Here is a 115,343-nt window from a genome sequence, read left to right as displayed (position 1 = left end):
AGCAAAGCCGAAAAAATTATTGGTTTAGATATTTCTGCAGGAATGCTGGAAGTTGGAAGAAAAAAAGTAGAAGAAAAAAATCTTTCAAACAGAATTGAATTAGTATTAGGTGATTCTGAAAACATGCCTTTTGAGGACAATTATTTTGACGCTATTACAGTGAGTTTTGGAGTGCGAAACTTTGAGAATTTAGAAAAAGGGTTTGCTGAAATTTTAAGGGTTTTAAAGCCAAATGGTGTATTTGTAATTCTGGAAACTTCAGTTCCTGATAAAACACCTTATAGACAAGGATATCGTTTTTATACTAAAAACATACTTCCAGTTATAGGCAAATTATTTTCTAAAGATAATTCAGCTTATGGTTATTTATCAGAATCTGCTGCTGTTTTTCCTTATGGAGAAGCGCTAAACAATATTTTAAGAAAAATTGGGTTTATAGAAGTTGTGGCAATGCCTCAGACTTTTGGAGTTGCAACGATATATTCTGCTTCAAAAAAATAGTATGAAAAAAACAGTAGTCTTAATTTTATTAGTATTATCAGCACAGGGATATTCACAATTTGCTAAAAGCATGTTTAGCAAAGATCCTATTATTAATCTGGAAAACTGGCAGAAACAACGTTTATACTTTGGTTATTATTTAGGCTTTAACAGCTTTGACTTTAAATTTGATTACAAAGAAGTCACAGAAGATATCCAGGTAAAGAAAACAACAGGATTTAATGTTGGGGTTGTTGCAGATTTAAGACTACAGGAATATGTAAATTTGCGTTTTGAACCGGGTTTATACTACACAAAACGAGATTTGCATTTTTCGGGAGTAGGAAATTCAGAAAGTGATTATTTAAGAGAGGTAAACAGTACTTATATTCATTTTCCGTTACTATTAAAATTTTCGGCATTACGTACAGGAAATATCCGTCCTTATTTAACAGGAGGACTTTCTACCACTCTAAATTTATCCAGTAATTCAAAGTCAAAGGACGACAACTTTGAGGGCACATTTAGGACTAAATCATGGAGTTCTGCTTATGAAATTGGTTTTGGCATCGATATTTTTTCTGAATATTTTATTTTTTCTCCCTCCATCAGAGGCATGTTTGGAATAACAGATGAATTAGTTCGTGATAATCCTGGTCAGCCGAGTCCATGGACAGACAACATCGATTCGATGAAATCAAGGGCAATTTTAATAAATTTTACTTTTCATTAAAACAAAATCCTAACTATTTCGTTTAAACTCACTAAGAACAATAGCAGTAGCGGTGGCTACATTTAAACTTTCGGTTTTTTGTAGTTTACCAAATCTGGGAATTGTGAGTCGGCTTGTTACTGTTTTTTCAATTTCTGCTGAAATACCATTGGCTTCATTACCCATAATAATGATTCCATTTTGAGGCAGTACTGACTGATAAATATTTTCGCCATTCATAAAAGTTCCAAATACAGGCAATTTTGCGTTTGTTATAAAAGATTTCAAATCGACATAATTTACATTTACTCTGGCAATAGATCCCATTGTGGCCTGCACTACCTTTGGGTTGTAGATATCGACAGTTTCTTTTGAGCAAATAATTTGTTGAATTCCAAACCAATCGCAAAGCCTTAAAATGGTTCCTAGATTTCCCGGATCACGAATATCATCTAAAGCTAAAATCAAGCCCGAGTCGATTATTGTATTTTCGGCAGGGATTTTGAATACTGCCAGACATGTATTTGGAGTTGATAAAGCACTTATTTTTTTAAGTTCCTGTTCCGTAACAGGAAAACGTTTTGAAGTCCCAACCGTTTCAAAATCATTTTGTGTTGTGAATAAATACTCTAATTCAAAATTGGACTGTAATAATTCCTGAATTACCTTTATTCCTTCAGCAAAGAATAATTGATTAGCAAAACGTTGCTTTTTTTGATGTAAACCTGTTATAAGTTTTATTTGGTTTTTACTAATCATAAAATATAATGTACTTTTGAATTAAATATTTAAAAACACTTGAAAAAGATTTTTACAAAAATAACAGCATTTATTCTAATAGCAATACTTATTTGTGCTTGTAATGCAGTGAAACGAGTTCCGGACGGAAAAAATTTACTTATAAAAAATGATATTATTGTAAACGGAAAATCTACTAATGATGAAACTGCTTCAGATCAGATGTATCAGAAACCAAACAGTAACTTATTAGGATTTCGTCTGCGTTTAAATTTATATAATCTGGCAAAATTAAATCCTGATTCTAGTTATCAGGCAAAATTTAAAAACAATCCAGGAAAATATGAGCGCCAATCTAAAATATTATCTGCTAAACAAGTAGACCGTCTTGGACAGTCATTTTTATACAAAGGAATTCATGAATTCTTAAAAAGAACCGGTGAGCCTCCTGTTATCATTGATACTTCAAAAACCAAAAAAACATTAGTTCGTTTAAAATCCTATTATTTTAACAATGGCTATTTTAATGTAGCCATGAATTACAACATTGACACGGTAGGCTATAAAAAAGCAAAAATCAACTACAATATTACAACCGGAAATGTTTTTACTTTGGATTCTATTAGACAAAACATAAGCACACCTGCTTTGGATTCATTATATAAAACAAACCCGGAGCCTTCATTTTTAAAATCAGGTAACCAATTCAAAACCAGCGATTTTGAAGAAGAAAAAAATCGTATTACTACCTATTTTAGAAATCACGGAGCCTACTATTTCCAGCCTACATATGTCACCTTTGATGTTGATACCATTGGCAAAAAAAATAAGGCGGACATAAATTTAATCATCAAAGACAACAGTATTCAGGAAAAAGATTCCAGCAGGACAGAACCTTTTAAACTGTATAAAATAAGTGACGTAAATATTTATACTGATTATTCTCCTGCACGGGCAAAAAGCCAAATAAAGGACAGCACCACTTACAACAACTTTAATTTGTATAGTTATGACAAATTAAAATACAAACCCCGCGCTATTACAGATGCTATTTTTATTACAAAGGGAGGAACTTATGCCGATTTTAGGACTACTCTTTCTTCCCGCTACTTAAACAATCTGAAAATTTTCAATTACCCATCAATACAATATGAAGTTGATAAACGAGATTCGACAGCACAATCTCTAATTGCAAAAGTCTATCTGACACCAAGAAAAAAATACAGCTTTGGCGCAAGCTTAGATTTAACACATTCCAATATTCAGGATTTTGGAATTGGAGCCAGTGTTTCAGAAACAATTCGAAATGTATTTAACAGGGCTGAAACCTTAGAAATTTCTGCTCGTGTAAACATAGGGTCATCAAAAGACATGGCAAATCCTAATAATAATTTCTTTAATGTTTCGGAATATGGAGTTGACATGAAACTTAATTTCCCAAGAATCTTAATGCCTTTTGGAACAGAAAAAATTATTCCGAAAAGCATGATCCCGTCCACGTCAATTTCCGCCGGTTTTTCTAAACAAAGAAACATTGGACTAGACAAGGAAAACTTCACAGGCGGCCTGTCTTACCTATGGTCTCCAAAAAGATACAATTCAGCAAAATTAGATTTACTAAACGCACAATATGTCCGTAATCTGAATCCGGATAACTATTTTAAAGTATATACTTCTTCTTATGATGAATTGAATAGTATTGGAAAAGATTACAATATCAATAACAACAACTGGGGAGATACACCAGAAGAACAAGCCAATAAAAACCTGACTATACCTAAAGGAGCCTCAGATTTTACTAATGATGTTATAAATAACAGAACAGCATTGACAGCATCGGATTCAAAATACAAAGACGTTCAGGGTATAGAAGAAAGAAGGGTACGTCTTACTGAAAATGACTTTATTTTGGCCACTAGTTATACATTTACCAAAACAACCAAAAAAGATTTGGCAGATAATACTTTTTATCAGTTTAAAACTAAAATAGAATCAGCAGGAACTCTATTATCTGCCATTTCAGGCGTAGTAAGCCTTCCTAAAAACTCAAGAGGCAATTACGAAATATTTAATCTTGAATATTCAGAATATATTAAAACCGAATTTGATTATATTAAACACTGGGATTTTGGCAAAGAAAAAGTACTGGCTGTCCGAAGCTTTTTTGGTATTGCAATTCCTTTTGGAAACTCAGATTATATTCCTTTTTCACGAAGTTATTATTCCGGAGGATCAAATGACAATCGCGCCTGGCAGCCTTATGCGTTAGGTCCGGGAAGTACAAATGCAGTAAATGACTTTAATGAAGCCAATATGAAGCTCGCCCTAAGTGGGGAATTTCGATTCAAAATCTTCGGAGATGTTAAAGGTGCAATCTTTGCTGACGCCGGAAATATCTGGAATGTACTCGATAATGTAACTGATGAAAAGGCAAAATTCTCTGGCTTAAACGATTTCGAAGAAATTGCTTTAGGAAGCGGATTTGGTTTGCGATATGATTTAAGCTTTTTTGTTATTCGTTTAGATTTAGGCTTTAAGACTTATAATCCGGCGCATGAACCGGGCAAACGTTGGTTCAGAGAATACAATTTTGGGCATTCAGTTTTAAATTTTGGGATAAATTATCCGTTCTAATGCTAATTAATTCTTATTTTTGCAACCTAAAAACCTAAAAACAACTAAAAAAAATTACAATGGCACACAATATTAAACCAGGAGTAGCTACAGGAGATCAGGTTCAGGAAATCTTTAATTATGCAAAAGAAAAAGGATTTGCACTTCCGGCAGTAAACGTAACCGGATCAAGCACAATTAATGGCGTTCTTGAAACTGCAGCAAAACTAAATGCTCCGGTTATCATTCAGTTCTCTAATGGAGGAGCGCAATTCAACGCTGGAAAAGGATTATCGAATGCAGGTGAAAAAGCAGCAATCGCAGGTGGTATTGCAGGAGCAAAACACATTCATACTTTAGCAGAAGCTTACGGTGCAACTGTAATTTTACATACTGACCACTGCGCAAAAAAATTATTGCCTTGGATTGATGGTTTGTTAGATGCATCTGAAAAACATTTTGCAGAAACAGGAAAACCATTATTCAGTTCTCATATGATCGATTTGTCTGAGGAGCCAATCGAAGAAAACATTGAGATCTGTAAAGAATATTTGGCAAGAATGAGCAAAATGGGAATGACATTAGAAATCGAACTTGGTATTACAGGTGGTGAAGAAGATGGCGTTGACAACTCTGACGTTGATAGCTCCAAATTATACACTCAGCCAGAAGAAGTAGCTTATGCTTACGAAGAATTATCTAAAGTAAGTCCTAAATTTACAATTGCTGCTGCTTTTGGAAACGTTCACGGTGTTTACAAACCAGGAAACGTAAAATTGACTCCAAAAATCTTAAAAAATTCTCAGGATTTCGTTCAAAAGAAATTCAATACAGGTCATAACCCTGTAGATTTCGTTTTCCACGGAGGTTCTGGTTCTACACTTGAAGAAATCAGAGAAGGAATCAGCTACGGAGTGATCAAAATGAATATTGATACCGATTTACAATTTGCATATACTGAAGGAATCCGGGATTATATGGTTAAAAACCTTGACTATTTGAAATCTCAAATTGGTAACCCAGAAGGCCCGGATGCTCCAAACAAAAAATATTATGACCCAAGAAGATGGGTTCGTGAAAGCGAAGTAACATTCAACGCAAGATTGGAGCAAGCTTTTGCAGATTTGAATAACGTGAATACACTATAATAAAAAAGTTTCAAGTTTAAAGTTTCAGGCTTCAGGTTTCGCAACTTGAAACCTGAAACCTCAAACAAATAAAACATTCAATATGGCTTGGTTTAAAAGACAGGAAAAAGGGATTACGACTGCGACAGAAGACAAGATGGACGTTCCGAAAGGATTGTGGTACAAATCTCCTACCGGAAAAATTATTGATGCAGACGAATTAGCGAGAAACTTATTCGTAAGCCCTGAAGATGATTTTCACGTTCGAATTGGAAGCGCAACCTATTTTGAAATTTTATTCGACAACAACGAATTTGTTGAGTTAGATAAAAACATGACATCAAAAGATCCTTTGCATTTTGTGGATACAAAAAAATATGCAGAGCGTTTGAAAGATGTAATGGAAAAAACGCACCTTAAAGACGCTGTACGTACCGGAGTAGGAAAATCTAAAGGAAAAGAACTTGTAATCTGCTGTATGGATTTCGCTTTTATTGGTGGATCTATGGGAGCAGTTGTAGGGGAAAAGATCGCAAGAGGTATTGATCACGCAATCAAAAATAAATTACCTTTTGTAATGATTTCCAAGTCTGGTGGAGCTCGTATGATGGAAGCTGCTTATTCTTTAATGCAATTAGCCAAAACTTCTGTAAAACTGGCTCAATTAGCAGAAGCTAAATTACCTTATATCTCTCTTTGTACAGACCCTACAACGGGTGGAACAACTGCATCTTACGCAATGTTAGGAGACATCAACATCTCTGAGCCGGGCGCTTTGATTGGTTTTGCTGGTCCGCGTGTTGTACGTGATACCACAGGAAAAGATTTACCGGAAGGTTTCCAGACTGCTGAGTTTCTTTTAGAGCACGGCTTCCTTGACTTTATCACGCCTAGAAAAGAATTGAAAGATAAGATCAATTTATATATTGATTTGATTCAGAATAATGATATTAGAAAATAAGTTTTATACTTTTCTAAAAACACAAAATCCCGGAAAATTGCTTTCTGGGATTTTTTTATATCTACCAATGTGTCGTTCCTACGGAACTTCTGAATGTGTGATTTCATTTTTTCAACGGAAAATAAATTCCGTTGCTACCGATATTTAATTCCTATGGAATTTATTTCTCTGGGTTAAAATTAAAATTCTGTCAAAAAAACTTTGAACCTTTGTTACTCTGAACCTTTGAACCTCAAAAATCACATTCCCGTCCGAATAGCCTCAACAGGATCTAAATTTGCCGCCGAAATTGCCGGCAGAATTCCCGAAATCAATCCGATAAGTGCGGCTAAACCAGTTCCTAAAAGAATATTCCCCAAACTTAAAACAAAATCAAAATCAAGCACTTTTGTGAGGATTACAGCAATTCCCCAAACCATCAGCAAACCAATAATTCCACCAATTACCGAAAGAATTATAGCTTCAAATAAAAACTGGAACAGAATAAATTTATTCTTCGCTCCCAATGATTTTTGAATTCCGATTAAATTCGTTCTTTCTTTTACCGATACGAACATAATATTAGCGATTCCAAAACCTCCAACTAAAAGAGAAAACCCGCTGATAATCCACCCTACAACATTCATTTGACCGAGAATTCCATCAATAAAATCGGTAAATCCGGAAAGTACATTTATAAAGAAATTATCCATCTCCCCTGCTTTCATTCCGCGAATTGCTCTTAGTTTTTGAGCAACTTCTGCTTTATAAGCATCCATATCTACACCTTTTACCGGTTTTAAAACAATTACTGGTGTCATCGAATCGCTGTCGCCGTACATTCTACGCAGGAAATTAGCCGGGAAATACACAGAAGTATCATTACTGTCTCCGAAAAACCCTGCCCCTTGTTTTGTCATTACTCCGATAACCGTAAAACGCTGTCCGTATAGACGAATATTTTTCCCAATAGGATCGCTTTCTCCAAAAAGTCCATTGGCAATATCATAACCTAAAACAATTACGGGAGTTCCTGAATTCGATTCGGATTCATTATAAAATCTTCCTTTGTCAAAACTCAATCCGTCAATATTAACCATTTCGAAAGAAGAAGGAATCATATTTACATCGGCAACGGTTTTCGAATCATATTTTAAAGTTTCTCTATTTACAAATAGCTGATAACCTACCTGATCTGTATTATTCAGAGAGTTTTTCAGGGCAATATATTCATCATATTTTACATTTGGAAACTGCTCTCTTTTCCATTGTGGAATTTCAGATGGGCCAAAGTTATATTTCATTAAATAAATTGTATTTTTATCTAAACTACTTAAATCTTTTGAAATTTTTCTATCGAGGGAATCAACAGCCGCCAATACAGCAATAATCGAAAAAATACCAATAGTCACACCTAACAGTGATAATAATGTTCGCAATTTATTATTTCGTAAAGCATTAATGGCAAAGCTCAGACTTTCTTTTAATAACCTAAGATAAAGTAGCATATGTTCGTTTTTTCGATAAAGTAAAATTCAATAAATTTAAATCAAAAACCTAATAAAAGGTAACTAACTCATCAGTAGATTTTTTTAATATAATGTTACAAGAATTCCTTTAAATATATAATCAAAAAAAACTACTTTTGCAGTCTGAAAATTATAACTACACAATGAGCACAACTAAAAAAATACAATCAGCATTAATATCTGTTTTTTCGAAAGATGGATTAGAGCCAATCGTTAGAAAATTACATGAGCAAAATGTTACACTTTATTCAACTGGCGGTACTGAAGATTTTATTAAAAACCTTGGTATTCCGGTAGTTCCTGTTGAAGATATAACTTCTTTTCCTGAAATTCTTGGCGGAAGAGTAAAAACTTTGCATCCAAAAATTTTTGGTGGAATCTTGAATCGTCAAGACAATGAAAGTGATGTGCAGCAAATGAAGGAATTTAATATTCCGCAGATTGATTTGGTTATTGTTGATTTATACCCTTTTGAAAAAACAGTTGCTTCTGGCGCAAGCGAACAAGATATTATTGAAAAAATTGACATTGGCGGAATTTCATTAATCCGCGCAGGTGCAAAAAATTTCAAAGACACAGTAATCGTAGCTTCAGTAAACGAATACAGCTTACTTTTAGATTTGATTACAGAGCAAGATGGGGCAACAACTCTAGAAAACAGAAGATTGTTTGCTACAAAGGCTTTCCACGTTTCTTCTCACTATGACGGAGCTATTTTTAATTATTTTAATACCGACGAGACTATTTACAAAGAAAGCATTGCAAACGGTCAGGTTTTAAGATACGGTGAAAACCCTCACCAAAAAGGATTTTTCTTCGGAGATTTTGACGCTATGTTCAAAAAAGTTCACGGAAAAGAATTATCATACAACAATTTATTAGATGTTGATGCTGCAGTAAATTTAATTGCTGAATTTAAAACAGACGGACCAACATTTGCAATTTTAAAACATAATAATGCCTGCGGATTAGCTTCAAGAAAAACAATCAGCGAAGCTTATTTAGCAGCTTTAGCTTGTGATCCTACTTCTGCTTTTGGCGGAGTGTTAATTTCTAACACAAAAATTGATGTTGAAACAGCACAGGAAATCAACAAATTATTCTGCGAAGTTGTTATTGCCCCATCGTACGATGATCAGGCTATCAGTATTTTGCAAGAGAAAAAGAATAGAATTATTTTAATTCAGAATGAAGTTGAATTACCATCCCGCCAAGTAAGAACTTGTCTTAATGGTTTGTTAATTCAGGACAGAAATAATATTACAGATAATAAAGAGCATTTAAAAACCGTTACAATTACAGAACCTACTGCTCAGGAGATCGAAGATTTGATCTTTGCTTCTAAAATCTGCAAGAATACAAAATCGAACACAATTGTATTTGCTAAAAACGGAACATTGATTTCATCTGGTACAGGTCAGACTTCAAGAGTTGACGCTTTGATTCAGGCAGTTGATAAAGCAAAAGCTTTCGGATTTGATTTAAATGGTGCTTCAATGGCAAGTGATGCCTTTTTCCCATTTCCTGACTGTGTAGAATTAGCTAAAAAAGCAGGAATAACTGCTGTAATTCAGCCAGGAGGTTCAATAAAAGACGAATTAAGCATAAATTATTGCAACGAAAATAATCTTGCAATGGTATTTACAGGAACACGTCATTTTAAACATTAATTTGTTTAACTTTGTTCGATAAATTATTTTATAACATTTTAAACCCCTAAAAAACTTATGGGATTTTTTGATTTCATGACCGAGGATATTGCGATAGACCTTGGAACCGCAAACACTTTAATCATTCATAATGATAAAGTTGTTATTGATAGCCCTTCTATCGTAGCACGCGATAGGATTTCTGGCAAAATCATTGCTGTTGGTAAAGAGGCCAACATGATGCAAGGTAAAACACATGAAAACATCAAGACCATAAGGCCTTTGAAGGATGGTGTAATTGCCGATTTTGATGCTTCAGAAAAAATGATCAATATGTTCATTAAAAGCATACCTGCATTAAAGAAGAGAATGTTTACTCCTGCTTTAAGGATGGTAGTTTGTATTCCGTCTGGAATTACAGAGGTTGAGATGCGTGCTGTAAAAGAATCTTGTGAGCGTGTAAACGGAAAAGAAGTTTACTTGATTCACGAACCAATGGCAGCAGCAATCGGTATTGGAATCGACATCATGCAACCAAAAGGAAATATGATTGTTGATATTGGAGGTGGTACAACTGAAATCGCTGTAATCGCCTTAGGTGGAATTGTTTGTGACAAATCTGTAAAAATTGCGGGTGACGTTTTCACAAATGACATCGTTTATTACATGCGTACACAGCACAACCTTTTCGTAGGAGAAAGTACTGCTGAAAAAATTAAAATTCAAATCGGAGCGGCTATCGAAGATCTTGACGGACCGCCAGAAGATATGTCAGTTCAAGGTAGAGATTTGCTTACAGGTAAGCCAAAACAAGTTGATGTTTCTTATCGTGAGATCGCTAAAGCATTAGACAAATCCATTCAGCGTATTGAGGATGCGGTAATGGAAACATTATCTCAAACTCCTCCAGAATTAGCAGCAGATATCTACAACACAGGTATTTATTTAGCTGGTGGAGGATCTATGTTAAGAGGTCTTGACAAGCGTATTTCTCAAAAAACAGATTTACCGGTTTACATTGCCGAAGATCCGTTAAGAGCAGTTGTACGTGGAACGGGAATGGCACTTAAAAACATTGCAAAATTTAAAAGTATCTTAATCAAATAAGACAAGATAAGAATCAATATTTTTTTAGAGTTAAATTATAAATCATTTGGCTCTAAAAAAATTTGAACTCAAAGCATATCCTGAAACAAAATAACCAAACAAGAAATGCAGCAAATTTTTAATTTCATTATAAAAAACAGTAATCGTTTGCTGTTTTTGCTGCTTTTAGGTATTTCGTTGGCACTCACAATCCAATCTCACTCATTTCACAGAAGCAGGACTATCAGCTCTGCTAACTTTATTAGTGGAGGCGTTTATGAAAAAATAAACAGCGTAAATGAGTATTTGAATTTAAGAGCTGAAAATGACGAACTGGTACTTGAAAACGCAAGATTAAAAAGTCTTTTATTCAACATAGAAGACACAACAAAAGCGCCGATGATCGACAGTATTAAAGGTGTTAAGCCAGCTGATATTATTGTCTCAAAAGTAATTCATAACTCGTATAGCACACACGAAAATTATCTTACTTTAAATTCTGGATCAAACGAAGGCGTTAAACAAGATATGGGAGTAATTAATAGTTTAGGAATTATTGGTATTGTAGACAATACATCCCCTAACTATTCTACTGTGATTAGTATATTGAATATGAAATCTCAGATTAATGCAAAATTAAAAAAATCAAATCATTTTGGTTCTTTGACCTGGGACGGAAAAAGTACTGGGACTGTTCAATTAACCGATGTTCCGAGACTGGCTTCTGTTAGAAAAGGAGATACTATTGTTACAGGTGGACAATCTGTAATTTTTCCTGAAAACATTAATATTGGTGTAATTGATAAATATTATATAGACACAAAAACAACATTCTATACCATTGATGTCAAATTATTTAACGACATGACTAATTTAGGACATGTTTATATTATTAAAAGTAAGGGAAGGGAAGAACTTATTAATTTAGAAAATAAAAACAAGGAAAAAGATGAATAGCGCACTGTTAGTCAATATTTTTCGATTTATTATGTTACTTGCAATTCAGATTGTTATTTTTAACAACATGAATTTCTTAGGGTACATAAGTCCTTACCCGTATATTTTATATATTATTTTGTATCCTGTAAACAGCAATCGATCCGGTTTAATAATTTCGAGCTTTTTATTGGGTATTACAATGGATATGTTTTGTAATTCAGGAGGTATTCATGCAGCAGCCTGTGTTATTTTAGCTTATTACAGGCCCTATATTTTTAAATTCTCTTTCGGATTGAGTTATGAATATCAAACTATCAAACTAAACGAGTCCTTAACGCCTGAGCGTTTCTCATTTATTTTAGTTTCTGTTTTCTTACATCATATCGTTTTATTTATCCTGGAAGCTTTTCAATTTAAATTCATTTGGGATATTTTGCTCCGCACTTTATTTAGTTCTATTTTTACAATACTCATTTCTATCATAATCATTTATCTTATTAAGCCAAATAAACGATGAGAAAAGTCCTGCTGCCCACTTTAATTATTATTGCAGCATCTTTGCTAGTGATCAGGATATTTTATTTGCAGGTTATTGATGATTCTTTCAAACTGAAATCAGAAAATAATGCCATCAAAATAAAATATGATTACCCTGAACGCGGGTATATTTATGACAGATACGGAAAACTGCTTGTTGCAAACCAGTCATCTTATGATATCATGGTCATTCCAAGAGAAATTAAAGATAATCTCAATATCGCTGAATTCTGCCAACTATTAAATATTACTAAGGAAGAATACGAGAAAAGAATAGCCAAAGCAAAGGTGTACAGCCCAAGATTACCTTCTGTTTTTTTATCACAGCTTAACAAGACAGAATTTGCAGCTTTTCAGGAGAAAATTAGAAAATATGAAGGTTTCTATTTTCAAAAACGTTCTCTTCGTGACTATGAAGTTGATTGTGGAGCTAATATTTTTGGTTTTATCACACAGGTAACCGAAAAACAGATTGCAAAAAATCCTTATTACAATAGTGGTGATTTAATTGGTAAGCAAGGTGTCGAAGAAAGCTATGAAGAAATCCTGAGAGGTATAAAAGGTGTAAAATATATCCAAAAAGACAAATACAACAGAGAAATTGGTTCTTATAAAAATGGAAAATACGATACTATAGCTGTTCAGGGAGAAGATATTAATTTAACTATTGATGCTGCACTTCAAAAATATGGTGAAGAATTGATGATCAATAAAAGAGGCGGTATCGTTGCTCTTGAGCCTAGCTCGGGTGAAATTTTAGCACTCGTAACCGCTCCGTCATACGATCCGGGAATCTTAGTTGGAAGGCAGCGTTCTAAGAATTACACACTTTTATATCGTGATTCAATAGCTAAACCGCTATATGACAGAGGACTTTTGGCGGAATACCCACCAGGTTCTCCTTTTAAAATATTAACAGGTCTGGTAGCTTTACAAGAAGGTGTAATTGATGAAAATTTTTCTGTTACCTGCCATCATGGTTTCAGTTATGCAAGAGGACGATTTATGAGATGTCACTGCAGTGGAGGCCAATTGCAATTACACAGAGCTATTTACCAATCCTGTAACAGTTATTTCGCAACTTCTTACATGCGAACAATTAATAAATACACAAAACCTGCTGCTGCAGTAGATGTATGGAGCAATCACCTTAAAACTTTTGGGTTAGGTGAATTTATGGGTTACGATTTACCAACTGGTAAGAGAGGAAAAATTCCAACTTCTAAAACTTATAAAAAAATGTATCCTAATGGCGGCTGGAAAAGTACTGCCATTGTTTCAAATGCTATCGGGCAGGGAGAAGTTGTAATGACACCAATTCAGCTGGCAAATATGATGGCTACAATTGCGAATCAGGGCTATTATTACACCCCTCACATCATAAAAAAGATTGAAGGCAAAAGCATCGATTCTAAATTTACAACAAAACACACAACATCTATTGATAAAAAATATTTCCCTCCAATCATAAGCGGCTTATTTGATGTTTATAATATGGGAACAGCAAGCAGATTAAAAGTTGAAGGTATTGACATCTGTGGAAAAACAGGTACGGCTGAAAATTTTGCGAAGATTGACGGTAAAAGAGTTCAGCTTGAAGATCACTCTATATTTGTTGCATTTGCACCAAAAGACAATCCAAAAATTGCGATTGCCATTATGATTGAAAATGGTGGTTTTGGAGCTTCGATTGCCGGACCCATTGCGAGTTTAATGATAGAAAAATATTTAAAAAAGAAAATTTCCAGAACGGATTTAGAAGTCAGGGTTTTAAACAAGAGTCTTCAAAGCGAATATGCAAAATTAGGCGGACTTTCAGAAAGTGTTAAAAAAGAAATACGAATAAAGGATTCTATTGCAAATGTTGCTAAGTTAGAAATTAAACGAAGAGACTCCATTGCAAAAAGCAAAAGAATAATTCCAAAAACCAAAGCTGATTCCATCAAACGAAATTAATAAGGGATTCATTTAAAATGAAAAATCAAAGTGTAAAAAAAAATATTGATTGGATAAGCGTTATCATTTACAGTATTCTGGTGATTCTGGGGTGGTTAAACATATATTCGTCTTCCTTATCTTCTACAGAAGGAACTTATGAAAAGCAGTTAATATTTATTGGATGTACCATTCCTCTAATTTTCGTTGTTTTATTCGTTGATGGTAAATTCTATGAAAAATATGCCAGTATCATCTTTGGAGTTGCATTATTATCATTAGCCGGATTGTTTCTTTTTGGAAAAACAATTGCAGGACAAAGATGCTGGTATGCTATCGGAAGCTTTACACTTCAGCCATCAGAATTTGCAAAAGCGGCTACTTCATTGGCCTTAGCCAAATATCTGAGCGACACACAAATTAATCTTAAGGAAACCAATCGTCAAATTCAGGCACTTGCCATAATATTCCTGCCTGTAATTTTGATCTTGCCGCAACCGGATCCCGGGAGTGCTTTAATTTATAGTATTTTCATTATTGTTTTATATCGGGAAGGACTTCCTGCCTGGTATGTATGGACCGGTTTCATAACCATACTTTTATTTGTACTAACACTCATTTTAGAGCCTTATGTTGTTATTTTAATAGCGTTCGCAGTATTGGCTATTATACATTTTAAAGGAAGAGCTGTTGACCGTAATATTATTTTAAGCAGTATACTCCTGGCCATTATTTCAGCATTTGTTTTTTCAGTTGATTATGTTTTTGATCATGTTTTTAAACAACATCACAGAGACCGTTTCAATATATTACTAGGAAAAACGGTCGATATGAAAGGTATCGGATACAATACTAACCAATCTGAGATTGCTATAGGATCAGGAGGCTGGACAGGAAAAGGTTTTTTAGAGGGGACACAGACAAAAGGTGGTTTTGTACCAGAACAGCACACTGATTACATATTTACAACCGTAGGCGAAGAATGGGGATTTGTTGGTTCCTTTATAGTTATTGCATTATTTGCCGGATTACTTTTAAGAATTATTTATTTAGCTGAAAGACAAAAAACAAAATTTAGCAGAGTATACGGATATTGTGTTGCCGGAATTTTATTCATTCACTTTTTTGTGAACATTGCCATGGTAGTTGGTATTTTCCCAACAATTGGGGTACCTCTGCCTTTCTTTTCATACGGGGGATCTGGTTTATGGGGATTCACCATTTTACTTTTTATATTCTTAAAAATGGATGCTAATAAAGTTAATGAATGGTAGGTAATCTAAAAAAAATTAAATAAAAAAATCCGAAGCTTGAACTTCGGATTTTTTATTACATATAACTTAAAATTTCTTTTTTGTAATTGTCATATTCACCCTGGAGAATTAAGCCATTATCCAGCAGTTTTTTATAATTCTGTAATTTATCAAAAAGCTCTTCTTTAGATAATTCACTTAATTTACGCTCACCTGTTGACTGAGTTTGTTGAATTGGTTCGAAAGTCTCTGTGTAAGACGGAGCTGCCGGTAAAATTTCTGCAAAATTAGTTACTTCTTCTGTTTCAATTTCTTCAACAGTATCCTCTGGCTCTTCTGCCTGAATAGTTTCTGAAACCGGAGCTGATATAGTCACTGGATTTTTAAGTAAATCCAACTGTTCTTTTGCGTATGTATATATTTTTCTGGCCTGGATTTTCGGAATATAATCAATCGAAATCGACAAGTCAGTATTGGTATTAAATGAGAATTCTGAACCCAGAATATTTTCTTTTACAAATGCTCCTGCAACATCATCCCAGGTATAATCTGTAAAATCCATTGAAAGACCCAGATTTTTAGGTTTACAAATAATAATTCTTTTATTCGTTAATACAATACTATCCGGAAAAACAGTAATTGCAGGTTTTTTTTGAACTGCAATATATCCTACTTCTTCTCCTTTCATCAATAAATCATTGAGTTTTGAAGTAATTTTTTCAATCGCTTTAGGATCTTGCTCTTCGTTCAGAAATTTTTTAAATTGTTCTTTCATATTCTATAAACTACTAAGTTGCAAATTAATTGAGTGTTATGTTTTTGACATTCCTTACAAATGTAATGCCTAATTTTCTAATTGCTCCGCCTGTTCGGTAAAAATTTTACCTCGGGTCAATAATTTCATTCTGAATTTTCTTTGTCAAACTTTTGAAAACCAATTCATATGAATGATCTATGAGTTCTTTGACAAAAGCAGCCGGTAAATTTCCGTTTAACGAAACTGTATTCCAATGTACTTTACTCATATGAAATCCCGGTTTTATTTCATCATATTCTACCCTTAATTCCTGAGCACGCTCCGGATCACATTTTAAATTGACTGAAGCTTCATTCTTTTCCCATTGTGATAAAGATGACAAAGCAAACATTTTTCCGCCTACTTTGAATACTAAAGTATCTTCATCAAAAGGAAAATGTTCGCTGACACCTTTTTTCGAAAGGCAATATTCGTAAAATGTTTCTAAATTCATAATTGTTTATTTACCAATTTCACCCAAATGAGTGTATTTAAAACCTTTTTCATATTTAAGGCCATAACCAAAAATACGATCCATTGCAGAATGCGACATCAAAATAACTCCTGCTAATTGCAGAACTTCAATTTTAAAATACGATCCGAAAATATAAAATAAAATAGCAATTCCTTTATGATGAAACACATTATAAAAAAACGCGCCGGTTTTATTTCCAAATAAATATCCCAGCATCGATAAATCGGGGGCTAAAATCAAAACCAAAAACCACCACCATTCAAAACTTAAAAGACTGAATAAATAGATTCCGAAAATAAATAAAGCAGTTTCTTCGAGTTTAACAATTGTATTCATCATAGTATTTTTTCCATCATTTTTTCAGGATGACTCAGTTTAGTAAATCCAAATTTTTCATATAAAAAATGTGCGTCTGTTGTTGCCAGGCGCCAGATTTTAATATCTCTCAGCAATGGTTCATTCATCATATGCTGAATTAAAATGGAAGAGTATCCTTTTCCACGATGTTGTTCCGCAATAAAAACATCCATTACATAGCCAAAAACAACATAATCAGTAATTACTCTTGCAAAACCAACTTGTTTATCATTCAAATAAATTCCAAAACAAACCGACGCATCAATTGTAGTCTGTACTTCTTCAATAGTCCGTCCGGCAGCCCAATAAATGTCCTTCAGGAAATTTTGAATGAACAAAATATCAAGTTTGCTTTTATCAGTAGAAACGGTAATCTGATTCATAAGTTTGGAATATTAAAGCTGTTTCGAATATAACCATTTTCTTTTTTTCTCTCTTTTATTTAACCTAAACAAAGTGATTTACAATTGTAAATTTTCAACAGGATATAAAACAGGTTTACTCGGACTGGCATCGTTTTCAAAAGAAGCAATTTGCAGATTTAGCAGATAATTTCCGTCGTGAATTTCGTTTGGCACAAAAATCATTTCAGTAATTGTCGCTTCAAAACGTGCATCGATGTTTAAATTATGTGTGTCCTTAACATTCCAAAAAGCTTTGTGTGCCAATAATTTGCCTTCATCATGCTCACGATCAACGCTTGGCAAGTCAATTAAAAGATGCTGAATTTCGCTTTCGCGGATAAAAACTGCTGCTTCTTCAGACAAATAGGGTGGATTTGTATTCGAATACTTTCTTGATTTTTTATCTTTTTGATTAGGAAGCGTTCTGATGATTATTGCTTCGGTTTCTGGAAAATCTGAGACATTCAGAGCTTCATAAACCTGCTTTTTTGTAATCACAAAATCTTCCTCCATTTTTTCAGGTTCGATGGTAATCAGTCTGGCAAAAAAGAAAAACTTTTTTAAAGATTGGTTGATACTGTAAAAATCATTTGTAATATGCCCTAAACATTCCGTATGCGTACCATGCCCATGCGGATTGAAGAAAATATTATTGAAATTAGTCGATGATTTTCCTTCCGAAACTTTGCCGATCCAGTCGCCAAAAACTACCGGTTCTATAACTGGCTTTTCGATATACCAGGCAATTGGGTTTTCATCAGTATTGGTTAATGGAATAGAGATATCAATGGGTTTTGAAAGGTTAATTTGATATTTATTTTCAATAATTGCAATCATTTCGGACACGGATTTTACGGATATTCTAACGCGGATTAATACAGATTTATCAGCGTTGCCTGCATCCGTTTTATCAGCGTTCTATTTTTTATTCTTTCAAATTTAGATAAAATAAATCTGAAGCAATTCCATCTGTTAAAAATTTTCCTTTTAGAGTGGGTTTCAGTATGTAATTTTCTATTGAAAGTAAATCATCATCTAAGAACTTTTGAGATTGTTTTTGAAGATAATTTAGATATTCAAATCCAAACTCATTTTCAATTTTTTCCAAAGAAACGCCCCAAATCGTTCGTAATCCTGTCATAATATATTCATTATAACGATCAGATGTAGTCAGAATTTCAGTTTCTATGGGAAGTTTATTTTCCTGAATTGATTTTAGATAAAGTGAATTATTAGCAATATTCCAGCCTCTTTTTTTTCCGTCATAGCTATGTGCTGAAGGTCCGATTCCGATATATTTTTTACCCAACCAGTAAGCTGAATTGTTTTTGGAGAAATAATTTTCTTTTCCAAAATTGGATAATTCGTAATGAATGAAACCGTTGTTTTGAAGCATTTCAACCAAAATATTAAAATGATTGGAAGCAGCTTCATCCTGAAGTTCGGCAATTTTTCCGGTTTGAATTAGCTTGCTCAAAGTTGTTTTTGGCTCAACTGTCAAAGCGTAACTCGAAATATGCGGAATACCAAAATCCAGAGCGGTCTGAATATTTTGTTTCCACATTTCGTCAGTCATTCCCGGAATTCCGTAAATCAAATCAAGCGAAATATTGTCGAAGTACTTAATAGCTTCTTCCAGACATTTTTTGGCTTCCGGCGAATTATGAGCACGGTTCATCATCTTTAAATCATCTTCATAAAATGACTGAATTCCGATGCTGAGACGATTTATCGGACTTTTAGATAATTCTAAAATCCGTTCTAAAGACAAATCATCAGGATTTGCTTCAAGTGTGATTTCAGGATTTTCGACAACTTTATAATTTTTATAAACTTCAGAAATTAAAAAGTTGATTTCGCCATTCGATAAAACCGAAGGTGTTCCTCCGCCAAAATAAATCGTTTCTACTATATCATTTTCAAATTCATTTTTACGCATCATAATTTCTTTTGCCAAAGCCAAAACCATATCTTCCTTCTTCTTCATTGAAGTTGAAAAATGAAAGTCGCAGTAATGACAAGCCTGCTTGCAAAATGGTATGTGAATGTAGATTCCAGACATAATAAAAAAAGAGCAAGTTAAATCTTGCTCTTCAATAATCAATACTTAATTAAGTTTTTTTCACTAAAGCCCTTCTTTAAAAGTACCATTTGAAATTATTATTTTCGCTTTAGTTACCGGATTTGTTGCTGTCAGGCTAAATGTTCCAGCTGCATAAGAATCATTAATAGTGGTAAAGGTTATGGTTCCTGAAACATCATAATCTATAAATTCATGTGTTGATAAATCATACTTTTGAAAAGTAATTCTATTCGCAAAATTATTGTTAGTGAAAGTGAAGGTTCCTGTTTTTGCTCCATACTTAGGAAAAGCGATACCAATTATATACTCCCCGTCATTTTCTGCGTAAAGTATTTTTGTTTCCTGATTTTCAACAGTACTGCTCATCGATAAACCATGCCAGTCTTTTCCATCTATCTTTGCAAAAGTTCCATACCCTTCCAGAGATTCTGAAGGATCATCTTCATACGAAACCTTAAATGATCCCATTACATTAACATAATCTGATTCGTGATCATATGGGTCATCATATACCTTACCAGAAAATTTTACCTGGACTGTTTTGTTTGTAGTATTCAAATTTTCTAAAGTGAATGTAAAAGTATTTGATGTAAAATGTTCTGAAGCTTCCAGAAAAGGGATATTACTTGTAATATCAGTTCCGTAGGTAAAAGCTTCATATAAATTTCCATAAATATTGAATTTAAAATCGATTCCAACTCCTCCATCTGCAGACTGTCCGGTAACTTCTATTAAATCGCCTAGTTTAATGGCTTCCCAGGTTTTTACATTTTGTACCTTACCATCTTAAGTAAATTTAAAATAAGTATCTCCTGATTGGTTATCTCCGCTATCATCAGAAGAGCATGAAGAAATAAGCGCTGCAAATAAAAGAAATGCAATAAATTTAAGTTTTGTCATTAGTTAAAGATTATGTTAATTTCGGCAAATATAACTATTTTCTTATCTTATCCTCATTCTGTTTTACAAAAGCATCCCAGCCAGAATAACTTTTTCCAGCAACCACTTTCCCGGAATTAAAGTGATGACAAACAGCTGCCGCCAAACCATCAGTCGAATCCAAATTTTTGGGTAATTCTTTTAAACCTAAAAGCTGCTGCAACATCTTGGCGACCTGCTCTTTACTGGCGTTTCCGTTTCCGGTAATCGCCATTTTTATTTTTTTAGGTTCGTACTCGGTAATCGGAATATCTCTTGAAAGTCCGGCTGCCATGGCAACGCCTTGTGCACGGCCTAATTTCAGCATCGACTGGACGTTTTTACCAAAAAATGGTGCTTCAATTGCAATTTCATCCGGATGATGTGTTTCGATTAATTCGATCGTTCTTTCAAAGATAATTTTTAATTTTTGGTAATGATTATCGTATTTGGAAAGCTGCAATTCATTCAATTGCAGAAATTCCATTTTTTTATTGGTTACTTTAATCAGTCCAAAACCCATAATTGTGGTTCCAGGGTCAATACCTAATATGATGCGTTCTTTTGTCAAGAGAAGTTTTGTTTCAAGTTTATTTGTTTCAAGTTTCAAGTTACCTGAATCTCGAATAAATCATTTTCTAATTTACTAATTGCCACATTATCTCATTCTCAAATTGACTACTTTTGCGGCATGATTTCAATTCCTCACAAAGCTAAGCAATTCCTTGTTCTTCTGGCCAAACTTTTGATTGTTGGCGGCGCATTTTATTTTATTTACGACCAGCTGGCAAACAATGATAAACTCGACTGGCAGAAATTCATTGTTTTGTTCCGAAAAAATCAGTCGGTTTTAGGAGTTGGATTTATCTTGCTGTTGAGCGTGCTGAATCGCTTTTTTGAAATTTTAAAATGGCAGAATTTAGCCCGAGTCATATATCCCATATCTTTAGGAGAAGCAACAAAACAGGTTTTAGCAGCCTTAACCGCCGGGATTTTCACTCCAAACGGAGTTGGGGAATATGCCGGAAAAGCTTTGTACTATCCGAAAACGGAAGCTAAAAAAGTGGTGTTCCTGAACTTAATCTGTAACGGAATCCAAATGATTCTGACTATTATTTTTGGCATTTTCGGTCTGTTATATTTCAATGCACTGTACGATGTCATTACCACAAAATCCGTATTGATTTTATTTGGCGGATTTGTATTGATTCTGATTCTGTTATTTTCAATAAAAAAGATAAAAGTAAAAGGATATTCAATTGAAAAACTGATTCATAAAATCAATGAAATCCCTAAACCAGTTCATCAGAAAAATATATTTTTAGGCATTTGCCGTTATTTGGTTTTCTCGCACCAATATTACTTTTTGTTTCTCGCTTTTGAAGTTCATTTACCCTATTTAACTTTAATGGCCGCTATTACTTCTGTCTATTTTTTGGCTTCTTCATTACCAACGTTTCAGTTTTTGGATTTTGCGGTAAAAGGCAGTGTTGCGATTTATTTCTTCGGAATTTTAGGCGTAAACGAATGGATTGTGGTTTTCATCAGCACTTTAATGTGGTTTTTAAATGTAGTTCTTCCGGTAGTTTTAGGAAGTTATTATGTTTTGAATTTTAAAACAAAAACTGCTGCATGAGCCTGATATTGTTCGTCATATTAAAAATTTATGTTATAACAATCGGCTTGCTGATTTATGGTTTTTTTAAAGTCAAAAGATATCAAAAATCAGATTTAGAGCCCAAAACAAGTTTTACGATTATAGTTCCGTTTCGCAATGAAGGAGAAAATTTGCCAATACTGCTGGAGAGCTTTTCGAAATTAAATTATCCAACTGATTTATTTGAAGTGATTTTGGTTGATGATAATTCAACAGAGAAATTTCAAGTTTTAAATTCCAAATTCCAAATTTCGGTAATTGACAACATTCGGGTTTCAAATTCTCCTAAAAAAGACGCGATTACCAGTGCAATGCAACATGTAAAAACCGAATGGGTTATTACCACCGATGCCGATTGTATTGTTCCTGAAAACTGGCTTTTATCATTCGACAATTATATTCAGGAAAATAAAATCTCGATGCTCGCAGGAGCAGTTAGGTGTGATTGCAAAAATTCATTTTTAGATCATTTCCAGCAACTGGATTTAACAAGCCTGCAAGGGGCTACCATTGGAAGTTTTGGACTTAACTATGCTTTTATGTGCAATGGAGCCAATTTCGCTTACAAAAAATCATTGTTTGAAAAGTTAAACGGATTTGAGGGAAACAATAAAATAGCCAGCGGAGATGATGTTTTTTTATTGCAGAAAGCGATTGAAAGATTTCCAAAAGAAGTTCATTATTTAAAAGATGAAGAAACTATCGTAACCACCAAACCCACTGAAACCTGGAAAACTTTATTTTATCAAAGAGTGCGCTGGGCGGCAAAAACAAGTTCGTATCAAAGTTCGTTTGGAAAGTTATTGGGATTGATTGTTTTCTTTGGAAATTTGAGTTTCGTTATTGGATTTTTATTTCTCCTTTTCGGAATCTGGTCATATCCGATTTTTGTTTTGTTTGCTTTTCTTAAATTTGTTATAGATTTTGTTTTGCTTTATGTCACCAGTCTTTATTTGACTAAAGGCCGTCTAAAAAGCTGGCTTTTGAGTAGTCTGTTTTATCCTTTTTTTAGTTCGGCTGTAGCCTTATACAGTTTGTTTGGTTCTTATGAATGGAAAAACCGTCGGTTTAAAGTATAATTTTCTTTTGAATCTTACTGCCTAGCCCTGATGGGAGTGACATCCTTTTTATTTTTTCTTTAAAAATAAAAAGATATAACGGACAGCAGGAACAGCTACTTTAAATCCTTATCATTTAGTTTATTTTTCTTTTCCTTAAGAATAACAGGCAAAATAAATTGTGATTTAACGGGAATTCCACGTTTAATGGCTGGATTCACTTTTGGGAAATCTATCAATCGTGCACGTAGAATACTATCGATTTTTATCGTGTCATAAGTCACCGAATCCTTAGGAAACTGTGGCTCAAATTCCAGGGTCGCATTAGGAAAGACAGTCACTTTAACTTCTATGGTATCTAATTCGGGATACAAAATGGAGAGTGTATCTATATCCAGTTTTTCCTGAATAAGCTGCGACATGATTTCGAAAAAACATTGCTGTCGCTGACTTTTATCGTTGATTTTCTCGCAGTCTGGCACAGAGGGATATTCATCAACTACTTTCCAGTTGATTGATTTTAATTCTTTTTGAAGCAATTCTTTTTCAGAAGGGATCTGCTTCTCAAAATATTGACAAGAATTTAAAGATATGAAAACAAAAAAAAGAAAAAAACGTTTCAAGATTTTGATGTTGATTTGACTAATATTGTAAAAATACGATTATTTTTTGGTAAACTTTGTATTGCAAATATTCTTCAAAGAGAAATTATGAACTATTTTTTCATTACTTTATAAATGATGATTCAATAGATGGCATAAATTTACAATTAAAATTTACAACGGTTTTTAGTATGGATTTAGTATTAGTTTTACTTGGTTTTATCTGCATGATTATAGGAATCATGGGAAGTTTTTTGCCCGTTTTACCCGGGCTGTCAAGTTGTTGGGTTGGTTTGTTATTACTGTATTTAACCAAAGCCGTTGAAAATAATTACTGGGTTTTAGGAATTACTTTTATCATCATGATTATTATCACGATTTTAGATTATGTGATTCCAGCTAAGGGAACTAAACGTTTTGGCGGCAGTTCATACGGCATTTGGGGCACTAATATTGGTCTTATAGTTGGCATCCTTGCCCCAATTCCTTTTGGAATAATTATAGGTCCATTTGCAGGGGCATTTATAGGTGAAATGTTATACGATTCTAAAGATCACAGAAGAGCATTTAAGGCTGCAACAGGTTCACTAATTGGTTTTTTAGCCTCCGGTTTTATCAATTTTTTAATTTGCGTTATTTATTTTGGATTATTTCTTACTATAGTTTGGAAAAACAGAGTTTTATTGTTTTAATTACTCAATAAACAGTTAAGTATTTTCTTATTTTTAACATCGTTCAAATAAAAATTATTTTTTTTATTTTAAATAATTGCTACTTAGTATTAATACAAAGTATGATATTCGTTGATAATACCATAATTTGTTAATTAAATTGCAGAAAAGTCAAAATAATATATTTAACTTATTTTTTGGATATGTTAATTTATTTTATATTTTTATCACTATAATCGACAAAATACCACATTTAATCGGTTTATTGACAGCAATTATTAACTAATCCCGTAACAATTATGACCCCAAATCTACAAATTGAACTACGCCGTTTTATCTCGTCTAATGTCATCTCAAAACTAAACAAATTCTATTTCGAAAATGATGCCTTACTAATTAAGGCTATCGATGTTTCGCTGGGAACTGTTTTAATGGGATGCTATAACAATTTTGATGAAAAAGCTTTAGCCGAAATGACTGATCTTGTACCAGACTCAACATTTTACAAAGAAGTTGATTTTACTTCTTCAAGAATTTTGTCTGTGGATGAAAATTATAAATCAGAAGGAAATCGCTTTTTAGAAAAAATTTTCACCAGCAAAAAAGCCAGAATTACTGAAATGATTTCGAATGAAGTCGGCATCAAAAGTGAAACAGCACGTGAAGTTTTAAACTTTTCTACATTGCTTATCCTTTCTTATTTAAAGTATAATGCTGAAGTAGCTTCAAGTTTAAAATTACTTCTGGATGAACAAAAAAGAGACATCTTGAACAGCATACCTCCGGGAATTAAAATTATTTTAGGCTTCTCTTGTTATGAAACTGTCGAAGAAAAAAATAATTCGCGTTTTGCAAGATCAATTTTTAATCTTTTTGGAAACATCTAATTTTAAATAGATTAAAAATTAGATTTTCTCAATTGGTCTTTTCTTTAAAAGTTTCAACAAAACAGGGAATGTAGAGATAACCACAATGATTATAATGATATATTCTATATGATGTTTCAGATCTATTCCTTGTTTTAAAAATACTCCGTATAAGTAATGACCTGCAAAAATCAGAATAAAAGACCATAGAAAAGAGCTCAAAACATTATAGAACATAAATTTCTTTTTATCCATAGAAACTATACCTGCGATAATTGGGGCAAATGTCCTGAAAATTGGTAGAAATCTTGCATAAATAATAGCCTTACCTCCATACTTTTCGAAGAAATCCTTCGATTGTAAGAGGTATTTCTTTTTAAACCAAAAAGTATCTTCTTTTTTGAATAAATAGTATCCGCTTTTAGCACCAAACCAATATCCGGTCATGTTTCCAAAAACCCCCATTATGGCTACCATGAGTGCTAATAAAAAGACGTTTAAAAAATCGTTAGAAATATAAACCATATTCTCTATCAATTCGCGACTGTAGATCCCTGCTAAAAACAACAAGCTGTCTCCTGGTAGAAAAAAGCCTGCAAAAAGTCCTGTTTCAGCAAAAACGATAAATAAAACAATAAATAAACCGATCTGAAAACCTCCAATGCTTAATGTAATGTAAAATTCAGGGTTTATTAATTGAGTCCAGTCGAAATTATTCATATCAGGTTTGGTTACATTTATTAGTTGGTGAAAGTAACAATAATTTAATTTAACCACAATAAAATACGGTATTTTAAAGATAAATTAACTATTAAAAAAGCCCGGGCTTTTTTAACTCCGGGCTTCCTAATTATTCTCTTTCATACTTACAGCAAGAATGCAGATTATCATAATCTGCCTGAGTTGCTTTTACTTCTTTGGTATCATGACCAACCTTTGCAACAGCTTTATTCAAATCAGCTGTTGATGATTTTTCTTCGTTTAAAATTACCGCAAGCTGGTGTGAACTAATGTCCCAATTAGCAGTTTTTACACCCGGAACACTAAAAGCTGCTTTTTCGATGCGCTTTTTACATTGTTCGCAATTGCCATTTACCTCTGTAGTGTATTTTAAATTCTTATTTTTTTTAGTTTGAGCCTGAGCCGAAAATCCTAAAAAAGTTATCAATGCTATTAAAATTATCTTGTTCATCTTTTATTATTTATTGTTATTGAATTTGTTTTTGAAATTGTCATTGCCATTGCTTTTTTGACATTGTTTCCTTATTTTATTTTAAATCGTAATCCTGCATAATACATTTGCCCAAAAATTGGCGCATAGGCTATAGAAGCATCAAAGTTCGAACCAAATGGATCTTCTGCACCTAAAATTGCTTTTTGCTGCTTGTAATTCCCAATATTCTCCCCTCCTGCATATACTTCAAAGACTGGAGAAAAAACCCTGGTAACCTGGACATTCATGACAGCATAAGAAGGTGAAAATTCTGAAAAGCGGTCAGCTTCAGGATTTGATGCCGTATATGGCAATTGTTGTTTTCCAGACCAGTTAAAGGTATAATCAAATTTCCATTGTTTGTCATCATTTAATTGCGTTTCATATTCAAGATTTCCTAAAAAACGATGTTTGGCCTGCAATGGCCTCTGAAAAGTACCTCTCAAATAATCGGTTTGAATATCATAGTATTTGTAGGCTGTTCTTAAATTCAGGTTATGGATTAACTCATAATTGAATTCTACCTGCAAACTGTTTGCGAATGAGTTTCCTCTTAAATTATAAAACAAAACCTCCTGTTGGCTTTGCATCAAATCGACAACGGCCTGATTTTGGAAATCTGTTCTGTAAATATCAAAACCTGCTTCGGCATTTTTATTGAAAAGTTTGAATTTCTGAGAAAAACTCACACCATAATTCCATGCAATTTCAGGATTTAAACCATAAATTTTTCCACTATTATCTAAGATTGAAAAAGTTCTTGAACTTGCAAAAAGCTGTTGATTTTCTGCAAAAATATTGGCAGATCGTTTTCCTCTTCCTGCAGAAAAACGAATTACACCGTCTTTCCATGGATTGTATCGCATATGCAGACGAGGTGTTACGAAAAACCCTAAACGGTTATGATTATCAACCCTTCCGCCCAAAATCAAACTGAAATTATCATTATTATCATAGGTGTATTCAAAAAAAGCACCAACTGAATTATCAATTCTGCTATAATCAGTTGCATTTACAAATTCCTGATATTGATCATAGGCAAAATTCAAACCGGCTGTAAACTTATTCATTGTGTTGCTTATTATGGAATTGAAAATCAAATTCGAATAAAAACTATTCTGTTTAATATCGTATTGATTTAAACCCAAATATGAATCTTGTTTATGACTGTTAAAAGCGTTTTGAAAACCAATGCTCTGATAGGGCATATCTTTAAACACGTAACCAATTTTTGTCGATACATCAAAACGTTCTGTATTGATTTCTGAACCCCAGTGATTCGTTGTTCCACGATCAGTATCTTTATCAAAATCTACTTGACCTGTTTGTTTTTTATCATTCATATACCTGAAATTGATAAAACTCACCAAGCCGCTTTCCGGATTATAATATTGATAACGGTTCAAAATATTGATTTGTTTGCCTAGCGGATTATCTAAAAATCCGTCATCGTTCATGTCGTTTTTTACTACACGTGTATTTCCGTGCAGAAATAAACTTGTTGCCCATTTGTCAGATAATTTTTTATTGAAATGGGTGTTCAATTCAAAACGGGCATCAGTAGAGCCATAAGCATTCAGAAAAAAAGGAATATCGCTTAAAGGTTTTAAAAGTTCTGTATTGATTTGTCCCGAAATACTTTCGTATCCGTTAATTACACTTCCGGCACCTTTCGTAATCTGAACACTTTCAATCCAGGTTCCGGGTGTAAAAGACAATCCATAAGCCTGTGAAGCGCCACGAACTGAAGGGATATTTTCTTCAGTAATCATTAAATACGGGCTCGTTAAACCCAGCATTTTTATTTGTTTGGTTCCCGTTAAGGCATCAGAAAAATTCACATCGATTGATGGGTTCGTTTCAAAACTTTCTGCCAGATTGCAGCAGGCTGCTTTAAGCAATTCCTTGCTCGTAATGACGGTCGTATTAGCAGTAACCGTATAGGATTTTTTAAGTGATTTTTGCTTTTTGGTAACTTTTACTTCCTCTAAATCTTCCTGTGAAAACACAGAAACGGAAAGCAAAATCATCATAAAAAGCATGATATTTTTTTGCATAAAAAAGATTTTAATGTTAATTAGAAACTGTTTTTAATTTCCTGAATAAAGAAGGAAAAAACAAAACAGTGTAGTACAAACCAAATATGGCTTGATTCTAAACATTAAAATCAGGCGTAAAAAATATATTGATGATAGAGTTGATATAAAGGAGGAGCATTCGCATCAGCATAATACGAAATGACTTCTTTACTTTTAAAATTTGGAACTGATAAAAAACCAAGCGTTTTAAACTCCTGAATTACTGCCGGAAAAGCAATCTGAAAAAAGAAAACTTTAAAAGTAGCATCATCTGATTTTTTTTCAAATTTAACCACCTTGTCTTTACAGCAGGAAGATTTTTTTTCTTTGTCCCCACAGCACTTTTTTTCAGGAGAAATTTTACTTAAGGAAACCGAAGCGATTTTTCCTCCGCAATAATGCACATCAAAAGCAAACCCAATGTTGGATACCAACAATAGGAACGCTAAAAATACTCCTGTGCACTTCTTTAAATTCATAGTGCAAAACTATTTAAAAAGTCCGGATAAAAAGCTAAATAAAATGTTATTTTTTAAGATTTTGCTGCTGATAATAAAAAGCAGGAACAAACAACAGTACGAAAATTGGCTGAATGATAAATCTTCTTACATAAAAAAGCAGCCAGTTTGCATTGGGAAAAAATTCGAGAATGATAAAAAAGGCAGTCAAAAGAAGTATTAAAAAAAACACATATAAAAATGCACTAAACTTGAAGATTTCTTTATCCCTGAACAAGGTATAAATAAGCACTAATGACAAAATAGTATTCAAAGCATAACGAAACAAAAGTCCTGCAAAAAGTTTTAAATTGTCAAACTGAGGAAATGGCAATCCTTTAAAATCAGACTCAAAATAAACCAGAAAAGGATCGTAAAACAATTTATTTTCGAAAGCCCTGACAATCCCCAAACACAAAACGACCAGAATAGTAATTATAATCCTGAATTTATTTTCGGAAAGTTTATTTAGCATATTTTGAAAATTTATTTACCCAGAAAACCCATAAAACGAAAACAAATCCATAAATAATTAACGGAAAAAGAACGCCGTGCAAAAGATGTACTTTTTCAGGATAACGAAATAACAAAACAGCTAATAACGCAATTCTGATCACATTTAAAATATAAATAAAAAGAGTTCCTGATAAGATAAACAATACAGTTGTTTTAAGCTTTCCTGAAAAAGCAAGCACAAACGAAACAAATAAAATAATCACACTTACTGCGTTACACCCTTCTACAATTCGAATAACATAATGCTTATTGTACCAAACTTCTAAATAAGCTCCCGATAAACTTTTCTGAATCAATACATCACAATTAAAAGCATCCATTAACCAATATACATTAGAGCCAACAACAGCAGTAATTCCGTCAATATTATTTGACTCAAAACTGTTCAGATAACTTTTATAAATTATGGTAAGTAAAATATAAGCAGCAAAAAAAGTCCCTATGAAAATAAGGAATGGTTTAAATTGTACTAAATATTTTTTCAAAAGATTTTTTTTTCAAATTTATATATTTTTTGAGTTCAGCTTTAAATACTTTTGTATAAAATTTTCACATCATGACATTTCAGGAATTACAACCAAAAATTTCAGCTATTGTGGCTGAGACAAATACAACCAGAGACGAGAAATTACTTGCAGTCTGTCAGTTATTAAATAAAAGTATAGACTATTATAATTGGGTTGGTTTTTATTTTGCCAATCATGATAACAAAACGTTACATTTAGGACCTTATGTAGGTGCCGAAACAGATCATACTGTAATTCCATTCGGAAAAGGTATTTGTGGACAGGTCGCTGAAAGTAATGCCAATTTTGTTGTTCCGGATGTTAAGGCTCAGGATAATTATATCGCCTGCAGTTTCACTGTAAAATCAGAAATTGTTGTACCTATATTTGTAAATGGAGTAAATATTGGACAAATTGACATTGACAGTCACGTAATTGACCCATTTACAGAAGCTGACGAACGATTTTTAGAATTTGTAAATCAGGAAGTTGCCAAATTATTTTAGAAGCCCTATTTTTATTACAAAAAATAGATCTAAATGAAAAAGAGCCTTTTCATATTATTCTTTCTTTTAATTTCAGCTACTCTATCTGCACAAATTAATATAGTCTCGAAAAAAATTTTTCTTGACTCGTTATATCGTGAAACTACACCCGAAAACCATATCTACACACGTGTCATTACAAACTATTCCCAAAAAAGCGTACGCTATGTGGTCACTGATTTCTATAAAAACGGAAGAAAAAAAATGACAGGCGCAACTTTAGACAGAGATGTCCTGAAAAAAGACGGAGAATTTATCTATTATTACAAAAATGGCGCAAAGGAATCTGTTATAAATTATACTGACAATCATAAATCCGGAAAAGAAATCACCTGGTACGAAAATCAAAGCAAAAAGTGCGAGAAGCAGAATTCCTGGGATCCTAAAACAAAAACAGCTCAAACTTTAATCCTTAATTTTTGGAATGTAAATAAAGAACAAACCGTAGCAGATGGAAATGGCGAGTACGAAAATACAGATAATTTTATAACAGAAAAAGGAACTATTAAAAATGGCCTGAAACAGGGAGTTTGGTATGGAACTGATTCTTTACATAAAATAACATTTACTGAAAATTATGATAAAGGAATTTTAATTTCGGGATTAAGTGTAGATGAAAACAATGTCAAACTCTCTTATTCCACTTTGGCTGAAAAGCAATTTGGTAAAAAAACAACTCCACAATCAATCAAATAATTCCCTCAATTATCTATTAAACAAGTTGTTAAATTGTATTAAAAATAATACATTCGCTTTATAAATAACCCAAAATTTATGAAATCGATTTTGTTTTCTTTGTTATTTCTTGTTATTCCAAAAATAGTTTTTTCGCAAGCTTCACAAAACAATGAACTAATCCTTTCTCCCGACGATAGTTTTATTTATTTAGACTCAACCAGCTCAGAAACCAAATCAAAAGATTACATGTATGTCAGAGTCGTGAAAGATGCTAAATTAAAAAAAGAAAATTATATTGTTCAGGAGTATTATCGCTCAGGATCTTTACGAATGCAAGGAATTTCAACAACTTATACCGGAACCCCGAAAGAGGGCGAAGTAACCTATTATTATAAGAATGGCACAAAAAAATCAGTTACAAATTATATTAAAGGGCGAACTAATGGCAGAAGTACTGAATGGTACGAAGATGGAAACAAAAAACTTGAAGGAGAATATATTGAAGATAACAAAAAAAACACAACACATTTTAAAATAAATGAATTTTGGGATAAAAATGGTGTCCAAAAAGTAACAAATGGAAACGGATATTTCGAAGATACAGACGAAAATCAATCTTCAAAAGGATCTGTAAAAAACGGATTTAAAAATGGGAATTGGGAAGGTTCGTCCGCAAGCCCGAGACTTACTTATAAAGAAACATATAATGAAGGAAAATTAATTTCTGGCGAAAGCTGGGACAAATACAATGTGTCGTACAAGTACACCGAAACTGAAATCAGACCGACACCAAAAGGCGGTATGTCAAGTTTTTATCAGTATATTGGAAAAAACTATAAACTACCCAATATGCCTCAGGGGACTAAAGGAAAAATCTATGTTACATTCGTAGTTGACAAAGAGGGAAAAGTAACAGAGCCGAGAATTATTAAAGATATCGGTTATGGCACCGGAGAGGAAGCTTTACGAATTTTAACTAATTATGATGGTTTCAACCCGGGAGAACAAAGAGGACAAAAAATGAAATGCTTATACTCATTGCCCATTACTATTCAATCTGCAAATTAAAATAATTCATAATTTATAATTCATAATTCATAATTATTATTTATTTTTGCACCCGTCTTACAAAAGATGTACGACATACATAAAAATCATTAAATAATATTGGAATGTATTTAACTAAAGAAAAGAAAGAAGAGATTTTCGCACAACATGGTGGTGCAACAAACACTGGAAGCGCTGAAGGTCAGATTGCATTGTTCACTTACAGAATTTCACACTTAACTGAACACTTGAAAAAAAATCGTCACGATTATAACACTGAGCGTTCTCTTGTACTATTAGTAGGTAAAAGAAGAGCTTTGTTGGATTACTTGAAAAAGAAAGATATCAACAGATATCGTGAGATTATCAAAGTATTGAATATCAGAAAATAATCAATATAGAAAAGAGGTGCGAGAGTGCCTCTTTTTGTTTTTACAATACGCAAGTCTGACAGGATTTGTTACAAGAAAAAAAGTTTGGTTTTTCATTGGGTTTTAGATAACAATAACTACACACACAACAACTACAACACAACTAAAACCCATTGTATAATCAAAAGGAAAAAATTTATGATTCCACAATTATTTGTAGAAAAAATCGATTTGGGTGATGGCAGAAGCATCACAATCGAGACAGGACGTTTGGCAAAACAAGCTGACGGTTCTGTAGTAGTAAGAATGGGAGATACGATGATACTTGCAACAGCAGTTTCGGCTCGTACCTCAAACCCAGGCGTTGACTTTTTACCGTTAACGGTAGATTATCGCGAAAAATTTGCGGCAGCTGGTCGTTTCCCAGGAGGTTTCTTTAAGAGAGAAGCTCGTCCAAGCGACAGTGAAGTATTAACAATGAGATTAGTTGACCGTGTATTGCGTCCGCTTTTCCCAGACGATTACCATGCTGAAACTCAGGTTATGATTCAATTAATGTCTCATGACGAAGAAGTTATGCCAGACGCTTTAGCTGGTTTAGCAGCTTCTGCAGCATTAGCAGTTTCAGATATCCCATTTTACAACTTAATTTCAGAAGTACGTGTTGCGCGTATTGATGGAAAATTAGTGATCAACCCAAGCAGAGAAGAATTAGAAAAATCAGACATCGATATGATGATTGGAGCCTCTATGGATTCTGTAGCAATGGTTGAAGGTGAGATGAAAGAAATCTCAGAAGCCGAAATGATCGAAGCAATTAAATTTGCTCACGAAGCTATTAAAGTTCAAATCGAAGCACAATATCGTTTACAAGCTGCTTTTGGTAAAAAAGAAATTCGTACTTACGAAGGTGAGAAAGAAAACGAAGAAATTTACAAAAAAGTAAAAGCTGCAGCATACGACAAAATTTATGCTATTGCAAAAGTTGGATCTGCTAAACACGAAAGAAGTGCTGCATTTGCAGAAGTTAAAGAAGAAGTAAAAGCTTTATTTACCGAAGAGGAATTGGCTGCTGACGGAGATTTAGTTTCTAAATATTTCTACAAAACAAACAAAGAGGCTGTTCGTAACGTAGTTTTAGAATTAGGTGTACGTCTTGACGGTAGAAAAACTACAGACATCAGACCAATCTGGTGTGAAGTTGATTACTTACCAAGAGTTCACGGATCATCTTTATTTACACGTGGAGAAACTCAAGCTTTGGCTACTGTAACTTTAGGAACTTCAAGAGAAGCGAACCAAATCGATTCTCCTTCTGAACAAGGTGAAGAGAAATTCTACTTACACTATAACTTCCCTCCTTTCTCTACTGGTGAAGCAAAACCACTAAGAGGAACTTCAAGAAGAGAAGTGGGTCACGGTAACTTAGCTCAAAGAGCATTAAAAAATATGATTCCTGCAGATTGTCCTTATACAATTCGTGTTGTTTCTGAAGTTTTAGAATCTAATGGTTCTTCTTCTATGGCAACGGTTTGTGCCGGAACAATGGCATTATTGGATGCCGGAGTTCAAATGACAAAACCAGTTTCCGGAATTGCTATGGGATTAATTACTGACGGTGAGAAATTTGCTGTATTGTCTGATATCTTAGGAGACGAAGATCACTTAGGAGATATGGACTTTAAAGTAACCGGAACTGCTGACGGTATTACTGCATGTCAAATGGACATCAAAATTGATGGTTTACGTTATGACATTATGGAACAAGCATTATCTCAGGCACGTGACGGGCGTTTGCATATTTTAGGAAAATTAACTGAAACTATTGCTGCACCAAGAGCTGACGTAAAAGCACACGCACCAAAAATCATTACCAGAACTATCCCTGGAAACTTTATTGGAGCATTGATTGGACCTGGTGGAAAAGTAATTCAGGAATTACAAAAAGCTACTGGAACAACTATCGTTATTAACGAAGTTGACGAGCAAGGTGTTATCGAAATATTGGGTACTGATCCTGCTGGAATTGAAACAGTATTAGCAAAAATTGCTTCTATTACTTTCAAACCACAAATGGGAGAAGCTTACGAAGTTAAAGTAATTAAAATGCTTGATTTTGGAGCTGTTGTAGAATATACTGCTGCCCCAGGAAACGAAGTATTGCTTCACGTATCTGAGTTAGCTTGGGAACGTACAGAAAACGTTGCTGACGTAGTTAAAATGGGAGATGTTTTCCAAGTGAAATACTTAGGAGTTGACCCAAAAACTAAAAAAGAAAAAGTGTCTAAAAAAGCACTTGTTCCAAGACCTCCACGTGAGGAGAAAAAAGAGTAATCAGATCTTAGTTTACTAAAGGTTTATTCATAGAAAACCCCCAATTCATTTATTGAGTCGGGGGTTTTTCGATTAATTCGTTTTATTTTATTTTTTAAACTGCCAGTTAAGAAAAGGAAGTTTCCGTTTTCCATTTGTATTCCAAAGTCCAAATTGCATTCCTCGCAATTCTTTAGAATTATTAAACAATCCAATCTGAAGACCGTTATGTCTCCTTGAAACATTCGAAATTCCAATTTGAATACCATTTCCGAAATCAGATAAATTAGCTAAACCTGAAATACTCAATCCGTTGAAATTTTTAGTATTTAATATTCCTCCAACAGAAAAACCATTCATTTTATTCATCCCTGAAAATATTGAAACATTGATTCCTCTGACTTCTGCACCTCCCATAAAACCACCCGAACTCACATTTAAGCCATTTATCTTTATATACGTTTCTATTTTATCATCAAAAAAAGCTACATTACTGATAACGTTATCGTTGATCCCGACAAACAAAGACTCAAACGGAACATTAATTGAAAAAGATATAAGAGCTAATGATATAGGACTGGCTTCAATATTTAACCCATTAATTACCTGGAGTGTAATATTTTGATTTTCAAAATGACCAGCACCCAGAGCAAAACCGTTTACTTTATTAACTCTTTTAGAAATTGGCGACAAACTGAAAATTTTAATACTGTCATTTCTTAAATTATTATCAGATTTCCATCTAAAATAATTCAGCTTTATTTCTTTTCCATCTAATACTACTGAAGAATCTCCATCACTATTGTTTCCCTGTCTATAATCTGTCACTTTTGAAAAATTATGCTGTCCAAAACTCAATATACTGAACATTATTATAATTAAAGTATATTGACATCTTTTTAGTTTTAAAACTCGTTTTTTATTTAATGTTTTCATGTTTTTTATTTTAATTACACATTAAAACCTTTTTTAATTATAAAATTCAGGCTTACCCATTTTGTGTAAATGCTTAAAATGCGAAAACACCATTTCAAATAAGGTCTTATGATGATAAGGCTGTTTGTATTCTTTTGTCGTTTCTTCGATTATCTTATTTATTTCGCTGTAGTTGGTGTGACAGATATTAGGAAAGAGATGATGTGCCGCATGACAATTCGATCCTCCGCTTAAAAATCTTGCCCAGCCTTTATCTGCATTCCAATCACAACTGGTGTATAATTGATGAACCGCCCACGTATGTTCCAAAAACTCTCCTTCTGGCTGTGGATAATCTGCACCATCAAAAAAATGTGTCCCCACCAGCATTATTATAAATACCATAGACGTAAAAGCACTCGCTGTAAGATACGTCAGGCCAATAAAAGTCCACGAAAAGTCTGCATATAACAATGGTATTACTAATACTAAAGAAAAATAGAACACTTTATATAATAAAAATCTAAAGTATAATTCAGCTTTTGAAACTCCTCTTTTCATCCAGTCATATTCATCTGAAAACAAGTAGACCCAGTCACTCATAAAAACAGAATGCAGTAAAGTAAACATATAAACAAAAGGCGCATAATAAGCCTGATATTTATGCTTTGGTTTCCAGGGATGCGTTGGGCTCAGCCTCAAAAACGGATTTTTATCTATATCAATATCGCTTCCTTCTACATTGGCATACAAATGATGCGATCGAATATGTCGGAGTCCCCATAATAAAGGATCAATTCCGACTGTCAGAAAACTAAAAAAATGTAAAACAGCATTTGCCTTTTTATTTCGGAAAGCAGTGTTATGAGAGGCATCATGTCCAAAACTAAATCCGATTAAAAGTCCCGATAACTGAAAAACAACATATAATAACCAAAAAACATCTTTGCTACTATTTAAAAAAAGCAATGAATAAGACGAATAACAGATTAGAGTCCAGAATAAACCTTTAAACCAAAATCTGGTGTCGCCATATGAAACAGTTTTATGTTGAAGTTTTTTATTGACCCTTTCCTTTAAAGCAGAAAAAAACAGCTTTTCATCAGCCGATTTATTGAAATATTTAGCTTTCATAATTATTCATATTTAAAAATTACATGGCAAACCTATTGCAATTATCGCATCTAAATTTGTGTAAACTAATAATATTATTTTTTATATTTGTGATTATCACAAACTATGAATCATCAGGAATCTTTTTTAAAAACCATTAGAAGCAAAGTTTCTAAGTCTGTGTCACTAATAGACGAAATAGCCGCTATCCTGGAAATCAGTTACGATGCATCACACCGAAGAATCTCTCAAAAGAGTAAATTCTCTATCGACGAAACTATTAAACTGGCTAATCATTATACCATTTCTTTAGACAATTTATTTGCAAAAAAAGAGAAGGTCATTGTTGAGAAGACCATTGAAATTACAACAATGAAAGACATGCTGAAATATTTCAAATCCTCTGCTGAGCGTATAGAAATATTAACTAAAAACCCAGAAACGACTCTCTTTTATTCTGCAAAGGATATTCCTTTATTTTATTTTATGGAGGGAACGATTCTTTCTAAGTTCAAAGCTTTTGTCTGGCTGAATCTTTTAAACACCAATCAGAAGAAAGTTGCTTTTGAGAATTTTGTAGTTGATGAATCTTTTTCGGAATATATGCAAACGCTAAAAAAAACATATGAAAATACAATAGTAAATGAAGTCTGGAACGATACTACAATAAATAGCAGCTTACAACAAATATTGTACTTTTACGAATCCGGTCTGCTTAATCTCAAAAGTGCAAATGCTTTATGCAAAGATTTAAAAAGGATTATAAATTTAATTCAGGAAAAATGTAATGCTTCTAACAGTAATTTTTCCCTTTATTACAATGAACTCATATTGCTGAATAATAATATGCTCATAGAGAATCCTGAAAAACTGACCATGTTTGTACCTTATACTCTATTAGGTTATTTTATTACTGATAATGAGGAAAGCTGCAAGAATGTGCTTCAGTTTTTCAAACAACAAATCATTAATTCGAAACCGTTAGGGCAATCCGGTATTAAAGAGCAAAACTTATTTTTTAACCGGGCAATCCGAAAAATAGATTATTATCTGGAAAGAATAAATTCTCAGGTGGATTTATTATTTTAAAAAATATTTTTATTTATTGTAACTTTTTTGATACTCCTTACGTATAATCATTTGTACACTTTAAAAAATAGGGAGACAACAACATGAGACAACTTAAAATCACCAAGCAGGTAACCAATCGTGAAACTGCATCGTTAGACAAATATCTACAAGAAATTGGAAAAGTTGACCTAATTACCGCTGATGAAGAGGTAGAATTAGCACAAAGAATAAAGGCCGGTGATCAAAGAGCATTAGAAAAACTAACAAAAGCCAATCTACGTTTCGTAGTATCTGTGGCCAAACAATATCAAAATCAAGGATTAACACTTCCTGATTTAATTAATGAAGGAAACTTAGGTCTTATTAAAGCCGCTCAACGTTTTGATGAAACTCGTGGTTTCAAATTTATCTCTTATGCAGTTTGGTGGATTCGTCAATCGATTCTTCAAGCTTTAGCTGAACAATCTCGTATTGTACGTTTGCCATTAAATAAAATTGGTTCTATCAATAAAATCAACAAAATGTATGCGTTATTAGAGCAATCTAACGAGCGTCCGCCTTCTGCTGAAGAAATTGCAAAAGAACTTGATATGACTGTAAACGATGTAAAAGAGTCTATGAAAAACTCTGGACGTCACCTATCAATGGATGCCCCTCTTGTTGAAGGAGAAGATTCTAACCTTTATGACGTATTACGTTCAGGAGAATCTCCAAATCCGGATAGAGAATTAATTCACGAATCTTTACGTACTGAAATCGAGCGTTCCTTAGAAACATTAACTCCAAGAGAAGCTGATGTTGTTCGTTTGTATTTTGGACTTGGTGATCAGCACCCGATGACTTTGGAAGAAATCGGAGAAACTTTTGACTTAACCCGTGAGCGTGTGCGTCAGATTAAAGAGAAAGCAATTCGTAGATTGAAACACACTTCGAGAAGTAAAATCCTTAAAACCTATTTAGGTTAAACAATATTTGTTTCAGGTTTAAAGTTTCAGGTTACTTTTTGTAACTTGACACATGAAATATGAAACCTTTGTAACGCAAACAACAGTTTGATTGACTGTTCGTTTTTTGATTGATGATTGAAACTCCGGCTGATTACCGGAGTTTTTTATTTTTTATAATTACCTTTGCAAAAAATAACGCATCACAACTAACAACAATGAAAAACACTCTTATTGCTCCTTCTGTTCTTGCAGCTGATTTTGCCAATTTACAACGTGATATTGAAATGATTAATAATAGCCAGGCTGACTGGTTCCATATTGATATTATGGATGGAGTTTTTGTTCCTAACATTTCTTTTGGAATGCCTGTTTTAGAAGCAATCTCAAAACACGCTAACAAAACAATCGATGTACATTTAATGATTGTCGATCCTGACCGTTACATTAAAACTTTTGCAGATCTCGGAGCCAATAATTTAACAGTACATTACGAAGCCTGTAACCACCTGCACAGAACTTTACAAGCTATTAAATCCGAAGGAATGAAAGCGGGTGTTGCCATAAATCCCCATACAAATATAGATTTATTAGAAGATGTAATAAATGACATTGACTTAGTTTGTATTATGAGTGTAAACCCTGGATTTGGCGGACAATCGTTCATTGAAAACACTTATAATAAGGTTAAAAAACTCAAAGATTTAATTACACGCAAAAATGCTTCAACACTTATTGAAATTGATGGAGGTGTAACCAACAAAAATGCGAAACAATTAGTAGAAGCGGGTGCAGATGTTTTAGTTGCCGGAAGTTTTGTTTTTAAGGCTGAAAATCCAATAGCAACTATAGCCGACTTAAAAGTCCTTACTGCTTTTTAAATTTTTTAAATTAGGAAAGAAATCAATTCCAGTCATCTTTTCTAAAGTCTCAACAGGAACTACAAACTTGTAAATTCCCTTTTGGCTTTTTTCATTCGGAATCAAAAAAGCAATTACCTTGTGTTCCTTTCCTGATTTAGCCAAAACAATTTTATAAAAATATTTAGGAACAGAAACTTTTTCTGTTCCTATTTTTTTATCAGAGTCCCTTAAAATTCCTCCGGTAACTACATAAATAGCATTATACTTTCCGGCCCAATAACGAACTTTATTTTCTAAACGATTCCAGATTCCGCTATTAAATTCATGGTTCTGAGGTGAAATATTCGAAGTATAAAATGTATCGTTGTATGCTTTTTTATCAAACTCCATATCTCCTGCAGGGCACAAATGCCCTTTGTCATACCCTGATTTTTTATAATTCCTCCAGTCTGCCGATCTGGTGGTCACCTTCGGGTCTTCAATAAAATAAGGTCTTTTAAAATCATTATCTTTCAAATACTCTTTTTTTAATTCATATGCCACCCATTCTGCCTGTTCAAATTTTTCATTGTATGACAAAGTATAATAATCATGCTTTACAATTTGCTTTGTTGTAGAAGTTGGAAGATAATCAACAGTATAACCTGATTGCGAAATATTTTGTTTGTAATCAACCAATATATTTTGAGATATCAATACTTTATTTTCATCTTTTTTACAAGAGATTATACAAAATGTGATTAAAAATAAACCGAGTATTCTTTTCATGTATATAATTAAATATGTTTTCAAAAAAAAGCTCCATAAATCAAGAAATATGGAGCTTTAACTTTTTATGTAAGTATAATTAATATTAAGACTTAACCACTTTGTCTTTTTTTATTTTAGAGGAATTTGTTTGTTTATTAACATTGCCTTTAGGCTGTAGGTCGTCTAATACATTTAACGCCTCCTCAACATATATGTCTTTTGACAAAGCCTTATGCCATGCTTCTCTTTTTTCTTTTAAAGAAGCATCTTTAGCTATTTCAAGATTTTCATAAGGTAATGATTTAAAAACCAGATTGTTCTTATAATCAGCAATTGGTTTGTATTTTTTGCCTTCGCTTTCAACTTGCTCCTGTGTGGCTTTGAAATTTTTAATATTTAAGCTGTATGTGTTTTCTTTGTTTTTAACATCAATCCATTTCGCATTATCCTCTATTAATTTAAACTGAGGATTTTGAGCAATTCTGATTTTACTATTCGATATCGCCTGATTAAAGTTTTCGTTTGAATTCCATACATTATAGTTTGCAGGATCTATTTTATCCCAAGGCATTGCATTATCCATATCGCGCTCCCCCATTTTTAAATAAGCGTAACGATCCGGCATGACAACATCACTTTTTACTCCTTCCAGCTGAGTCGAACCTCCATTGATTCTATAAAACTTTTGAGCAGTTGCTTTCAAGGCTCCAAAATCACCAAAATCACTATTACGAACAAACTGATTCAAATCGATAACAGTCTGAACAGTACCTTTTCCATACGTTTGTTTACTACCAATGATTACACCTCGTTTGTAATCCTGAATTGCTGCAGCCAATATTTCAGATGCTGAGGCAGAAAAACTGTTTACCATTATTACCAATGGACCATCCCACTCAATTTTTTTATCTTTATCGTATAACACCTCTTTCTTTTTACCCGCTGATTTTACCTGAACAATTGGACCTTCTTCGATAAAAAGCCCTGCAATATCAACTACAGTCGAAAGTGATCCACCACCATCATCACGTACATCAAGTACAATTCCGCTAATATTTTCTTTTTTAAGTCTTTCAACTTCCAGTGCAATATCTTTACCAGCATCACGACCGTCTTTGTTTTCAAAATCGATATAAAATTTAGGCAAATAGATTACACCATATTTCAATCCGTTTTTTTCAACAATACTTGACTTAGCGTATGTTTCTTCTATCTCAACTACATCTCTGATAATTGAAATAACTTTAATACTTCCATCTACCTTTTTAACAGTAAGTCTTACTTCTGTTCCTTTATGCCCTTTGATTTTTTTCACAACATCATCAAGACGCATACCTACTACATCTACAGGCTCTTCTTTTCCTTGTCCTACCTTCAGGATCAAATCGCCTGATTCAAGCTCCTTTCCTTTCCAGGCCGGACCACCGGAAATCAATTCATCAATTTGCGTGAAATCGTTTTTCTTAGTCAAACGCGCTCCAATTCCTTCTAATTTTCCACTAATATTTACATCAAAACGATCTTTTTCTTCTGGTGCAAAATAGCTGGTGTGCGGATCAAAACGAGTCATAATTGAGTTTACATAAACAGAAAACCAATCTTGCTTATCCAAATCTTTTATTAAACTAAAATTATCATCCAATGATTTAAGAGAACTTTCACGTGTTTCTTTCTCTAAAGCTTCAAAAGATTTTACTTTATATGACGGGTCTGTTTTCTTTTTATCTTCTTCTAACTTTTGCTTTGTTACCAAAGAAGAAAGAGTTGATAATTTAATCTGCATTCTCCATCTTTCATTGATTTCGGCAGTACTTTTTGCATATGGGATTTTTTCATAATCTGCATTAAAAGTTTCATCAATATTATAATTAAATGGCTGTGCTAAAATCGTTTTATATCTTTTTTTGCTTTCTTCCATACGTTTCATTAATCTGGCATAAGTAAGATTAAAAAACGTCAAATCCTTGTTGATGAACTGATCATCCAGCATTAATTCATACTGTCTGAATTCATCAATATCAGACTGCAGAAAAAATCTTTTTGAGGGATCCAACGCATCAATATAATCTTTGAAAATTCCTTTTGAAAATTCATCGTCAATTGGCGGCGGATTATAATGCCCTTTTTCTATAACAAATGCCAATATTTCTAAAAGCATTTTATCTTTATTAGGATCCGGATCTACTGTTTTATCTGCATTAACCTTGAAAGCAAACAAGGTTACAGACAAGCATAATACGGCTATAAGGATTTTATAATTTCTTTTCATAAATTTAATAATAGCATTCATCAATTTTTTTCTCTAAGTTATAGTAAAAATCAAGCCAATAAAGCCAACCCTTCTATAATTTTTTGTTAAAGATATAAAAATCTTTCAATCACTAAAAACATTGATAATTTAGTTGACAAATTTTAATTTATTTGTTGGTATTCTATCTAAATCTGTACCTACATTTGTGTTAAATCTTTATTTATGAAAACTAAAAAGCCTTTAATATTAGTTACCAACGATGATGGCATTACTGCTCCTGGTATAAGAAGTTTAATAGAAATTATGAAAACTATTGGAGAGGTAATTGTTGTTGCCCCCGATAAACCTCAAAGCGCAACCGGGCACGCTATTACTATAAACAATACTTTATACCTTAACAAAATATCTAAAGAAAATGATCCGATTACAGAATATAGTTGCTCAGGAACTCCTGTAGATTGCGTAAAATTAGCCGTAAATGAAATCTTGAAAATGAAACCTGATTTATGTGTATCCGGAATCAATCACGGTTCAAATTCTTCTATAAACGTCATTTATTCCGGAACCATGAGTGCGGCTGTTGAAGCAGGTATTGAAGGGATCCCGGCTATAGGTTTTTCTTTGTTGGATTATAACTGGGATGCCGATTTTGAACCAATTAAAACATTTGTAAAAAAAATAGTTTTAGAAACACTTGAAAAAAAAACACCTCCTGGTGTTATTTTAAATGTTAATTTCCCAAAGCTGAAAGAAAAAGAAATCAAAGGCATTAAAGTCTGCAGACAGGCAAAAGCAATGTGGGTGGAAAAATTTGATAAGCGACAAACTCCTTTTGGAAAAGACTATTACTGGCTTTCAGGCGAATTTATAAATCAGGATAAAGGAGATGATACAGATGAATGGGCGTTAGAAAATGGCTATGTTTCGGTAGTTCCTGTTCAGTTTGATTTGACTGCACATCATGCGATTCAACAACTAAATACATGGAATTTAAATGAATAAAAAAGACATACTAATTGGCTTCATTGTCGGAATTTTGACTTCTTTAATTGGAACTTGTTTGTTCATTACTTTTTTTACAGAATTTGATATTCTATATGCAATCAAAACTATTAAAGAAAATGGCTATTTAGGAAAAGTAATTACGTTAGGTACCACCTTAGATCTTGCTGTTTTTGCAATTTTGTTAAAAAGGAATAAAGAATCTATGGCAGGAGGCGTCATCTTTGCAGTGATTGTTTTGGCATTCTTAACTTTACTGATTTAAGTTACTATCTTTGTATTCCTTTAAAAAAATACTAAAAGTATGAAATACTACATTATTGCAGGCGAAGCTTCTGGTGATTTACACGGTTCTAATTTAATGAAAGCCTTATATCAAGAGGATCCTGAAGCTGAAATTAGATTTTGGGGAGGGGATTTAATGCAAAAAGCAGGCGGAACTTTAGTAAAACACTATCGCGAACTGGCTTTCATGGGTTTTGTCGAAGTAGTTTTTAATTTAAAAACGATATTAAACAATATTAAATTCTGCAAAAAAGATATTTCAGAATTTCAGCCTGATGTTATCATTTTTATTGATTACCCGGGATTTAATATGCGAATTGCTAAATGGGCAAAAACATTGGATTATAAAACACATTATTACATTTCACCTCAAATTTGGGCCTGGAAAGAAAGCCGGATTACAGCAATAAAAAATGATGTGGATAAAATGTTCGTAATTTTACCTTTCGAGAAAGGCTTTTACGAAGACAAACATGGTTTTCCGGTAGAATTTGTGGGGCATCCTTTAATTGATGCTATTCATAATCAGCCCGCTTTTGATGAAGTGATTTTTAGAAAAGAAAATCAATTGAGTGATAAGCCCATTATTGCTCTTTTACCGGGCAGCCGAAAACAGGAAATTACAAAAATGCTGGGCGTAATGTTAAGCGTTGTTGATGATTTTAAAGATTATCAATTTGTCATTGCCGGTGCTCCCAGTCAGGATTTTGAATTCTACCAGCAATTTATTTCAGATAAAAACATCAAATTCATTTCGAATAAGACGTATGATTTATTACGGTCTTCAACAGCTGCTTTAGTTACTTCAGGAACTGCAACTTTAGAAACCGCACTTTTTAAAGTGCCTGAAGTTGTTTGCTATAAAGGAAGCTGGGCATCTTATCAAATCGCAAAAAGAATTATTACTTTAAAATATATTTCACTGGTTAATTTGATCATGGATGAGGAGGTCGTAACCGAATTAATTCAAAATGAATGTAACACAAAAAGAATCAAAGAAGAATTAAAAAAATTATTAGACCCGGATTATCGCAAGGAAATATTAAAAAAATATGATCTTTTAGAACAAAAGCTTGGAGGAATTGGAGCCAGTAAAAAAACGGCCCGTCTTATTGTCGCTGATTTAAAAAATCAATAAAAAGTTTCATTTTGAAAAAGGCGTTTATACAAATACTGTTCGCTATTTTGTTGGCATCGTGTAAAACAGGTTCAACCTCAAATAAAGAGTCTACAAAAGATACAAAATTTGTAATAAATAAATTAATTGAAACTGCAACTGATAATATTGGAATAGGTTATAAACCTGCTGGTACGACAAAAGCAGGTTTTGATTGCTCAGGTTTAGTCTTTTCCACTTTTAAAACAGAAAATATTGAACTTCCCAGAAGTTCTTACGAACAATCGAAAATTGGAAGAGTGATAAAATTCGATGATGCAAAAAAAGGGGATTTAATTTTCTTTAAAACCAACAAAAGCAAGCAAATTAATCATGTTGGGCTTATAACAGAGGTAAGCCGCGATGAAATAAAATTTGTCCATTCCTCTACTTCCAAAGGAGTAATTATTTCGTCAACAAAAGAAAATTATTACAAAACTTCATTTGTTCAGATCAACAGAATACTTGAATAATTTCAAATAAAAAGGATAATTCTTACATTTTTTAATACTTTTACATTATGAAAGTATTAAATTACCCTTTGAGTAAAATCACCATTTTTTTTATAATTGGCATTTTAGCTGGTTATTATTTAAATCCTGATTTACCTTATATAAGTTTTGCTCTTTTTTCAGCCTTACTATCTCTTATAACTTCTTACTTTTTATCACAAAAGAGAAAGAAACTTGTAACGTTTTTTACCCTGAATACTTATTTGGCAGCATTTTTTATTGGCTGCCTCACCTTGTTATTTCATACGGAGTCTTTACAAAAAACAAATTATACAAATTGTAAAAAGGTTTTTGAAAAGCCACAAGAAATAACATTCTGCCTGCATGAGAAATTAAAAAGCAATGACTATAATGACAGATATATAGCAATCATTAGCCGAATTGAAAATCAAAATTACACAGGAAGAATTATTGTAAATATCCAAAAAGACAGCTTACCTAACCCGCTTATAATTGGGAACACAATTCGCTTAAAAACGACATTACAACAAAATAGCAGTCCCAAAAATCCGAACCAGTTCGACTATGCCCGGTATCTGAAAGACAAACAAATTTATGCGCAGGTTTTCGCGACTAAATCAGAAATAAGAATTAATAAAACAATAAAAAAAGACATTTGGTATTATACGGCAAAATTACACTCTAGGATTGTAAATAACCTTAATAAGCAACATTTTGCTCCTACTGAAATGAATGTTGCATTAGCTCTTATCCTGGGTCAAAGACAAGAAATATCTTCTGACATTATTCAGGATTATCAATTTTCTGGTGCGACACATATCCTTTCGGTTTCAGGGCTGCATGTCGGTTTTATAATGTTACTGATTGGTTTTGTTCTAAAGCCAATTGGAAATACACGAAAAGGCTCTTTTATAAAACTAATTGCCATTCTGATGGCTCTATTTATCTTTGCAATAATCTCAGGTCTATCCCCTTCTGTACTGCGTTCAGTAGTCATGTTTTCATTTCTTGCGATTGGCAATCATCTTCGAAGAAGCGACAACACTTATCATACCTTATTAGTTTCTCTTTTTTTGATATTACTTTTTGAACCCTATTTTTTATTTGATGTGGGTTTCCAACTAAGTTATCTGGCACTATTTTTTATTATTTGGCTCCAGCCAGTATTAAAAAATATGTGGAACCCTAAAAACAAAATTGTAATGAACATCTGGAATGTTTTGACGGTTTCGTTTGCCGCACAAATTGGCACTTTGCCACTCTGCCTATATTATTTTCATCAGTTTCCCGGATTATTTTTTGTGACCAATATTGTTATTATCCCGATTTTATCTGTCGTAATGATTGTTGGTATATTGGTAATGATTTTAGCCGTTTTTAATGCCGCTCCGGAATTTCTGATTCAAATTTTAGAAAAAAGCATTTACCTCTTAAATAAGGTTATTCATATTGTAGCATCATTTGATTCTTTTGTAATAAAGGACATTAGTTTTAACAATTACTATTTATTTTCATTTTACTTGTTTATAACGTTTGCCATTATTTGGATAAAAAAACCAACCTATTTAAAATTATGCGGGACATTGTTAGCTGTAATTATTTTACAAATCTCATTTATAGTGACTAAAAAAGATATCCAGAGCCAACAGGAAATTATTATTTACAACATGAAAAAAGAAACCATTATTTCTGTAAAAAAAGGAGAAAACATTACTTTGTTTGGTAATAATGCCTTTTTAAAGAAAACATCAAAAAACGGTATTCTGAATTCCTATCTGGTTGGCAATTTTAGCTCTTTAAAAAAGAAAACACAAATCAAAAACACACTATATTTTAATAACAATAAGATTTCTATTATTGATAGTACAGGAATTTATCAGGATAAAATACAACCTGACATTTTACTTTTAATTCAGTCACCAAAAATTAATCTGGATCGGATTTTAAAAACATTACATCCTAAGATAATTATTGCTGATGCATCAAATTCATATACTATTCAAAAACATTGGAAAGAGAGTTGTTTAAAACAAAAAATCCCTTTCCATGCAACGAATGAAAAGGGATTCTACAAAATATTTAATTAAAATCTTATTCGCTTGGATGTAAAATTGCATCCGATTCAGAAATCCATGCTTTTGCACCTCCGGGCTTATATCCAATTTTGCCCAGTGCCTGAAATGTTGTCTTACTTTTTCTAATAGAAGCGTTTGCAAAACAAACTTCTGGTAAATCCTGAACACCAAATGCATTTTTAAGTTTTACATTTTGTTCTTTATCAGCATCCGATGCATTGATGTCAGATAAATCTAATTTAACCAAAATTACATTATCTCTTGACCATACTGCAAAGTCAGGAGTTTTAAAAACTTCATTCTGAAGATTCGTTGGTGCACTTGAAGAAGTAAAAAAGATCAACATTGGTTTATTTTCTTCGTTGCTTGCAGTTATTGCAGCTTCCATAGTTGTCTTCCAAACTATATTTTGGGCTTGGAAAGTTAGTGACCCTAAAAACAAAATTAGCAGGAGTATTTTTTTTATCATAGTATAAAGATTTGGTTTGTTAGCAAAACGAAATTAACATTATATTTTAATTCTGCAAGGTTTTTTAGTATTAAAATTATACAATGTGTTTTTTTAAGTATAATATTTTACGAAAATCCGATACAAACTAAAACAAGCAAAAAAAATGAGATAATTTTTCCTACTAAACAAAAAAAATCCTCTCGCTTTATTTATGCGAGAGGATTCATAATATTGTGAGAAATATATTTTTTACATTTTTTGTGATTTAAGTATTCCGTCAGCAACTGCCAGCCAGGCTGTTGGGCCACCAGCAACATAACCTGTATTGCCAAGCCCTTTGAAATTTACTTTTCCATCTTTACTTTCGGCATTTGTGAAATATACGGTTGGAAAACCCTGTATTCCAAAAGCCTGCTGCAATTCGGCATTTTGATTCTTTATCTCAGGAGTCTGGGCTGTTCTTCTAGGATAATCCAACTCTACCAAAATTACATTTTCCTTCGCCCATTTTTGGAATTCAGGTGTTTTCAGTACTTCATTTTGCAAGCGAATACACCACCCACACCAGTCACTTCCCGTAAAAAACATCATTAAAGGTTTTTTTTCTTTATTGCTGATTTCTATTGCTTCCCTAACATCTGTGTGCCAGTTTAAATCCTGAGCTTGTAAAGCAAAAGAAGTTAGTATAAAAAAAGCTAGTATAAATATTTTTCTCATTTGGTTTTATTTTTTTCAAATTTAAACAAAATAGCATTGCTAAATACCTATTTTACTTCCTGCATTAATTTTTTAATGAATGGTGAAATTGCAATTAGAACCACTCCTGCTATCAGCGAATAAATTGCCAGTTGATAATATCCCTCAGTATAAGATTCTAATTTAGAAAGTAATGTATCACCGGTATTTGATTTAGATATTTCAGCCCCCAGTTTACCAGCGAACAACTGTCCAAATGCTGCTGCTAAAAACCATAACCCCATCATCATACCAAATAATCTTTTGGGAGATAATTTGGTGATAATTGACATTCCGATTGGACCTAAACAAAGCTCACCAATAGTGGTTACCAAATAAGCAAAAGTAAATACATTTAAAGAAGCTATTCCATTAGAGTCTGCAAAAAACTTTGTCAGATAAAAAATATAAAATGAAGCAGCTAAAAACAAAAAGCCAATTCCAAATTTAATCAACGTATTGGGTTCAATTTTTCTTTTGCCCATCCAAATCCATAACAAACCAATCAACGGACTTAGTACAACCACAAAAAAGGTGTTGGAGCTATTGTTTACAATATTAGGATCAATTGAAAAAAACAACAATTTATCATTTAGATTATCTTTTGCAAAAAGAGACAATGAACCACCACTTTGCTCATAAATAGCGTTAAATAAAAGATAGAAAAAGACAAATAAAAATGCTGCAAATAGCTTTTTCTGAAGCTTTATATCCCCTAGTTTAATTAATTCATAGGCAAAATACAAAACAGCAACTATTCCAATCGTATACATAAAATAGTCGGTATAATCTGTATTCTTTACCATTATATAAATAAGCGGAATACTTAAAAGTGAAAGCAGATAAACTGAAAATTCACGTATTTTTCTTTTCCCTGTTTCCATTTCAAGTAAAGGAGAATCACCTATAGGCCCCAGATATTTTTTTGTTGCCATAAAGGTAATCAGTCCTAAAAACATTACAATTGCAGCTGATAGAAAACACAACTCCCAGGAATAATATTTCCCTAGATAAACACATAAAGCACCTCCAAAAAGACCACCAACATTTATTCCTGCATAAAACATTCCGTAACCGGCATCTCTTCTTCCATCTTCTTCTTTATATAATTCCCCTACCATCGAAGAGACATTTGGCTTAAAAAATCCTGTTCCTATAATAGAGAAAGCAATTCCGTAATAAAACATATCATGTGGTGCTATGGCAATCAAAAGATTTCCAAGAATCATGACAATTGCCCCAAATAGTAATGATTTTTTAAATCCTAAAATTTTATCGGCAAAAATTCCTCCTATAAAAGTAAACGCATAAACAAAAGCCTGAATAGCACCATATTGCAAATTAGCATGGTCTTCTTTCAAAAAAAGCTGATCCACCATGAAAATAGTCAGAACACCCCGCATTCCGTAGAAGCAGAAACGTTCCCACATTTCAACAAAAAACAAGTACCACAATTGTTTTGGGTACTTGCCTTTAAAATTTTGAATTTCCTCTAAAGTGATTTTACTTTCCATCTTATCTAACCCCATGCATCAATTTTTTCAATAATGGAGTCAGGGCAAATAATAATAGTGCTGCAATACCTGTAAGTACAACAAATACAAGGAAAAACTCATATAAATTATGGATTTCAAATCCGGCAAAAACAGGATTTTGAGCATTAATCTGATGTTTATCTAATAATGCTAATTGTTCCGCTGTTGGGGTTATTGTTCTATCTAAAACTGCCTGAAGATCAATCCCTAATTCTTTTGCCTTTGCAAATTTATCACCTGTAGCAGGCAAAATAGAGCCTAAAGTACCTCCTAAAGCATACCCTGAAGCATTGGACAAGAAAAATACACCATATAATAAGGATGCAAAACGTTTTGGAGAAAGTTTACCAACCAACGACAAACCAATTGGAGACAAACATAACTCTGCGCAAGTATTTAAGAAATACAACAAAATCAACCATTTAACCAATAATAAACCCGAAGTTCCGATATAAGAAACCTGCGTAGCAATCATAAAGAAACTCACAGAAATTACGACTAAGCCAATAGCTAATTTAACCGGAGAAATCGGTTCTTTTCCTTTTGCCCTTAACGTATCCCATAATACACTAAACGGAACTGCTAGTAGTACAACAAATAATCCGTTAAAAATTTGCACCATCGATGCCGGCATATGGTAACCAAAGAAATTCCTATCTGTCTGATTATCTGCAATAAATGTCAATGAAGAACCTGCCTGCTCAAATGCCGCCCAGAAGAAAATGATAAAAAACGAAACTATATAAATTACAATAATTCTGTCTCTTTCTATTTTTGTCAATGAAGAATCAGAAACAATTAATCCCGCCAATGATAAACCACTTGAATAAATCAAAGTATAAATAAGGTTTTGACCTACTACATAATGAAAGAACAAACCTAAAAGGACAAATGCGACTCCGGCAATAGATAAAGCCTTAGAAGAGAAATTAGCTTGTTGAGCTTCACCTTCTTCAAAATCAGAAGCATCATTTTTAGAAGGCAATCCTCCTAAGGGCTTTCCTTCTGGTGAAACTACATATTTGTTTTTTAAGAAGTAGAAAAGTAAAGTACCTAGCAACATCGCAACAGAAGCAGCCAGGAATCCCCATCTGAAAGCATGAATATCCCTAACTCCGCCAGCATCTTTTACATCCCCCAAAATTGGACAAATAGATTGTCCTAAAAAGGCTCCAATATTAATTCCCATATAGAAAATAGTAAAAGCCGTATCCAGTTTTGTTTTTTCCTGTTTTGGATACAAACTTCCAACCATACTGGAAATGTTTGGCTTGAAAAAACCATTACCAAAAACAATTACCCCTAAGGCAGAATACATGATGATTTTTGCTAGTTCTAAATTTGATGCAAAAACACTTCCACTCGTAAATAATAACAATTGTCCGATTGCCATAAGCAATCCTCCTAGTAAAATACAATTCCTGTTTCCTAAATAACGATCTGCAATAAATCCTCCTAACATTGGTGTTAAATAGCAAAGTCCAAGGAAGCCTCCATAAATCAAAGATGCTTCTTCCTCTTTCATTAATAATGAATTCACAAGAAATAAGGTTAATAAAGCCCGCATTCCATAAAAATTGAATCGCTCCCACATCTCTGTTCCAAACAATACCCAAAGTCCTTTTGGATGCGAAGTTTTTACTTGAGTTTCTTTCATATTATTCATTATTATTATTTAGATTGATAAAATTGTATTATAAATTTTCTTTTATGAAATTAGTCATTTTATTGTAAAGCTGAATTCTGGTTTTTCCGCCATAAATACCATGATTTTTGTCCGGATATATCTGAGAATCGAATTGTTTATTTGCCTGAATTAACGCTTCCATCATTTGCATTGAATTTTGTACATGAACGTTATCATCACCAGAACCGTGAATCAAAAGAAATTTTCCTTTTAATTTATTTACGTGGTTGATTGGCGAATTATTGTCATATCCGCTTGCATTTTCCTGGGGTGTCTGCATATATCTTTCGGTATAAACGCTGTCATAAAAACGCCAGTTGGTTACCGGGGCAACCGCAATTGCCATTTTGAAAACATCGGCTCCCTGAAAAATACAGTTTGAAGCCATAAACCCGCCGTAACTCCATCCAAAAATTCCAATTCTCGAAGCATCTACATACGGATAAGCACCTATTACTTTCGCAGCATCGATTTGATCTTCTACTTCAAATTTACCTAACTCTTTTTGCGTTACTTTTTTGAAATCAGCTCCTTTAAAACCTGTTCCTCTTCCGTCAACACAAGCCACTATGTAACCTTGCTGCGTAAGGGAGAGAAACCAGTAATCATCCGTATTGTTCCAGTCATTATTAACCTGCTGAGAACCAGGACCTGAATATTGGTACATAAAAACAGGGTATTTTTTAGAAGGGTCAAAATCTTTTGGCTTTAAAATCCACGCATTTAGTTCATTACCTTTAGCTGTTTTTAAAACAAAGAATTCTTTTTTCGGCAAATTATAAGCCTCTAATTTAGCAGCAAGAGCCTTATTATCTTCGATGACCTGAATTTCCTTTCCGGTTTTTGCTTCATTTAAAGTATATGTTGTAGGCTGAATATTACTGGAGAAAGTAGTAATGAAATATTGGAAATTTGGACTGAAAGTCGCTGCACTTGTCCCTGTTTTAGCAGCAAGAGCAATTTTATTTTTTCCATCTAATGAAATACGGTAAACTGCTCTGTTGATAGAACCATTTTCTGTAGACTGGTAGAAAATTGTTTTTGTTTTTTCATCGAAACCGTAGTATGAAGTTACTTCCCAGTTTCCTTTTGTAACCTGATTTTTAAGTTTTCCGGTTTTATCATATAAATAAATATGATTGAATCCGTCTTTTTCGCTGGTCCAGATAAAACTATTATCTTTTAAGAATGTCAAATTATCTGTAACATCAACATAGGCCTTGTCTTTTTCATTTAGAACGACTTTTGCGGCAGCTGTGTTTCCATCAATAAATAGTAAATCAAGATTATCCTGGTGTCGGTTTAAAACCTGGGCTGATAAAACATTGTTATCATTTGTCCATTGCAGCCTTGCGATGTAAAAATCATTATAGTTTGCTAAGTCAACTTTTTTAGTACTATTTGCTGTAATATCAAAAATATGCAGGGAAACTTCTGAATTTTTTTCTCCCGCTTTAGGATATTTAAACGTTTCGATTGTCGGGTATAAATCTTTATGAAACATAGACATCGAAAATTCCGGAACCTGACTCTCATCAAAACGAATATAAGCTACTTTTTTGCTGTCTTTGCTCCAGTCGAATGCTCTCACAAAAGCAAATTCTTCTTCATAAACCCAATCCGTAATACCATTTATAATTGCATTTTTCTTTCCATCAGTTGTGACTGCGGTCGATTTTTTTGAAGCTACGTCATACACATACAGATTGTTTTCTTTCGCATATGCGATTTTGGTTCCATCAGGCGAAAAAGTAGGTTCCTGAACCTGAAAATCAAAAAGCTTAGTTAAAGATTTTGAAGTAATATCATATAAATAATAATGAGCCGTAAACGAGTGGCGAAAAATCTGATTGGAATTGCAGGCGATTAAAATCTTTTTTTCAGAAGCATCAAAAGTATAGCTGTCGATTCCGTCTGAAAGTTCTGCATGATTTTTTGTATCAATTAAATTGGATATTTTTTTAAGGGTGGCAAAATCATATAAATCAATCTGCATGCTTCTGCTCGCCTGATCAACATTTAAAACCGTATATTGATCTGATTTTTTTAAAGACTGCAATTCGTCCATCCCTTTGGCCCGAAAAGCTCCGCTATAAATATTTTCTATAGTTATTTTTTGTTGTCCATAAACGGCAGCAACTAAAAATAAAAGCATTACAGTAATTTTACCTGAATTCATCTAGTCGTATTTTAATATAAAAAGAGCCCAATTTTAGTAAAAAAATCGAACATAATACACATTTTAATTGTTAAATGTTAAAAAAATAAAGTTTAGAATCATTTTACATTTTAAAAAACATTTCAAACAAAAGTCTTAAAATGGTATCTTTGCTACTAGATACTACTTAATATACTGAGAATGAATAACGCTGTTGCCGGATTTTCTAAATTATCCAAAAAAGAAAAAATTAACTGGATTGCAAAAGAATTTTTTTCAAATCCTAAAGAGGCACAAAATATAATAAGAAATTACTGGAATTCAGATGAAAAGCTGCAACAGCTGCATGATGAATTTATAGAAAATACCATTACTAATTTATACATTCCGCTTGGAGTTGCCCCAAATTTCCTGATTAACGGCAAATACAAAACGATTCCAATGGCAATTGAAGAAAGTTCTGTTGTTGCAGCGGCATCAAAATCTGCAAAATACTGGGCAACACGTGGCGGTTTCAAAGCAACGGTAATCGATACTGAAAAAATCGGACAAGTTCATTTTACTTTCATTGGAGATGCTCAAAAATTAGACGATTTATTCAATCAAATAAAACCAAAATTCTTTTCTGACACCCAAAGCATTACTAAAAATATGCAGCAGCGTGGCGGCGGAATTTTGGATATCCAATTAAAAGACAAGAGAAATTTACTTGAGAATTATTTTCAGCTGCATGCCACTTTTGAAACAAAAGACAGCATGGGAGCGAATTTTATCAACTCTTGTCTGGAACAATTTGCCACAACCCTAAAAGAAGAAACTCAAAATGCAGGTCTGGAAGTTCAGGTTATTATGAGCATTTTGTCTAACTATGTCCCAAACTGTATTGTGAGAGCAGAGGTTTCCTGTCCGGTCGAAGATTTAACAGAAAAACATATTAGCAATCCACGGGATTTTGCCGAACGTTTTGTACAAGCTGTGCAAATCGCCGAAGCAGAACCTTTCAGGGCCGTAACACATAATAAAGGGATTATGAATGGTGTTGATGCTGTAGTCTTGGCAACGGGAAATGATTTCAGGGCAGTTGAAGCTGCTGTTCATGCGTATGCTTCAAAAAATGGACAATATTCAAGTTTATCCCACGCTAAAATAGAAAACGGAATTTTTACTTTCTGGCTCGAAATTCCTTTGGCTCTGGGAACCGTAGGCGGTCTAACTTCATTACATCCATTAGTAAAATTGTGTTTAGAAATTTTGCAGAAGCCCTCTTCCAAAGAATTAATGGAGATTGTAGCCGTAGCAGGTTTAGCACAAAATTTTGCCGCTTTGCGTTCCCTCACTACAACCGGTATTCAGGAAGGCCATATGAAAATGCACCTTAATAATATAATTAACCAATTTGAAGCCACTGAAGAAGAGCGTCATTTAATTAAGGCACATTTTAAAAAAACCGCCATATCTCATAGTGCTGTAGTAGAATTTATTGAAAATTTACGAAAGTAATTAGAAGCTATTCCCGCTATTCGTTTCAATCTTTTGCGCCGAACCCCGGCACAAAAGGATTTACACTACTATCGGGGCTAAAAAACACAGAATGAAAACAACCTTTTACAGCAACGGAAAACTTTTAATTACAGGAGAATATTTAGTTCTTGACGGGGCAAAAGCTTTGGCATTGCCCACAAAATTTGGTCAAAACCTGATTATAGAAAATAGCTCAGACAAGAAAATTCAATGGAAGAGTTACAATGTTGACGGAAAAATCTGGTTTGAAGATATTATTTCGTTCGATGAAATAATTAATAATATAAATGCAGCAACTGAATCTGTAAAAACAACGTTGGTTACTATTTTACACGAAGCCTATCTTTTAAATCCCACATTCATTGATACTGCTCAAGGTTACAAAGTGACTACAGAACTTACATTTCCAAAAAACTGGGGACTTGGTACATCTTCTACCTTATTAAACAATATTGCGCAGTGGACACAAATTGATGCTTTTACTTTGCTTAAAAATAGTTTTGGAGGCAGCGGCTATGATATTGCCTGTGCACAAAATAACATACCTATTGTTTATCATTTGGAAAACAATTTACCTATTGTGGAACCTATAGATTTTTATCCTGATTATACTCAAAACATTTATTTTGTTTATCTAAATAAAAAACAAAGCAGTAAAAGAGCTATTAATGCATACTACAATAATAAAAACAATCATTTAGCTAAAAATATAATCGACAATAACAAGATTACGGATGCTGTAATCAATGCAAAAACGGTAAAAGAATTTGCTCACGCATTAGAAAACCACGAAATCCATTTGAGTGAAATACTGGAACTGCAAACAATTAAAGAAAAAGCATTCCCAGATTTTGATGGAGTAATTAAAAGTCTTGGCGCCTGGGGTGGCGATTTTGTGATGGTCGTTTCTAAAGAAAATCCCAAAGCTTATTTTAACTCTAGAGGTTATGAAACTATCCTTACTTATGACGAAATGATATTGTAATAAACTTTATTAATAATTTACCTTTTTATCATTTTCTTTTGTGATTTTTGTTTTAAGCTGCCGGACTTTTTGACTCTCCAGTTCATTAGATTCAATGAGAGTGTTATGTAAACGTTCTGCCATTTTTTCTATACTGTTGGTAATAGAATCATATACCAGCTCCATTCTGCGGTGTTTTTCTTCCTTTACAGCCCTTAAAACATCTTCTACAAAAACTTTGTCATATTTCTCAGCAACAGAATCCCGGGTATTGGTCAGCCTAATAACATAATCGTTACTTAGAATAGTAACTTTAAAATGTTGTTCTTCATTACTTAAATAGTATTTACCTCCTAATTCGTCAACATTTATGTCAGTACTGCTAACTTTTAAAAGTTCTGTTATGATCCCAAAAATATGATTTTCAATTTTGGAATACACTTTAGCTTTTTTTCTAAAAAACTTAAACATACAACAAACTAAATACCTGATTATTAATGTAATTATCTATCATGCTTCCGTAATTTACTTTTGTTAAAACAAAAATTCTGACAAATTAACTGCAATAATTTGAATATCCCAAATTTTTTAAATCATATTTCTATTACCTCTATGTAACATTAGAAAAAACACTTTTAAATACTACAATAAAATCTTACAAAGTGGTTTTAAAACAAAGAGAAACCCGAAACGTTTTAATACATTTCGGGTTTCTCTTTATATTTATTACTTCTATTAGTAATTAAACTGTAATCTGTTATCTTCGATTTTAGCGTTATTTTTCAAAGCTGGTAAAATTCTGCTTGCATCTGATGCGCTTTGAGCTTTCACCTTAGATACATACTCAGCATGATTTTGCAGTGCTGGTGCTTTAATTGTTTTAATATTTTTCACAACATACACACCTGTATTTCCTTCAATTGGAGCAGATACTTTATTAACAGCTAATGCAAATGCATTACCTACCACTTTAGGCTCCTGACCAACACCTCCAGGCAATACCGGATTATCTAAAGTAACATTTGTTGCTTGTTGCACTTTTACCCCGGCACTCTTAGCGATAGCCTCAATACTTGAACCTGTCATTTTAGCTTTTAAGATTTCTGCTTTTTTCTTGTTTTTAAGGATTGGCTCTACATAAGGTCTTGCCAGTGTAACAGATACTAAACCAGATTTGTTTTCACTTTTGTATTGCGCAATTACGTGACCAATATTTGCTATTTCAAAACGTTTTACATCACCTTCTTTTGTTTCTTTATCAAATGCCCATCTTATAATAGCACGCTGGTTTCCTAATGGGCCAAAAGATTCATCCATAGCTTTAGCCGTTACAGGAGCTTCAACTTTTAATCCTAATTGTTTAGCAGTAGCATTAAAATCTTTATCAGCAGCATCCATTTCAAATTTAGTTGCCAGTGTAAATACTTTATCAGATGTGGCTTCAGAAGGCTGAATTTTTTGAGCAATTGTAGCTAAGCGAATTCCGTCTTGTTTATCTGTAATTTTAATAACGTGAAATCCGAAAGGAGTTTCAACCAAACCAACTTTTCCAATCCCGTTACTGAATACAAAATCATTAAATGGTTTTACCATCTGGTTTGGACCAAAATATCCTAAATCACCACCTTGCTGTGCAGATGAGTCATCAGAGCTTGTAAAAGCAAGCATCATAAAACTATCAGGATTGGCCTGAACTTGTTTTAAAATATCCTCAGCTTTAGCTTTAGCTTCTTCTTTTGTTCTCTTTTCTTTCTGGTTTGGAGTCTGAGATCCTTCATATCCAATTAAGATATGACTTGCTTTTGCGTTAACACCTGCTTTAAATCCTAAAGATTTAGAAATAGCATAGTATTTTCCAAAAACATATGGCCCGTAAATCTGACCTGGAGCTAAACTGAATAATTTATCAGCATCAACTGCAGGTAAAGAATTTTTAGCGATATACGTTGAATCGTAAGGAACGTCTGAATTAGCATTTACAAATTCAGCAATGTTTTTAGCATTTCTAAATCCAGGTAATGTATCATTTTTACCAGTTTTAGCATTGTACTCTACTCTTCCGTTTAATAATGATGTAATTTTAGCTTTAATTTCAGCTTCATCTTCTTTAGAAGGTTTGTCTTCTACTAATACATACTGAATTTCACGAGTAGCATCTGCTTTAAATTTTTTCTCGTTTTTCTTCATGTAATCCACAATCTCTGAGTCAGAAATTTTTACTTCACTATCTTTAATAGAAGAATATAAGGCTGCAGCATATGAAAAATCTACTTTATTAGCTTCCATTTCATATTTCAGTTTTCCTTCGCTTGCTGTAGTATAAAGACCTGATTTTACAAGTGTATTGTAGATTTGGAATTTCGCATTTAAAGTAGCATCTTTTTCTTTTTCAGTAATAAACTGAGCTGCTTCAGGATTTGCTTTAAAGTATTCCTTGAATTTTGCAATATCAAACATACCTGCAGCATTCAGGAACATTGGATTTTTACCAATATTAGGATCCGATTTTAAAACTTCTAAAAGGTGTTTCTCTCCTACTCTCAATCCTAATTTATCAAATTGGGCTGACAATAAAGCGATTGAAACTTCCTGATCCCATACTCTGTTTGCAGCTTCAGTTGAAGTAATCCCTTGTCCACTTTTTTCAACATTACTAACTTTAACTCTAAAGTCTTCAAATGAAATATCCTTTCCATCGATGCTTCCAACATCTTTTGAACTTTGACCAAAAGTACCGCTGTTGAAAAGATCCTGTATTATAAATGCAAATAATGCAAGTGCAATAACTCCTATCAATAATGCGGAACGCTGTCTAATTTTTGCTAAAACTGCCATTTTTATTATCGTTAATTTTATATTCAGTTTGCGAAAATACAATTATCTGGTTAATAACAATACAACTAGTGTTTTATTTTCGACTTTTTTTTAAAATTCTTAAAATAATTATTCTTTTACAGTCATTTTTACTAATTCGATTTTCTTGTTCGAACATTCTTCGATCACAAAGAAATAGTTTCCAATGCTGATTTTTTCACCTTTTTCAGGAATATCCTTCGCAAAATCTACAATAAACCCTCCTAAAGTCCCATAAGAATCACTTTCTGGAATTTCTAATTTGTATGTCTCATTGAGATAAGCCACGTCAAGCCTGGCAGAAAAAAGATATTTTCCTCCCTCTAATTCCTCTTCTATCAATTCTTCATCCAGATCATGTTCATCTTCAATTTCGCCAAAAAGTTCCTCCACAATATCTTCAATGGTAATAATGCCTGAAGTCCCTCCATACTCATCTAAAACAACAGCAACATTTTTTCTTTTTTTGATAAGCAGGCTTAAGGCATCTTTTATCAAAATTGTTTCAGGCACAAACTCAACTGCCATTAAAACTGATTTTATTGATTTTGGCTTCTTAAACAAATCGAAGGAATGCACATAACCTACAATATCATCAAGAGAATTTTGACTGACAATAATCTTAGAATAGCCTGTTTCTATAAATAACGCCTTGAGATCAGACACACTATCGAATAAATCAATGTCCACAATTTCTGTTCTGGGAGTCATTATATCACGCGCTTTTAAACCTGAAAATTCTAATGCGTTTTGGAAAATCTGAATTTCAGAATCTACTTCTTCATTGTCTTCCACAGCATTCATCTGTTCGGTAATATAATTCCCGAGTTCCGTTTTACTGAAATACAGCTGTACATGATCGCCTTCTGTCTTAAAAAATTTTCTTAGAATTAAATCTGAAATCCAGATAAAAAAAGTAGAGACATAATAGAATAACCGATAAAAAATATAAGCAGGAACAGCAAAAATCCGAATTAAGGAATTAGCATAAATCTGAAAAAAGACCTTTGGAAAAAACTCCGCAGTAATTAGAATAATAAACGTAGCTATTAAAGTGAGAAGAAACAAATTTGTGTAATCAGAAAACTGATATCCTAAATTTGTGATGCATTTCAGAATCAAATCTGCGGTAAAAAAACCATAAACAACCAACGCTACATTATTGCCGATAAGCATTGCTGCAATAAACTTAGATGGTTTTTCGGTAAGTTTCGTTAATATTCGGGAAATAAAATTATCCTGTTTTTTTTCTATCTCAAGATAAATCTTATTAGAGGAAACAAAAGCTATTTCCATTCCCGAAAAAAAGGCTGATAGTATTAAACATAGTATTATAATACTAATTTCCATTTTCTACTTTTTTTTATAATGATCATCGAATTTCTTAGAAAATTTTCTCCTGAAAAAAAACATAAACACGCTCACGCCAGCAATTAAGAAACTTAGCCAGTAAGTACCCTCAGGCTCACTAAGCTTAGTAATGCCATCATAAATAAAAGCAACTGCAATTAACAAGTAAACGTATTGTGTATATTTTAAATAATTCATAATCTATATTTTAATCTTCGTCGGCTTCAATTTCCCCGCTTACTCTTTGTGAATTTATCACTTTAAAATCTTTGCTAAAATCTATTCCCTGACCATACGAAACTCCCTTTGCATCTGTCAGTTTAAATTTTCTTTCGGTATAAAACCATTCGTTTTTCTGATCGAAGTACAATTGCTCTGTTTCAAGTACCTGTCCGGCTTCAGAAGTAATTTTTACTTTTCCCTGTAAATCAATTATCCCTGTCTCTTTATATGAAACAGCATAATTAGCTAAAATAAAAGTGCGCTTTTGTTTTTTATCATATAATGTAACATCAATTCCTTTAGGAAATTCTGTAAAAGGAAAATCAACGCTTGCATAATCCAGCATTTTGCGGCTTTTGAGAACGCCGGTGATACGCCCTGAATCTGTATATTTTATATTGATTGTATCAGCATCTGTAGCCGGAAAAAATTCTGAATAATTAATTTTCTGGACTTCTTTAAAATTACTTTCACAGCCAAAAAACAGTGTCACAGTAAAAACTGTGACAACGGTTATAATAGTATATCTTTTTGGTAAATTCATTCGCCAAATGTAGTAAATTGTATTGAGCTTATGAAAACATAAGTTTACACATTAGTTGAATTTATTTTTCACAAACCATTTGTCATTGAAAGAGAAACTAAGGCTGAAATTCACATAATTTTCCTGAACTAAATTTGCAGAAACCGTTCCTTTTTTACCATATTCAATTCCAAAATTGACACTGGAAAAACTTCCTGTAATAGGAAAGCCCGCTCCTACTGAAACACCAACATCTTTTATGGATTCATTATTAACTACAAGACCAATTTTTTCATATTTAAAACCTGCCCTGTACGTTATCCTGCTAAAATAACTGGTGAATGAGGTATAATTTGGAAGATAATACCCTCCGATAGCATATTTAGTATATTTTTCATAACGTACATTGTCAGTAGTATTGTAAGAATTCTTAAAATCTCCAGCACCCTGAAAAGCTAATGAACTCCCTACCAGCCATTTTCTTGCTTCTCCAATACCTGCACCTATAGTTACTTTATTCGACATTTTTAAAACACTATCAGGCGTATCCGTCACTATTGCAGCATCTCCATCTACTTGAATCGTTCTTTCAGTTTCTGAATTCAAATTACCTCCAAATGTATAGGCTAAACTGGTAAACAACTCCGTTTTTTTATAAATCTTAGTCTGATACATCGTACCGATATTGAAATTCGCTCCTGATAATGTTGAAGTATTAATTTCTCTTGTACCACTTTCAACTCCTGTAATAGCTTTAATACCAGTTGTTTCGATTTTTCCAAAATTATATTGCATATCAGCACCTATACTCCAATTTGGCTTTATTTTGTAAGCTAATGCTAAAAAAACTTTGTTCACACCCCCTTTTCCCTCATATTGACTGCTTTTTCCATTGATGTCATCAGACTGATCATTCCTGATTTTATATCCAACTGATGAAACCGGGATCAATCCAAATCCAACGCCAAATTTCCCCATTGGGATCCCTAAAAGCAAATAATCAAAAGTTGATCTTGTAGTACTGGCCTGTGCATTTTCAGATTTTAATTTCGAAGTCCCGTAAGTCCCACCAACAGTAAAAGTTGTTTGTATAAGGCTGGCATAACTTGCTGGGTTTTCAACATTCAGATGTATACTGTCCTGCTCTACTGAAACACCTGCCATCGACCTGTTTTCTAAGGTTCCCTTAAATTTCACATCACCAATTCCGTAAAAAGAATATGGTGAGGCAGTACCTTGCTGAGCGAATGAAACGAACGAGATAAGCAAACAAGCGCTTAGTATAATTTTTTTAATCATTGTTGATTTTATATTGAAATGTTTGGTTCAAACTCTCAAGCAAGAAATTTGAATTGGCAAATATGGTATTTTTTAATCGTTTAGCCAAAAAATCTGTATCGCCTCCCGTTAAAATTATTATAAAATTTGAAAAATTTGTACGATATTCATCGATAAAACCGTCAATCTCATAGACGAAACCATTCACAACACCTGAATGTATCGCCTGTGCAGTAGTATTACCTATATAGGATTCCGGAACTTCTAAAGACAGCAAAGGCAGTCTGGCTGTATAATTATGTAATGCTTCATACCGTAATCGTAATCCGGGCGAAATGGCACCGCCCCAATAATGATCCGATTCGTCGATAAAATCATAGGTAATACAAGTGCCGGCATCAATAACCAATCTGTTTTGTTTTGGGAACTGTAAAGTTGCACCGGCGGCTAAAACCATCCTGTCTATCCCTAAGGTTTTTGGTGTTGCATATTTATTTATGAAAGGAAAGGGATCTTCGTGCGTCAAAAAATGAATGTCAAGCTGTTTTTCGAAAGCCAGAAAAGACTGTTTTTCGATATTTCCGACTGATGCCACCACCAAATCAGAGCAATTTTGAAATTTTTTTAAAATTTTTTTAATTTCTTTTTCAAGCTGGTTTTTCTCAAAAACAAAATTATCAAGAACAGTACTCCCCTCAAAGACAGCAGCTTTAATTCGGGTATTACCAACATCAACTGTTAAAACCATATTTATTTATTTACCACTGCGAAGGTACGAATTGATTTTTTTTAAAAAAATGTTTTGGATAAACGAAAAATGATTCTATATTTGCACCCGCAAACACGTTCACAGAAACAAACGGAAACAGAAACAAAGTGAATTATAAGGAAGGTACCTTAGCTCAGATGGTAGAGCAATGGACTGAAAATCCATGTGTCCCTGGTTCGATCCCTGGAGGTACCACAAAACCCGAATAGCAATATTCGGGTTTTTTGTTTTTATTAATTTTCCTAAACTGAAATTGGATCGGATCAGGATGGATCAATGCTAAAACGCGTGGAGCGTTAAAAAAATAAGCATATAAAATTAGATCAATCCCAAAAAAAGAAACCCGCCAAATATTCTGATTCAGCGGGTTTCTAAAAAAAATGGTCTACAAGTTATTCGTATTTCAGATATTTCAAAACATCTATTTTCGTTACCTGATATGCTTTTGTCAGCACAATCAGTAAGGTAAGTGCCAGTAATGAAATGAATGCGATTGAAAATGGCAAAGCCGAAATGTTTATTCTGAATGCGTAATCTTCAAGCCATTTTTGTAATAAAATATAAGCCGGAATGATTCCAATTCCAAATCCGAGTAAACAGAAAAGGATATATTGTTTTGATAATTCTTTCAACAGGATATCTGTTTCTGCACCCAGCGTTTTTCTAATTGCTATTTCTTTCAGTCTTCTCTCCATCGAAAATGATGCCAAAGCAAACAATCCAAAAACGGCAATTAGTATTACGACCATATTTAGAATGAAAAAGAGATTTTTTTGCTTTATCTGTTCCTCGTAAGTTTTAGCAAATCCTTTGTTAACAAATTCATATTCAAAAGGATAATCCGGATTAACATTTTTCTCCCAATATTTTTTCAAATTTTCTAACGTTTCTGTTAAATTATTTGGAGAAACCTTTACAAACACATTATTAAAGTTATTCCATTTTAAAGTTTTAAGATTAATAAAAATCATTGGTGGCACTTTACTCTGCAAACCAGTAATATTAAAATCTTTTACGACCCCGACAATTTTAAATTTCAGGTTGCCCTTTTCATTTCCCCATCCAGAAGTTACAATCTGGTTTATCGGATTTTTAAGATTTAATTGCTTAATCAAAGTTTCATTCATCAACATATTACTAATAGTATCCGACGAATATTTAGGAGATAAATCACGTCCCTGAACGATTTTAATTTTCATCATATCCAGAAAACCAAAATCCATCTCAACATTTCTTGGCTGCACAAAAATGCCGTTGTGTTTAAAACCGGAACTTGAACTGGTGCTTCCTCCAAAACTTCCTGCAAATGTGGTCACATCTACAACTCCGGGAATTTTTGCTATTTCCTGTTTATCGACCAGATATTTCTCTGTTCTTTTAAATCGATCTGGTTTATTGTACGGAATCGAAATTACCTGATCACCGTTAAATCCAAGATCTTTGTTCATCATATATTCAACCTGCGAGTTGACAATCAAGGCCCCAATAATAAAGAATGCTGCGATTCCGAACTGAAAAATAAGCATAGAATTCCGAATCCAGATACCACTTTTACTTCTTGAAAAATTGCCTTTAAGCACCTTTAAAGTTTCAAAATTGGAAATATAAATAGCAGGGAAAATACCCGCAGCAATAATTACTAATCCAAAAATTACAATGAGCTGGAGGTAAAATTCACCACCATTTATGGTCAGCGTTTTATTTAGAAAGTTATTGTAATACGGTAAAGAAAGCTCTACAATAGCCAAAGCAAATAAAATTGCCAACAATACAATTATTGCAGTTTCAAAAATAAACTGAGTAATAATCTGATTTTTTGAAGCTCCTACAATCTTACGTACACCGACTTCTTTAGCACGTTTTATTGCAGATGCAGTGGCCAGATTAATATAATTTACTAATGACAAAATCAAAATTAGAAGAGATAATCCTGCCATAATATAAAGCAGTTTCAAATTGCCCATTCCTTCCGGGAAAGTAGAACCCGAAGTCTTTGTACCATGTAAACGCGCCATTTTTAACTGATCCATCAATATCGTGATTTCGCCGTTTTCTTTAACATATTGTTCAACAGTCTGCCCGCTTTCTTTAGCATCTTTTACCGTTCTGTTGACAAAATTTACGTGCTGCATTTTCTTTAAAACCAAAGCACGATCGGCATCTTTTTTAATTTTAATAAGAAAACCATAATTAAAGTTTCCCCAGCTATTTAGGTCCGGTTCTCTTTTTACGCCGCTGAAGACATAATTTGGCTCAATAGAAGAAGGTCTGATGATTTTATAAACAGATTTTACAGTATAATTTGCAGCTCCATAAAAGATAGACTTACCAATTGGATTTTCATTTTTGAAGAGTATTTTTGCTTGTTCATCTGAAATTGCAACGCTGTTTTTCTCTTTTAAAATGTTTGTTTTGGCGCCTTTAAGTATTTCAAAAGGAAAAAAATCAAAGAAATTCTCATCGCTTACCATTATTTTTTTAGCCATCAATTTTTGATCCTGATATTTAATGATATCCTGATCATACCAAACGTTAAAAAAACAAATTTTTTCAATTTCTGGAATTGTAGCTTTACAAGTCTCACCAAACGGAATAGAGCTGGTTGCCCAGGTATCCCCATTTCCAATCTTATTAAGAACTAAATAGGCATTTTCTTTTTCGGGATTCCATTGATCGTATGAATGCTCATTATTCCAATACAAAATGGCGAAAATCACACCGGAAATCCCAATGCTTAATCCTAAAACATTTAAAAACGAAAACAGTTTGCTTTGCTTTAAATGATAAATAAATATTTTAAACCAGTTATAAATCATGGTGTGTTTTTTTTATATTATTTCAGTTTTTGACAAACCGATTTTTAGACAATTGCGAATATTTTGCAAACAAACTCAACCAGAATTAGGATTGCGGTTACAATGAATTTTAGCATCTTTTAGTTATTAGCGTTCATAAAAACATCAACATTTCGCTGATTTAGCTTTTCAGAAAATATCACACCGTCTTTCATGTGAATCGTTCTTTGAGAAAAAGAAGCATCATAATCAGAGTGGGTTACCATCAAAATTGTGGAGCCTTTTGCGTGCAGATCTGTCAGAAGTTCCATAACTTCATTACCGTTTTTACTATCCAGATTTCCGGTTGGCTCATCGGCCAGAATGATTTTAGGATCATTTACCAAAGCTCTGGCAACGGCAACTCTTTGCTGCTGACCTCCCGAAAGCTGCTGTGGAAAATGCTTTAGTCGATGTGAAATATTTAGTTTTTCTGCAATAGCCTCAATTTTTTGTTTTCTGTCTGCAGCTTTTATATTATTGTAAAGCAAAGGCAATTCGATATTGTCATAAACAGAAAGTTCGTCGATCAGGTTGAAGTTCTGAAAAATGAACCCGATATTTTCTTTTCGAACCTGAGATCTTCCTTTTTCTTTCAGACCAATCATTTCCTGATCTAATAATTTATAGCTTCCTTCAGTAGCGCTGTCTAATAGCCCGATAATATTTAATAAAGTGGATTTTCCACAACCTGAAGGTCCCATTATAGTTAAAAAATCTCCTTTTTTAATTTCTAAAGAAATACCGCTCAATGCTGCTGTTTCTACTTCTTCTGTTCTAAAAACTTTGGTTAAATTCTGAATTTTTATCATTTTGTAAAGGTGTTAAAATGTGATTGACTGTGTTTTTTGATTGATGATTGATATTTTTATTTTTTGTAAATGATTTGTCTTTTTTTGTCATTTCGACGAAGGAGAAATCACACTCGCTAATCGACAAAGATTGATGATTTACTTTGTAGAGTTTCTTGTGTGATTTCTCCCAAAAGGTCGAAATGACATAGCTTGAACTCATTCTTTACTAATTGAAAGCTCCTCAATGTCCTTATAATCTGAATAAGATGAAGTAATTACTGATTCGCCTTCTTTCAAACCTTCCAAAACTTCATAATACGAAGGATTTTCTCTGCCTAATTTAATATTTCTTCTTTCGGCTTTATTTCCTTTTACCACAAAGATCCATTTTCCTGCTGTTTCCTGATTGAAGCTTCCTTTTGGAACAACCAGTGTTTTGTTTTTTTCAGATAAAATCAGCTTTACACCAAAACTTAATCCGCCCTGTAATGCGATATTTTCTTTAGATGTAAAAGCCAGTTCTACTGTAAAATGACCGTTTTTTACTTCCGGAATTACTTTGGTTACCATTATTTCAAGAACGTTTCCTTTAAACTCTACCTGACCTTTTAATCCTTCCCGAACTTTCTCTAAATAAAATTCATCTACATCGGCTGCCAGTTTGTAGCCTCGTTTTGAATCAATTTTTCCGATACTCTCTCCTGCCTGAAATGTTTTTCCTAAAACGGGTTCAAAAGAAGTCAGTCTTCCGGATTCCGGAGCGGTGATCAAAAAGTTCTTTTTATTGTTTCTCAAAATATCCAGACTTTTTTCCATGGTTTGAATGGAACGGTTAATCTGCGAAATTTGCAACTGATTGGATTGCTTTTCCTTTTGAATACTTTGCTGGATCGTTTTTTTACGTTCTTCCTGAAAACGCAAATTTTCTTTAAATGTATTCCAGTCGTTCTTCGAAATTACATCTTTGGCAAATAATTTCGAGTTCATATCATACAATCTTTTCGCGTCGTTATAATCGTGTTCAATCAAAACCAAGTCTTTAGTTAAGTTTAATTCCTGGTTTCTGATGTTCAGTTTTCCTGTATTCAGATTGTTGATTTGTTCAATGATGGCCGTTTCCTGGGTCAGGTAATTCAATTCGGTGTTCGGATTGTATAATCTTGCCAGTGATTGTCCTTTAGTTACCATAGCACCGTTTTCAACAAAAATCTCTTTTACAGATCCGCCTTCTGTTACATTTACAAGCATTACATTTAGCGGTTCAACTTTGGCCTGAAAAACTACAAAATCTTCAAAAAAAGCTTTTTCTGCTTTTTGAACTGAAATTTCTTCTGCTTTTACATTTAAACTTCTTTTCGTATTGAATGAGAAAAAGATAATCACGGCCAAAGCTAAAAAAACACCAATTGCTACTGTGAAATATCTAAATTTTCTATTTTTACGAGGAATTACCTTGTCCATTTTTTAAATAATTTACTGATTACCAATAGGTAAATACTGTGCCATTAAATTTATTATTTGTAAAGCATTGATTTTAAAAGAGCTTTAAAAACCATTCAAAAAAGGAGTGTCCGATAATGAACAGTTGACCGTTCAAAACCGGACAAAAAAGACAGATGCGAAAAAAACTAGCCCAAATATTAATTGTCGATGATCAGGAAGAAATTCTTTTTTCGGCAAAAATGATTCTCAAAAAACATTTTGAAATCATTTTTACGACAAATAATCCCAAAAAAATCATTTCACTTTTAAGCGAAAACGAAATAAATGTGGTTTTGCTCGATATGAATTACCGAATTGGTTTTGAAGACGGGCGTGAAGGGATTCATTGGCTGAAAGAAATAAAAACACTGTCACCAAATACAATTGTAATTTTAATGACTGCTTTCGGGAAAATTGAAACAGCTGTTGAAGGTATCAAAATTGGTGCTTTTGACTATGTTTTAAAACCCTGGCAGAATGAAAAATTATTGGAAACAATTGATAAGGCTGTCGCCGAAAGCAGAAAAACCAACAAAAAACATGTTATAGAAAATAACGAAAAAAGATATTTTACCGGTATTTCACCAAAAATAAAACAGGCTTACGCTATGGCCGAAAAAGTGGCCAGAACTGATGCGAATGTTTTGATTTTAGGTGAAAACGGAACCGGAAAATATGTTTTTGCTGAGTTTATTCATCAGAATTCAGAACGCAAGAGTTTGCCTTTTATTCATGTTGATTTGGGTTCCCTGAGCGATAGTTTATTCGAAAGTGAACTTTTTGGATATGCAAAAGGCGCTTTTACGGATGCAAAAACCGATACGCCTGGGAGGTTTGAACTGGCGCAAAACGGCACTATTTTTCTGGATGAAATTGGTAATATTCCGCTTCATTTACAGGCAAAATTATTACACGTTTTACAGACCAAAACAGTTACACGTTTAGGTGAAAGCAAGCCCAGGGCTTTGAATGTCCGTATTATTTCTGCAACAAACAGTGATATTAAAACAGAGGTTAAAAATAAAAACTTTCGTGAAGATTTGCTGTACCGCATCAATACGATGGAAATACATTTGCCGTCGTTGCGGGAACGAAAAGAGGATATTGTTCCGATGGCGAATTTCATTCTGGATCAGATTGCTGAAAAGTATAATCAGGAAAATTGGCAGTTTGATGATAATGTAGCACCTTATTTAGAACGTTATCCATGGAAAGGAAACGTGCGTGAAATGGAAAATAAAATCGAACGCGCTTTAATTTTAGCTGATTACAATACAATTTCTCTAACCGATTTAGATATTCTTGATTTTGAAAACATTCAGGAGAATGATGATAATCCATTGTCTGAAATGGAAAAAACGGCTATCCAAAAAGCCCTTTTAAAACACCATGGCAACATTAGTAAAACTGCCGAAGAATTAGGATTGTCCAGAGCTGCTTTATACAGAAGAATTGAGAAATACGATTTAAAAAATAGTTAGATATAGTGTTAATTTTACCGCAAAGCACGCAAAGTATTTTTTCGGTGTGTTTGTAATTGGTTTTATAAGTTCGCAAAGCCATATAGCGACCTTTGCGTAAACCTTTGCGACCTTTGCGGTTAAGTTTTAAGCATAAAAAAAATAAATGAAAAACTGGAAGTTTTATAACGCCTTATTTGTGAGAGTCTTGTTTGTTATGATGCTCTTTTTCTTTTGTGTTTTTCTGTTTTTTAAAACGTTTTATTACAATGCCATTTTGGTTGGATTGTTTGGTGTTGTAATGCTTTTCGAAATGTATTCTTTTGTAAAAAATCAATTATTGTTTTATGACAGGACATTGCTTTCAATACTTCAAAATGATTTTTCGACTAATTTTCCGGATGAACATAAAAAAGACAATTTTAAAAGTTTGTACCTTTTATATGACACACTGAAAATAAGGCAACAGGAGCAAACATCAAAAGAGTTGGTGTACAAATCAATTTTAAATAGTATTGACACCGGCACTTTAATTTTGGAAAAAGAGCACGAAGAATGGCATGTTTTTTTAATGAATGATTGCTTTTCGAATTTATTTAAAGTGCCAAAAGTGAGTCACTGGAAATACCTTAAAAACTATTTGCCTTCTCTTTGCAACGAAATTGAAAAGTCTGATTTTGCCGAATTAAAATCGGTAATTTCTATTAAAATTGAAGAACAGGATTTACAGACTTTCATCCTTCAGACCTCGTTGACTAAAACGTATAACAAGGAATATTTTATCATTTTACTGGACAGTATTCAGCGTGTTATTGAGAAAAAAGAAAAAGAAGCCTGGATCAACCTGATGAAAATTATTTCACATGAATTAATGAACTCCTTAACGCCAATTCGTGCGCTTTCGCAGAATTTACTCCAAATTGTCGATCAGGAAAAACTCGAAGATGATGATTTTGAAGACATCAAAAGCAGTATTTCAACCATTATAAACAGAAGTGACCATTTGCAGGTTTTTGTTGAGAACTACCGAAAACTCGCCATGCTGCCAACGCCAGCCAAAGAAATGACGCCAATCAATCTGCTTTTCGAAGACTGCCTGCGGATTATGAGCCCAATTCTGAAGGCCGAAAACATTGAATTGATAAATGATATCCATAGTTCACGATCTGTCTTAATGGATAAAAACCAAATGGAGCAGGTCATCATTAATTTGATTACCAACAGCATTTACGCCCTAAATGAAAGGACTGAAAAGAGAATTTTTATATCGAGTTTTACCGAAAATAATCGCTTTTTTATTACCATTTCAGACAATGGAAAAGGAATCGACCAGGAAATTCAGGACAAAGTATTTCTTCCATTTTTCACTACCCGAAAAGACGGAGCAGGAATTGGTTTAACACTCTCTAAAAACATTATTGAAGCCCACGGTGGTTACCTGAGTTATCAAACAGAGGAAGACAAAACTACATTTGTAATTTGCCTCATCTAAGATGTAATAAAATTCTGTACTCCCTTAATTTGATGAACTTCAGGCTGTTAATGTGAATTTTAAAAGATACATATTTTATTCTGTAAAATGATTTTTTTTGTATTGGTGTAAATTTGAAGAACCCTAAATCCTGAATTTGCACTATTTTAAAAAGTATGGCGAAGACTCATTTTGAAGGTTGCTGATTATGTTTTTTCGCTGTGCTTTTAAATAAAAGTTTAATAATATTTAAAAAATTACACCATGCGACAATTACATAAATTTCTCCTAATTATAGCTGCAGGTTTTGTATTTGCTTCATTTAGCTTTAAAAAAGATATAAAATCAATTGACAATTTATATCCAAAAGAAAATCCCGGAGTTCAGAATAATTCTGATTCAGCAAGCAGTGCTTCTAAATCCAGAGAAGTGTATCTTTTATCCAGACAGTACGACCGGCTAGAGGGAGCTTTAGAAAAATACCAAAAAATTGACCGAAAAAAACTGTGGAAAAAAATAGATGTTGACAGTGCCACCTATAAAGAATTAAAACCTTTTGATAGTGGTGCCGTAGTAAAACAAATTCGTGAAAGGTTGTTTGTCGAAGGCGATTTAAAAAAGGATTCCAAAAAAGGCCTATACGATGAAGAGCTTATGGCCGGGGTTTTAAATTATAAAAAAAGATACGGTCTGAAATTGAACTACAAATTGTCATTCGAACATATCAAACAAATGAATGAGCCTGTATCAGAAAGAATCAGAGTTATAAAATTAAACATGGACCGTTGCCGCCTGATTCCTGAAAATTTAATAGATGCAAGGGATTATATTATGGTAAATATTCCGGCTTACCGATTATTATACGTAAAAAATGGTGCAAGCGAGTTTACATCTGACGTTTTTGTGGGTGCTAAATGGTCAGAAACCGAAATTTTCAGCAGTGCGATGGATAAAATTGTATTTAGCCCGTATTGGAATGTGCCCCAGAGTATCATCGATAATGAATTAAAACTGAATATGGCTTCCAATAAAAATTATCTGGAAGAACATAACATGGAATGGAACGGAGGAAAGGTAAGACAAAAACCCGGGCCTAAAAACTCTTTGGGATTAGTAAAATTTTTATTTCCAAATCCGTTTGATATCTACATGCACGATACGCCGGCTAAAAGTTTGTTTATGTTTGAGCAGCGCACCTTCAGCCACGGTTGTATTAATATAAAAGAAGCCAAAAAAATGGCGCATGTAATTTTGAAAGACGATCCTGACTGGACGGACGAAATGATTGATAATGCGATGGATGGTGAAAAAGAAACCACATGCATACTGAAAAATAAAATTCCGATATACATCGGCTATTTTACTTCATGGGTAAGTGAAGAAACCGGAGAAATTTATTTTTATCCTGATGTGTATCAAAAAGATAAAGAAACAACAGCTGAAGATCCAAATGGTTTGGTAATGGATTAATTATAATCCGATTTCAGGCTGCCAGAAATGTTTGTCAAAATCAACAATCTGATTATTGACCACTTTAATGCCTTCGTTTTCTAAAAGCTGCTGCATTAAATTGGTTCCGTCAAAATGATGTTTTCCGGTCAAAAGCCCTTTTCGGTTTACGACTCTGTGCGCCGGAATATCATCCATGTTGTGACAGGCATTCATAGCCCAGCCGACCATTCGTGCAGAACGTGCGGTACCTAATGCTTTTGCGATTGCGCCATAAGAAGTTACTTTTCCGTACGGAATCTGTCGGGCTATTGTATATACTTTTTCGAAAAAATTTTCCTCAGCCATAGTTTGGTTGTTTGCCACAGATTAAAGGATAAAATATGGTTTTATTAACGATTGAAACACCTTTTTTGCCCTATTGCCAAAGAAACTGGTTTCATCTTTTAATCTGTGGTTTTATTATTATCCGAAGTAATAATTCAAAATATTAAAAAGCGTTACAAGAGCTACCAAACCTGTAATACATCCAATAATTTTATTCATATTCCGCATCAGGTAATCGGTTTTTTGCTCTATTTTTTCAAAAAAAGCAATATAACAGTATAAAGCAGCAAAAGAACCTAAAACGGATCCCAAAACAAAAATGGAGATGATATTGTTTTCAAAAGCAAAAAGCTGATAAGAAGCTAGTGTCACACTTACAACCACATAATAAGGAATAGGAAAAAAGTTCAGACCAGAAAGCAGCATCCCTAAAAAGAAACGACTTTTTTTACTGCTTTTTTTAATCTTTGATTTTTTCTTCGCTGTTGGTTTTTTGGCAATAAATAAAAAATAAATGGTCAAAATAGAAAAGGCCACAAAGCCAATTTCGCGCAGCAGCGTCACAATATCCGGTCTGTTGTCAATTACACGTGCAAATAAAACCGCTACATAGACCTGAAAAAAAATAACTAAAACAGCACCAACAACAAACCATAAAGCATTCTTTTTTCCTTCTTTCAGATTTATTTTGGCAGCTGTCATGTTCAGTAATCCCGGAGGAATAATTCCGATAACAGCAGCAATAAAACCTGAAACTAAAGGGGTGATTAAGGCCATTCGGTTGTTTGATGGGTTAGAATTTCGTTTTAAAAAATAATTTAATCTTTAATTTTAAAACGAATATACGTAATTGCCTTGTTTATTTCTAAATATTGTTTTTCGTAAAAGGTCTGAATCGAAGTTACTACTTCCGGACTTCCTTCATTTTTATATACATTATGGTTGGCATATAAAACTTCGTGTCCTTCTCCGTGCAGTAATCCTAAGGTATAACCGTGCATGAATTCACTGTCGGTTTTCAGGTTTACTACGCCATCTTTTTTGAGTATTTTTTTATACAATTTCAAAAACTCAGAATTGGTCATTCTGTGTTTGGTTCTTTTGTATTTGATCTGAGGATCCGGAAAAGTGATCCAGATTTCATCAACTTCATTTTCAGCAAAAATATGATCTATTAATTCGATTTGAGTACGCACAAACGCCACATTATGCAGGCCATCTTCCACAGCTGTTTTGGCACCTCTCCAGAAACGGGCACCTTTAATGTCAATTCCGATAAAATTTTTGTCCGGGTATTTTTCTGCCAGTCCAACAGAATATTCTCCTTTTCCACAGCCTAATTCTAAAACTAACGGATTGTCATTTTTAAAGAAATCAGTATTCCATTTTCCTTTCAAAGGCATTAAGTCGCCTACAACTTCTTCTCTGGTTGGCTGAAAAACGTTTTCAAATGTTTCGTTTTCCCTGAATCTTTTTAGTTTATTTTTACTTCCCACTTTTTACAAAAATTTTCCGCAAAATTAAGCAATATAAACGAATGGACGAGGTGGAATTGAAGTTTAAATTTTAGCCGCAGTATTTTCAGGTTTTTAATCTGAGAAAGCTGCGGCTTATTTTTGGTTAGTAATGTGGTTCTGTTATATGTGATGATTTTGGATCCAGCGTTTCATCATGCTGAGACAAATCCAGTCCAATGAGTTCTGACTCTTCTGAAACTCGTAACGGAATAATGAAATTCGTTACTTTGAACAAGAAATAAGCTCCGAAGAATGTGAAAATGGAAACCAGTACTAATGCCATCATGTGATGACCAAAAACGCTCCATCCGCCGTGCAGTAAACTTGCATCTTCGCCATGAGCAAAAATAGCAGTCAGGATCATTCCCATGATTCCGCCTACACCATGACAGGCAAAAACATCCAGTGTGTCGTCAAATCTTTTTGAAAAACTGCAGTTTACCGCTGTGTTTGAAACCAATGCTGTTATGAATCCGAAGAACATACTTTCAGGAACCGATACGAAACCTGCGGCAGGAGTAATGGCTACTAAACCAACAACGGCTCCGATACAGGCTCCGAGTGCTGAAACTTTTCTTCCGTTCATTCGGTCAAAGAAAATCCACGTTAACATGGCTGCAGCCGATGAAGTTGTTGTAGTGGCAAAAGCCATTGCGGCAGTTCCGTTTGCTGCCAGTGCAGAACCGGCGTTGAATCCGAACCATCCAAACCATAACATTCCGGTTCCTAATAATACAAACGGAATATTGGTTGGAATATGCTGACTGTTTTTTCTTTTTCCTAAAACGATAACTCCGGCCAAAGCGGCAAATCCGGAACTCATATGTACTACAGTTCCTCCGGCAAAATCTTTCACGCCAAAATAGCTTCCCAAAATTCCAGTCGGATACCAAACCGCGTGGCATAAAGGAGCATATATAAAAATGGTAAATAAACTGATGAAAATTAAATAAGATATAAAACGAACACGCTCCGCAAAGGATCCTGTAATGATGGCAGGACAGATAATTGCAAATTTCATCTGGAACAAAGCAAACAACATAAACGGAATCGTAGTTGCCAATTGTTTATGAGGCAAAACGCCTACATAGTCCATAAAAGCAAAAGTTGTCGGGTTTCCGAAGAAACTGTAGAAATGATCGCCTGAACCAAAACCTACAGGCTCTCCAAACGCAAGGCTAAAAGCGACTACAGCCCATAAAAGCGTAACCACTCCAAGACAAATAAAACTTTGTAACATGGTTGAAATCACGTTTTTCTTGCCTACCATTCCGCCATAAAAGAAAGATAATCCCGGGGTCATGATCAAAACCAGACAGGAGGATGTCAACATCCACGCAACGTCTGCGGGTACAATGTGATCAATGGTGCCAAATGCAGCTAATACATAATCATTTTCTGTAACAGTAGGCCAAAAAGCACCCGTGATACAAACAATACTTATCATAATAAAGGAAATGATCCAGCGTTTTTCTATTTTCATTTTTCAAATACTTTATTTAACCCTATTTTTTTTGGGGTCAAAGTTAAAAAAAAATAAATATTTTAATTTTAAGGGCTAACAAAATAGAGGCTTGATTTTTATTTTAGTAAATATTATAAAATTCAGCTCGTTTTTTTGAGAGTATCTTATTTTGTGCTTCTAAATTTACGCTATTATTGCTAAATATATTATAATAGAATTGATATTCTGAGTTGTAAAGTGCCGGAAAGCCAATGATTAGAATAAGAATGAAAGATATTGCTTATTTTTTTTGAAGTTTGGCAATCAGAATATCTTCGATTGGCGCTTTAACTTTTACCACTGCATCCACCTCGTCATTTGGAATCGTCATGGATAAAACATAGTGCTGAATCTTCCATTCTTTCCCTACTTTAACCAAAACACCTGAACCGCGGCAAATTTTCATCTGTGTATTCAGCAATTCATCAAACCACGCTATTTTTCCGGATTTGTCAAAAAAGATATGACGTTCCAAAGCGGTAAAATTCCAGGTTGTGCCTTTGTCGAAATACGGTTTAGCCCAGGCTTTAAAATCGGGTTTGATCCAGTTTTCTGTGGCGTCTGTTCCAATGTAAATCGCGTCTTCGGTCATGGCATTAAAATAAGCGTCGAATTTTACATCAGCCGCGGCTTTGTGCCAGGCATCAAGGGTCTGGTTGATTTTGTCTTTTTCGGAATTTTGGGCATTTGCAAAAGAAGTAACTAATAAAAGGAACAGAATTGATTTTTTCATGAGGAATATTATTTGAGTTTAAAGGTATTGTTTTTTACCATATAAGATATAAGTTCATTTTAGTATTGTGTTCTAGTATTGTGAAATTTAGATTTTGCTGCTTGTTATTGAGTTCATAAAAATTTAATTCTAACACGTAGAAAAACATAGTTTTATGTGTAAAAAAAAGTGATCAATAAAAGAAATGCATTTCTCTACACATAGCTATGTGTTTTCGAATAAGTGAAAAGCCTTTTTTCAGCGTTCCGAAACTATATTCTATTTGTTAAATAATTAAACGCAAAGAGCACAAAGACTATTCGCAAGGAACGCGAAGTTTTTACCTGCATGCCTTCATAAAGATTTGGCAGATAAATACACAAAGTAAACTTAAATGAACTGATATATTTAATCCTTGCGTCCTTTGCGTAAAAACCTGGCGAACTTAGCGGTTAAACATAATTCAAAACTTAAATTATCTTAATATCACTTATATGGTGGAAAAAAATTATATTTGGAAGCTTTTTAAACACCTCAATCATGAATTCAAAAATCTACATAAGTTCTATCGTTATTGCCTCCTTAGTTTTTATTTCCTGTAAAAAAGAATTAGAACCTCAGGCGAATACTTCAACATCTGAACTGATCCGGTTAGGACTTGCAAAAGATACTTCTAAACCAGCCGCTCCGGTAGCACAGGCTCCGGCTACAAACCCAAATACGGTTTTAGGAGAAACAAAAGGACTGAATCCTGCTCACGGACAACCGGGACATCGTTGTGATATTGCGGTTGGAGCGCCTTTAAACTCGGCACCAACACAACAAGGGCAGGTTACCGCTCAGGCACCACAAACCGTTCAGGTAAATGCTGGCCAGCCCAATATGGTTACCACAAAAACGGTAACTGCTGCTCCGGTAAAAGTAGGGAAAGGAATGAATCCGTCGCATGGTCAGCCGGGACACCGATGTGACATTCCGGTAGGAGCGCCTTTAAATTCTCCGGTTACAAAACCTGCTACCACAACAGCAGCTGCACAAAGCGGAACAGTCGAAAAATCATTTACAGTAACACCGCCTGCAAACAATACAGTTCCTGCTTTATTAAGCACCGAAAGCGCAAAACCCGTAACCACTGCTGAAGGCACAAACCCAGTACACGGACAGCCGGGTCACCGCTGCGATATCGCCGTGGGAGCACCATTGCCGAAATCTTAGTGGGAGTTAAGTGAAAAGCGTTAAAAGTTATAAGTTAATTCATAAAAAAATTAAACCATATAAGTGATATAAGTTCAGATAAGCATTAAAAGCTTAAACTAAAATGAACTTATATCACTTATATGGTTTAAAAAAATGTGGTAATACTATATTTTTTTTTTAATGTGCTTTCATTTTTTCGAAAGTGGTAGTCAGTGATTTTTTGGCTTTTGCCAGAGCACCGTTAAAAGCTTTTTCCAGTGTATCAGCGTGTTCTGTAACGGTAAGCGGCTGTAAATTGGCGATACGCACTTCAAGAACGCATTTTTTATCGTTTAAGCTGAATTTCTCTCCATTTTCATCTCCAAAATGTACTTCTATACGGGTAATTTTATCTTCAAAACGCGCTAAACCTTTTTCAAGTTCTCCTGAAAAATAATTTTCTAATCTTGCGTGTCCTTCAATGTTTTTGTCGGTATTGATTTGAATTTTCATAACGGTTTGTATTTAATGATTGTTTCTCAAACTTATCTTTTTTTAGATGAAATGGCAAGTGAGTTAAGGAAAGATTATGAAATTTTTTGCTTTGTTTTTTTGATGAAAGTTGCTTGTTTTTTAATAAAATTGAAATTATTGTTATATATCGATTTTTAATTTAAGTTTAAAAAATTATGATTTCCAATAGATTAAAGCCTTATTTTAGCAATCTTAAATTTTGAATAGAGAACATGGAACAAATAACAGAAGAAGAAAAAATTAAGGAAGTTGTAGAGTATTTCAATATATATATCTTTGAAAACCACATAGCTGCTTCAATTAATACACATTCTAAACTTAAAAATTATAATATAAATCCAATCGTTGTTAAGTATTTATCTAAAGTTTTAGAAAATGATTATACTCCACTTGGAGTTGCAAAAGCCTTATATTATCCAAGAGTTTTAGGAACTTCAATAAATACCTCATTTGGAACAAAAATACAAAACATGTTTGTAGACTTAAAAATTGCTGAAGGCTCTTTAATAAAAGGAATGGATATTGAATTTATTGATAAAATTGACAACCGTAAAAAATGGTGTCAGTTAAAATCTGGCCCCAATACTATTAATTCTGAAGATGTAAAACCTTTAATTAATAAATTTACGAATACTATTAATCTTGCTCGTACAAATAAAGCATTTAAAAACATTAATAATACTGATTTTATAGTAGGTGTTCTTTATGGCGAACAATCGGATTTGAGTATGCATTACAAAGTTATTGACAAAACCCATCCCGTAATAATAGGCAAAGAATTTTGGCACAGAGTTACAGGTTTTCCAGATTTCTATGATGGATTAGTAAAAAATCTTCAAGTACTAATAGAGAATATTGATACTCAGGATTTAATAAATAAAGGTGTTGAAGAATTAGCTAAAGAAATAGAAATTTCTCAACTTTTCGAATTTAGAAAATCATAATATTGATTCAAAAACTTAATAATAGAATATCCAACTTCCTTTCCTAAATTAACAGGAACTGCATTTCCAATTTGTTTATATTGTTGAGCGACAGAACCATAAAATTGCCAGTCATCTGGAAAAGTTTGAATCCTGGCATATTCTCGAACTGTAAATGGCCTTGTTTCTTCTGGATGGCATCTTTCTGTTTGTTTTTGCGCAGGGCTGCAAGTCAATGTTAGACATGGCTCATCCCAACCAATTCTTCTTGCAATTCCTGTTTTTCCACCGCCAAGATAAAAGCTTCCCCCCATAAATTCTTTTTGAATTTCAATTGGTAAGTCTCTCCAGTATCCTTTTTGTGGGACTAATTTTAAAACATCAACTTTACTTTTAGGATATTTTGAACCTCCTGAATGTGGAACATCACAATCAAATAAATCACCTTTCTTTAGAGCATCTTTTAAATTATAAATCCTTTTGTAAGGCTTTGGATATTCATATTTTATATCAATATCTTTTCTGATACCAACCAAAATTAACCTTTCTCTTTTTTGAGGAACATTAAAATTAATTGCTTTTAGCACTTGTACAGGAACAACGTTATATCCGATTTCGTCTAAAATTGAAATCATACCTTGCAGGGTTTTACCATTATCATGATTTAATAAGCCTCGAACATTTTCTCCAATACAAATTGGAGGGTTCACTTCTTTTACTGCTCTTGCAAATTCATAAAATAATGTTCCTCTCGCATCCGCTAAGCCAAGTTTTTTTCCAGCATAGCTAAATGCTTGACATGGAAATCCACCAGTAACGACATCTACTTTATTATGATATTCTACAAAATTGAATTGTTTTATGTCTCCTTCAAGAACATTCCAATTTGGTCTATTAGTTCTTAAAGTTTCGCATGCCCATTTATCTATTTCGTTTAAAGCAACACATTTTAATCCAGCTTTTTCCATTCCAATTGCTAATCCACCAGCTCCGGCGAAAAGTTCAAGGACTGTATAATTATTTTCTGGAACTACATGATTGGAAACGATTTCTTGTATATCATTGTCTATAAAACTGGAAAATAAATTATTAATTTCAGATCTTTTGTACATTCTATAATTGCTCATGGGTTCACGTACAGCATTCAATCTTCCTTCATTATCCCAACGTCTTAAAGTTTCTTTGCTCTTTCCTAACAATTCTGATGCTTCAGACAATGAAATATAATCACTCATAACCAAGTTGTTTAACGTTATACAATGGTTACAAAAATAAATCAAAAAATCCCATAATTAAAAGTGTTTTTGTTATAAATCAGAACAAAAAACAATTGTCTTTTTATTCGCCTAAAGATCATTTAGATAAGAAAAAATTAGCTGGATACATTTTTGAGTTTCTTTTTTTACTTCATGTTCCCAAAATCTAAAAACCTTATAACCTAATTTTTGAAGTTTTAGATTAGTTTCATTATCACGTTGTATATTTCGTTCTATTTTAGCAATCCAAAATTCCCTATTAGTTTTAATTTTATTTTTCTTCTCTGACCAATTATAGCCGTGCCAAAACTCGCCATCGATAAATATAACTAACTTGTTTTTTTTATTGACAATATCAGGGTTTCCAGGAAGCTTTTTGTTGTGTTTACGGTATCTGAACCCTGTTTTCCATAATTCTTTTCGAAACAAAATTTCAGGTTTTGTATCTTTTCCTTTAATTTTGGACATAAGTTTACTTCTTTCAGGAGTTGTATAAAATCCATTCGCTTCTTCAAATCTTAAAACCTTTATTTTGTTTTCTGAATATTCCATGTTGTAATTATTTATTATCCTTCTTCCCCCATTTAATTTTCATCTTGCCATCGACATCTACGGCGAGTAAATGCAGTACGATTCCGCGTTGGCGAACGGCGTCGCGTTCGGCTTGGGTGGCGAGTTTGGCATCGTCTTTTGAGTTTCGGAGCGGGACGATCAGGGCGAGATTGGTGCCGCGGCCAAAGGAATAAACGCCCGTGGCATCCATGTTGAGCACGCTGGAACTGATGGTGAGGGTATTGACATCGACCTGTTCGCCACGAAGTTTGAAATTGCCGGATAAATCGCTGAACGTTATGTTCTCGACATCGCGAAACGGAAAAGCAAATTTGCCCACTTTCATAATAGGCTCAAAGTTAAGTAAAGCGCCCTGACTGACACTGAAGGTCAGGTTTCCGTATGCCGAATTCCGGATCAGTTCGCCCTTACTGTTGATCAAACCGGTTACATTGGCGCTGCTGGTGAGTTTTCCGCGCATATTATTGGGAGAAAATGATGTGATGCCGAAGTTGCTGAACGACTTTAAAAAACTAGTAATATCAACCTGACTGACCTGAGCGTTGGAAGCGAAATTGAAGTTTTTGCCTTTTGGAGAAACGGTGGTGCTAAAATTGATGCTTCCGCCACACGTCTGCAGCGAGCCGTTTTTGATGACTAGCCTTGAATCGATCATCTGAATTTGCGCTTTGGTGTTGGTTGCGGTCAGTTTGTTGTAGGTGATTTTATCGGCTCTGATGCTGATGTCAACGATACATTTTTCGATTGCAGTCCGCAACTGATTCGATACAGAAGCTTTTTTGGAGGTTTTCTTTTTTTGTGAAGAGGCCAAAATGCCCAGAAATTGTCTGATGTCAATGCTCGGACAATAAATATTCCAGTTGACGACCATTTTTTCGGGGGCGTTGTAATACAAATTCAGGAAGTTATCGATTCTGCCTTCAATGAAAATTGTGTTTTTTTGGTGTTTGTAAGCGATTTTTTTGATCAGCAGTGCTTCCTGAGTAAATTCGAGCTGAACATTTATTTTTTCGGCCTTGACGTTTTTCGGAATAAAAAGAAAAGAAGCATTCTGAACGTTTACATTGCCAATAAAACGGGGTTTGGTAATGTACAAATCGACAATATCAAACTGAAATTTTAAGTTGGCTGTGGCGTGTCCATCGGTAAAATTAATCCATTTTTCGGTGTTTTCTTCGTTGAGATTTTGGATATCGAAGTCCGAATTTACGATTCCGGTTGCGAGTGGTTTGTCCAGATTGTTAATCGATAATTGCGGAATTTGGAGTGGAACATTTTTGTATTTACCCGAAAAACGTGTCAAAATAATCGCTGAATTGGCATCGGTAAAACCGGCTCCTGGCTTGAAATTATTGGTAAAAATACCTTTGAAATCACAATCAGTAATCAATCCGTCGGGGATGCTGAGTTCGTTATTGTGCACTTCGGCCTGAACGACAATTCGCGGATCGCCTTCGGCATTAAAATCGCCTTTGATGTCGCAGTTCACATCGATTTCCTTTTTTAAATTAAACCGATTGAGCTTAGAACTGATGTTTGCCGAAAGCAAATTAGAGGCATTTTTCCATAAAATAGTCGTGCTTATATTGATGCCGAAAAGCGCATTTCCTTTGGCAAGATTGAAAAAAGCAACAATGTCAAAAGCATCTTTCCCGATTTTTAGATTCTCGGTTTTGACGTCTATTTTATCTTTTTCGCCCCCATACGAAACGGCAAAAGTGCCTTCGAGTATTTTTTCTTTGGCAAAACTTCCGTGAACGGTATTAAAAGCCAGACTTTTGACATTGGTTCTCAGGAATACATTGGTCTGCCAGTTTTCGCCATCATACTTTACTTTCGATTTTAAACTGGCTATATCAAAATCAAATAATTTCTGTCCGATGCGATTGTCAACTGTAAAATGCACTTCATTGAGATCAATCTGATCGACAGTGGTTTCGGTTTCAGATGATGTTTCAGATGATTTTTTCTTTTTGGGTTTAAAAATATTGGCGTTCGAATAACCGTTTTCGGCTTTGTACACATAAATCTGAGCTTCATTGATCAGGATTTTGTGAATGTTGATTTCGCTTTGCAGGAGGCTCCAGATGTTTAAGTGGACTTCTATTTCGTTAGCTTTTAGTAAAGTATGTTTGTGGGTGTCCCACTGATTGTCTTTTAGTTCGACGTTTTTTAGCGCCAGCGTAAAATTCGGGAAACCGGTTAAAAATTTATATTGAAAATCACCAACATGAAATTTTCCGTTGATGTTCTCATTGATTTTTGTGTTGATTTTGGCTATGATTTCAGTTTTGTTCCGGTTGAAATAAAAGGATAAAGCTCCGGAAGCCATTACAATCACTAAAATGCATCCTAAAATTAAAAAACTAAAACGTTTGGCGTATTTTTTAAAACGATTTGATTGCAAAAAATTCTTTATATGGAGTAAAATGGCTGTCATGGAAATGAGTTATACTTATATTAAAGATAAGGTAAAAATCAATGTTTTGTTAATGTTTTGATTTGCAATTTATTAATGTGTATCTTAACAGTAACTTTAGTAATAATATAATTTATGACAATGCATTTATAATCAAAACTAATTTATGAATGGCGTTTGATTGATTTAAAATTTCTAAATTTGTACTGAAGTTTAAAACTTATTAAAAATTGTTTCCCTGAACGTGTTGACGGGATAATCTTAAAATAAATTATTATGGCATTAGCAATCACAGATGCTACTTTTGACGAAGTAGTTTTGAAATCAGATAAACCTGTAATGGTAGATTTTTGGGCAGCATGGTGCGGTCCTTGTAGAATGGTTGGTCCAATCATTGACGAATTGAGCAGCGAATACGAAGGTAAAGTAGTTGTTGGAAAAGTTGATGTTGATGCAAACCAGGAGTTCGCTGCAAAATACGGTGTGCGTAATATTCCAACTGTTTTGGTTTTCCATAAAGGAGAAGTAGTAGGAAAACAAGTAGGAGTTGCTCCGAAACAAACTTACGCCGATAGCTTAGACGCTTTGTTGTAATCGTAAGATTATGATTTATATAAAAAACGCCTGATGAAAGTCAGGCGTTTTTTATTGGTATGAATTAAGGTTGTTGGAAATGGAAATGGATTTTGTTTCACGCAGATTTTAAAAGATTTGACCAGATTATTTGTAACCATTTGGGTGTGATATTAAAAACGTCAGTTCGAGTGTTTTTTGTGGAGAGAAACGAAACGAAAAATGTATCGAGAACCGTTTTTAATGCTAATTTTTCTGTTCTCGATACAATCCCGATGAAAAATCGGAATCACTCGAACTGACGAAAAATGAGCATCAAAAACTATGTGTTAAATAGAATCGTAAAAGTAGTTCCAAATCCCGGTTTTGAGCTGACTTCGATTTTGCAGTTAATCGCTGTTCCCAAATCCCTTATTAAATGAAGTCCTAATCCGGATTTGATTCCGATGACTTCTGAATCGTTGTAAAGTGCTTTAAATTTTTCCAGATTTTCTCCCGGGCCATTATCTGTAATCGAAAGGTACGTTTGATTATCCTCCTTCCAGGCTTTCCAGATTATTTTTCCGTTTTTGGCTTTTTCCAGTACTTTTACAGCATTTCCTGTCAGGTTTCTGATAATGGTTTTCAGGTAATTTTCATCCGTATTTAAAATGATGCTTTCCGGATTTTCAAACGAAATTTCGATGTTTTCGACAGCTGAAAAATGTTTCTTTGTATCTTCGAATATAACTTCTGCCGCAATATTTTTAAAATCAGGTTTAAAATTTTCCATCTGCCCTTTGCTCCAAAGCAAAATATCTTCCATGGAGGATAGTAAATTTTCGGCTCCGGAAATAATTTTGGTCTGCATTCGTAAAGCGGTTTCTTCGTCAATGAGTTCGGGATTTTCTTTTTGAAGGTGTAAAAAGTGAATCAGATTTGAAATCGGGCTTCTTAAATCATGGTTCAGAATTCCGAAAAACCGCGCTTTGATTTTGTTGGCTTCATCGAGTTCCTGATTCAGGAGCTGTAATTTTTTATTGGTTTTTTTACGGTTTTGATTTTGTCTGAATAATAATAACCCGATTATGAAAACTAATATAAGCCCTGAAATCAAATAGAAGCGCTGTTTTCTGGCATCGCTGATCTGAATGTTTTTAATGGTGTTCTCTGCTGAAAGGTTTTTAATTTTCTGCTGTTTGGTTTTATTCTGATATCGTGCCTCGGCATTGGCAATACTTTGTTTAGCCGACTCCTGCATCATCTCATCATTGTATCTGGAGTAGATTTCATTATATTGAAATGCTTCTTTCCATTGTCCTAAAGCAGCATAACTTTGTGATAGATTTTTATTGATATTTACAAAGTTTTCCTTATCATATGTCAAGGCATTGATGGAAGCTTTTTTGAGAATTTCAATGGCATTTTTGTAATCCCTTTTTTCATAAAGTACCCGGCCCATGATAGCATTGGCTTCCATAAGAATTTCTTCATCTGTTGATTTTTGCCCCAAGGAAATTGCCTTTTTAGCATAACCGTAGGCTGTATGTATTTTGCCTATATCAGCATAATATTTTGCCATATTCTGATTGGCAAAACTTAAATTCAGAAATAGGGAATCTTTTACTGTTGGATAAGTATAAATCAAGTTGTAATATTTGTGAATACTGTCTGGTTTTTTTTGTGCTACAAAACATTGCATATAATAATTGCCGGAAAAAGCGCTGATATAGGGAGATGTTTTTATATATGGATTAGCCTCTCTTAAATATTCCAGCGCTTTGTTGAATTGTTTCATTTTTATATAAGAAGTAGCAATCTGAAGGTATGAAACACCAATATTCTCTGTATTTGCTTCACTTTTATCAAGCCGTTTTTTGTAGTTGATGGCTTTTAACTGATATCCAATAAAATTTTCATATTCAGAAGTATTCAGATAATACTCGCCGAGACTCCCATAAAGCACCGCTTGTACATAATTGCTTTTGGTCGTATCAAGTACTTTTTTGATGGTTTCAATCAATTCTTTGCCTTTTTGGGTTTCATTTAGAGAATAATAAATATAGTTGAGCCGCATCAAAGAAGAAGTTTGGTTTTCTACATGACGGACTTTGTGAGCGTATTTCCATGAATTTTCATAGTTAACCAATGCTTTTTTGTATTGATTATTGCTAAATTCATAAGCAATTCCCTGCCGCAGATAAAATGTACTTAAATACTTGTAATGGTTTTTTGAAAGTGCAATCCCTTTTTGTGAAGCGATGATAAGTCTGGAATAGTCTTCTTTGTCTAAAAGTGATTTGGTGTAGGTAAGTAAGGCATTCAGTTTTTGAATGGTTGTTTTATATTTTGTCAAATCCGGTTCCTGTTGACCAAAAACTGAAATAGTAATAAAAAACAAAATCAAAAAACCGGCTTTCTTCATCTAGATCAGGTTTAAGTTGTCTTTGTAGCTTCTGCCAACCGGAATGGAAATGTTATTGTTTAAAATAATTTCGGTCGAATTCATTTTTTGGATAAATTGTTTCTGAACAGCAAAACTTCTGTGAATTCGTATAAAGGACTGAAAGTGACTTTCTTTCAATAGATTTCCGATACTCGAAAGAACGCAATGCCTTCTTCTTTCGGTAACAACCAAGGTATAATCTTTTAACGCTTCGAGATAGAGAATTTCATGCAGTTTTACTTTCGTCTGTTCATGGCCTTCTTTGATATAGATGGTGTCGCCTCCAATGCTGGCTTCAAATAGAGAAGCTTTGAGTTTGATTTCCATAAATTCCTCAATACGGTTCATGGTTTGTGTAAAACGATCGAGTTTTAATGGCTTCACAATAAAATCTAAAGTTTCGATCTGAAAACTTTCCACAGCATGTTCGGGATGTGCGGTAATAAAAATACAAACCGGAATTTCCAGGGCATTTTTTCTGAACTCAATTCCGCTCAGCCCAGGCATATCAATATCGAGAAATAAGATATCGATTTTTTCTTTTTCTATAAACGGAAGCGCCTCTTCAGCAGATTCGAAAACACCCAAAATATCCAGAACCGGAAATTTTTTAGCAAAAGAGAGTGCCGTCAGTCTGTCAATTTCATCATCATCAACGATAATACAAGAGTATTTCTTCATCATTCCTGTTGTCTGTCTATTTAAAATGTTGTTTGTCTATTGGCTGTTTTTATCAGGATTTTATTGACGCAAATTTGTCTTGTAATTCAGCATAAGCAAAAAATAATCCCCTTTTTTGAGCTTTTGATTTTTTACAAAAATAAATGTTATTGAATTAAATAAGAACCATTTGACCAATTTTTTAAGACTAGAATTATTATGAAAACTTTTAAAACCCTTTTTGCAATTTTATTATTAGGAGTTATTACAATTTCATGCAGCGCAGACGATGGAACTGACGGAGCAGAAGGACCGGCAGGAACTGCAAATGTTATTTACAGTGCGTGGATTAGTGCCCCTGCCGGAACACCGGAAACCATAGACGGAACTTCAGGATTGTCAACTTCTATTGCTGTACCACAATTAACGGCAGACATCATGGAAAAAGGAACCGTATTGGTATATATGTCTTTTGGATCAGCGACAAATACTTTTACACTTCCTTACACTTCTACAGCAGGAGGATTTACCAACACAATTACTGCTATTGCCAGCCTTAATACTATCAAATTATTCAGGTTTAAACATGCTAATGACGGAACTACTGTAGGGCTTCCGGCCAGCTTAAAATGGCGCTATGTTTTGATTCCGGGTGGTGTTGCTGCTTCAACCTCAAAAATGGCAAAACCGGATTATTCTAAAATGAGCTACGAAGAAGTTTGTGCCTATTTTAATATCCAGCCATAATTTTTAACCAACATACTTAACACTAAATCAAAAATTAATATTATGAAAACTTTTAAAACCTTTTTTACCATTTTAGTAACTGCTGTCTTTGCTGTCTCATGCAGCAGCGATGATGATAATTCACCAAAATTTAAGACAGAAAATCCGTTAGCGGAATATTATACCAAAACAGGATTTACTACGGTTAGCAATTTCGTTAATTCTGGAGATTATGAATTCGGATTGGTTTTTACGCCAACAGTAAAAGGAAAAATAACAGCAATTACCTTAAAATTACCGGCTGTAAATCCAAATCTCCGTGTTACGATTTGGGATTATGATACAAAAACAGTTTTACGTTCTGAAACCTTAAATGTGGCGACTGCTGATGTTGAAGTTAAAAAAGCAATCAGTGAGCTGGACCTGGAAAAAGATAAAAAATATCTGATTTCTATGAATTCTAATGACTGGTACAAAAAGAGCAAAGCAGATAATTCTGCCGCTACATATCCTGTTGTTGCCGGAAACATCACTTTTAATGAGTACAGATGGCTTTCGGGTACTGCACAGACTTTTCCAACCAGTGTCTCAGCAACTTATAATGCCGGAGATTTAAGTTTCGATTTTCAGCAGACAGAATAATATTTTTTGGATACTTTGAATTAGTAGTTAAAAGGTCTGGCGAGAGTCGAGCCTTTTATGTTTTAGGAATGTTTGTCTATTTAAAATGTCGTTCGTCTATTACTGGTTTTTTACATTTTCATAGTGCTGCATCTTTGTTCTGTAATAATTCAAAACCAAAAATTATGAAAACAAGAATAAACAAACTGGCACTTTTGATTTTGGCCGTATTTGTAATCTCGTGCAGCAACGATAATGATAACGATGGGCCTGAAGAAGTTGCTCCATCTTATTTATTAACAAAATCAAATAATGTTTCTGCATTTAATGATTATAAATATAATGATGCAAACAAATTGATTGAGATAAACGGTACAGATGGGTCTTTTACGTCAACTTTCAACAGTACGGTTACTTATAATGCTAGTGGTAAAATTCAGGAAGAGTTCAAAATTGTTTCGGCTCTGTTTTCGACGCCATCCTATAACAGAATAATTTATAACTATGATGCCCAGGGCAGACTTACAGAAAAAAAATTTACACAAAACACTTCTGCAACGCCAGCGATATACGATCACAAACAAAGTTTGATTTTTGAATATAACGGCAGTACGGTTACTCAAAAACTAATAATAAAGGGGAATACATTGCCAAGCAGTAAAACTGTTTTTGAGTATGACAAAAAAGGAAATGTGTCTAAAAGTACACTTTACAACAAAATAGACGCCAATACCCCTAATGGAGTGTTTTTTTACTCTCATACTTATACATATGACAAGAAACAGAATCCTGAATCTTCTTTGCCATTAGAATACAGATTTCCAAATACGTCAAAAAATAATCCAATAAAAGTTATAGAAACCTATAACTCAGATGCTCAAACAACTGCAGATATTGTTTTGGAATATAACGAAGGCGGTTATCCTACAAAAAAAACACAATCCGGTATTGTGAGTAGTTATGAATATAAAAAATTGTAAATTTTGATAAAATGAAGGTCTGATGAAAGTCAGGCCTTTTTATTTAGAGAAAAGGAATTAATATTTTTTCGCCACGAATTCACGAATTATTTAAAGGCAAAAATAGCAAAACAAAAATTCGTGAATTCGTGGCGGAATTTTTATTTTTACGAATCTTATATTCTACTAAAAATGAAAATTTTCTACAGCTTTCTCTGCTTTTTTACAATCCTTACTTCTGGTTTTTCCCAATCAAAGCAAAATGAAAGTTCTTTTTTAGAAAATGGCGTTTCTGAGCAAATGGCTATTTTTCGAAAACAACAGATTGCAGATGTCTCTTACGGACTGACTTTTGAAATTCCGAAACAAAAAAGCGAGAACATCAATTCTGAATTGTCGTTAAGCCTGAATTTGTCTGATGTAAGTCAGCCCTTGTATTTAGACTTTAAGGAGAAAACCCAAAACATAAAATCAGTTGCTGCAAACGGAAAAAATATTGCTATTGTTCATGAAAAAGGGCATATTGTAATTCCGGCTGAAAGTTTAATTTTAAGGAAAAACACGATTGCAATTTCGTTCATCGCCGGAAATTTGTCCTTAAACCGGAATGATGATTTTCTATACACTTTATTAGTTCCGGACCGGGCGAGTACTTTATTTCCTTGTTTTGATCAGCCAGATATAAAAGCAACTTACAAACTGAGTCTTTCTGTTCCCAAAGACTGGAAGGTTTTGACTGGAGCCGATGTAAAAGAAACCGTTGAAAAAGGTGATTTTATTTCATACACTTTCGGGGAATCAGATAAAATGAGTACCTATTTGTTTTCATTTGTCGCGGGAAAATTCAATAGTGTAACAAAAAAACCTGGTTTAGAAATGACTTTTTTATTCCGGGAGAATGACAGAGGCAAAATTGCAAGCAGTATGGATACGATTTTCAGCCTGCATCAACAGTCTTTGGATTTTTTAGAAAAATATACTAACTATAAATTTCCTTTTCAAAAACTGGATTTTGCATCTATTCCGGTTTTTCAATATGGCGGAATGGAGCATGTGGGCGCGATTCAGTACCGTGAATCGACTTTGTTTCTGGATAACAGTGCCACCGACAGCGAGAAATTAAACCGTGCCAAATTAATCGCACACGAAACTTCGCATATGTGGTTTGGCGATTTGGTTACGATGAAATGGTTTGATGATGTGTGGATGAAAGAGGTTTTTGCCAACTTCATGGCAGATAAAATCATGAATCCAATTTTCCCGAAAGTCAATCATGATCTGCAGTTTTTTACAGCGCATTATGGCAGCGCTTACGCGGAAGACCGGTCTTTAGGAACCCATCCGATAAAGCAGCATTTAGCGAATTTAAAAGATGCCGGTTCGCTTTACGGAAGTATTATTTACAACAAAGCACCCATAATGATGCGACAGCTGGAAGTTTCGATGGGAAAGGAAGCTTTTCAAAAAGGAATCGAAAAATACATTCAGAAATATGCCAACGACAATGCCGACTGGAATAATCTCGTAGAAATCCTGGATGCCGAAACGCCTTTGGATATGAAGAAATGGAGCGAAGTCTGGGTGAACAAATCCGGAAGGGCCATTTTTACGGATAAAATTGAATACGATAATCAAAACCGAATTACGGCGTTTGAAATTGAGCAAAATGCAGAAGATCGATCAGAAAATATCTGGCCTCAGGTTTTTCAGATTGGTTTGGTGTATGTGAATGAGGTAAAAGTGGTCACAGCAAATTTTATAGATAAAAAATTAGTTCTTAAAGAAGCCACCGGACTTGAAAAACCTTTAGCTATGGTTTATAACTATAATGGTTTTGGATACGGTGTTTTTCCGCTTGACGGAAATAATTTAAGCCATATTTCAACATTGAAAGATGAGGTGGCAAGGGCTTCTTCCTACAGTAATGTTTATGAAAATATGCTGGTTGGCAATATTCCTCCGAAAAAAGCTTTTGATTGTTTTTTCAGGGGAATCCAAACAGAAGAAAATGAATTGGTTTTACGAATTGCATCAGGAAATTTAAACACGATTTATTGGCGATTTTTAACCCAAAAACAGCAGGATAAACTGGGGAAATTACTCAGTAATACCCTGCTTGCACGCCTGGAAAGCAATTTGTCTCCAAATATCAAAAAGACTTTATTCAATTTATTTAATTCAATTGCGTATTCCAATTCGGCGAAAGCCAAATTATATCAGATCTGGAACAAAGAAACTGTGATTCCGAATCTGAAATTGAACGAAGATGATTATACGAATATGGCGATGAACCTGGCTATTTTCAAACATAAAAAAGCAGATGAAATTCTGAAGAGAGCCCAAAGTGCGATTACAAATCCGGACAAACTGAAACGATTTGAGTTTTTGCTGCCTTCATTGTCTAAAAACGAATCGGTTCGCAATAAGTTTATAGAATCCTTAAAAGACGATGCCAATAGGGAAAAGGAATCGTGGGTTTCGGTTGGTCTGTCAAACGTAAATCATCCGCTTCGTCAGGAAAGTGCACAGAAATATATCAGATTTTCATTAGATTTGACAGAAGAAATCCAGCGAACGGGAGATATTTTCTTTCCAAAAGACTGGCTCGACAATACCGTGGGAAGATATTCGTCGAAATATGCCTTTGATGAGGTGCAGCGATTCTTAAAAGAAAACCCTAATTTTAGTCCGATCCTGAAACGTAAATTGTTTATGGCGACAGATTTGCTTTATAAAGCACAAAATAGTAAAAAAGAAACCGAATGAAAATTGAATCGGAAATAAAGAAAGTCTCCAGTTTTCAGCATCTCGAAATGCTGGCGAATCAGGTTGTGGAAGGTTTTATATCCGGAATGCACAAGAGTCCGTTTCATGGATTTTCGGCTGAATTTGCTGAGCATAAAGTGTATAATGCAGGTGAAAGCACCAAACATATTGACTGGAAATTGTTTGCCAAAACAGATCGTTTGTACACCAAACGCTTTGAGGAAGAAACGAATATGCGTTGTCACCTTATTGTCGATAATTCGTCGTCGATGCATTATCCTGAACTAAAACCGAATCAGCCTTTTTATGAAAAGAAGATTGGTTTTGCGGTTCTGGCTTCGGCGGTTTTGATGAATATTCTAAAGAAACAGCGCGATGCTGTTGGCTTAAGTGTTTTTTCCAATAGTTACGAATATTATGCTCCCGAAAAAGGAAGCGACCGCCACCACAGAATGCTGTTGAATAAACTGGAACAATTATTAGAGCAGCCAAAAGTCAAAAAAAGCACAGATACGATTACGTATTTGCATCAGATTGCAGAGAAAATGCACCGTCGTTCGATGATTATTTTGTTTACAGACATGTTTCAGTCTGAGGATGATGAAAAGCTGTTTAATGCGCTGCAGCATTTAAAACACAACAAGCATAAAGTCGTTTTGTTTCACGTAGTCGATCATGAAACCGAGCTGAAATTTGACTTCGACAACACACCAAGAAAGTTTATTGACTTAGAATCAGGAGAAGAAGTGTCGATTTTCGCAGATAATGTGAAACTGGAATATGAAAAAAGGGCAGAAGCCTATTTTAAAAACCTGGCTTTAACGTGTGCCAGGAACCAGATTAAGTACGTTCCGGTGAATGTTGGCGATAATTTTGAAAAAATATTAACGACATATTTAGTTGAAAAACAAAACTTTGGATAGTATTTTAAAATTATATTCAAAAATTTTTATCAAAACGCTTGCAGAAACGAAATTCTGTACTATCTTTGCAACCGCAATAACGCAGAGGTTTGGTAGTTCAGTTGGTTAGAATACATGCCTGTCACGCATGGGGTCGCGGGTTCGAGTCCCGTCCAGACCGCAATATTGGGAGAAGCCTTTCTTAACGGAAAGGCTTTTTTTGCCCAAATACGGTATCTAAGATTAGTTGTGTTGTTTGCTACGACTTTGTAACTCGTAGCTGGTTTAGTAGTTAGACCAATGAAAAGCTTTCCACTTTTGTGGATGGCTTTTTTGATTTAAGAGATAATTGATTTTGTGTCTTATTGATAACTTCTATAAGTGATTCAACTTTTTCCCTTTCTGCCTTTTGCGGATTTATCAAAATAATTACAACTCTTATTTTAAAGGAAAATCAAGCAATTGTTTAGGCTCAACATCTAAAGCATTAGCAATTTTTACAAGAGTTTTTACGGTAGTATTAATTGTAGCGACTTCAATTCGTGAGATTTGAGATTTAGTTATACCACAATCGTCTGCCAATCCTTGTTGGGACAAGCCTTTCTTTTCACGTAATTGTCTAATGTGAATTCCAAGATTTACAATAAAATTTTCTTCTGAAATATTCATATTTCAAAAGTGACAAGATTTATTTTCTTCATGCACGCATATATGCCTACAAATTATTATATTTGATAGAAATAAAAAATAAGACGATGACTACAGGAAGCCTTTCAAAAGAAACAGAAACTAGGTTAATTGATTTTTTCACGAACAGTATTAATCCTAAAGATATGGCTAAGGCAATACGGCAAATAAACCATATCCTTTCTCTGCAGGTAATGAAAGACTTCGAAACAATGCCTGGAAAAAACAATATCGAATATAATTTTTATTGTATGAATAGATTAGCTGAAGTTTTAGATCCTTATTTGGATATTGAGTGAATAAATTTGTTTGCATCGAGTTTGTCATTCCGAGGAAACGAGGAATCTCCGCAAGAAACTCGACAACAGCGCGTGCTCAGCGTGTGAAGATTCCTCATCCCTCGGAATGACAAATATTGAGGTTGTATTATAAAAGTTATCAAATCAAAATTTCTATAATTATGATAAAATAAAGTCTTAACGAATGAAATAACAATGTGAAAATTGCTAAATTATGACGTTTTTAAAAAACCCATTTTAACAAATTAATATTTATTTCATTTTGACATGGAAAATACAGAATTTGAAAATCAAAAAAGAGCTTATTCTAATTACATTAGTTTTTTTTATCCTGATTTAAAATGGACTAGTACTATATACAAAGACCTATATGATATTTTAGATGAAGGTTTAGGCTTGACAACAATAAGTTTAGGAGATTACTTCCTTGAGAAATTCCTTATTAGCCTAAGTGATAATCTCATTAGAATAGAAAATGAAGTTAATGACTATGCTAGAAATAAGAATTTTGATGATATACAAAAAGAGCATATTTTCTATTATAAACCATTTTTGGAAAACCGTATTAATAAGCTACTTGAAGAGTATAGATTGAAAAAGAAACCTATAATTAAAGGAGAAAAAACAATAACTCATTATGATAAAATTCTAAAAGAGCTCCAAATTATAGAAATTGTCTTTAAGTCTCAAATGAATCCTGAAATGCATTTGGGTAGTGGGATAGGGCCGGCAAGATATTGTAATAAAATATTTGTAATCTCCGATGTTGAGCTTTTGAAAGTTGGCGAATATAAAAGAGAATATTCCTTGCGTCTTGAGCAATCAAATAATACATTATTGGTGGTTAATGAACTTAAAGAAATTTATAATAAATCCTTTGAGCTTTACAATTACTTTGTTAATAATTTAAATAATCATCCTGATAAAAAAGATTTTTTTGTTGGTCAAGATGCTAAGCAACAAATCATAGATAGTACTGGATATTATCATTTTATAAACTACAGAGTAAGTTTTTGTTTTTTTGGAGTAGAACCAGATTCAGAATCTATGAGAGCTATAAATTCTAGATTTTTTGGAAGTAGTTTTAGATATAATTGCAAAAATGAAAATCTTGTGAATTTCTGTGTTCAGTTACTTGATTTTATAAAGCTAACAGGTATTTTAATTGATAAAAATAAAGAAATAATAGAAATTGATAAAAACATAAAATCGGAAAGTAAAAATCCGTTTCCGTTAATTTTTACAGGGGATAATGATAAAACTTTTGTTTTGTTTCAGAAATTTGTAACTACTCATATAATAGATAAATATACAGATTTTAGTTTTATATTCCAGCAAATGAAGCATAACGGATATATTTCAGACATAAAACATTTGAAATTTATGAAGTGGCTAAATGAAAACAATTATATAAATGAAAAAGAATACGAGGACTTTAAAGAAAAAAATACATTTAAATCATTAAATAAATGTTCGTTTAGTACTAGACTAAATTTATATTTAAAATTAAAGGAAGAAATAATTCCAAATTCCGATTAATCGGAAAAAACAGCTATAAATCGGAAATAAAATTGTTTGAATATTTGTGAATAATTATTAATAAATCACAAATGAGAATAGGTCCAATTATAAGTTATTCAAAAAAACAGTTTAGAAAGAAAATTATAGTAAACACAGAAAGACAAAACCAAAAAAGGAAGTGTTTAACGAAATCTGAAAAAACGAAGCAAACAATTAAGCTCGTTTTTAGACATTATTGGTTTGTAAAACAATTATTTAGTTTTTTGGAAATTCATGATATTTTATTTTATATAAAAAAAATATTATCTATATGGTTTTAGATCCATGTTTACAAACGCGAACTACATTAAAACAAAAAAGCTCCTGAATATCTCAGAAGCTTTTTTTAGTGCGGATAATAGGACTCGAACCTACACGCCTTGCGGCACCAGATCCTAAGTCTGGCATGTCTACCAATTTCACCATATCCGCGGTGTTTGTGGGTGCAAAGATAAGCATACTTTCGAATAATCAAAGCATTTTTTCAAAAAAAATATTAATTCTCTTTTTTGTATATTTGGTTTTCTATAAAAATAATTTAAATGGAAAACATTAAGTCCTACGTTCAACAACATAAAGATCGCTTTATCAATGAGTTGATCGAATTATTAAAAATTCCGTCGGTAAGTGCCGACACTGCATACTCTCAAGACGTTATTGACACAGCCGAGGCTGTAAAAACAAGTTTATCACAAGCGGGCTGCGATTTAGTCGAAACTTGCGACACTCCTGGTTACCCAATTATATATGGAGAGAAAATAATCGACCCTAATTTACCTACCGTTTTAGTGTACGGACATTATGATGTTCAGCCGCCGGATCCAATGGAATTATGGACCTCTCCCCCTTTCGAACCCGTTATCAAAACAACCGATATCCATCCTGATGGCGCTATTTTCGCCCGCGGTGCCTGCGACGACAAAGGTCAGATGTACATGCACGTAAAAGCGCTGGAATATATGGTACAAAGCAATACGCTGCCTTGTAACGTAAAATTCATGATCGAAGGCGAAGAAGAAGTAGGATCGGCAAGTCTGGCCTGGTTTGTAGAACGCAATCAGGAAAAACTGAAAAACGATGTTATCCTGATTTCTGATACCGGAATGATTTCGAACCAACAGCCGTCTATTACAACAGGTTTAAGAGGTTTAAGTTATGTAGAAGTGGAAGTTACAGGACCTAATCGCGACCTGCACTCCGGTTTATATGGCGGTGCTGTAGCGAACCCAATTAATATTCTCGCAAAAATGATCGCTTCTCTTCACGACGAAGACAATCATATCACGATTCCGGGATTCTACGACAAGGTTCAGGAATTATCTGCTGAAGAAAGAGCCGAAATGGCCAAAGCGCCTTTCAGCTTAGAAAAATATAAAAATGCTTTAAATATCGCTGATGTTTACGGCGAAAAAGGCTATGTAACCAACGAACGCAACTCCATTCGCCCGACATTAGACGTAAACGGAATCTGGGGCGGATACACAGGCGAAGGTGCAAAAACAGTAATTGCCAGTAAAGCGTATGCGAAAATCTCCATGCGTCTGGTTCCGAATCAGGACTGGCACGAGATTACAGAACTTTTTACCAAACATTTCACCAGTATTGCTCCTGCAGGAGTTACGGTAAAAGTAACACCGCACCACGGAGGTCAGGGCTATGTGACACCAATTGACAGTATTGGGTACAAAGCAGCAAATATGGCGTATACCGAAACGTTTGGAGTTCCTGCTATTCCGGTTCGTTCCGGTGGAAGTATTCCGATTGTGGCCTTGTTTGAGAAAGAATTAAAAAGCAAAACTATTTTGATGGGGTTTGGTTTGGATTCTGATGCTATTCACTCTCCAAATGAACACTTCGGAATCTTTAATTACCTGAAAGGAATTGAAACTATTCCGTTGTTTTATAAATATTTTGTAGAGCTTTCGAAATAATTTTTTCATTATAAAATCTAAATCCGTTAGCAATGAGCGGATTTTTTTTGTTTAAAATTTAAGATTTGAAATTGATTTTTGCCATTGAAATTGATAATTGTTATTGGATTTGGGCGTTCCCTCCGGTCGGGCTTTCGGCTAAATTCCCGATTAACAAAAACTACGGCTGAAAAAGCCTTGTTTTTCTAAATCGGGAGATACCGCCTCTATCCCTAACGCACTCCTCAGTAAATTATGAAATTTTATTTCCACAAGTAATTCTTTTACAAATACATAAAAAATAATTACTGCAATTGTTGCACATGTACAATATTATTCTACATTTGTAGAACATAGTCTATAAACATAGAATGATATGCGTAAAAAAATATTCTTAATCATGATAATGGTTTCTTTTGTTGGGTGTAAAACAGCTGTAATAAATCAGACAATAAATAAGAAGAAAGAAGGCAAATGGATAGAATTGTACGACGATGGTAACAAATACAAGTCGGTTGAATATTACAAAAAGGACCAACCCATAAAAAAATGGAAATCTTACATTGACGGAAACATTTATAAAACAGAAAAATACAAAAACGGAATTTGTACTGTAAAATATTATCATCCAAACGGAAAACTGCAATCAAAAGGAAAAACCAGCGTTGAAACTGATTCAGTCGAAACCCACTGGTTTTACTTTGGAAAATGGAAATTCTATTCGGATAAAGGAAGATTAACCGATATCAGAAAATATGATAAAGGAAATTTAGTTTCAGAACAAAACATGGAATAAAAAACTTTGAACCTCTAAAAATATGCAATTATCAAACTCAGAAGAACAATTAATGGAACATCTCTGGAAGCTTGAAAAAGCCTTCATGAAAGACCTGCTCGAAGCCTACCCCGAACCAAAACCCGCAACAACGACCGTTGCAACGCTTTTAAAACGTATGATCGACAAGAAATTTGTTGCTTATAAAGAATTCGGAAATTCAAGGGAATATTATCCGCTGGTTCAAAAAACCGATTACTTCTCCAAACATGTAAACGGATTAATTAGTAATTTTTTTAATAATTCGGCTTCACAATTCGCTTCTTTCTTTACTACCGAAACCAATTTGTCAACTTCGGAACTGGAAGAACTCAAAAAAATAATCGATTCAGAAATTCAAAAAAAGAAAAAATGATAAGCTATCTTTTAAAATCAGGTCTGCTGCTTTTGATTTTTTATGCAGTATATAAGCTGCTTTTAGAAAACGAAAAAATGTTTCGTTTTAACCGCGCTTATTTAATAGGAAGTTTACTTTTTAGTTTCATCATTCCGTTGCGATTATTTTCGCTTGAACCTTTGTTTAATAATACTTTAAATACAATTCAATTGGAAGAAATCGTAATTCGGTCAAACCGCATTACTTTCAATGAAACTTATATTTTGCATAATATATTCGACTCTTTAAAACAGGTTTATGTAGTTGTTGCAATTGTCCTGGCATTTCATTTTATATTGAATTTAATTTCAATTTTCAGAAAATTAAGGATTAAAAATAGCCAATTTATAAATGGTGAAAAAGTGATTTTAACTGAAGAACCGACTTTGCCGTACTCTTTCTGGAATGCTATTTTTATTAATAAAACGGAATTCGAAATGGGAAAAATTCCATCAGAATTAATTGCACATGAAAAAGCACATTTAGAGCAAAAACATACTTTGGATATTCTTTTTATTGAAATTCTTCAAATTGTATTTTGGTTTAATCCGGTTATTTATGTTTTTAAGAAAGCGATTAAACTCAATCACGAATTTTTGGCAGATGAAGCGGTTAATAAACAATTTAAATCGGTTAAAAGTTATCAGTCACTGCTGTTAGATTTTGCTTCAAATAATACTGCTATTTCTCTTGCCAGTAATATTAATTATTTAATAACTAAAAAACGTTTACTTATGATGACCAAAAAAGAATCCAAAATAAAATCACCATTAAAAGCATTTTTCACAGTGGTATTCTCAGGATTACTGCTGTTGATATTTAGCCATAAAAGTGTCGCTCAGAAAGATAATGAAAAATTAAAAGAAAGCAGCCGGATAGTTGGTGATCCAATTGAAACACAGCCTGAATTTCCCGGCGGAAAGGAGACTTTTTTTAAATTTATAGGTGAAAATTTTAAAATACCATCAGAAGCTGAAAAAAATAAAGTTTCTGGAAAACTCTACCTTCAGTTTATTGTGGAAAAAGAAGGGACTTTATCAGAAATAAAAGTTTTAAAAGATTTAGGTTACGGATTAGGAAATGAGGCAATCCGGGTACTAAAGCTTTCTACAAACTGGACTCCGGGTTTTATAAATGGTAAACCGGTTCGGGTTTTGTATAGTCTTCCCATAACTATTCAATCAGCAAATTAACAAAAAAAATCCGCTTCTTTATCCAAGAAGCGGATACTAAAAAAATTCAAAAACTAAAAATAAATCCGTTTAAAACAAGTCCGGATTGTATCCAAAATACGGCATGCTTTGTTCATAGAAAACAACTCCGTAACTTTCTAATTCTTCTAAAATAGGCAAATACACTTCTTTATTGATCGGGAGCTGTACACCGGGAGTTGTAATTTTTCCGTTCAAAATTAATAAAGTTGCTATGGCAACCGGTAATCCAACAGTTTTTGCCATGGCAGTATAAATCTGATCTTCGCCAATGCAAACCATTTTTGAGTCAATTTGCCTTTTCTCACCGTTGAGATCATAGCCAAATTTATGGTACATCACAATCATATCTTTATCATCCGGTTGGAGAGTCCAGCTATCTGTGAGTATTTTTTCTAAAATCTGTGCTGGGGTTGCATTAGGCAGGTTCACTTTTTTGTTTGGATTGAATAAATCCAGTTCTAACAATTTGTCCCACATTATATCGTCCTGATCGATTTTTAAAATCAAACGCATCTTTATTTCAACCGAATCCGTTGGGTGATAAGGCAAAAAGGAATTGGTAAACTGGCGGTAACTCATGTTTTCAGAATCTTCCATGATGTAACTGTCGTCTGTCATGCCTAATTGCACAAACATGTTCCAGGCTTTCGAAAAGCCAACTCTTCTGATTGTTCCTCTGTATAAAGTCAGAATATCATCCAAACCATAAATAGAACGATATTTAAGCGAATCACGGTTGGAATAGGCCTCAAATTTACCATAGCCTTCTACCTCAAGAAACTCTGTCCTGCGAAATAAAGTTCCGTATGGAATATATTTATAAGTACCTTCCTGAATAAATTTTGCTGCACCACCCTGACCCGCCAATACTACATTTCGCGGTGCCCAGGTAAATTTGTAATTCCACAAATTATTATCTGACTCCGGAGCTACGAGGCCTCCACAAAACGATTCGAAAAGCAGCATTTTACCACCTTTTGCTCTGATTTCATCAATAACTTTCATGGCACTCATATGATCTATTCCGGGATCGAGGCCAATTTCATTCATGAAAATCAAATTGTTTTTCCGGACTTCTTCTTCAAGTTCCATCATGGCGTCGCTGATATAGGAAGCAGTAACGAGATGTTTTTTGTATTGCAGACAATCTTTTGCAATTTCAATGTGTAAATATGCAGGAAGCATCGAAATGACGATTGAAGCTTTTTCTATGGCAGCTTTCCTTTCTTCAACATCAAAAATATTCAGGGCAATTGGGGTGGCATTGGGGTGGTTGTTTATTTTTTTTTCGGCCAGGGCCAAAGATAAATCAGCCACAATAATATGCAGGTTTTCGCTTTCAGATTTTGAAAGTAAATACCGTATCAAAGATGATGCGGATCTTCCGGCCCCAATGATTAGAACATGCCTCATGATTTATATATATAACACAAACATAGTAAATTGTTACAAAAATAACAATTGATAAACGGTGAAATTTTTAAAAGATTTGGAACAAAGTAAATCAGATTTTTTTGAAAAGTGTATTTGAAATGTTTTTTGTTTGGATCAATTAAGCCTATTTTTGTGATATTAAAAATACATAAAATGGAAAGAAAAATAATTATTACAGCTGCTATATTCGGAATGTTGTCCATTATTTTGGGGGCTTTTGGTGCACATGCCTTAAAGACGATCTTGACTCCGGAGCAATTAACCAGTTTTGAAACCGGGGTTCGCTATCAAATGTATCATGCTTTCTTTTTATTTTTTGTAGCGTCACGTACAGAATTGACTTTAAAGACACTAAGAGTGATTTATAATTTAGTTCTGGCGGGTGTACTTTTATTCTCAGGTTCCATTTTTTTACTGACTACAAAAAACGTTACCACTATTGACTTCAAAATTATAGGATTCGTAACTCCAATTGGCGGATTCCTATTAATCTTCGCCTGGTTAGTTCTTTTAGTTACTTTTTTTAGGAAAAAATCATAAAATTGGATTAAAAAAATTCTATCTGAATTATAATGATTAATTTTGTTGTATATATAACACATAACTTAATCCGTGTGAATATTTTGTTTTTTAAATACTTAATGACAAATAATGTAACACACAATTGAGTTATTTATATCTTAAAGTTGATATTTAAGAATAAACAATATAACTACAACAATTAAAAATTTATGGAGACGAATACACTTTCCACGAAATCGATTTCGCTAAATGATTTAGGAATCAAAAACGCAAATGTTCACTATCAGTTATCTCCAGAAGAGTTACATGCTTTAACTATCGAGGCGGGACAGGGTATTGAAAGCTCTACAGGAGCATTGGCGATTAATACAGGTGAATTTACCGGACGTTCTCCACAAGACCGTTTTATCGTAAAAGACAGTATAACAGAAGACAAAGTTTGGTGGGGAAATGTAAATATTCCGTTTTCACCGGATGCTTTCGAAAAACTATATAATAAGGTAACACAATTTTTATCAGATAAAGAAGTTTTTGTACGCGATTCATATGTTTGCTCTGATGCCAATTACAGATTAAATGTTCGCGTAGTAACCGAAACGGCCTGGTCAAATTTGTTTTGCTACAATATGTTTCTACGTCCCGAAGAATCTGAACTGCCAAGTTTCACTCCTGAGTGGACTGTGATCTGTGCGCCAGGTTTTATGGCAGATCCTGCTGTTGATGGTACAAGACAGTCTAATTTTGCTATTTTGGATTTTACTAAAAAAGTAGCACTTATTGGAGGAACAGGCTACACTGGAGAAATGAAAAAAGGAATTTTCTCAGCTTTGAATTTCATTTTACCTGTCTTCGAAAATACATTGCCAATGCACTGTAGCGCCAATGTGGGTGAATCTGGAGACACTGCCATTTTCTTCGGATTATCCGGAACCGGAAAAACTACCTTATCAGCAGATCCGGAACGTAAATTAATTGGTGACGATGAACACGGATGGACAAGTGAAAACACTGTTTTTAATTTTGAAGGCGGCTGTTATGCCAAAGTAATCAACTTATCTGAAGAAAATGAGCCGGATATTTTCAGGGCGATCAAAAAAGGAGCGCTTTTGGAAAATGTAGTTTTCAAGGAAGGAACTAACGAAGTTGATTATGATAATGTTTCGATTACGCAAAATACACGTGTAAGTTACCCAATAACTCATATCGATAATATTCAGCCGGGGTCTATAGGGCATAATCCTAAAAATATATTTTTTTTAACGGCTGATTCTTTCGGAATTCTGCCTCCAATCTCAAAACTGACTCCAGGTCAGGCGGCTTATCATTTTATTTCAGGATATACTGCAAAAGTAGCCGGAACAGAAGCAGGTGTAACAGAACCTCAGCCAAACTTTTCAGCTTGTTTTGGAGCACCATTTATGCCTTTACATCCAACGAAATATGCTGAAATGTTAAGCAAAAAAATGAAAGATGCTGATGTAAAAGTATGGTTAATCAATACCGGATGGACTGGAGGAGCTTACGGGACCGGAAGCCGTATGAAGTTAAAATACACCCGTGCTATGATTACGGCAGCTCTAAACGGAGAACTGGATAATGTCGAGTACATAAACCATAAAGTATTTGGAATTGCCAAACCACAATCCTGCCCGAATGTTCCGAGTGAAATTTTGAATCCGAGAAATACATGGGAAGATCCTGCATTATATGATAAAAAGGCATTAGAATTAGCTCAGAAATTCAAAGCTAATTTTGCCAAATTTGAAGAATTTGCGAATGCTGAAATCTTAGCAGGCGCACCTATTACAGAATAAAAGGAATTATTGATTCAAATTAAAAAAGCTGTTCATAACGAACAGCTTTTTTGTTTGGTTTCCAATCGCAGCTAAAAATAAACACTTAACACTGACGCTGCGACTGAAAACGCAGTAAACACTGAAAATTTATTTTTTGGATTCATCAATACGTTTCTGTATCAAGTCCCAGGCATAATAATGAAATGTCATTCCGTTGCTCATCGCTACAAAAAGACCGTTTTTATAGACCCCTCCTAAGTTAAGGCTGGTTACATCGGCGCCATCACATTCGATTGTAGAAGTTGGAACTTCTGCCAGTAATTTATAACTATTTGGATTTCCGTTAACTCCTTCTCTTGGATACGCCATGAAAGTATTTGCCTGTTGGTTTGATACTAAAATATATCCGGTAGAATCTGTTTTTTTGTAAATGGCAATTCCTTCGTGATCGGCTTTGAAATCTTTTTGCCCAAAGATTGCTAATTCTTTATTATCGTTTAAAGCAGGATCTGCCTTGTATTTTCTGATTCCTGTCTGCTCGTCACAATAGTAAACTGAGCCTAATTCATTATCAACAGCAATGGCTTCTATTTCTTTTTTACCGCTATAAGTTCCAAATTTGCGAACCAATTTTGCTGCAGCAAATTTTCCGTTTCCAAAAAGTTCGTATTGCCATAAATAGCTTCCTGAAGGACCGGTTTTTCTTCCAACAATGGCAAATATTTTACCGTCTGTTGGACGCGTGTACAACGCAATTCCCATTGGGTCGCGCAACTCTTCTCCTTTAAAAACTGAAATGCCTCCGTTGTCAATTGGTTCTAAATCTGGCAGGCTGAAGATTCTGATTTTGTTGCTTTCTCGTTCTGTAGTTACTGCGATATCAACTTTTTTTCCATCAACAACTAATCCGTAAGCGATATCAACATTGTTTGGACGTTTTAGCGGAATTGATTTCTTCAGTATTTTTCCTTTCAAATCAAAAGCATACAAACCCCCGTCTGTATCTTTGTCCGTTCCCACAATAATGCTTTTTGTAGCATCAGTTGGGTTAATCCAGATCGAAGGGTCGTCAGTATCGTGAGGCAAAGCTTCTGTAATAGCTGTTGGTTTTACCGCATTTGGTGCAACCGGAGCCAGTTTATCATCTTTACAAGCCGTAAATGAAAGGGCTAAAAGTAAAAACGCAATTATAAATTTATTCTTCATTTTATCATGTATTTTATGCAATTAGACAGAGCCGTTAAACTCTGTCTAATTTAAGAATTTTAAAAAACAGGTTTTTATAAGTCTAATTTCAATCCGAAATTGTAACGAGCCTGATAGTATTCAGCTTGTTTTGTATTCGATTCAATTCCCTGATAGTAACGCAACGGCTGATTTGTTAAGTTGTTAGCTTCTGCAAAAAAGCGAAGTTTAGGCGTAATTTTATAGGAAGCATTTGCATCTAAGAAAAACTGTTTGTCATAAAAACTGTCTTTGTAAGATTCTGAACCTAATTCATCTAAATAATCCGAAGTAAAGTTCGTAGAGATTCTCGCCGAGAAACGTTTGTTTTCCCATGACAATGATCCGTTGAACATGTGCGGAGCAGTTCCGGGAAGACTGATATTTTTTCTTTCGTTTCCATCTTCATCAGCAATTCCTTTTGCTTTAGATTTAGTGTACGTATAATTCACATAAATACCGAAACCTTTTAAGAAAGCACCAGGTAAAAAGTCTAATTTACGCTGAAAAGCTACTTCAAAACCATAAACATCAACAGTATCACCATTTCTTGATTGTAAAAATGACCAGTTTTCGCCTGCAGGAATTGGGTTTACCTGATTTGGGAAATCTGCAGCAAATTTGGCATCTGTGTATTGATTATCACTGTAGTTATAAATGAAATCATGTAATTTTTTGTAGAAAACACCTCCTGAAATCAAACCAACCGATTTGAAATAATTCTCAGCCATGAAATCGTAATTATATGAATAGGTCACATCCAGATCCGGATTTCCGGCCGTAATTTCTTTGTCAGCCGCAATATTGTTTACATAAGGTGCCAGTGCATAATAATTTGGCCTCGCTAAAGCTGTAGTGGCAGCAGCTCTTAAAACTAAGTCTTTTGTAGCGTTGTATTGGAATGAAATACTTGGCAGTAAATTAGTATAAGAGTTTGTTGTATTGATTTTACTTTCTAGTTCTTCTTCATCTAAAACACGGTTTCCTGTATAATCGATGTGTGTGTTTTCAACACGGAAACCCAAAACCATTGAAAGTTTATCATTAAAATCCTGATCCCATCTTACATAAGCAGCCGTAATTCTTTCTTTAGCGTTATAGTTTACAGCCAAATATTCAGCCGGATCTGCTTCTTTATCAAATAAACTTGCGTTATTAAGATCCAAACTTCCTAAGAAATCAGCCGAAGCAAAAGTTCCCGGTACATATTTGCTTCCCGGATTAAAGTTTTTTCCATCAAAATAGCTGGTTGGAACCTCAGATAATAATTCGATTCCATCATTGATTGGTTCGTAAGCGTAGAAATTGTTGTTTCTTTCTTTTTCTTTCAAACGAAGCCTAAGACCTGTTCTTACTCTTCCTTTTTCACCTGCGATAACAGAGAACGGGAAACGGATATTCACTTTTGCTCCAAATTCACTTTCGCTTGTTTCATCTGTATTTTCTGTAACCGAATTAAATTTAAATTTATCCGTAGATTCACCAACAGTTGTCAATAAAGGAAATCTCGGGTCAGATAAATCCTGAAACATGTCTAAACCTTTCTGACGGTATTCGATGTAACGCTCTTCAGGACGGTATTCTCTAGCTTTTGCATAGTTGGCAGACCAGTTTAAATCTAATTTTGAACTGATTAAATGCTCTCCGCGAATAGAATAGTTCTGAACTCGCTGATCTTCCAGTCTTCTGTTTTTATTACGATTATTATCAACACCACCTTTTGTCTGACGTTTTACACGGCCTTCAAAACCAATAATTTCTTCACCATTATAAAGTGGCTCAATATCATCATAAGTAGTTCTGAAACGGTTTTCTCTGTCGTCTCTCCAGTTGTAAATTGCATTGGCGAAAATAGAGTTGTTCTCATCAAATTTATAATCCAAAGCAACAGATCCGCTACGACGAATACGTTGTACATCGTATTTTCTAATTTCTGAAGCTTGCAAATACTGATTCCCGAAATCGTCTTTTACCCATTCGTTTTCGATGTTATCAGAACCGTAATCTACATTATTGTAAGATCCGCTTACAACCATTCCTAATTTATTATTTAAAAAGCGATTTCCATAAACAAGTCCGGCTGTGTAAGAAGCTTTTTCCCGAATTGGAAGATAACCTCCTGCAAGTGTTGCTGAAATTCTTTCACCATTTGGAGTTGCCCTTGTAACTAAGTTTACAGAACCTCCAATCGCATCAGCATCCATGTCAGATGTCAATGTTTTGTTTACTTCAATAGTCGAAATCATATCAGAAGGGATCAAATCCATCTGAACGTTTCTGTTGTCACCTTCTGCAGATGGAATTCGGTCACCATTTAACGTTACAGAGTTTAATGAAGGAGCCAAACCTCTAATGATGATATTACGTGCTTCACCCTGATCGTTTTGCATCGTGATACCCGGAACACGTTTTAATGCGTCACCTACATTAGCATCCGGAAAACGGCCTACCTGGTCTGATGAAATTATGTTTCCTATATTTTTGTTGTTTTTTTGCTGGTTCAGTGCTTTTGCCTGGCCTTTTAAGATGTCACCCACTACAACCTCATTCAATTCTGTTCCCGTCGTTTTAAGCGAAAAGTCGATTACGTTGTTTTTGCCCTGTTCTACTGTTATTTCCTGAGTGGTGGAGGTATATCCAATATATTTAACAGTTACCTGATATGTTCCAACGTTTATATTTAGCAATTCAAAACGGCCATTGTAGTCAGAAACAGTGTATTTGTTCTCCCCTACAATCTGAATCATGGCTCCAGGTAAAGGAAGTTTGTCATCAGCATCTAATACTTTTCCTGATATTATTGCCTTTTGAGCATACCCTGATATGGTTAATAAAAAGAGTATTGCTACTGCATAAAAATTTTTCATTCTGTATTTGGTTTAATTTCGTTTGCGAAACTATAACCTGAATGTTATTAAAGTCATTAAAAGAAATTAACATACTGTTATGATTGTACATTTCAAAATTGAAATTATTAATATTTATGTAACACTAATACAGTAAATAATTGATTAACAGTAAAAACAAATTGACTATTTAAGCTCCAATTGAATTTTTGGCGTTAAATTTGCCTTATCACACGAGCCTGAAAGGCGAACTGGCGAAACAATCACAATCAAAAATCATCAATCATGTTAAAACAATTTTTTATCCTGTGTTCAGGAGCCGACCGAAATCTTCTCGAAGGCTGTTCAGAAGGCGAACAAACCAAATATGTTGGTATTGGGGCCACCGTTTTTTTTACCGCAGTTATGGCTTTTCTGGCCAGTGCTTATGCGCTTTTTACTGTTTTTGACTCAATCTATCCAGCCCTGATTTTTGGATTGGTATGGAGTTTACTCATTTTTAATCTGGATCGTTTTATCGTTTCTACCATTAAAAAAAGAGATCGTTTAATGGATGAATTTCTACAGGCTACTCCCAGAATCATTTTGGCAATCATTATTGCTATCGTAATTTCAAAGCCACTCGAAATCAAAATTTTCGAAAAAGAAATCAACACCGTTTTGCTTAAGGAAAAAAACGAAATGGAACTGGCCAATAAAAAGCAGGTGGGCAATTACTTTCAATCGGATTTAGATAAGAATAAGGCTGACATTGCTGCTTTAAAGGCTGATATCCAGAAAAAAGAGAAAGAAGTAAATGATTTGTATTCTACTTACATTACAGAAGCCGAAGGAACTTCGGGAACTAAAAGATTAGGAAAAGGCCCGGTTTATAAAGAAAAAAGAGAAAAACACGATGCTGCCTTAAAAGAATTCGAAAGCCTAAAAACCGCTAACGAAGCAAAAATTGCCGAAAAAGAAAAAGCAGGTACACAGCTTCAGGCAGATCTGGATAAAAAGGTTTCACAGACACAACCCATTATTGAAGGTTTTGACGGATTAATGGCGAGAATAAATGCCTTAAATAAATTGCCATGGCTTCCGTCATTTTTTATCATGTTGTTGTTTTTAGCAATCGAAACCTCTCCGATAATTGCCAAATTGCTGGCCCCAAAAGGCGAATTCGATATTAAACAGGAAGAAGCTGAAACCGCGATGAAAGCCACTTTGGAGCAAAATAAATACCAGCGTGAGTTACTAATAAAAACAAGTGCTGAAATGCACGATAAAGTATATGCTGATATTGCCGAAGATAAAAACCTGTACCATCTGCAGCGAAAAAATGCTACTGAATTATTAGAACTGCAATCGCATAATTTTGTAGAGAAACAAAAGGCAACTTTATAGGTATAAAAAACAAAAACCTGTTTCACTTTTGTTAGAAACAGGTTTTTTTGTTTTTTCAGAATATTTTTTAAACGTTTTTCAGATTGATAATTTCCTGATCTGTCAAAAAGCGCCAGTTTCCTCTTGGTAAGTTCTTTTTGGTTAGACCTGCAAAAGATACACGGTCTATACGCAAAACATTGTATTCAAAACTCTCAAAAATTGAACGAACCACTTTTACATTCGCAGTACGCAATTTTAGGCCCACTTCGCTTTTTGGCTCATTGTCAATATAGCTTATTTCCTCTACAAAAACACGGTGTCCATCCAAAACCAATCCTTTGCTGATTTTTTCCAGATCTTCATATTTTAGGTTTTTATCCAGTGAAACCTGATAGATTTTAGATGATTTCTGATTCGGTAAAGTAAACTTACGAATCATATCATTATCATTCGTAAACAATAATAATCCAGTGGTGTTTTTATCCATTCTCCCTACCGCTGCTATTTTAGCGTTTGTAGCACCACGCACCAGTTCCAGAACATTGCGGTATTCCTGACCTTCATCTAATGCTGTTGTAAAGTTTTTTGGCTTATTCAGTAAAATATATTCCTTCTTTTCCGGAGTCAGGATAACACCGTCAAAATTCACAACATCATTTAGCTTTACTAAATAACCCATTTCAGTTACCGGAACACCATTTACTTTTACGTTTCCGGACTGAATGTATATATCAGCATCTCGACGCGAGCATACACCCGAATTCGAAATATATTTGTTCAATCGAATTTCGTCTGAAGCTTTTTGTCTTTTTGGAGCCTGATTCTGTTTTTTTAATTTTGCTGCTTTTTCTTCTTCCGCAGCTTTAACAGCAGGATTCACTTTTTTTGGCCCCTGCGCACGCTTTGCCATAGGAGGTTTCGGCTTGCTGGAGTTTGATCTTGAGCTGTTTGGTCTTGATCCGCCTCTTTTATTATTGCCTTCCTTGTTGTTCATAAATTCTGTAATTTGTGCAAAGATAGTTTTTTCCGGCTAATAATCTTAAGTTCAATGTCCTTAGATTGATAGCCTTAAGTCTTAAATAAATTTGAAGCATCACATCCGGCTTTTATTAAATATGGATTCCCGTTTTCCGTTCCCAATCTTTTATTTTTTAAAGGAAAAAATAAAAGGATTTTCACTTCAACCGGGGCTAGATTCAAACACTTGGCTTCTTTTAAAAATTAGTTATTACACCAAGCCTCTCAAAGTTAGCACAGAGCTGCACAACGTTTTTAAATAAAATCCATATGCGTTTGCGAAAATCTTTGTAAATCTATGCGAAATAATTCTTATAAGTTAGAAATCAATTGCTTTCCGTGCCACAAAACACTAGGGTTAATCAAAACAATGCAAAAAACACCTGAAACAATCAAAAATTTAAGCACATTATGAAGCAGTAAATATTGCTCTTTAGAATTTGATTTCCATAAATACAACACAAAAAATAGTAATGCCATAAAGCACACATAGAAATAGATATCCATATAGCCTACATCATAAACATTGATCAATATGTACACGGGAAGTATGGTCATAAAGGTTAAAACTGTAATGATCTGCTTTGAGACCCTTTCGCTGTAAAGAATTGGAATAGTCTGATAATTATTAGCTAAATCACCTTTTAAATTTTCAAGATCTTTAATCATTTCCCGAATTAGCAGTAGCAAAAATAAAAACATTGCATGTGCTGAAATCACTGCAAAATGACTTCTGTGGTTCTCTATTTCGTCAAATGAAATCTGATGGTAAAAAAAATATAATAAAATAGCAAAAAAAGGCAACACAGCTAAAAAAGCTGCTGTAAGATTTCCAATAATAGCATACCTTTTAATTTTATGCGAATAAAACCAGATTAGGAAAATATAAGCTGAAAAAAACAAGCAAGCACGCCAGGAAACAATTAAAGCTGTTAGAACGGCCATAAAGTTCAGGGAAAAGTAAACTGAAAGTTTTGTTTTCTGACTGACCAGACGATCCAGCATTGATTTGTTGGGCCTGTTGATCAGGTCTTTCTGGCTGTCATAAAAATTATTGATAATATAGCCAGAAGCAATCGTAACGGCAGACGCAAATACAATCAGAAACAAGTAGGAATCCAGTAAAATATCGAGCGCTCTTTTCTCCGGAGCTAATATAAAAATCGCAGATAAATATTGTGCCAATACAATAATCGGAATGTTATAACCTCTTACTACAGAGAACAGACTGACAATTTTCATTACTAAAAGTTTGTGCTGCCTGCTTAACATCATACGGATTTAAAGTTTGGAAAAGGTTAAATTAGAACTGATAAACCACTTCTAATTTATAATCTTTTAGGGAAACTTTTGCACGCTCTAAATCTTCGGTAAAACCTAAAATATAACCGCCGCCACCAGAACCGCAAAGTTTTAAATAATAATCGTTGGTATCAATTCCGTGTTGCCAGATTCCGTGAAACTGCTCCGGAATCATTGGTTTGAAATTATTTAAAACGACTTTAGAAAGCTTTTTAGTATTAGTAAACAATGATTTCATGTCTCCGTGCAAAAAATTGTCTACACAGGCATCGGTATATTTTACAAATTGATTTTTCAGCATCGCACGGAAACCTTTGTCTTTCAGATTTTCCATAAAAATATTCACCATCGGAGCGGTTTCACCCACAATTCCTGAGTCTAACAAGAATACAGCGCCTTTACCGTCAAAACTTTGAGTCGGAATACCGGTTGCTTCAATATTGTCTTTCGAATTAATTAAAATTGGGATACTCAAATAACTGTTTAATGGGTCAAGGCCAGAACTTTTTCCGTGGAAAAAACTCTCCATATTTGCAAATATATTTTTTAGCTGCAATAGTTTTTCACGCGTCAGATTTTCAAGAACCGTAATTTTATGAGCAGCATATTTGTCATAAATAGCCGCCACCAATGCACCACTGCTGCCTACTCCGTATCCTTGTGGGATACTGGAATCGAAGTACATTCCGTTTTCAACATCACTTTTTAAAGCTGCTAAATCAAAAGAAACCAAATCAGGTTGTTCTGTTTGTAAATTTTCCAGATAAACGCTATAGCGTTTTAAACTGGCATTTGACGCAATGGCTTCTGCAGAAGGATTTTCATCTCTCTTCAGTGCGCCATTATAAAAATTATAAGGAATGGAAAGTCCTTTAGAGTCGCGAATGATTCCGTATTCTCCAAAGAGTAATATTTTTGAGTAAAATAAAGGTCCTTTCATATGTTTATTTTATATCTTTCTTTATTTGATTTGGGTCTTGTCTGGTGTCGAAAACAGCAATAATTTCAACTCTCTTAGAATTAAATTTATAAAAAATCGTGGTCTGCTTTGTGATTACGCATTTATGAACACTTTTATTAAAATCAGATTTTGGAAATGCTTCCGGATTATCTTTTATGACTGTTAAATTACCATATAATTTTTGTGCAAATTTCTGACGAACAGTTTCCGACCAAGTGCTTTCAATATATTCTAAAAGATTTTTAATCTTAAGCTGTGCATAATCTGAAATTATAATTTTTCTCATTATTAATTTCACACATATTTTTGGATAAAAGATTCGAAATCAGAATATTCTCCATTTTCAATCTGTTTTTCTCCAAATTTAATTTCATCTTTCTGCTCTTCAGTCAAATCATCCCACCAGTCTTTTTTCTTTTTGGTAAAGATTTTTTGAATAGATTTAATGATAGCTGGATCTTCCGTATCTGCTAACTTTTTTATCAATTCTAATTTTTCTAATTGAATGTCCATAATCAAAAATTTAATTAAAGATACGCAAAATTATAATGCAATTGCACCTGTTCCAATTTCGTCGCAAATGTACTGACCATTTTGACAAAAGCCAACTAATTCGTTCTTAATAAATTGCAAGACTCTTTCTTTAACATTCTCAGGATACAAAACATGCACATTTGCACCTGCATCCAAAGTAAAACAAACCGGAATACTGGTTTCGTTTCTGAATTTCCAAATGGCATTGATAATTTGTAAAGTATTTGGTTTCATCAATATATAATACGGCATCGAAGTCATCATCATAGCGTGCAAAGTCAATGCTTCGCTTTCTACAACTTTAATGAATTCTTCTATATTTCCGCTTTCAAAAATGGCAATTAATTGATCCAAATTTTCATGCGCCTGTGCAAAACGTCTTTCGGCATATGGATGATTGTGCATCAAATCGTGTCCAACGGTGCTTGAAACCTGTTTTTCGCCTTTATCAACCAATAAAATTGTATCCTGATAATTATGGAAATTTTCGTGGATTGTGTGTGGAAATTCAACTCCGAATAAATCTGAACTTCCTTCAATATTGAACTGCTCGCCCCAAACTACAACATTCCCTTTTACACTTCTACAGGCACTTCCTGAACCTAAACGGGCTAGAAAAGATGCTTTTTGGTAAAAATATTCGTCTGTCATTTCAGGATTCATCAGTTTTTCCAAACTCATAAAATTCATTGCTAAAGCTGCCATTCCCGAAGCCGAAGAAGCTATTCCTGAACTGTGTGGAAAAGTATTATGTGTATCAATCGTAAAATGATACTCTTTCAAAAACGGCAGATATACTTCTATTCTTTCTAAAAATTTTATGATTTTTGGCTTGAAATCTTCCTTTGGTTTTCCTTCAAATAGTAAATCGAATGAAAAAGCATTCTGATTTTCTTTCTTTTCAAAAGCCAGTTTTGTAATCGTTTTGCAATTATTCAATGTAAAACTTACCGAAGGATTCGCCGGAATCTGGTTCTCTTTTTTCCCCCAGTATTTTACCAATGCAATATTGCTGGGAGCGCTCCATTCGAAATTTCCGTTTTCGACTGTTGAAGAATATGTTTTAGGAATAAAATCAGCTGCTGTAAACATGAATTATAAAATTTTGGCAAAGATAGTTTTTAAATTTTTTCACCATATAAGATTCTGTGTTGATTTCCAACTAAAATCTTATTTTTTATTAATTTTGTTGCTCAAGACAGTCATAGAACTAGTCTCTATAGCGTGTTTAAACCATTTGTGTTTGCACGCTATTTTTTTCG

General features: G+C 33.8%; 106 protein-coding genes and 3 tRNA genes (1 of these 109 running past the window's edge). 52 read left to right on the top strand and 57 right to left on the bottom strand.

The window, feature by feature from the left end:
• Positions 1–501, top strand: partial view of a bifunctional demethylmenaquinone methyltransferase/2-methoxy-6-polyprenyl-1,4-benzoquinol methylase UbiE gene (gene ubiE / locus K8B81_RS04520; RefSeq protein WP_223679263.1) — the 3' portion only. Its footprint begins 231 nt before the window's first position; only the last 501 of its 732 coding nucleotides appear in the window; its start codon lies off the left edge, out of view; the stop codon is at positions 499–501.
• Position 502: 1 nt separating this feature from the next.
• Positions 503–1,213, top strand: coding sequence for a type IX secretion/gliding motility protein PorT/SprT (gene porT / locus K8B81_RS04515; RefSeq protein WP_025571569.1), 711 nt, complete (start codon positions 503–505; stop codon positions 1,211–1,213).
• Positions 1,214–1,222: 9 nt separating this feature from the next.
• Here the strand turns inward: porT and K8B81_RS04510 are convergent, their stop codons facing one another.
• On the bottom strand, positions 1,223–1,951 hold the full coding sequence (locus tag K8B81_RS04510; protein ID WP_223679261.1) for a TrmH family RNA methyltransferase: 729 nt from the start codon (positions 1,949–1,951) through the stop codon (positions 1,223–1,225).
• Between the two features lie 39 nt (positions 1,952–1,990).
• On the opposite strand from K8B81_RS04510, the gene tamL reads away from it, so the two are divergent.
• The 3 genes from tamL (at position 1,991) to accD (ending at position 6,631) form a co-directional block, all read left to right on the top strand.
• A complete protein-coding gene (gene tamL, locus K8B81_RS04505; RefSeq protein WP_223679259.1) occupies positions 1,991–4,564 on the top strand; it encodes a translocation and assembly module lipoprotein TamL in 2,574 nt (857 codons plus the stop codon).
• Positions 4,565–4,623: 59 nt separating this feature from the next.
• Entirely contained in the window at positions 4,624–5,691 is a 1,068-nt protein-coding gene (gene fbaA, locus K8B81_RS04500) for a class II fructose-bisphosphate aldolase (protein WP_207297995.1), read from the top strand.
• A gap of 82 nt (positions 5,692–5,773) precedes the next feature.
• The gene (gene accD, locus K8B81_RS04495; protein ID WP_223679257.1) at positions 5,774–6,631 is read left to right on the top strand and encodes an acetyl-CoA carboxylase, carboxyltransferase subunit beta; all 858 of its coding nucleotides are present in this window, start codon (positions 5,774–5,776) and stop codon (positions 6,629–6,631) included.
• Between the two features lie 239 nt (positions 6,632–6,870).
• Here accD and K8B81_RS04490 read toward each other — a convergent pair whose 3' ends face one another.
• Entirely contained in the window at positions 6,871–8,118 is a 1,248-nt protein-coding gene (locus K8B81_RS04490) for an ABC transporter permease (RefSeq protein ID WP_223679255.1), read from the bottom strand.
• Between the two features lie 164 nt (positions 8,119–8,282).
• Here K8B81_RS04490 and purH point away from each other — a divergent pair, with 164 nt between their 5' ends.
• The 6 genes from purH (at position 8,283) to rodA (ending at position 15,559) form a co-directional block, all read left to right on the top strand.
• A complete protein-coding gene (purH, locus tag K8B81_RS04485) occupies positions 8,283–9,809 on the top strand; it encodes a bifunctional phosphoribosylaminoimidazolecarboxamide formyltransferase/IMP cyclohydrolase (RefSeq protein WP_223679254.1) in 1,527 nt (508 codons plus the stop codon).
• Positions 9,810–9,866: 57 nt separating this feature from the next.
• The gene (locus tag K8B81_RS04480; RefSeq protein WP_007804822.1) at positions 9,867–10,895 is read left to right on the top strand and encodes a rod shape-determining protein; all 1,029 of its coding nucleotides are present in this window, start codon (positions 9,867–9,869) and stop codon (positions 10,893–10,895) included.
• A 105-nt stretch (positions 10,896–11,000) separates the two neighbouring features.
• Positions 11,001–11,831 (top strand): rod shape-determining protein MreC, encoded by an 831-nt coding sequence (mreC, locus tag K8B81_RS04475; protein ID WP_223679252.1) that lies wholly within the window; start codon positions 11,001–11,003, stop codon positions 11,829–11,831.
• The gene (locus K8B81_RS04470) at positions 11,824–12,330 is read left to right on the top strand and encodes a rod shape-determining protein MreD (protein WP_223679250.1); all 507 of its coding nucleotides are present in this window, start codon (positions 11,824–11,826) and stop codon (positions 12,328–12,330) included. The genes mreC and K8B81_RS04470 overlap by 8 nt, the downstream gene beginning before the upstream one ends.
• Entirely contained in the window at positions 12,327–14,306 is a 1,980-nt protein-coding gene (gene mrdA, locus K8B81_RS04465) for a penicillin-binding protein 2 (RefSeq protein WP_223679248.1), read from the top strand. Before K8B81_RS04470 ends, mrdA begins: the two co-directional genes overlap by 4 nt.
• Positions 14,307–14,323: 17 nt before the next feature.
• A complete protein-coding gene (gene rodA, locus K8B81_RS04460; protein ID WP_223679246.1) occupies positions 14,324–15,559 on the top strand; it encodes a rod shape-determining protein RodA in 1,236 nt (411 codons plus the stop codon).
• A gap of 55 nt (positions 15,560–15,614) precedes the next feature.
• On the opposite strand, the gene K8B81_RS04455 is transcribed toward rodA, so the two are convergent.
• The 8 genes from K8B81_RS04455 to ruvC all read right to left on the bottom strand — a co-directional run bounded on the left by K8B81_RS04455 (position 15,615) and on the right by ruvC (position 21,142).
• Positions 15,615–16,313, bottom strand: a complete 699-nt coding sequence (locus K8B81_RS04455) for a PH domain-containing protein (RefSeq protein ID WP_223679245.1) — start codon at positions 16,311–16,313, stop codon at positions 15,615–15,617.
• A gap of 106 nt (positions 16,314–16,419) precedes the next feature.
• The gene (locus tag K8B81_RS04450; RefSeq protein ID WP_223679243.1) at positions 16,420–16,788 is read right to left on the bottom strand and encodes an MmcQ/YjbR family DNA-binding protein; all 369 of its coding nucleotides are present in this window, start codon (positions 16,786–16,788) and stop codon (positions 16,420–16,422) included.
• A gap of 6 nt (positions 16,789–16,794) precedes the next feature.
• Complete coding sequence (locus K8B81_RS04445; protein ID WP_223679241.1) at positions 16,795–17,145, bottom strand: DUF4260 domain-containing protein; 351 nt, start codon at positions 17,143–17,145, stop codon at positions 16,795–16,797.
• On the bottom strand, positions 17,145–17,549 hold the full coding sequence (locus K8B81_RS04440; protein WP_223679239.1) for a GNAT family N-acetyltransferase: 405 nt from the start codon (positions 17,547–17,549) through the stop codon (positions 17,145–17,147). The genes K8B81_RS04445 and K8B81_RS04440 overlap by 1 nt, the downstream gene beginning before the upstream one ends.
• A 78-nt stretch (positions 17,550–17,627) precedes the next feature.
• On the bottom strand, positions 17,628–18,407 hold the full coding sequence (locus K8B81_RS04435; RefSeq protein WP_223679237.1) for a cyclase family protein: 780 nt from the start codon (positions 18,405–18,407) through the stop codon (positions 17,628–17,630).
• Between the two features lie 88 nt (positions 18,408–18,495).
• Entirely contained in the window at positions 18,496–19,632 is a 1,137-nt protein-coding gene (gene hemW, locus K8B81_RS04430; RefSeq protein WP_223679235.1) for a radical SAM family heme chaperone HemW, read from the bottom strand.
• 63 nt (positions 19,633–19,695) lie between these two features.
• Entirely contained in the window at positions 19,696–20,211 is a 516-nt protein-coding gene (locus tag K8B81_RS04425; protein WP_223679227.1) for a DUF6252 family protein, read from the bottom strand.
• 376 nt (positions 20,212–20,587) lie between these two features.
• Positions 20,588–21,142 (bottom strand): crossover junction endodeoxyribonuclease RuvC, encoded by a 555-nt coding sequence (ruvC, locus tag K8B81_RS04420; protein WP_031454255.1) that lies wholly within the window; start codon positions 21,140–21,142, stop codon positions 20,588–20,590.
• Between the two features lie 120 nt (positions 21,143–21,262).
• Between ruvC and K8B81_RS04415 the strand changes: the two genes are divergently transcribed.
• Together K8B81_RS04415 and K8B81_RS04410 are read left to right on the top strand one after the other, a co-directional pair.
• Complete coding sequence (locus K8B81_RS04415; RefSeq protein ID WP_223679225.1) at positions 21,263–22,207, top strand: flippase-like domain-containing protein; 945 nt, start codon at positions 21,263–21,265, stop codon at positions 22,205–22,207.
• Positions 22,204–23,307, top strand: a complete 1,104-nt coding sequence (locus tag K8B81_RS04410) for a glycosyltransferase family 2 protein (RefSeq protein WP_223679223.1) — start codon at positions 22,204–22,206, stop codon at positions 23,305–23,307. The genes K8B81_RS04415 and K8B81_RS04410 overlap by 4 nt, the downstream gene beginning before the upstream one ends.
• A gap of 95 nt (positions 23,308–23,402) precedes the next feature.
• On the opposite strand, the gene K8B81_RS04405 is transcribed toward K8B81_RS04410, so the two are convergent.
• The gene (locus tag K8B81_RS04405; RefSeq protein WP_223679221.1) at positions 23,403–23,909 is read right to left on the bottom strand and encodes a hypothetical protein; all 507 of its coding nucleotides are present in this window, start codon (positions 23,907–23,909) and stop codon (positions 23,403–23,405) included.
• A gap of 170 nt (positions 23,910–24,079) precedes the next feature.
• Here K8B81_RS04405 and K8B81_RS04400 point away from each other — a divergent pair, with 170 nt between their 5' ends.
• Both K8B81_RS04400 and K8B81_RS04395 read left to right on the top strand, forming a co-directional pair.
• Positions 24,080–24,580, top strand: a complete 501-nt coding sequence (locus K8B81_RS04400) for a DUF456 domain-containing protein (RefSeq protein WP_223679219.1) — start codon at positions 24,080–24,082, stop codon at positions 24,578–24,580.
• A gap of 278 nt (positions 24,581–24,858) precedes the next feature.
• Positions 24,859–25,446 (top strand): DUF937 domain-containing protein, encoded by a 588-nt coding sequence (locus tag K8B81_RS04395; protein WP_223679217.1) that lies wholly within the window; start codon positions 24,859–24,861, stop codon positions 25,444–25,446.
• Between the two features lie 18 nt (positions 25,447–25,464).
• Here K8B81_RS04395 and K8B81_RS04390 read toward each other — a convergent pair whose 3' ends face one another.
• The 6 genes from K8B81_RS04390 to xrtF all read right to left on the bottom strand — a co-directional run bounded on the left by K8B81_RS04390 (position 25,465) and on the right by xrtF (position 30,214).
• Positions 25,465–26,145 (bottom strand): DedA family protein, encoded by a 681-nt coding sequence (locus K8B81_RS04390; protein ID WP_223679215.1) that lies wholly within the window; start codon positions 26,143–26,145, stop codon positions 25,465–25,467.
• Positions 26,146–26,275: 130 nt separating this feature from the next.
• On the bottom strand, positions 26,276–26,617 hold the full coding sequence (locus tag K8B81_RS04385; RefSeq protein WP_223679213.1) for a heavy-metal-associated domain-containing protein: 342 nt from the start codon (positions 26,615–26,617) through the stop codon (positions 26,276–26,278).
• Between the two features lie 71 nt (positions 26,618–26,688).
• Positions 26,689–28,695, bottom strand: a complete 2,007-nt coding sequence (locus K8B81_RS04380) for a TonB-dependent receptor plug domain-containing protein (RefSeq protein WP_223679211.1) — start codon at positions 28,693–28,695, stop codon at positions 26,689–26,691.
• A gap of 110 nt (positions 28,696–28,805) precedes the next feature.
• Positions 28,806–29,195, bottom strand: coding sequence for an HYC_CC_PP family protein (locus tag K8B81_RS04375; RefSeq protein WP_223679210.1), 390 nt, complete (start codon positions 29,193–29,195; stop codon positions 28,806–28,808).
• 46 nt (positions 29,196–29,241) lie between these two features.
• On the bottom strand, positions 29,242–29,688 hold the full coding sequence (locus K8B81_RS04370) for an exosortase F system-associated membrane protein (RefSeq protein ID WP_223679208.1): 447 nt from the start codon (positions 29,686–29,688) through the stop codon (positions 29,242–29,244).
• Positions 29,678–30,214, bottom strand: coding sequence for an exosortase family protein XrtF (xrtF, locus tag K8B81_RS04365; protein WP_223679206.1), 537 nt, complete (start codon positions 30,212–30,214; stop codon positions 29,678–29,680). The genes K8B81_RS04370 and xrtF overlap by 11 nt, the downstream gene beginning before the upstream one ends.
• Before the next feature lie 71 nt (positions 30,215–30,285).
• Here xrtF and K8B81_RS04360 point away from each other — a divergent pair, with 71 nt between their 5' ends.
• The 5 genes from K8B81_RS04360 to K8B81_RS04340 all read left to right on the top strand — a co-directional run bounded on the left by K8B81_RS04360 (position 30,286) and on the right by K8B81_RS04340 (position 35,210).
• Positions 30,286–30,741, top strand: a complete 456-nt coding sequence (locus K8B81_RS04360; RefSeq protein ID WP_223679204.1) for a GAF domain-containing protein — start codon at positions 30,286–30,288, stop codon at positions 30,739–30,741.
• A gap of 33 nt (positions 30,742–30,774) precedes the next feature.
• Entirely contained in the window at positions 30,775–31,476 is a 702-nt protein-coding gene (locus tag K8B81_RS04355; RefSeq protein WP_223679202.1) for a toxin-antitoxin system YwqK family antitoxin, read from the top strand.
• A gap of 78 nt (positions 31,477–31,554) precedes the next feature.
• The gene (locus K8B81_RS04350; protein ID WP_223679193.1) at positions 31,555–32,526 is read left to right on the top strand and encodes an energy transducer TonB; all 972 of its coding nucleotides are present in this window, start codon (positions 31,555–31,557) and stop codon (positions 32,524–32,526) included.
• A 104-nt stretch (positions 32,527–32,630) separates the two neighbouring features.
• The gene (gene rpsO, locus K8B81_RS04345; protein ID WP_008466503.1) at positions 32,631–32,897 is read left to right on the top strand and encodes a 30S ribosomal protein S15; all 267 of its coding nucleotides are present in this window, start codon (positions 32,631–32,633) and stop codon (positions 32,895–32,897) included.
• Between the two features lie 177 nt (positions 32,898–33,074).
• Complete coding sequence (locus K8B81_RS04340; protein ID WP_223679186.1) at positions 33,075–35,210, top strand: polyribonucleotide nucleotidyltransferase; 2,136 nt, start codon at positions 33,075–33,077, stop codon at positions 35,208–35,210.
• A gap of 87 nt (positions 35,211–35,297) precedes the next feature.
• Here K8B81_RS04340 and K8B81_RS04335 read toward each other — a convergent pair whose 3' ends face one another.
• Positions 35,298–36,125 (bottom strand): LA_2272 family surface repeat-containing protein, encoded by an 828-nt coding sequence (locus K8B81_RS04335; protein ID WP_223679179.1) that lies wholly within the window; start codon positions 36,123–36,125, stop codon positions 35,298–35,300.
• A 33-nt stretch (positions 36,126–36,158) separates the two neighbouring features.
• Entirely contained in the window at positions 36,159–37,238 is a 1,080-nt protein-coding gene (locus K8B81_RS04330; RefSeq protein WP_223679177.1) for a fatty acid desaturase family protein, read from the bottom strand.
• 105 nt (positions 37,239–37,343) lie between these two features.
• On the opposite strand from K8B81_RS04330, the gene K8B81_RS04325 reads away from it, so the two are divergent.
• The 3 genes from K8B81_RS04325 to rpe all read left to right on the top strand — a co-directional run bounded on the left by K8B81_RS04325 (position 37,344) and on the right by rpe (position 40,113).
• Positions 37,344–38,306 carry a hypothetical protein gene (locus tag K8B81_RS04325; RefSeq protein WP_223679175.1) on the top strand — a complete coding sequence of 321 codons (963 nt, stop codon included), beginning with the start codon at positions 37,344–37,346 and terminating at the stop codon, positions 38,304–38,306.
• Between the two features lie 83 nt (positions 38,307–38,389).
• Entirely contained in the window at positions 38,390–39,253 is an 864-nt protein-coding gene (locus K8B81_RS04320) for a sigma-70 family RNA polymerase sigma factor (protein ID WP_007804760.1), read from the top strand.
• Between the two features lie 197 nt (positions 39,254–39,450).
• Positions 39,451–40,113, top strand: coding sequence for a ribulose-phosphate 3-epimerase (gene rpe, locus K8B81_RS04315; RefSeq protein WP_223679173.1), 663 nt, complete (start codon positions 39,451–39,453; stop codon positions 40,111–40,113).
• On the opposite strand, the gene K8B81_RS04310 is transcribed toward rpe, so the two are convergent.
• Together K8B81_RS04310 and K8B81_RS04305 are read right to left on the bottom strand one after the other, a co-directional pair.
• The gene (locus K8B81_RS04310; protein WP_223679171.1) at positions 40,090–40,863 is read right to left on the bottom strand and encodes a DNA/RNA non-specific endonuclease; all 774 of its coding nucleotides are present in this window, start codon (positions 40,861–40,863) and stop codon (positions 40,090–40,092) included. The genes rpe and K8B81_RS04310 overlap by 24 nt on opposite strands.
• An 85-nt stretch (positions 40,864–40,948) precedes the next feature.
• Positions 40,949–43,135, bottom strand: a complete 2,187-nt coding sequence (locus K8B81_RS04305) for a carboxy terminal-processing peptidase (RefSeq protein ID WP_223679169.1) — start codon at positions 43,133–43,135, stop codon at positions 40,949–40,951.
• 183 nt (positions 43,136–43,318) lie between these two features.
• Between K8B81_RS04305 and surE the strand changes: the two genes are divergently transcribed.
• Genes surE through K8B81_RS04280 form a run of 5 tightly spaced genes read left to right on the top strand, consistent with a single transcriptional unit; the run spans position 43,319 to position 48,099 of the window.
• Positions 43,319–44,098 (top strand): 5'/3'-nucleotidase SurE, encoded by a 780-nt coding sequence (surE, locus tag K8B81_RS04300; protein WP_025571337.1) that lies wholly within the window; start codon positions 43,319–43,321, stop codon positions 44,096–44,098.
• Positions 44,091–44,363: a hypothetical protein gene (locus tag K8B81_RS04295; protein WP_223679167.1), complete on the top strand. Its 273-nt coding sequence runs from the start codon at positions 44,091–44,093 to the stop codon at positions 44,361–44,363. Before surE ends, K8B81_RS04295 begins: the two co-directional genes overlap by 8 nt.
• A gap of 39 nt (positions 44,364–44,402) precedes the next feature.
• Positions 44,403–45,521 carry a lipid-A-disaccharide synthase gene (gene lpxB / locus K8B81_RS04290; RefSeq protein WP_223679165.1) on the top strand — a complete coding sequence of 373 codons (1,119 nt, stop codon included), beginning with the start codon at positions 44,403–44,405 and terminating at the stop codon, positions 45,519–45,521.
• A gap of 11 nt (positions 45,522–45,532) precedes the next feature.
• Complete coding sequence (locus K8B81_RS04285) at positions 45,533–46,012, top strand: C40 family peptidase (RefSeq protein WP_223679164.1); 480 nt, start codon at positions 45,533–45,535, stop codon at positions 46,010–46,012.
• Positions 46,013–46,059: 47 nt separating this feature from the next.
• Positions 46,060–48,099 (top strand): ComEC/Rec2 family competence protein, encoded by a 2,040-nt coding sequence (locus K8B81_RS04280; protein ID WP_223679162.1) that lies wholly within the window; start codon positions 46,060–46,062, stop codon positions 48,097–48,099.
• Positions 48,100–48,103: 4 nt separating this feature from the next.
• Here K8B81_RS04280 and K8B81_RS04275 read toward each other — a convergent pair whose 3' ends face one another.
• From K8B81_RS04275 to K8B81_RS04255, 5 genes are all read right to left on the bottom strand, one after another.
• Positions 48,104–48,556 carry a thioredoxin family protein gene (locus K8B81_RS04275; RefSeq protein ID WP_223679160.1) on the bottom strand — a complete coding sequence of 151 codons (453 nt, stop codon included), beginning with the start codon at positions 48,554–48,556 and terminating at the stop codon, positions 48,104–48,106.
• Positions 48,557–48,787: 231 nt separating this feature from the next.
• Positions 48,788–49,255, bottom strand: coding sequence for a thioredoxin family protein (locus K8B81_RS04270; protein ID WP_223679158.1), 468 nt, complete (start codon positions 49,253–49,255; stop codon positions 48,788–48,790).
• Positions 49,256–49,302: 47 nt separating this feature from the next.
• Entirely contained in the window at positions 49,303–50,787 is a 1,485-nt protein-coding gene (locus K8B81_RS04265; protein WP_223679695.1) for a peptide MFS transporter, read from the bottom strand.
• Between the two features lies 1 nt (position 50,788).
• The gene (locus K8B81_RS04260; RefSeq protein ID WP_223679155.1) at positions 50,789–52,465 is read right to left on the bottom strand and encodes a peptide MFS transporter; all 1,677 of its coding nucleotides are present in this window, start codon (positions 52,463–52,465) and stop codon (positions 50,789–50,791) included.
• Positions 52,466–52,502: 37 nt separating this feature from the next.
• On the bottom strand, positions 52,503–54,674 hold the full coding sequence (locus K8B81_RS04255; protein WP_223679153.1) for a S9 family peptidase: 2,172 nt from the start codon (positions 54,672–54,674) through the stop codon (positions 52,503–52,505).
• Positions 54,675–54,854: 180 nt separating this feature from the next.
• Here K8B81_RS04255 and K8B81_RS04250 point away from each other — a divergent pair, with 180 nt between their 5' ends.
• Both K8B81_RS04250 and K8B81_RS04245 read left to right on the top strand, forming a co-directional pair.
• The gene (locus K8B81_RS04250) at positions 54,855–56,153 is read left to right on the top strand and encodes a hydroxymethylglutaryl-CoA reductase, degradative (RefSeq protein WP_223679151.1); all 1,299 of its coding nucleotides are present in this window, start codon (positions 54,855–54,857) and stop codon (positions 56,151–56,153) included.
• Positions 56,154–56,244: 91 nt separating this feature from the next.
• Positions 56,245–57,159 carry a GYDIA family GHMP kinase gene (locus K8B81_RS04245; protein ID WP_223679149.1) on the top strand — a complete coding sequence of 305 codons (915 nt, stop codon included), beginning with the start codon at positions 56,245–56,247 and terminating at the stop codon, positions 57,157–57,159.
• Positions 57,160–57,168: 9 nt separating this feature from the next.
• Here the strand turns inward: K8B81_RS04245 and K8B81_RS04240 are convergent, their stop codons facing one another.
• The 6 genes from K8B81_RS04240 to K8B81_RS04210 form a co-directional block, all read right to left on the bottom strand.
• Complete coding sequence (locus K8B81_RS04240; protein WP_223679147.1) at positions 57,169–57,579, bottom strand: hypothetical protein; 411 nt, start codon at positions 57,577–57,579, stop codon at positions 57,169–57,171.
• A gap of 294 nt (positions 57,580–57,873) precedes the next feature.
• Entirely contained in the window at positions 57,874–59,973 is a 2,100-nt protein-coding gene (locus tag K8B81_RS04235; RefSeq protein ID WP_223679146.1) for a peptidylprolyl isomerase, read from the bottom strand.
• Between the two features lie 108 nt (positions 59,974–60,081).
• Positions 60,082–61,341 carry a hemolysin family protein gene (locus K8B81_RS04230; protein ID WP_223679144.1) on the bottom strand — a complete coding sequence of 420 codons (1,260 nt, stop codon included), beginning with the start codon at positions 61,339–61,341 and terminating at the stop codon, positions 60,082–60,084.
• A gap of 208 nt (positions 61,342–61,549) precedes the next feature.
• Positions 61,550–62,107: an LPS export ABC transporter periplasmic protein LptC gene (gene lptC, locus K8B81_RS04220; RefSeq protein WP_025572051.1), complete on the bottom strand. Its 558-nt coding sequence runs from the start codon at positions 62,105–62,107 to the stop codon at positions 61,550–61,552.
• 51 nt (positions 62,108–62,158) lie between these two features.
• Positions 62,159–63,385, bottom strand: coding sequence for a hypothetical protein (locus K8B81_RS04215; protein WP_223679142.1), 1,227 nt, complete (start codon positions 63,383–63,385; stop codon positions 62,159–62,161).
• Positions 63,378–64,112 carry a type III pantothenate kinase gene (locus tag K8B81_RS04210; protein ID WP_223679141.1) on the bottom strand — a complete coding sequence of 245 codons (735 nt, stop codon included), beginning with the start codon at positions 64,110–64,112 and terminating at the stop codon, positions 63,378–63,380. Before K8B81_RS04210 ends, K8B81_RS04215 begins: the two co-directional genes overlap by 8 nt.
• Before the next feature lie 143 nt (positions 64,113–64,255).
• On the opposite strand from K8B81_RS04210, the gene K8B81_RS04205 reads away from it, so the two are divergent.
• Positions 64,256–64,328, top strand: a tRNA-Phe gene (locus K8B81_RS04205).
• Between the two features lie 197 nt (positions 64,329–64,525).
• Here the strand turns inward: K8B81_RS04205 and K8B81_RS04200 are convergent.
• The 3 genes from K8B81_RS04200 to K8B81_RS04190 all read right to left on the bottom strand — a co-directional run bounded on the left by K8B81_RS04200 (position 64,526) and on the right by K8B81_RS04190 (position 69,222).
• Entirely contained in the window at positions 64,526–66,949 is a 2,424-nt protein-coding gene (locus tag K8B81_RS04200) for an ABC transporter permease (RefSeq protein WP_223679138.1), read from the bottom strand.
• 119 nt (positions 66,950–67,068) lie between these two features.
• On the bottom strand, positions 67,069–67,779 hold the full coding sequence (locus K8B81_RS04195) for an ABC transporter ATP-binding protein (RefSeq protein ID WP_223679136.1): 711 nt from the start codon (positions 67,777–67,779) through the stop codon (positions 67,069–67,071).
• A 198-nt stretch (positions 67,780–67,977) separates the two neighbouring features.
• Positions 67,978–69,222, bottom strand: a complete 1,245-nt coding sequence (locus tag K8B81_RS04190) for an efflux RND transporter periplasmic adaptor subunit (RefSeq protein ID WP_223679134.1) — start codon at positions 69,220–69,222, stop codon at positions 67,978–67,980.
• A gap of 155 nt (positions 69,223–69,377) precedes the next feature.
• Here K8B81_RS04190 and K8B81_RS04185 point away from each other — a divergent pair, with 155 nt between their 5' ends.
• The 3 genes from K8B81_RS04185 (at position 69,378) to K8B81_RS04175 (ending at position 73,644) form a co-directional block, all read left to right on the top strand.
• Positions 69,378–70,724, top strand: coding sequence for a sigma-54-dependent transcriptional regulator (locus K8B81_RS04185; protein ID WP_223679132.1), 1,347 nt, complete (start codon positions 69,378–69,380; stop codon positions 70,722–70,724).
• Positions 70,725–70,869: 145 nt separating this feature from the next.
• Positions 70,870–72,195: a sensor histidine kinase gene (locus tag K8B81_RS04180; protein WP_223679130.1), complete on the top strand. Its 1,326-nt coding sequence runs from the start codon at positions 70,870–70,872 to the stop codon at positions 72,193–72,195.
• 243 nt (positions 72,196–72,438) lie between these two features.
• Positions 72,439–73,644, top strand: coding sequence for a L,D-transpeptidase family protein (locus tag K8B81_RS04175; RefSeq protein WP_223679128.1), 1,206 nt, complete (start codon positions 72,439–72,441; stop codon positions 73,642–73,644).
• Here K8B81_RS04175 and K8B81_RS04170 read toward each other — a convergent pair whose 3' ends face one another.
• The 5 genes from K8B81_RS04170 to K8B81_RS04150 form a co-directional block, all read right to left on the bottom strand.
• A complete protein-coding gene (locus K8B81_RS04170; protein ID WP_025572802.1) occupies positions 73,645–73,971 on the bottom strand; it encodes an MGMT family protein in 327 nt (108 codons plus the stop codon).
• Between the two features lie 117 nt (positions 73,972–74,088).
• Positions 74,089–74,727 (bottom strand): LysE family transporter, encoded by a 639-nt coding sequence (locus K8B81_RS04165; RefSeq protein WP_223679126.1) that lies wholly within the window; start codon positions 74,725–74,727, stop codon positions 74,089–74,091.
• 41 nt (positions 74,728–74,768) lie between these two features.
• The gene (trmB, locus tag K8B81_RS04160) at positions 74,769–75,446 is read right to left on the bottom strand and encodes a tRNA (guanosine(46)-N7)-methyltransferase TrmB (protein WP_223679124.1); all 678 of its coding nucleotides are present in this window, start codon (positions 75,444–75,446) and stop codon (positions 74,769–74,771) included.
• A 124-nt stretch (positions 75,447–75,570) separates the two neighbouring features.
• Positions 75,571–76,950 carry an ammonium transporter gene (locus K8B81_RS04155; protein ID WP_223679122.1) on the bottom strand — a complete coding sequence of 460 codons (1,380 nt, stop codon included), beginning with the start codon at positions 76,948–76,950 and terminating at the stop codon, positions 75,571–75,573.
• A gap of 262 nt (positions 76,951–77,212) precedes the next feature.
• The gene (locus K8B81_RS04150) at positions 77,213–77,704 is read right to left on the bottom strand and encodes a nuclear transport factor 2 family protein (RefSeq protein WP_223679120.1); all 492 of its coding nucleotides are present in this window, start codon (positions 77,702–77,704) and stop codon (positions 77,213–77,215) included.
• 519 nt (positions 77,705–78,223) lie between these two features.
• Between K8B81_RS04150 and K8B81_RS04145 the strand changes: the two genes are divergently transcribed.
• Positions 78,224–78,898 carry a hypothetical protein gene (locus tag K8B81_RS04145; RefSeq protein ID WP_223679118.1) on the top strand — a complete coding sequence of 225 codons (675 nt, stop codon included), beginning with the start codon at positions 78,224–78,226 and terminating at the stop codon, positions 78,896–78,898.
• Between the two features lie 159 nt (positions 78,899–79,057).
• On the opposite strand, the gene K8B81_RS04140 is transcribed toward K8B81_RS04145, so the two are convergent.
• The gene (locus K8B81_RS04140; protein WP_223679116.1) at positions 79,058–79,372 is read right to left on the bottom strand and encodes an HPF/RaiA family ribosome-associated protein; all 315 of its coding nucleotides are present in this window, start codon (positions 79,370–79,372) and stop codon (positions 79,058–79,060) included.
• Between the two features lie 233 nt (positions 79,373–79,605).
• Here K8B81_RS04140 and K8B81_RS04135 point away from each other — a divergent pair, with 233 nt between their 5' ends.
• Positions 79,606–80,337 carry a PmeII family type II restriction endonuclease gene (locus tag K8B81_RS04135; protein WP_223679114.1) on the top strand — a complete coding sequence of 244 codons (732 nt, stop codon included), beginning with the start codon at positions 79,606–79,608 and terminating at the stop codon, positions 80,335–80,337.
• Here the strand turns inward: K8B81_RS04135 and dcm are convergent.
• The 3 genes from dcm to K8B81_RS04120 all read right to left on the bottom strand — a co-directional run bounded on the left by dcm (position 80,310) and on the right by K8B81_RS04120 (position 84,585).
• Complete coding sequence (gene dcm / locus K8B81_RS04130) at positions 80,310–81,557, bottom strand: DNA (cytosine-5-)-methyltransferase (RefSeq protein ID WP_223679112.1); 1,248 nt, start codon at positions 81,555–81,557, stop codon at positions 80,310–80,312. The two genes, K8B81_RS04135 and dcm, sit on opposite strands and share 28 nt — an antisense overlap.
• 105 nt (positions 81,558–81,662) lie before the next feature.
• Positions 81,663–82,124, bottom strand: coding sequence for a very short patch repair endonuclease (locus K8B81_RS04125; RefSeq protein WP_223679110.1), 462 nt, complete (start codon positions 82,122–82,124; stop codon positions 81,663–81,665).
• A 7-nt stretch (positions 82,125–82,131) separates the two neighbouring features.
• Positions 82,132–84,585, bottom strand: coding sequence for an AsmA family protein (locus K8B81_RS04120; RefSeq protein WP_223679108.1), 2,454 nt, complete (start codon positions 84,583–84,585; stop codon positions 82,132–82,134).
• Between the two features lie 255 nt (positions 84,586–84,840).
• Between K8B81_RS04120 and trxA the strand changes: the two genes are divergently transcribed.
• Positions 84,841–85,158, top strand: a complete 318-nt coding sequence (trxA, locus tag K8B81_RS04115; RefSeq protein ID WP_025572826.1) for a thioredoxin — start codon at positions 84,841–84,843, stop codon at positions 85,156–85,158.
• A 301-nt stretch (positions 85,159–85,459) separates the two neighbouring features.
• Here trxA and K8B81_RS04110 read toward each other — a convergent pair whose 3' ends face one another.
• Together K8B81_RS04110 and K8B81_RS04105 are read right to left on the bottom strand one after the other, a co-directional pair.
• A complete protein-coding gene (locus K8B81_RS04110; RefSeq protein WP_223679107.1) occupies positions 85,460–87,541 on the bottom strand; it encodes an ATP-binding protein in 2,082 nt (693 codons plus the stop codon).
• Positions 87,542–88,246, bottom strand: a complete 705-nt coding sequence (locus K8B81_RS04105; protein WP_025572830.1) for a LytR/AlgR family response regulator transcription factor — start codon at positions 88,244–88,246, stop codon at positions 87,542–87,544.
• Positions 88,247–88,441: 195 nt separating this feature from the next.
• Here K8B81_RS04105 and K8B81_RS04100 point away from each other — a divergent pair, with 195 nt between their 5' ends.
• From K8B81_RS04100 to K8B81_RS04075, 6 genes are all read left to right on the top strand, one after another.
• Positions 88,442–88,969, top strand: a complete 528-nt coding sequence (locus K8B81_RS04100; RefSeq protein WP_025572831.1) for a hypothetical protein — start codon at positions 88,442–88,444, stop codon at positions 88,967–88,969.
• A 42-nt stretch (positions 88,970–89,011) separates the two neighbouring features.
• Entirely contained in the window at positions 89,012–89,590 is a 579-nt protein-coding gene (locus K8B81_RS04095; RefSeq protein ID WP_223679105.1) for a DUF4082 domain-containing protein, read from the top strand.
• Between the two features lie 164 nt (positions 89,591–89,754).
• On the top strand, positions 89,755–90,549 hold the full coding sequence (locus K8B81_RS04090) for a hypothetical protein (RefSeq protein WP_223679103.1): 795 nt from the start codon (positions 89,755–89,757) through the stop codon (positions 90,547–90,549).
• Positions 90,550–90,720: 171 nt separating this feature from the next.
• On the top strand, positions 90,721–93,294 hold the full coding sequence (locus K8B81_RS04085) for a M1 family aminopeptidase (RefSeq protein ID WP_223679100.1): 2,574 nt from the start codon (positions 90,721–90,723) through the stop codon (positions 93,292–93,294).
• Positions 93,291–94,217: a DUF58 domain-containing protein gene (locus K8B81_RS04080; protein ID WP_223679098.1), complete on the top strand. Its 927-nt coding sequence runs from the start codon at positions 93,291–93,293 to the stop codon at positions 94,215–94,217. The genes K8B81_RS04085 and K8B81_RS04080 overlap by 4 nt, the downstream gene beginning before the upstream one ends.
• A gap of 86 nt (positions 94,218–94,303) precedes the next feature.
• Positions 94,304–94,377 (top strand) — tRNA-Asp (locus K8B81_RS04075).
• A 257-nt stretch (positions 94,378–94,634) separates the two neighbouring features.
• On the opposite strand, the gene K8B81_RS04070 is transcribed toward K8B81_RS04075, so the two are convergent.
• On the bottom strand, positions 94,635–94,865 hold the full coding sequence (locus K8B81_RS04070) for a helix-turn-helix domain-containing protein (RefSeq protein WP_223679096.1): 231 nt from the start codon (positions 94,863–94,865) through the stop codon (positions 94,635–94,637).
• Between the two features lie 86 nt (positions 94,866–94,951).
• Between K8B81_RS04070 and K8B81_RS04065 the strand changes: the two genes are divergently transcribed.
• Both K8B81_RS04065 and K8B81_RS04060 read left to right on the top strand, forming a co-directional pair.
• Positions 94,952–95,182, top strand: coding sequence for a hypothetical protein (locus K8B81_RS04065; RefSeq protein ID WP_223679095.1), 231 nt, complete (start codon positions 94,952–94,954; stop codon positions 95,180–95,182).
• A 267-nt stretch (positions 95,183–95,449) separates the two neighbouring features.
• Positions 95,450–96,721 (top strand): hypothetical protein, encoded by a 1,272-nt coding sequence (locus K8B81_RS04060; RefSeq protein ID WP_223679093.1) that lies wholly within the window; start codon positions 95,450–95,452, stop codon positions 96,719–96,721.
• A gap of 371 nt (positions 96,722–97,092) precedes the next feature.
• Here K8B81_RS04060 and K8B81_RS04055 read toward each other — a convergent pair.
• Positions 97,093–97,174: transfer RNA gene (locus K8B81_RS04055), tRNA-Leu, on the bottom strand.
• A gap of 110 nt (positions 97,175–97,284) precedes the next feature.
• Between K8B81_RS04055 and K8B81_RS04050 the strand changes: the two genes are divergently transcribed.
• The 4 genes from K8B81_RS04050 (at position 97,285) to K8B81_RS04035 (ending at position 101,056) form a co-directional block, all read left to right on the top strand.
• Positions 97,285–98,673 carry a dipeptidase gene (locus K8B81_RS04050; protein ID WP_223679091.1) on the top strand — a complete coding sequence of 463 codons (1,389 nt, stop codon included), beginning with the start codon at positions 97,285–97,287 and terminating at the stop codon, positions 98,671–98,673.
• Positions 98,674–99,028: 355 nt separating this feature from the next.
• Positions 99,029–99,448: a toxin-antitoxin system YwqK family antitoxin gene (locus K8B81_RS04045; protein ID WP_223679089.1), complete on the top strand. Its 420-nt coding sequence runs from the start codon at positions 99,029–99,031 to the stop codon at positions 99,446–99,448.
• A 22-nt stretch (positions 99,449–99,470) separates the two neighbouring features.
• Positions 99,471–99,842: a BlaI/MecI/CopY family transcriptional regulator gene (locus tag K8B81_RS04040; RefSeq protein ID WP_223679088.1), complete on the top strand. Its 372-nt coding sequence runs from the start codon at positions 99,471–99,473 to the stop codon at positions 99,840–99,842.
• Entirely contained in the window at positions 99,839–101,056 is a 1,218-nt protein-coding gene (locus K8B81_RS04035) for a M56 family metallopeptidase (RefSeq protein WP_223679086.1), read from the top strand. Before K8B81_RS04040 ends, K8B81_RS04035 begins: the two co-directional genes overlap by 4 nt.
• Positions 101,057–101,125: 69 nt before the next feature.
• Here the strand turns inward: K8B81_RS04035 and K8B81_RS04030 are convergent, their stop codons facing one another.
• Positions 101,126–102,490, bottom strand: a complete 1,365-nt coding sequence (locus K8B81_RS04030; protein WP_223679084.1) for a saccharopine dehydrogenase family protein — start codon at positions 102,488–102,490, stop codon at positions 101,126–101,128.
• A gap of 174 nt (positions 102,491–102,664) precedes the next feature.
• Between K8B81_RS04030 and K8B81_RS04025 the strand changes: the two genes are divergently transcribed.
• Positions 102,665–103,051 carry a DUF423 domain-containing protein gene (locus tag K8B81_RS04025; RefSeq protein ID WP_223679083.1) on the top strand — a complete coding sequence of 129 codons (387 nt, stop codon included), beginning with the start codon at positions 102,665–102,667 and terminating at the stop codon, positions 103,049–103,051.
• 191 nt (positions 103,052–103,242) lie between these two features.
• A complete protein-coding gene (gene pckA, locus K8B81_RS04020; protein WP_223679082.1) occupies positions 103,243–104,847 on the top strand; it encodes a phosphoenolpyruvate carboxykinase (ATP) in 1,605 nt (534 codons plus the stop codon).
• 129 nt (positions 104,848–104,976) lie between these two features.
• Here pckA and K8B81_RS04015 read toward each other — a convergent pair whose 3' ends face one another.
• Together K8B81_RS04015 and K8B81_RS04010 are read right to left on the bottom strand one after the other, a co-directional pair.
• Positions 104,977–106,035: a phytase gene (locus tag K8B81_RS04015; RefSeq protein WP_223679080.1), complete on the bottom strand. Its 1,059-nt coding sequence runs from the start codon at positions 106,033–106,035 to the stop codon at positions 104,977–104,979.
• Positions 106,036–106,109: 74 nt separating this feature from the next.
• Positions 106,110–108,920 carry a TonB-dependent receptor gene (locus tag K8B81_RS04010; protein ID WP_223679071.1) on the bottom strand — a complete coding sequence of 937 codons (2,811 nt, stop codon included), beginning with the start codon at positions 108,918–108,920 and terminating at the stop codon, positions 106,110–106,112.
• Positions 108,921–109,184: 264 nt separating this feature from the next.
• Between K8B81_RS04010 and K8B81_RS04005 the strand changes: the two genes are divergently transcribed.
• Positions 109,185–110,285 (top strand): DUF4407 domain-containing protein, encoded by a 1,101-nt coding sequence (locus K8B81_RS04005; RefSeq protein WP_223679064.1) that lies wholly within the window; start codon positions 109,185–109,187, stop codon positions 110,283–110,285.
• A gap of 67 nt (positions 110,286–110,352) precedes the next feature.
• Here the strand turns inward: K8B81_RS04005 and K8B81_RS04000 are convergent, their stop codons facing one another.
• From K8B81_RS04000 to K8B81_RS03975, 6 genes are all read right to left on the bottom strand, one after another.
• Positions 110,353–111,261, bottom strand: coding sequence for a pseudouridine synthase (locus K8B81_RS04000; RefSeq protein WP_025571791.1), 909 nt, complete (start codon positions 111,259–111,261; stop codon positions 110,353–110,355).
• Positions 111,262–111,596: 335 nt separating this feature from the next.
• A complete protein-coding gene (locus K8B81_RS03995) occupies positions 111,597–112,556 on the bottom strand; it encodes a geranylgeranylglycerol-phosphate geranylgeranyltransferase (protein ID WP_223679692.1) in 960 nt (319 codons plus the stop codon).
• 31 nt (positions 112,557–112,587) lie between these two features.
• The gene (locus K8B81_RS03990) at positions 112,588–113,526 is read right to left on the bottom strand and encodes a mevalonate kinase family protein (RefSeq protein ID WP_025571788.1); all 939 of its coding nucleotides are present in this window, start codon (positions 113,524–113,526) and stop codon (positions 112,588–112,590) included.
• A gap of 4 nt (positions 113,527–113,530) precedes the next feature.
• A complete protein-coding gene (locus K8B81_RS03985; protein ID WP_223679062.1) occupies positions 113,531–113,833 on the bottom strand; it encodes a type II toxin-antitoxin system RelE/ParE family toxin in 303 nt (100 codons plus the stop codon).
• Between the two features lie 8 nt (positions 113,834–113,841).
• The gene (locus K8B81_RS03980) at positions 113,842–114,060 is read right to left on the bottom strand and encodes a hypothetical protein (RefSeq protein ID WP_223679061.1); all 219 of its coding nucleotides are present in this window, start codon (positions 114,058–114,060) and stop codon (positions 113,842–113,844) included.
• A gap of 30 nt (positions 114,061–114,090) precedes the next feature.
• A complete protein-coding gene (locus K8B81_RS03975) occupies positions 114,091–115,173 on the bottom strand; it encodes a diphosphomevalonate/mevalonate 3,5-bisphosphate decarboxylase family protein (RefSeq protein WP_223679059.1) in 1,083 nt (360 codons plus the stop codon).
• Positions 115,174–115,343: the final 170 nt, after the last annotated feature.

It is taken from the genome of Flavobacterium hibisci, assembly GCF_020026925.1.
Lineage (GTDB): Bacteria > Bacteroidota > Bacteroidia > Flavobacteriales > Flavobacteriaceae > Flavobacterium > Flavobacterium hibisci.
The sequence above is the reverse complement of the archived record's forward strand: the minus strand, read 5'-3'. Positions and strand labels throughout refer to the sequence as shown.

Bases quoted from the DNA above. Each gene is read 5' to 3' on its own strand.
- porT (WP_025571569.1), top strand. From the start codon at position 503: ATGAAAAAAACAGTAGTCTTAATTTTATTAGTATTATCAGCACAGGGA.
- K8B81_RS04510 (WP_223679261.1), bottom strand. From the start codon at position 1,951: ATGATTAGTAAAAACCAAATAAAACTTATAACAGGTTTACATCAAAAA.
- fbaA (WP_207297995.1), top strand. From the start codon at position 4,624: ATGGCACACAATATTAAACCAGGAGTAGCTACAGGAGATCAGGTTCAG.
- accD (WP_223679257.1), top strand. From the start codon at position 5,774: ATGGCTTGGTTTAAAAGACAGGAAAAAGGGATTACGACTGCGACAGAA.
- K8B81_RS04490 (WP_223679255.1), bottom strand. From the start codon at position 8,118: ATGCTACTTTATCTTAGGTTATTAAAAGAAAGTCTGAGCTTTGCCATT.
- purH (WP_223679254.1), top strand. From the start codon at position 8,283: ATGAGCACAACTAAAAAAATACAATCAGCATTAATATCTGTTTTTTCG.
- K8B81_RS04480 (WP_007804822.1), top strand. From the start codon at position 9,867: ATGGGATTTTTTGATTTCATGACCGAGGATATTGCGATAGACCTTGGA.
- mreC (WP_223679252.1), top strand. From the start codon at position 11,001: ATGCAGCAAATTTTTAATTTCATTATAAAAAACAGTAATCGTTTGCTG.
- K8B81_RS04470 (WP_223679250.1), top strand. From the start codon at position 11,824: ATGAATAGCGCACTGTTAGTCAATATTTTTCGATTTATTATGTTACTT.
- mrdA (WP_223679248.1), top strand. From the start codon at position 12,327: ATGAGAAAAGTCCTGCTGCCCACTTTAATTATTATTGCAGCATCTTTG.
- rodA (WP_223679246.1), top strand. From the start codon at position 14,324: ATGAAAAATCAAAGTGTAAAAAAAAATATTGATTGGATAAGCGTTATC.
- K8B81_RS04455 (WP_223679245.1), bottom strand. From the start codon at position 16,313: ATGAAAGAACAATTTAAAAAATTTCTGAACGAAGAGCAAGATCCTAAA.
- K8B81_RS04450 (WP_223679243.1), bottom strand. From the start codon at position 16,788: ATGAATTTAGAAACATTTTACGAATATTGCCTTTCGAAAAAAGGTGTC.
- K8B81_RS04445 (WP_223679241.1), bottom strand. From the start codon at position 17,145: ATGAATACAATTGTTAAACTCGAAGAAACTGCTTTATTTATTTTCGGA.
- K8B81_RS04440 (WP_223679239.1), bottom strand. From the start codon at position 17,549: ATGAATCAGATTACCGTTTCTACTGATAAAAGCAAACTTGATATTTTG.
- K8B81_RS04435 (WP_223679237.1), bottom strand. From the start codon at position 18,407: ATGATTGCAATTATTGAAAATAAATATCAAATTAACCTTTCAAAACCC.
- hemW (WP_223679235.1), bottom strand. From the start codon at position 19,632: ATGTCTGGAATCTACATTCACATACCATTTTGCAAGCAGGCTTGTCAT.
- K8B81_RS04415 (WP_223679225.1), top strand. From the start codon at position 21,263: ATGATTTCAATTCCTCACAAAGCTAAGCAATTCCTTGTTCTTCTGGCC.
- K8B81_RS04410 (WP_223679223.1), top strand. From the start codon at position 22,204: ATGAGCCTGATATTGTTCGTCATATTAAAAATTTATGTTATAACAATC.
- K8B81_RS04400 (WP_223679219.1), top strand. From the start codon at position 24,080: ATGGATTTAGTATTAGTTTTACTTGGTTTTATCTGCATGATTATAGGA.
- K8B81_RS04395 (WP_223679217.1), top strand. From the start codon at position 24,859: ATGACCCCAAATCTACAAATTGAACTACGCCGTTTTATCTCGTCTAAT.
- K8B81_RS04390 (WP_223679215.1), bottom strand. From the start codon at position 26,145: ATGAATAATTTCGACTGGACTCAATTAATAAACCCTGAATTTTACATT.
- K8B81_RS04385 (WP_223679213.1), bottom strand. From the start codon at position 26,617: ATGAACAAGATAATTTTAATAGCATTGATAACTTTTTTAGGATTTTCG.
- K8B81_RS04380 (WP_223679211.1), bottom strand. From the start codon at position 28,695: ATGCAAAAAAATATCATGCTTTTTATGATGATTTTGCTTTCCGTTTCT.
- K8B81_RS04375 (WP_223679210.1), bottom strand. From the start codon at position 29,195: ATGAATTTAAAGAAGTGCACAGGAGTATTTTTAGCGTTCCTATTGTTG.
- K8B81_RS04370 (WP_223679208.1), bottom strand. From the start codon at position 29,688: ATGCTAAATAAACTTTCCGAAAATAAATTCAGGATTATAATTACTATT.
- K8B81_RS04360 (WP_223679204.1), top strand. From the start codon at position 30,286: ATGACATTTCAGGAATTACAACCAAAAATTTCAGCTATTGTGGCTGAG.
- K8B81_RS04355 (WP_223679202.1), top strand. From the start codon at position 30,775: ATGAAAAAGAGCCTTTTCATATTATTCTTTCTTTTAATTTCAGCTACT.
- K8B81_RS04350 (WP_223679193.1), top strand. From the start codon at position 31,555: ATGAAATCGATTTTGTTTTCTTTGTTATTTCTTGTTATTCCAAAAATA.
- rpsO (WP_008466503.1), top strand. From the start codon at position 32,631: ATGTATTTAACTAAAGAAAAGAAAGAAGAGATTTTCGCACAACATGGT.
- K8B81_RS04340 (WP_223679186.1), top strand. From the start codon at position 33,075: ATGATTCCACAATTATTTGTAGAAAAAATCGATTTGGGTGATGGCAGA.
- K8B81_RS04335 (WP_223679179.1), bottom strand. From the start codon at position 36,125: ATGAAAACATTAAATAAAAAACGAGTTTTAAAACTAAAAAGATGTCAA.
- K8B81_RS04330 (WP_223679177.1), bottom strand. From the start codon at position 37,238: ATGAAAGCTAAATATTTCAATAAATCGGCTGATGAAAAGCTGTTTTTT.
- K8B81_RS04325 (WP_223679175.1), top strand. From the start codon at position 37,344: ATGAATCATCAGGAATCTTTTTTAAAAACCATTAGAAGCAAAGTTTCT.
- K8B81_RS04320 (WP_007804760.1), top strand. From the start codon at position 38,390: ATGAGACAACTTAAAATCACCAAGCAGGTAACCAATCGTGAAACTGCA.
- rpe (WP_223679173.1), top strand. From the start codon at position 39,451: ATGAAAAACACTCTTATTGCTCCTTCTGTTCTTGCAGCTGATTTTGCC.
- K8B81_RS04310 (WP_223679171.1), bottom strand. From the start codon at position 40,863: ATGAAAAGAATACTCGGTTTATTTTTAATCACATTTTGTATAATCTCT.
- K8B81_RS04305 (WP_223679169.1), bottom strand. From the start codon at position 43,135: ATGAATGCTATTATTAAATTTATGAAAAGAAATTATAAAATCCTTATA.
- surE (WP_025571337.1), top strand. From the start codon at position 43,319: ATGAAAACTAAAAAGCCTTTAATATTAGTTACCAACGATGATGGCATT.
- K8B81_RS04295 (WP_223679167.1), top strand. From the start codon at position 44,091: ATGAATAAAAAAGACATACTAATTGGCTTCATTGTCGGAATTTTGACT.
- lpxB (WP_223679165.1), top strand. From the start codon at position 44,403: ATGAAATACTACATTATTGCAGGCGAAGCTTCTGGTGATTTACACGGT.
- K8B81_RS04280 (WP_223679162.1), top strand. From the start codon at position 46,060: ATGAAAGTATTAAATTACCCTTTGAGTAAAATCACCATTTTTTTTATA.
- K8B81_RS04275 (WP_223679160.1), bottom strand. From the start codon at position 48,556: ATGATAAAAAAAATACTCCTGCTAATTTTGTTTTTAGGGTCACTAACT.
- K8B81_RS04270 (WP_223679158.1), bottom strand. From the start codon at position 49,255: ATGAGAAAAATATTTATACTAGCTTTTTTTATACTAACTTCTTTTGCT.
- K8B81_RS04265 (WP_223679695.1), bottom strand. From the start codon at position 50,787: ATGGAAAGTAAAATCACTTTAGAGGAAATTCAAAATTTTAAAGGCAAG.
- K8B81_RS04260 (WP_223679155.1), bottom strand. From the start codon at position 52,465: ATGAAAGAAACTCAAGTAAAAACTTCGCATCCAAAAGGACTTTGGGTA.
- K8B81_RS04255 (WP_223679153.1), bottom strand. From the start codon at position 54,674: ATGAATTCAGGTAAAATTACTGTAATGCTTTTATTTTTAGTTGCTGCC.
- K8B81_RS04250 (WP_223679151.1), top strand. From the start codon at position 54,855: ATGAATAACGCTGTTGCCGGATTTTCTAAATTATCCAAAAAAGAAAAA.
- K8B81_RS04245 (WP_223679149.1), top strand. From the start codon at position 56,245: ATGAAAACAACCTTTTACAGCAACGGAAAACTTTTAATTACAGGAGAA.
- K8B81_RS04235 (WP_223679146.1), bottom strand. From the start codon at position 59,973: ATGGCAGTTTTAGCAAAAATTAGACAGCGTTCCGCATTATTGATAGGA.
- K8B81_RS04230 (WP_223679144.1), bottom strand. From the start codon at position 61,341: ATGGAAATTAGTATTATAATACTATGTTTAATACTATCAGCCTTTTTT.
- lptC (WP_025572051.1), bottom strand. From the start codon at position 62,107: ATGAATTTACCAAAAAGATATACTATTATAACCGTTGTCACAGTTTTT.
- K8B81_RS04215 (WP_223679142.1), bottom strand. From the start codon at position 63,385: ATGATTAAAAAAATTATACTAAGCGCTTGTTTGCTTATCTCGTTCGTT.
- K8B81_RS04210 (WP_223679141.1), bottom strand. From the start codon at position 64,112: ATGGTTTTAACAGTTGATGTTGGTAATACCCGAATTAAAGCTGCTGTC.
- K8B81_RS04200 (WP_223679138.1), bottom strand. From the start codon at position 66,949: ATGATTTATAACTGGTTTAAAATATTTATTTATCATTTAAAGCAAAGC.
- K8B81_RS04195 (WP_223679136.1), bottom strand. From the start codon at position 67,779: ATGATAAAAATTCAGAATTTAACCAAAGTTTTTAGAACAGAAGAAGTA.
- K8B81_RS04190 (WP_223679134.1), bottom strand. From the start codon at position 69,222: ATGGACAAGGTAATTCCTCGTAAAAATAGAAAATTTAGATATTTCACA.
- K8B81_RS04185 (WP_223679132.1), top strand. From the start codon at position 69,378: ATGCGAAAAAAACTAGCCCAAATATTAATTGTCGATGATCAGGAAGAA.
- K8B81_RS04180 (WP_223679130.1), top strand. From the start codon at position 70,870: ATGAAAAACTGGAAGTTTTATAACGCCTTATTTGTGAGAGTCTTGTTT.
- K8B81_RS04175 (WP_223679128.1), top strand. From the start codon at position 72,439: ATGCGACAATTACATAAATTTCTCCTAATTATAGCTGCAGGTTTTGTA.
- K8B81_RS04170 (WP_025572802.1), bottom strand. From the start codon at position 73,971: ATGGCTGAGGAAAATTTTTTCGAAAAAGTATATACAATAGCCCGACAG.
- K8B81_RS04165 (WP_223679126.1), bottom strand. From the start codon at position 74,727: ATGGCCTTAATCACCCCTTTAGTTTCAGGTTTTATTGCTGCTGTTATC.
- K8B81_RS04155 (WP_223679122.1), bottom strand. From the start codon at position 76,950: ATGAAAATAGAAAAACGCTGGATCATTTCCTTTATTATGATAAGTATT.
- K8B81_RS04150 (WP_223679120.1), bottom strand. From the start codon at position 77,704: ATGAAAAAATCAATTCTGTTCCTTTTATTAGTTACTTCTTTTGCAAAT.
- K8B81_RS04145 (WP_223679118.1), top strand. From the start codon at position 78,224: ATGAATTCAAAAATCTACATAAGTTCTATCGTTATTGCCTCCTTAGTT.
- K8B81_RS04140 (WP_223679116.1), bottom strand. From the start codon at position 79,372: ATGAAAATTCAAATCAATACCGACAAAAACATTGAAGGACACGCAAGA.
- K8B81_RS04135 (WP_223679114.1), top strand. From the start codon at position 79,606: ATGGAACAAATAACAGAAGAAGAAAAAATTAAGGAAGTTGTAGAGTAT.
- K8B81_RS04125 (WP_223679110.1), bottom strand. From the start codon at position 82,124: ATGGAATATTCAGAAAACAAAATAAAGGTTTTAAGATTTGAAGAAGCG.
- K8B81_RS04120 (WP_223679108.1), bottom strand. From the start codon at position 84,585: ATGACAGCCATTTTACTCCATATAAAGAATTTTTTGCAATCAAATCGT.
- trxA (WP_025572826.1), top strand. From the start codon at position 84,841: ATGGCATTAGCAATCACAGATGCTACTTTTGACGAAGTAGTTTTGAAA.
- K8B81_RS04110 (WP_223679107.1), bottom strand. From the start codon at position 87,541: ATGAAGAAAGCCGGTTTTTTGATTTTGTTTTTTATTACTATTTCAGTT.
- K8B81_RS04105 (WP_025572830.1), bottom strand. From the start codon at position 88,246: ATGATGAAGAAATACTCTTGTATTATCGTTGATGATGATGAAATTGAC.
- K8B81_RS04100 (WP_025572831.1), top strand. From the start codon at position 88,442: ATGAAAACTTTTAAAACCCTTTTTGCAATTTTATTATTAGGAGTTATT.
- K8B81_RS04095 (WP_223679105.1), top strand. From the start codon at position 89,012: ATGAAAACTTTTAAAACCTTTTTTACCATTTTAGTAACTGCTGTCTTT.
- K8B81_RS04090 (WP_223679103.1), top strand. From the start codon at position 89,755: ATGAAAACAAGAATAAACAAACTGGCACTTTTGATTTTGGCCGTATTT.
- K8B81_RS04085 (WP_223679100.1), top strand. From the start codon at position 90,721: ATGAAAATTTTCTACAGCTTTCTCTGCTTTTTTACAATCCTTACTTCT.
- K8B81_RS04080 (WP_223679098.1), top strand. From the start codon at position 93,291: ATGAAAATTGAATCGGAAATAAAGAAAGTCTCCAGTTTTCAGCATCTC.
- K8B81_RS04070 (WP_223679096.1), bottom strand. From the start codon at position 94,865: ATGAATATTTCAGAAGAAAATTTTATTGTAAATCTTGGAATTCACATT.
- K8B81_RS04065 (WP_223679095.1), top strand. From the start codon at position 94,952: ATGACTACAGGAAGCCTTTCAAAAGAAACAGAAACTAGGTTAATTGAT.
- K8B81_RS04060 (WP_223679093.1), top strand. From the start codon at position 95,450: ATGGAAAATACAGAATTTGAAAATCAAAAAAGAGCTTATTCTAATTAC.
- K8B81_RS04050 (WP_223679091.1), top strand. From the start codon at position 97,285: ATGGAAAACATTAAGTCCTACGTTCAACAACATAAAGATCGCTTTATC.
- K8B81_RS04045 (WP_223679089.1), top strand. From the start codon at position 99,029: ATGCGTAAAAAAATATTCTTAATCATGATAATGGTTTCTTTTGTTGGG.
- K8B81_RS04040 (WP_223679088.1), top strand. From the start codon at position 99,471: ATGCAATTATCAAACTCAGAAGAACAATTAATGGAACATCTCTGGAAG.
- K8B81_RS04035 (WP_223679086.1), top strand. From the start codon at position 99,839: ATGATAAGCTATCTTTTAAAATCAGGTCTGCTGCTTTTGATTTTTTAT.
- K8B81_RS04030 (WP_223679084.1), bottom strand. From the start codon at position 102,490: ATGAGGCATGTTCTAATCATTGGGGCCGGAAGATCCGCATCATCTTTG.
- K8B81_RS04025 (WP_223679083.1), top strand. From the start codon at position 102,665: ATGGAAAGAAAAATAATTATTACAGCTGCTATATTCGGAATGTTGTCC.
- pckA (WP_223679082.1), top strand. From the start codon at position 103,243: ATGGAGACGAATACACTTTCCACGAAATCGATTTCGCTAAATGATTTA.
- K8B81_RS04015 (WP_223679080.1), bottom strand. From the start codon at position 106,035: ATGAAGAATAAATTTATAATTGCGTTTTTACTTTTAGCCCTTTCATTT.
- K8B81_RS04010 (WP_223679071.1), bottom strand. From the start codon at position 108,920: ATGAAAAATTTTTATGCAGTAGCAATACTCTTTTTATTAACCATATCA.
- K8B81_RS04005 (WP_223679064.1), top strand. From the start codon at position 109,185: ATGTTAAAACAATTTTTTATCCTGTGTTCAGGAGCCGACCGAAATCTT.
- K8B81_RS04000 (WP_025571791.1), bottom strand. From the start codon at position 111,261: ATGAACAACAAGGAAGGCAATAATAAAAGAGGCGGATCAAGACCAAAC.
- K8B81_RS03995 (WP_223679692.1), bottom strand. From the start codon at position 112,556: ATGTTAAGCAGGCAGCACAAACTTTTAGTAATGAAAATTGTCAGTCTG.
- K8B81_RS03990 (WP_025571788.1), bottom strand. From the start codon at position 113,526: ATGAAAGGACCTTTATTTTACTCAAAAATATTACTCTTTGGAGAATAC.
- K8B81_RS03985 (WP_223679062.1), bottom strand. From the start codon at position 113,833: ATGAGAAAAATTATAATTTCAGATTATGCACAGCTTAAGATTAAAAAT.
- K8B81_RS03980 (WP_223679061.1), bottom strand. From the start codon at position 114,060: ATGGACATTCAATTAGAAAAATTAGAATTGATAAAAAAGTTAGCAGAT.
- K8B81_RS03975 (WP_223679059.1), bottom strand. From the start codon at position 115,173: ATGTTTACAGCAGCTGATTTTATTCCTAAAACATATTCTTCAACAGTC.